Source organism: Prevotella phocaeensis (assembly GCF_900065875.1).
GTDB classification, from domain to species: Bacteria; Bacteroidota; Bacteroidia; order Bacteroidales; family Bacteroidaceae; genus Prevotella; species Prevotella phocaeensis.
The window spans coordinates 120,001-235,343 of the sequence record NZ_LT160625.1; the positions used below are offsets into that span (position 1 = coordinate 120,001).

Below are 115,343 nucleotides of genomic sequence, written 5' to 3' on the forward strand. Positions count from 1 at the left end.
TGCATCTATAGGTGCAGATCCAAATGCTGATGCGGCTGGTATGGGCTGTGCACCTTGGGTACCGACCGATGCCGGATCGACTTGACGTACATCGAATGCGCGGATGCTATTGAACCAGCGGCCGTTATATTCGTGAGCATCGATATCGAAAGAAACCATTACCTCTTGACCTATTTGGATGTTGAAGCGCTGCAATCTCTCTGCGCCGAAGACAGAGAAGACCATTTTATGTGGATAACTTTCATGGGTTTCTATCACAAAATCCTGTGCCTTCCACTCTCCACGCGACGAGACACCGCTTCTTTCCGGTAGTGCAGCAATAACTTTTCCTTGTAAATCCATCGTTTATTCCTATTTTATATTAAGTTTAAGTTTTATTGTCAAATGAATAACATTCGATTGCGAAATTAATAAAATAGTTCTAAAATACGAAACTTTTATCCTTATTTTTTGCTGTGCCCAATGCTTTTTTGTATTTTTGTACCTATTAAAAATCATTGCAACAATAACTAAAAAATAAAATACTAATGAGATTTACATTATCAAGCAGTGCACTTAACAGCCATTTGCAGACACTTGCAAGAGTAATTAACAGCAAGAATTCTTTGCCTATACTTGATTGTTTCCTGTTTGAAGTTGCAGGGGGAAAGCTGAATATTACGGCAAGTGACAGCGAGAATGTGATGAAATCGTCGGTTCAGCTCGATGAAAGCGATGCAGAAGGCAGTTTTGCTATTCCCAATAGAACCATCCTTGATGCAGTGAAGGAATTGCCGGAACAGCCGCTGACATTCGATGTAGACACATCGAACCTTACGATAAAAGTACTTTATCAGAATGGTATGTACAGTTTTACCGCACAGCATGCCGATGAATATCCGCGTACACAACCCATGCCTGACGGTGCAACGGTTGTAACAATCGATTCTGCCGTATTGAACGACAATATATCGCGTTCTTTATTTGCTACGGCACAAGATGAACTTCGGCCGGTTATGAACGGCATTTATTTTGATCTTACGGCCGATAGTCTTGCTATCGTAGCGAGCGACGGTCATAAACTTGTTCGCAATAAAAATTTTACAATCAAGAGCGATACACCGGCCGCGTTTATCCTTCCTAAGAAACCTGCAACGCTTCTTAAGAATATTTTAAGTAAAGACGGCGGCGATGTGGTCATTAAATTCGACGAACGCAATGCTGAAATTCAGTATGCCGGCGGCATTCTCTCGTGCCGACTTATCGAAGGGCGTTATCCTAATTATAATTCTGTAATCCCGCAGAATAATCCCAACTTGCTCACTATAGATCGCAGAACTTTGTTGGGTGCGCTCCGTCGTGTGTTGCCCTTTGCCAGTGAAAGCAGTCAACTTGTTCGGTTCCATCTCGAGGCAGGCAAGTTAGAGCTTACGTCTGAAGATGTTGACTTTGCAACGAGTGCGAAAGAGAACATCACTTGTGATTATACAGGGCAAACAATGAGCATCGGTTTCAAGGGCAGTTCTCTGTCGGAGATATTGACCAATCTCGATAGTGATGAGGTTACCATCCAGCTTGCTGATCCGAGTCGTGCCGGCATTATCGTACCTACAACGCAGCCGGAGAACGAAGATGTATTGATGCTTATCATGCCTATGCTTCTTAACGACTGATGTTAGGGAGCAAACAATAGTACGAAAATGAAATTAAATCTAACAAAGCCCCTGATAGTTTTCGATTTGGAGACTACGGGGCTTGATCTTGTAAACGACCATATCATACAGATTTCCTACATTAAGGTATATCCCGATGGCAAGGAAGAAAGAGAGAATATATTTGTTAATCCCGGTGTTTCGATACCGGAAGAAGTAACTCTATTAACCGGTATCGGTAATGATGATGTAAAGGATGCACCTACCTTCAAGGAAATTGCAAGCTCTTTGTGCGAAAAGTTCAAGGGGTGCGACTTTGCTGGTTATAACTCCAATCATTTCGATATTCCAATGCTTGCAGAAGAATTTCTGCGTGCCGGTATTGATTTCGATTTTGCCCATTGTCGGTTGATCGACGCGCAGACGATTTTCCATAAAATGGAAAAGAGAAATCTTGCTGCAGCTTATAAATTCTATTGTGGCCGAAAGATGGAAGAAGACTTCGAAGCCCATCGTGCCGATCAAGATACCGAGGCTACTTATAAAGTTTTGATGGGAGAATTGGATAAATATAATCCGGAGACTGCAGAGGAGCCCGATAGAGCGCTTGCAAATGATATGGATGTACTTGCCGAATTCTCCAAAAATAACGATAATGTGGATTTCGCAGGAAGGATTGTCTATAAAGATATGATTGATAAAGACGGTAAAGTGCTGACCGATAAAGAGGGAAAGCCACGCAAACAAGAGGTGTTCAATTTTGGCAAATACAAAGGTTGGGTTGTAAGCGAAGTGCTCAAGCGTGATCCGGGCTATTATAGTTGGATGCTTGCATCCGATTTTACCAATAATACCAAGCAAGTGCTTACGCGTATTCGGCTGAGAGAATTCAATAACAGATAATATACGTTCATTTGATAATCGGGTGGTCATTCATGAAGAAGCAGGTTGCTCTTTTACTTGTCTGTATTTTCTTGGGTATGCATAGTTATGCGCAAGAGTTGAATGCTACGGTTAGGATCAATCATAACCAAATTCAAGGTACGGATGCAAGTATTTTTGATAACCTGCAACAGACATTGCAGCAATTTATCAATGAAAGACAGTGGACGCATTTACAATTTCAGAGAAACGAGCGTATAACCTGTAATTTCAATATCACTGTAACCAAATACGATAATTCATCGAATATGTTTACTTGTAGGGCATTAATTCAGGCCAACAGACCGGTTTATAATGCATCTTACAACACTGTGATATACAATAATTCCGATAATGATTTTAATTTTGAATTTGCCCAATTCGACCAGATAAATTTCAATGAAGAAGCTGTGGATAATCAACTTACAGCGTTGATTGCCTATTATGCTTATCTTATTATAGGTATAAACCTCGATACTTTCTCACCTATGGGAGGCGAAGACGTGCTTCAGCGTTGTATGAACCTTACCAATAACGCACAAAACCTGAATTTTACAGGTTGGAAAGCCTTTGAGAATGACCGTAATCGTTTTGCGATTATCAACGATTATCTCGATGCTGCTATGCGTCCGTTTCGCCAATTGCAGTACGATTATTATCGTACTGGCCTCGATGAAATGTCGACCAATGCTGAACGTGGACGAAAGAATATTACGACGGCTATTGAGAATGACCTTAAGAAAAGCCACGAAAACCGCCCGTTAAGTCTGCTTCCGCAGATATGGACCGATTATAAACGCGATGAATTGGCGAATATCTATAAGGGAAAAGGTACGCAGAAAGAGAAAGAAAGTGTTTATGAAATTCTTTTTGGAATTAATGCCAGCCAAAATTCTTCGTGGGATAAGATAAAGCAATAACGAATATGTTGAGACAACTTTATATACGTAATTTTACGCTGATTGATGAGCTTGCCATTTCTTTTAATCCCGGGTTCTCCGTTATTACGGGTGAAACGGGGGCGGGAAAGAGTATCATTCTCGGCGCTATTGGGCTTTTGCTCGGTAATAGAGCTGATATGAAAGCCATTAAAACGGGGAAAGAACGTTGTGTTGTCGAAGCGCATTTTGATGTTAGTCGTTATGGAATGCGGTCACTTTTTGCGGAAAACGATATTGATTATGATGATAATGACTGTATTTTCCGTCGCGAAATCAATGCTAATGGTAAAAGTCGTGCATTCATTAATGATACACCTGTGCCTCTTTCTGTGATGCGGGAAATTGGCGAGATGCTTGTAGATGTGCATTCGCAGCACCAGAATTTGTTACTTAACAAGGAAGATTTCCAGCTCAGTGTGCTCGATATAATCGCCAATGATGATAAACAAAAGAACGATTATACTGAAACGTATAAAGATTATCATCAGGCATGTGAACAGTTAGAAGCGCTTAAAAACAATGTTGAACGAAACCGCCAGAACGAAGATTTCCTTAGGTTTCAATTCAATGAACTAAGTGCTGCTAATCTTATTGACGGGGAACAGGAAGAATTAGAGCAAGATGTTGAAACTTTAAATCATGCCGAAGATATCAAATCGGCTCTATTCGAAGCCGATCATCTCTTTTACTCCGATGACATAGGCATTGTGGATAATTTGAAAAAAGTGTCTTCGAGGCTTCACGACATAGCAAATACTTTTCCGCGTATTGGCGAAATTATCTCGCGTATCGATAGCAGCTACATCGAATTGAAAGATGTTTCGCAGGAGTTGTCTGCCTATATAGAAGATATAGACTTTGATCCTAAGCATCTTGATGAGGTGAATGCGCGGTTGGATTTAATCTATTCGCTCGAAAAGAAATACCATGCAGAGAGTATCGCCGAGTTGCTTGAACAGCAGAAGGAAATAGAGACACAGCTATCGCTGATCGACAATAGCGATGATGAACTGCGTCAAAGCCAGCTACAAGTAGAGAAGTTGCATACTCTTTGTTTAGAAAAAGCACGAATACTTACCGATATGCGAACTTCCTCTGCACATAAGATAGAAAAGGAAATGCTTGCACGATTGGTACCTTTAGGCATTCCCAATGTAAAGTTCGAAGTGCAAATAACCACTAAAGACCTTTCGGTTACGGGAGCTGATAAGGTAGCTTTTATGTTTAGTGCCAATGCTAATAGTCCAATGCACCCCATATCTCAGGTAGCTTCCGGCGGAGAAATTGCCCGCGTTATGCTTTCGCTGAAGGCGATGATAAGCGGTGCCGTAAAACTTCCTACGATCATATTCGACGAAATAGATACCGGTGTAAGCGGGCGTGTTGCCGAGAAAATGGCGCAAATTATGCAAGAGATGGGCAATCACGACCGACAGGTTATCAGCATTACCCATCTGCCTCAGATTGCTGCCCTTGGCACTACGCACTATAAAGTGGCTAAAGAAGATACACCGAACGGTACTGCCAGTCGTATGACCGTGCTCGACCGCCAACAACGTATTACCGAGATTGCTCAAATGCTTAGTGGCAGTAACGTGTCTGTAGCAGCTATAGAAAACGCAAAAACATTATTGAAAATTAAAGATTAAGATGGAACCTGTAAAAATAAACATTTGTAGAATTGTATTGTCAACAGTTGCTTTTTTCTGGTGTATGGAGGCGGGAGCGCAGTCGGCTGCCGTGCAGAAAGCTGCCAAATCTGTGTTTACGCTTACTACATTCAAGAGCGATGGCTCGTTGATAGCTTCGTCGCATGGTGTTTTTGTAGGAAATAATGGCGAAGCAGTAAGCTCATGGACACCGTTTGTCGGTGCAGACAGTGCCGTTGTGATAGATGCCAATGGTCATAAGATGGCTGTTGACGTTATGACAGGAACCAACGAAATTTACGATATCTGCAAATTTCGTGTTAAAGGAAAGACTGTTGCGGCTAAGATGGCTGCTACATCCGCAGCTGTTAATAGTAAAGTGTGGTTGGTTGGTTACTCGTTAAAGAAGCCGGAAATAATACCGATGGACATTCTCAGCGTAGAGAAGTTCATGGATCGTTACAATTATTATATTTTTACGGGAACAGCACCTGAGAATACCGTGGGTTGTCCCTTTGTAAATCAGAACGGCGAAGTGATAGGCATACTTCAGCAATCGGCCACCTCATCGGATATACATGCTACCGACGTGAGATTTGCCGATGACTTTAAGGTACAAAACGGACTCGACGTAAGCAATAAAGTTATCCAACAAACCGGTATCCGACTCGAAATGCCACGTAATGAAGAACAGGCCTTGGTACTGCTTGTCATGTCGAATCAGGGAAATCCCAAGCAATATCGGCAATACGTAGATGATTTCATACATCTGTTTCCTACATCGGTAGACGGGTACAGATCGCTTGCACAAATAGAGGTAACAGAGGGGAAATTACAGGCTGCCAACGATATAATGCAGACAGCTATTGCCAAGGTAACTAAAAAGGATGAAGCTCATTCAGAGTTCGCCAAGATAATTTACCAAGAACAAATATACCGGCGAGACTCTACTTTTACTCTTTGGACTTTAGACAAAGCGCTGGATGAGGCACAAAAGGCATACAGCATAAACCCGCAACCTGTGTATCTTCATCAGCAGGCTCAGATCATCTTTGCAAAGGGGGACTACCGGCAAGCATTAAATATCTTCACAGAACTTACTAAGACTCCGTTGCGCAATTCCGAACTGTATTTCGAGGCTGCCCAGTGCAAAATCCAACTTAAGGCCCCCCATGTAGAGGTGATGGAGCTCTTAGATAGTGCCATAGCTGCATGCCCTAAGCCGCTTACCAATATATCGGCACCCTATTTCTTGGCCCGCGGAGCCGCATACGATGATGCCGGCGAATACCGTAAAGCGCTTGTCGATTACAATCAGTACGACTCGCTTATGTATGGCAGAGCCGACTATACCTTTTATTATGCGCGTTACAAATGCGAACTTAAATTACATCAATATCAGCAAGCGCTTAATGATATTGCCCATGTAGCGTTACTTAACCGGCAGGAACCGACCTACCTTGCCGAGTTATCCTCGCTGCAGTTGCGCGTAAATCGTTATGATGATGCCATCGCAACCGCAGACCTGTGTATACAGTTAGAACCAACTTACACCGATCCATATATTATTAAAGGACTTGCCCTCATGCAAAAAGGGGATAAAGACGAAGGACGAAAGGTTCTCGGTAAGGCTAAAGAACTGGGAGATAGCCGTGCCCAAGGCTATTTGGATAAATACAAATAATCAAATAAAAATTTGGTTGTCACGATAAAAAACTGTATTTTTGCAGCCGAAAAACGGAGGTTCCGTAGCTCAGTTGGATTAGAGCAACTGCCTTCTAAGCAGTAGGTCTTGGGTTCGAACCCCAACGGAATCACCTTTTAAAATATGGTGAGGGCGTGTTAAAGTAGACTTTAAACGCCCCTTTTTGTTATATTACGTTGTAGATAATATAGGAGAGAATATAACCGACGGCAGTTGCAGTTATCACATGCACCATTCCCGGCATCATGAAACTATGGTTAAGCAGATATTTACCGATGACGGTTGTGCCCGAACGGTCGAAGTTTACCGTGGCAATATCCGATGGATAGTTGGGAATGAAGAAATAACCATATACGCTAGGTAGTACGCCAAGCAGAACCCAACCCTCTATTCCTAATTTATAGGCAAGTGGCAGCATGGCGACGACTACGGCACCTTGCGAATTTATCAGCACGCTGACAAGGAAGAATGCAATAGCGATTGTCCATGGATATGCTTCGACTAAATTGCCCAACATCGCCTGCATTTCAGTCATATAGTTAGAGAAATACGTATCTGCAAGCCATGCAATACCGTAGATGGCTACCACTGCAACCATGCCACTTTGCCATACTGCGCCGGCTACGGCTTTCTTCGGAGCCGCTTTGCAGAATATAATCATCAGTGCAGCTGCCGTTATCATCACAATTTGAATAACAAGGTTCATCTTCAAGTGTACGCTCACTTGTTGCGTAACGCCCGGATATACGATACCGGCCTTAGCCAGTTGTTTGGCACTTTCGGTTATTTCGGCACCTAATTTTATACCGGATGCGCCGTCTACAGCTTCGATCTGTGTGTACGAAGGCAACAGATTTTGGAAAATGGCAAACAGCACTATCACGGCTAAAGCGGCAAAGAAGATGTACACGGCATGCTTCGATTCTTTGGAAATCTTTTTATCTAATGTTGTTGCAGTGCTGCCATAGATGTAGGCATACTGTACGGGATCTTTAATTCTCGCTTGGAATTTCGGATCTTTATCAAGGTCTAATCCTCGATGGTACGAGCATGCTGCAGCGGCAACGATGCCGCATACACATGCCGGAATGGTAACCATAAGTACTTGGGGGATCGTTATATCGAAGCCGTTGTCGTTGGATATCGTCACGAAAGCCACCACTGCTGCGGCGATAGGAGAGCAGGTTATGCCGATCTGCGATGCCACACTGGCTATACTGCAAGGCCTTTCAGGCCGAATACCTTTCTTTAACGAGATGTCACAAATAATGGGCATCAAGGTATAGACCACATGTCCGGTTCCGACAAGTACGGTTAGAACGAAAGTAGACAGCGGGGCCAAGAATGTTATTCGTTCGGGGTGTTTTCGCAAGAGCCGTTCGGCCACTTGAATAAGCCAGTCCATTCCGCCCGATGCCTGCATTACTCCTGCACACGTTACAGCCGCAATAATAATGTAAATCACGTCGGTTGGAGGTGTTCCCGGTTTCAGACCGAACCCGAAGACCAGCAATGCAAGACCGATACCGGATATGGCTCCTAAGGCTAAACTGCCGTATCGGGAGCCTACCCATAAGGCCAATAGAACTACAAAGAGTTCTATAATCATAGTAATTGTCATAGATACATGTTGTTAATAGATACTAATATTTTTGTACAAAGGGTTTAAAAACCTTGGAAAAATAGTCATTTTTCTTTTTACTTCCAAATAAAATCGTTCGTTTTTTTATATTTTTCTTCTTATAGTGTTTATGTAGACGTGTAAAATAAGATATGTAATGCCTGTTTTTCCTTGTTCTTCGTTATGGATAAGGGCATAAAAAAGACGGTCTGTTGCTTAAACAAAAGTCATTTTTTAATGCTTTCTTTTACCGCCTGATAAATAAAATGTGCAAATCGATGAGTCAACTTTAGGGTACAGTAATTTTCTTCTATTCTCCTTGTCGCAGATAAATGCTGTTCTTGCATGATACATCTATCGCTGACAGAAGTTCGGACTATGTTCGACAGATAGTACATCTGTTATCGATAGGTGTATTTGTTGGTCGGGGTATTATGTATTATAATTGGCGGAGTGCTGCCAATAGTTCGTTGTTTTCTCCTTTGGTTCCTATCGTTATTCGTAGGCAGTTATTGCAAAGTATAATATGCGTACGGTTCCTTACAATGATGCCTTTTTCTACCAAATGGCCGTAAATAGCCTGTGCATCGGTCATTTTGGCAAGGAAGAAGTTAGCATCGGTGGGGTAAACTTTCTCGCATTGCGGCAACATGGCAAATGCCTGCAGCATACGGGTACGCTCTTGGAGCAGTGTGGTAACCCATTTTTCTACCTCGAAAGTGTCTTTCAAAGCCTCTATAGCGTGCTGTTGGGTAAGGAGATTGATATTATAGGGATACTTTACTTTATTGAACAAATCTATGATCTCGCTACTTGCGAAAGCCATGCCGAGGCGTATTGCCGCGCATCCCCACGCCTTGCTCATCGTGTTCAGAATAATAAGATTAGGATAATTTGCCAGTTCCGAGCGCAGTGGCTGCTGTGATGAAAAGTCGCTGTAGGCCTCGTCGACGATTACGATACCGCTGAACGCTCGAATAGTTTTTATAATCTCGTCTCTGTATATGTTGTTTCCCGTGGGGTTATTAGGACTGCAAAACCATATCAGTTTCGTATTCCGGTCGCAGGCTTTTAGCAGTCTGTCGGCAGTAATCTGGAAATTTTCATCGAGTTCCACCCCTCGATATTCCACGTTATTGATGTCGGCACATACTTTGTACATGCCGTATGTCGGTGCGATAGCTACCGCATTGTCTGTTTGAGGGCGGCAAAACACGCGATAGCATAGGTCTATAGCTTCGTCACTTCCATTGCCTAAGAATATATTATTGGCCGGAATGTGTTTTAATTTCGATAATCTGTCTTTTAAATCGTGTTGTAACGGATCGGGATAACGGTTGAAAGGTTTGTTATAGGGGTTCTCGTTGGCATCGAGAAACACATGTGCCGTACCTCCGTTATATTCGTTGCGTGCACTGCTGTAAGGCGCTAATTTCCAAATGTTCGGTCTTACCAATTCTTGTAAAGGTTTCATACGTTTCCCTCCTCTGCTGTTATTTCTTCAATGAGTTTATTCTTATTCGTATGGCATTTGCGTGAGCTTCCAATTGTTCATTTACTGCCATCAGTTCTACGGCGCGCCCAATAGAGGCGATGCCTTGCTCGTCGAGATGTTGAAAAGTAACTTTCCGATTAAAATTGTCTAAGTTCACACCGCTGTAAGCCAAGGCATATCCGTGGGTTGGAAGTGTGTGGTTGGTGCCGCTGGAGTAATCGCCGGCACTCTCGCATGTATATTTTCCGAGGAATACACTGCCCGCATTGACCACCTTTTCGGCTAATTTCTCGTAATCTTCTGTAGCGATAATCAGGTGTTCCGGTGCATAGAAGTTACTTAAAGCCATGGCCTCGTCTGTGTTGTGTACAAGAATAAACTTCGAGTTTTCCAGTGCTTTCTTTGCTATTTCCTTACGCGGAAGGCGATCCAACTGTGCTATGATTTCCTTCTGTACACTGTCGAGCAGTGCTTCCGATACGCTGATGAAGACTACCTGCGAGTCTGTACCGTGCTCAGCCTGTGAAAGTAAGTCGGCTGCAACGAACTCTACATTGCTTGTATGGTCTGCTATCACGCACACTTCCGATGGTCCGGCGGGCATATCTATGGCAACATCGTGCAGACTAACCTGCTGTTTGGCGGCCATGACATACTGATTACCCGGCCCAAATATCTTGTAAACCTTCGGTATAGTTTCTGTTCCGTAGGCCATGGCCCCTATGGCTTGCACGCCGCCGGCCTTGTATATCTTGCTTACACCTGCAATTCGTGCTGCCAAGAGTATGGCCGGATGCACTTTACCTTCACGGTTATTGGGTGGTGTACATAGCACTATTTCGCTGCAACCGGCTATTTTTGCCGGCACTGCAAGCATCAAAACGGTGGAAAAGAGCGGTGCTGTTCCGCCCGGAATGTATAGGCCTACTTTCTGTATAGGTATGCTCTTTTGCCAACAGGTTACGCCCTTGGCCGTTTTTACCTTTATTCCGTCGAACTTCTGTGCGGCATGGAATTTCGCTATATTGCCGTACGACAGCAACAGAGCTTCTTTTAATTCCTGCGACACCAATGTTTCAACTTCGTCGAGTTCTGCCTGCGTTACGGCAAGAGATGCCAAAGAAACGTGGTCGAACTCTTTTTCGTAGCGTTTTACGGCCTCATCGCCGTTGTTCTTCACATCGTTCAGCACCTCCGCTACCGTGGCATTGAGCCGAGAGACGTCGAGTTGAGGACGCTTGACTATGGTTTCGAAATCTTCTTCCGTAGGATATTTTATGATTTGCATCTTACTTCTACGCCTGTTAAATGAACGGTTTCGTTACAATATCATCTTTTCTATCGGCGTTACAAGTATACCTTGTGCACCGAGTTCTTTTAGTCTTCCGATGATTTCCCAAAAGCGTTTCTGGTCGAGAACGGTATGTATAGAGCACCAATCTTCATCGGCCAAAGGTATAATCGTGGGACTCTTGATGCCCGAGAGCACCTCTGTAATCTCTTTGATTTTTGCTTTCGGGGCATTCATCATTACGTACTTCTTGTCTTGAGCCGAACGCACAGCCTCGAAACGGAACAGCATTTCGTTGAGTATAGCATGCTTCTCTTTATCCATGTGCCGGTTTCCGATGAGCAAAGCCTCGCTCTCTGTCACCGTTTCCACCTCGCGCAAGTTGTTGCTTACAAGGGTAGAACCGCTGCTGACTATATCGAATATGCCGTCTGCAAGGCCTATTCCCGGACTGATTTCCACCGATCCGGTAATTACATGTATATCGGCATTGATACCGTGCTTGTTCATATATCGGCGCAAGATGTTGGGATAAGAGGTTGCAATCTTCTTACCATTGAACCATTGAAGGCCGGTGTAATCGCATTCTTTGGGGATTGCGAGCGATAATCGGCACCGGCTAAAGCCGAGATGCGAGATGACTTGTGCGTCTTCACCGCACTCCGAAAACTCGTTTTCGCCCACTATGCCGACGTCGGCCACGCCGCTTGCCACACTTTGAGGGATGTCGTCGTCGCGCAAGTAGAGCACTTCGAGAGGAAAATTCGATGATTGTATCAGCAACGTGCGCTTGCTTGAACTGATTTTGATGTCTGCTTCAGACAACAAATTCATGGTGTCTTCGAACAGACGACCTTTGGACTGTACGGCTATGCGTAGCATATTAAATCTAATTTATTCTAAAAATACTATGCAAATTTACTGTTTTCTACAGACTTACGCAAGAAATGTAGTACTTTTGTCTGTGTATTCATGCCATATAAATATTTATACATATTATTTGTAGTTGCTCTGCTTTCCGGCTGTTCCGGTAAGAAAAAGAAAGAGATGACACCGTGGGGAACCGTGATAGGCGGCGACTCTGCGGCGACAACCAATACCCGTTTCTCACTCGATGATATTGTGAATAACGGAGAAATGATTATGCTTACCATGACAGGACCGGAAACTTATTACGATTACCGTGGCCATGGAATGGGACTGCAATACCTTTTGTGTGAGAAATTTGCACAGAGTATCGGCGTATCTTTACGCGTAGAGGTGTGCAAGGATACGGCTGAAATGGTAAAGAGGCTCAATAACGGCGATGGCGATATTATTGCCTATCCGTTGCCGAAGACAGTTAAAGGCGTGAAATTCTGCGGGGCCGACAGCGATAACGGTAAGGAACAATGGGCTGTAAAGGGCGATAACGAGGAACTTGCCGACAGGCTTAATGCTTGGTTCAAGCCTGAACTGACGGCACAGGTACGGCGCGAAGAAGCCTTTCTGCTATCGTCCAAGAGCGTTACCCGCCATGTTTATTCGCCTATGCTTAACCGTTCGGGCGGTATTATATCACGTTATGATGCCTTATTTAGGCAGTATGCTCCCGTTGCACGTATCGACTGGCGGCTCATGGCGGCCCAATGTTATCAAGAGTCTACATTTGATCCGCATGCACACTCATGGGCCGGCGCTTGTGGACTTATGCAAATCATGCCGCGAACGGCGGCTCATCTTGGTCTGGCCGTGGCCGATATCTACGATCCCGAGTGCAATATTGCCGCTTCGGCGAAGTATCTGCAGGAGTTAGGGGCACATTTCAGCGATATAGAAAATCCCGTAGAACGGTCTTATTTCGTATTGGCAAGCTACAATGGCGGTTTCTTTCATATTCGTGATGCTATGGCCTTGGCACGAAAATACGGCAAAAGTCCGTACCGATGGAGTGATGTTGCCGAGTACGTACGGAACCTAAGCCGGCCGGAGTTCTATCGTGATCCGGTGGTAAAGTATGGGTATATGCGTGGTAATGAAACCGTGGACTATGTGTCGCGCATACGTGATCGTTATTTACAGTATCGCGGTGTGGCCCGCGGAGGGGGCTCCGATACCTTCGGCGGCGGCACTCCTCAACGTGCAAAGCGTAAGTATCGCTTCCATGTGTAGGCTTTTGCCTGCTCGTTTTCTTTTAATCTTATTCTGTTAAACATATCGTATGGCATCGTTGTTTGCTATGCCTAACACTGTTACATGTACCGTGTGTCGGCGACAGGCGGTACATGTATTTTTTATAAAGTTCTAAGCTGGTTCCGATAGGTGAGGGGACGAGCGCCTTCAGGCTATAAAGAGCCTTTGGTCGAAGGCAATTCATAGTGATAGATGTCGCGGCGTACAGCCATCTTCAGTGCACGTGCCAAGGCTTTGAAGATGCCCTCTATCTTGTGGTGTTCGTTGCTGCCCTCGGCTTTGATGTTGAGGTTCATGCGTGCCGAGTCGCTTAAACTCTTGAAGAAGTGGATAAACATTTCGGTGGGCATATCACCGATTTTCTCTCGATAAAAGGCCGCATTCCACACCAACCAAGGCCGTCCACCGAAGTCAAGTGCCACTTGGCATAGGCAATCATCCATAGGCAAAGCGTATCCGTAGCGCTCTATACCGCGTTTATCGCCCAATGCACGCAAGATACATTCACCAAGTACAAGGGCTGTATCTTCGATGGTGTGGTGCTCGTCTACATGTAAATCGCCCTTAACATGCACGGTCAAGTCTATCAGACCGTGCATGCCTATCTGTTCGAGCATGTGGTCGAAGAAGCCCAAGCCCGTGGATATGTCGCATTTTCCTGTACCGTCGAGGTTGATCTTTACGTAGATATCGGTCTCTTTCGTGGTGCGTTTCAGCTCTGCAATGCGCTCTCCGGCGAAGAGTATTTCGGTTATTCTATCCCAAGTTAGTTCGTTTTGGCCCAGAATGAGTGCTTTGCAACCGAGGTTTTCGGCCAACTGTCGGTCGGTATCGCGGTCTCCGATAACGTAACTTCCTGCCAAATCGTAGTTCGGATTGCCTATGTAATGTGCCAACATGCCCGTTCCGGGCTTACGCATCGGCGAATTATCTTCGGGTAGGTGGCGGTCTATCAGCTGTTCATCGAACGTAATGTCTTCGCCCCGTAGTGTCTGTAAGATGAAATTATGCACCGGCCAGAAGGTTTCTTCGGGGAAAGAAGGCGTGCCCAACCCATCTTGATTGCTCACCATAACGAAGCGGAAGTCGAGATGTTGGCGTATGAAACCGAGGTTCTTGAATACACCTTTCACGAACGTCAGCTTCTCGAACGAGTCTATTTGCTCATCTTTAGGCTCTTCGATCAGTGTGCCATCGCGGTCTATGAACAGTATTTTCTGCATGATTATATTTGTTCTTTCTCTTCTTCTTTTATGCTTTCGGCAAGTACTTTCTGCCTGTTTCGTGCCTTCTCGCGTGCCTCTATGGAGCCATACATGTAGTAAATAACCATGTAGAACCAAATATTGCCGAGTATAGATGCACAGCCTACGATGAATGAAGCAAGATAACTAAGATAAGGGAAATAGTTCGGAAGGCCGGCGGGATCACCTCCTGCTACACCTATAGCCGACTGTATGGCTGGTGAAGCGAGCATAATAAGAGGTGAAGTCACTACGGAAAGAACCACCAGATAGATGAGTTGGGCGAAGAATATCGTTGCGAAAATGAAACCATAATGGCGGTATCCGCACTTCATTATGCCGAAGAAATGCTTACGGATATGTACTTTATCGTCCATCATATACTTCATAACGAAGTAAAAGAGGGGCAGAACAAGAATGACGAATATGATAAAGAATATCAGTATATATATAATCATCTTGTAAAAGATGTAGGCGGGAGGCGTGCCATTCATTGCTACTGTTACGGCAAATACGATAAGGAATACGGTTAGAACAATACCGAGAGCGATACAAAATACGATATATGCAACGAACAGTTTTAGCATCCGGTTAAGGTTCTTGTTAAATCCATACCCGTTGAGCAGATTGAAAATGCGGGCATACAACCATACCATAGGTATCAAAGAGACTAATGACAATAGGGATACTATCGCATTCTGGGGGGTGGAATTTACCCGACTGACGAATATATAGCTTGGTAAATTGCAGAGCATGAGTGTGATCTGACCTGCCCAACAAAGCACATATAGCAACGCAGGAAGCCATGTTTGCTGTATTATTCCCTTGAAGTTGCCGACAAATAGATTAAGGGCAGCTTGGATACATGCAGAGAAGCTGCGGCTTTTATACAATTCCTTTTCCATATTGTTTATATTGTTTTCTAAAGTTTATTTATGGTTTGTCGCCTGCGGAACTCACTGCAAGCGATGGCAGTGGCAATGGCTACGTTCAGACTATCGGCGGTTTTGCGCCCTTGGGGATAGTTTGGAATGAGCAGTCTTCGACTTATTCTGCTTTTAACCGGTGCGGATATGCCGTTTCCTTCATTGCCCATGATGAGGAGTCCGTGGGGTGTGAGCGGCTCGTTGTAGATATCTTTACCATCGAGCAGTGTGCCGTATATGGGATAGTCGGTAGGCAGACTGTCGATAAGCAGGGGTATATCGGTGTACGAAATGCCGATGTGCGCCAAACTGCCCATAGAGGCTTGCACCGTTTTCGGATTGTATATATCGGCAGTATCTATGCTGCAGTAGATATGTTCGATACCGAACCAATCGGCAATGCGTATGATTGTGCCGAGATTTCCCGGGTCCTGTATGCCGTCTAAGGCGAGATAGAGCCGACGGACATCGGGAGCAATGGTCTTATTTTCTGCTTGTCGGAAGACGGCAAGTACTTCTTGCGGATGTTGCAGGAAACTTATTTTCTTCAGTTCTTCATCGGTTACGATGGCTGTTTCGGTAGTCTCAAGACATTGCCAATAGGTATTCTCGGCTTTCCATCGCGCAGTGCAGGCTATAAAAACGGCAGTCTGTGTTTTTAAGAAGTCGCTTACAATCTTGGGACCTTCGGCAACAAATACACCTTCATTGCGGCGGTTCTTCTTTTGTTCCAACGAGCGAATGTACTTTATCTTGGCTTTGCTTATCATTAGTCTTGCAAAGGATAGCGCAAATAAAATATGATTATAGTTGGTTGAGGTTATAGATATTGTGCCTATCCGTTGCAAAGGTACGAAAAAGTTGAGAGTTATAGTCAGGGTATTTATACTTTTTTATGCAAAAAACAGAAACATGTTGTCTAACATAGATTTTTATTTGTCGGTGATATTTAAACTTTATACCTTTGCTACTGTTATCCTGAATACAATCTTTTTACCTTAAAAAGTGAACTAATACTTATTGGAATTGATGCCTGCCTCTGTGAAGAGCCGGGCATTTGTTTTATATATGGCGGTTACGGAATATAGAAGTGTTTCGCTATTTTGTCGGTTCTTCCACTCCTGTTTTTTCAATGTGTTTCTTGTTTCTTTGTTGTTGGGGAGTATTGTCTGTTGCCTGCAGCATACACAAACTATATGCTTATATCTGTTATATACGGCAAACGTCGGTCATAGACCATACATCTATGACCGACGTTCGGTATATGTATTCTGCGCAGAGCTTTTATTTAATGCCCCTGTGATTGAGGGCTGCCGAGTATTTGGCGGCATTCTGCATGTGCTCTTCGTAGGTGCGGGCGAAGTTGTGCGTGCCGCTGAAGTCTTCTTTGGCGCACATATACAAGTTATCGTGGTGCTTCATATTGAGCACTGCATCAATGCCTGCTACCGACGGAATGCGTATCGGGCCGGGCGGTAAGCCCGTATTTTTATACGTGTTATACGGACTTTTAATGGCTAACAGGTTGTTGTAAATGCGGCGCAGACCGAACTTTTTCCATGCAAACTTGATGGTCGGATCGGCTTGCAGAGGCATGCCGTGGGGATATTCGGCATTGCGAAGCATCAGACGGTTGTAATACATGCCCGCTATCATGGGCTTCTCGGCGTTGTTGGCCGTTTCTTCGTCTACGATACTCGCAAGGGTTATTACCTGTATGGGCGATAAACTGAGCTGCTTAGCCTTGGCTCTGCGGTCGGCATTCCAAAAGGATTGGCTTTCTTTCTGCATGCGTTTCAGCAGATTGGTTACGCTGATGTTCCAATAAACGTCGTAAGTATTGGGAATAAACATGCAGGCTATGGTCGATGTGTCGTAGCCGAGGCTATTACAGGTTGTTTGGTTGGTGAGCTGACGCAGTATCTGGGTGCTGTCTGTCATGAGCTTTTTAGACAGTTCTGCAGCCAGTCTGTCGAGTGTACGTACCGAGGGTACGGTTAGTTTTATGGGTTCCTGCTGCCCGTTTTTCAGGTGCCTGAACACCTTGAAAGCCCCTTCGCCGCGCTTAATTGCATAACGTCCTGTGCGTATGTTATCGGCATATTTGCTATGTCGCGTAAGGGTAGAGAAAGCACACAAACCGTGTTTGGTAGCCACAGGTTCGAGTTTGATGTACACGGAGTCTATGGTATCGTCGCTATCCACATAAATGTAAGCCGTTTCTTGCTTGTCAGAAAAAGACGAGAAAAAGTAATAATAAACCACACCTGCTATGATAAACAGGCATACTGCCGCAGATATCAGATACTTCTTTCGTAATGTTGTTTTCATTTCTTTACTTTAAAAACGGTGCAAAGATACGAAAAAGTTGAGAGTAATGGCATAGATAGTACATTTAATTTTGTATTTTTGCGGTATGAAACTGAAGTTCAGCATGCATTATCGCACCGAGTGGGGGCAGTCGTTACACGTGGATATGACCTATATAAGCTCGGATGGCAGGCATACACGCTACAACTTGCCCATGCAGACACAAGACGGAGAGCTGTGGCAGGCAGAAACTGTCGTGATGGAATCGCGGCAACATCCGGTTACAGCGCTTGTCTATGCTTATCAGGTGGAAGACGGAACCGGCAAAGTGCTGCGCCGCGAGTGGAGTATCGTGCCCCGCAAGTATGCTTTCGACAGTACGATAGACTACATGTTTCCCGACTCTTGGCGCGATATTCCAGCGCAAAACCATCTTTATACGGCTGTTTACGCCCGTTCGGTGGGCATGATGTTCAAGACGGAAGTCGATCCGTTGCGCGTACCTCTGTATCGCAGAACCATTCTGTTGCGTGTTTCGGCGCCGCAACTGCAGCGGGGAGAGGTGCTTGCCGTGTGCGGTAATCATCCTGCCATGGGTAGTTGGAGCCCTTCGCGCTATGTCCGAATGATGCCGATCGGCGGGCACGATTGGCTTTTATCGATAAATGCCGACATGATGCGATTGCCTTTAGAATATAAATATGTGGTAGTTGATGAGCAAAGTAATGCCATCAGTCGGTGGGAGAACGGAGAAAATCGTACCACGGGCGATGTGTTCTTGAGCGACGGACAGGTGCTGGTGCTCTACGGAGAGGCACTCCGAGTGGAGGAAAGGGAATGGCGTATTGCCGCTGTTGCCGTTTCTGAACCGACCAAAATACTTGTCGATTGGGTACAACAGGTGGGAATAAAGTTGATAGACATGCAGCCCGTGGCTCGCAGAGGTATGAAGATGAAACCATCTTCGGTGCGTAGATTGCAGCAAATCGGTGCCTATGCCCGTGATAGAGGCGTATCGCTCATGGGACATATCGAGATAGATTTGAGTCGGGAGATGGCTCTAAGTCATATACGTAGCCGCGTTGCTCTGCTCGAGACTTGTTTCGACGTACTTTCTCTGCGCTTTCTTATGCCCGCAGATGCCGCGCTTCATGCCGATTATTGGGCTTATCTCGCTGCTGAAAGGACAGAGCAAATCATCGGCAGCACACGTATGTTTGTGGTAATTGAGGCAGATAATGGCGCCGGAATGCTGAAACCGGCGTTGAAAAGATTGCGGCCGGTGTATGTGGAATTGCAATCTGAACCCGAAAAAACGATATTCGAATTTTCGCATGTGGACGAATATCCGTACCGAAGTGTGGCTGTTGTTGCCGGCGGAACCACTGTTTCGCTTGCACGATGGTGGGAGGAAGATGTCGAGCGTGCACAACGTTACTTCGTTACTATATTGCATCGTAAAGGCAAAGCACCTCGTGCGTTGACGCCGGATATTGCCGAAGACGTGATAGCCCGCCATCTTTTCTGTCCTTCTATGGTGAGTGTGGTATCGATAACCGACCTTGCCGCTATGGACGAGAGCTTGATAAAACGACGGTTGACAGTAAGCGGTTTATCGAAAGCCGATAAACTTAACGATAAATTACAATTAATGATTAAGCGCAGCAGACGCTGAATGTATGGAATATAAAACGTATATTTTTGATCTCGACGGTACTTTACTCGATACTCTTCACGACCTTTGGGTGAGTTGCAACTATGCTTTACGCGAGAATGGCATGCCGGAGAGAACTCTTGATGAGGTAAGAAGATTTGTCGGGAACGGGGTGAAAAAGCTGATGGAACGGGCTATACCGCAGGGATTGGATAATCCTAAGTTCGATGTAACGTATGAAACGTTCCGCAAGTACTATCTGGTGCATAGCTTAGATACTACGAAACCCTATTCCGGAATACCCGAATTGCTGGCCAATTTAAAGAAACATGGCAAACATATTGCCGTGGTAAGCAACAAATTCTATGCTGCTACGCAGGAACTTTGCCGTCATTTCTTCGGCGATTATGTAGAGGTAGCGATAGGAGAACGTGAGAATATCCGTAAGAAACCAGCTCCCGATACCGTCGATGAGGCCATTCGTCAGCTCAAGGTAGACCGTGAAGAGGCGGTATATATAGGTGATAGTGATGTCGATGTGATGACAGCACGTAACAGTAATATGCCTTGTATCAGCGTACTTTGGGGATTTCGCGATCGTGACTTCCTGATGCAACACGAGGCAACCACCTTTGTAGCTGCCCCGAAAGAACTGATGTTGCCCGACGATTAGCCCTTTTGAGGCTAATCCAAATTGCCGTTTTTATAGAATTTCAGCATGTTTATGTTGAGAATTGCAAGGTACTTGCTCTGCAATTCGTTCTGTTTGGCGGTGAGCAATTGGTCTTTACCTTTCATAAGTTCCACGATATTTTTTAATCCGAGGCGGAACTGTTCGTTCAAAAGGTCATAACTGGTTTGCGCGCTTTCCGTGCTTATCCTCGCTGTCCGGAACTGACTCTGGTTGTTGTTGGCCTGTAACCAGTAGTTTTCGATAGTAGAATAAAGGGTAGTTTGCTTGTCTTTCAGGTCAAGGATATATGTCTGTTTCTGTATAATGGCCTTATTGACCGACGTCTTGGTCTGTCTTTGATCGAAAAGCGGTATGCTTACCGTTATTCCTCCCGATATGTCGAAGTTGTTTTTCAACTGTGTACCCCACTTTAAGTCATTCATAGAAGTGGTACTTGTACCGACTCCCGCGCTTAGACCGATGGTGGGCATGCGCAAGGCCTTGGCTATTTTTATGTTAATGTCGCTGCTTTGGATGCCGAGTTGGGCGTTCTGTATCTCCGGACGTAAGGATAGAGCCGCGTCGTACACCATTCCTACCGACGGTATATCCTGCAATGCCATGTCGTCGGTGATACTTTCGTCCATGATAACTTCAAATTCGTCGTCATCAGTTATTTGGAGTAATTGCTTCAACTGGCGCTTGTAATTCTTCAAGTTGCTCTCTGCCTGCACGATGTTGTACTCGTCTTGTGCACGTTGAGCGGTAAGCTGAGCCAAATCGGCCTTGCTCATTTTACCGACATTCAGCATAGATTGCCCGCGTTCTTCGTTCTTCTTACTCGTTTCGAGACTCGCTTTATTCACACCAATGGCCTCGTTCGAATAGAGTATTTGGACATATAGCTGCGCTATTTGTTCTATCAATTGCTTTGAAGCAGTGGCCGAATCCATGGCAGCTTGCTGTTCAGTGAGCTTATTCAGCTTAATCGTGTTGGTATTTCTGCCCCCATTCCATATCGTCCAGTTAGCGTTAATGCCGTAAGAACCGTTGTAATAAACCTTATCAACACTCGACTGTACGTACCCCTGACTACTTATACCGGTCTGAGGCCATGGACGATATGTTGCATTTTGGCTTGTAGAAAAGCTCAAGGAGGGCAATAAAGCGGCCTGACTTTGCCTGATATCTTCTACTGCAGACTGCTTCTGCAGCCTTGTTTTTTGTAACGAAATGTTGTTAGTTAGTGCATAGTCTATGCAATTTTTCAGTGTCCATTGCTTTGCCGAGGCAGGTCTGACGGCGATAAAAAGCGATATGCCGATGATACAAGTCGTCAACGATTTATTCATACCTTATATTATATAGTTACATAATTACGATATTCCGGTGCTTAGAGAGCATGTTATGCCGGACGAACGTTGTTTATTTCTTAGATACGATAAAGGAGTAAAAAGTTTACTTGCACGGGCAAATATTAACAAATGTTTGGAAAATAGCCGCTGTTTGCAGACTTCAAATCTTATCCCAATGCCTGCAAATGGGCGATATACTTGCCTAAAATATCGAATTCCAAATTAACTACGGAGCCTATCTCGATATCATGAAAGTTCGTGTGTTCGTGTGTATAAGGGATAATTGCCACCTTGAAGCTGTTTCGGGTGGGTTCGCATACGGTCAACGATACGCCGTTAACGGTGACAGAGCCCTTATCTACGGTGAAATAACCGCGCTTTGCCGCCTCTTTATCGAACGGATATTCGAACGTGAAGTATGTAGAACCATCGGCATCTTTCATGCCTATGCATGTTGCTGTGCAGTCTACATGCCCTTGGACGATATGACCGTCGAGCCTACCGTTCATAATCATAGAGCGTTCCACGTTCACCCGATCGCCCACTTTTAGCTTTCCGAGATTGGAACGTTCTAGAGTTTCTTGCATTGCCGTTACCGTATAAGTGTCTTTCTCTATAGCAACAACGGTAAGACATACGCCGTTGTGAGCGATACTTTGGTCGATTTTCAGCTCTTCAACGAACGAACATTTCAGACAGAAGTCGATATTACCCTCCACTTTGTCGATGGCAACCACGGTAGCCATTTCTTCTACTATTCCGCTAAACATAATCTTGCTTATTTTTATGTGTGAACTATTTTTGCCATGCCACCTAAAGAGTATGGCAAGATTTTTTACTTAAAAAGGCAGGACATAGTATCCTGCCTTTATAGAATATAAAAAGGGGCTGCCCGACGATGTGATGAAAACTCCTAATCATGTATGATTTGAGAGCCCTCCGCCTTTGTAATCCACCGGCATTTCTGCTTAGTTCCATCGGAATTTATGTGGCCCGCCATTAACAAAGGGAGACATCTCGGTTTTCAGAATTATTTGATGAGTATCCCGATCAAATCGAAACAACCCCCCATACCTTATCCTTTCAGTTGCAAAGTTAGTGCAATATATTCGAATAAGCAAATAAATCGGCCTGCTTTTTACTGTTTTTCTTCCTTACAGAGTTTATCTATTTCGCCGATAAGATGCTGCAACGGAATGTCCGAACGGTCGCTCATCATCTGGATGTCTGCCCTTGCAGCCATGATTTTTCCAAGCGGTGAGTTAAGCATCTTGAATTCCGGAGCGATTTCCGGCAGGCGTTTTTTGAGATTAGGATATTGTCTGAGCAAGTCTTTCAGCCGTGTCTTAGGCGTTATTTCGCTTACTGTTTCGCCGTCGTCTTCGGACTGTTCTTCCGCTGCAGACGGCTCTTCGGGCTGTTCACCGGCCCATGTGAGCAGGGTTTGCGAGCCTTCAAGCGAGCGAATATGAGTGCAGTCCTGCATCATTTCGAGCACTCCGCGAAACTTACCTTGCTTGTCTCTTACGGCTACATATACAATATAGATGAATAAATCGGGCTTATTGATCCAGAATTCGGCACGTTCTTGCTCGCCATTTCGCAGTTTATCGATAACTTCACGTACAACATGCGCACTTTTTCGCGGATGACAGTTCATTACTTCGCGTCCGATAACATTCTTACTGCGCGGGAATATGCGATGATCCGTATCCGAATAGAAGCACACGAGTTCGTTTTCGTCTACGAAAGAAATATCGATGGGCAGGTGTTGATAGATAAGATTAATCTGTTCGAGCGTAAGTTTACCCGTGGTAACATCCAATTTATCGCTGCCGCCCGCACTGTATCCGTACTTTGAAAGCAGGGCTTGAAGATCGGAGGCGAAACCTGCGCCGGTCATAGATGCCGGCTGCGGCTTGGCTGCAGGGGCAGAGTGTTTTACATTGAAGAAAGCGAAACCGATCTCCTGATCGCCATGTTTCATGTCTTCAAACTCCTCCTCGGATATCAAGGCCAGCGAGGTAGGGTAGAGAATGGCCTCCTCTTTCTCCATCAGGTCGCGGGCATAATCGATAAGTGTCTGCTGTTTAGCGATAAAATCTTCCTCTTTGTCTTCGGCAAGCAGGCGTTCTGCCGCCCGTATCTCATCGCGCACGATGTCGTCGAAGTTCCACATTGTGGTGGTAGGACGGGTAAAACCCTTGCGTTCGAGCATAGGATAGAGCTGATTTTGTTTGCGTTTGTAGTGGATGGGGTATCGGTTTATCTTGTCGTAAAGCTCGAGCCATTGGTTTTTGATCATAGGATATTGCACTAAATCTTCCACAGCCAGCAGCAGTTTTCGCATCTCATCATTCTCGCGATAGTAGTGCATGATGGGATGATCTGCGGGCAATTGCGGACGTGAATAGTCCATAATGCCGTCGAGAAGCTGCAATGTTTTACGCATATCTACACGCACACACTCGTCATCATCGGCTTCCATCATGTTCTGTTCTATATAAGCAATATGGTAAGGGCGTATGCTCCCCACTTTTTCAGCAAGCTCTTTTCGGGCTTCTTTGAGCGAAAGTTTGCCGGTTTCGTATTCCTCTTCTATCCGCAGAAGCTGCTCCATCTTGTCGAGTTCTATCTTCGGAAGATAGTTCTTCATTTTATTTTCCATCGTTACGTTGCTTTTATGATTTCGCTGCAAAGGTAGTTTTCTTGTATAAGAATGGCGGTAACAAATGTTACTCCGAGTAGTTAAATTATCAAAAAGGGTTGGTGTGTGGGCGAGAGAGCATGTGAGTAAGAATGCGGTTTGCAACCTATTAATTGCAAATGCATTATAAGAAGATTTCTTGGTGTGCCTGTTTAAAGATTTCAGATACGCTCTCTAACAAGTATAGGTGGCACATCTGTACGGCATAGACAATATGTCTGCAGTCTCTTTTTCTCCCTCCTAAAGAGAAAAATGTATTACGATAGGCGAATTGATAAGCCCGACAATGTTTCCTCTTTGCTATTATAAAAGAAGACTTTACTATCAATCATACTTCTTTCATTCCTCGTCTTTCATCCGAATAACAACCGCATGTTTGCTATTTTTCTTTCTCCTGTCGGTATAATCTATCGAAAGCAACTTTTAATTTCTTGTCGTCTGCAATGACTTCACGCAGCTGCCTTAATTTCTTTTCGTTAGGCGAATTGGGGATCCATAGGCGTATGTAGCCATTAACAGAGTATTTCTCGTTCATGTGTTTGCGGAACCTTTGCCATTGTTCTTCTGCCGTCTTTTCGGGATATTGCTCCAACCCGTATTCGACAGCACGGTGGAACACCTCCTCCAGATCGAGATCTCGGTCGGCTTCAGCTACTATCTTACCGTAGATATTGCGCGGTTGATGACTCGTAGATGCGCGGTGATCTTCCACAGCCTCGCGCATCATTCTGATTTGCTCGGTACTGAACCATCGTTTCAACCGTGCGTCTTGCGCCAGTATCTTGCCGCCCGTAATGTGGTGTATGGCTCGCGGACCGCTCATACCAATATCGTGATAGGCGGCTACGGTGTACGCCATATTGGCGTCGACACCCGTTATACGTGCCAAATCAAGGCTGTTTGCGATTACTCTCATTACGTGTTTAAGGCCGTGGGAAGCCCCGAATTCGGTATATTTCGGCAGTATGTTCTGCTCTATGAATTCCATTAAATCGAGTTTTACTTGAGGAGTAGGCATAAAAAAGAAATTTCTTATTTCTTGCAAATATAATCTTTTCTGTTTATATTTGCAAGAAATAGACTGTACGACCACCGTTTTTTTAAGATATTCTTGCACATTCAGTCGTGCACAGATGACCGTTTCTGCAGGAAGAAAAAGCACATGCGGAGGTAACAGGACGATGCCATGCAATAGCAACTTGACGCATGTCGCAGTGTTAGTGTATGGATTCGGAAGTTTAAGAACAAGAGAATAAAATCATGAAACATAACGTTGTAGAGCGAAATTCGCTGAAGGCATGGGTGCTGGCTGCACGCCCCAAGACGCTTGCAGGTGCGGCCGTACCTTTGATAATCGGCACGGCGCTGGCGCTGAAAGATGCCGACTGGGCCATCAGACCGGTGCCGGCAGTGCTCTGTTTTCTGTTTGCATTCATTATGCAAGTAGATGCAAATTTCATCAACGACTATTTTGATTGTCTTAAAGGTACCGACGACGATACACGTTTGGGCCCCCGAAGGGTGTGCGCACAAGGGTGGATTACGATCGGCAATATGAAACGGGGCATCGCCATTACCACTCTGTTGGCTTGTATCGTAGGGTTTCCGCTTATTTTATATGGCGGATTGGAGATGTTGCTCGTGGGTTTGTTGTGTGTACTTTTCTGCTTTCTTTATACTACATGGTTCAGCTATCTCGGTATGGGTGACGTGCTGGTGGTGATATTTTTCGGTATAGTGCCCGTAACGATTACTTATTACCTCGAAATGCCCGGCATACAGACTGTAATAACGCCAGAGGTAATTGTTGCATCGGTAGCCTGCGGATTGGTTATCGACACACTGTTGTTGGTAAACAACTATCGTGATATCGATACAGACCGCCGTGCCGGTAAGCGTACCATTGTGGTGCGAATGGGCTCAAGCATGGCTCGGATAGCTTATCTCGGTATGGGTTGGCTCGCTGTGTCGATGGGATGTGTGTTTTTGTTCTATGGCGATTGGGAGGCATTCGTACTGCCTATGGGGTATCTGTGGCTGCACACGAATACTTACCGGCACATGGTAAGGATTAATAAAGGTAAGGCTTTGAACCTTATACTCGGCGAAACGGCACGCAATATGTTCATCTACGGTCTGTTGGTGGCTGCGGGTGTATTGCTTTGATGCCATGTTTTTCTAAACCATCGGCTTTTAACTCTTGCTGAAAACGAATGAAACAAGAACTCTTTTCATTCCCTTTATTCTCGCCGAAGCCCTTAAATATTAATTAAAGAAATTCCAACTGACGCCGAAACGGAATATACGTTCGTTGAGCGGATAGTGGGGGACAAGGAAATATTCCTTGTTTCCGCTTCCGGCATTTACATGACTGTACATCACGAAAAAGCGCGTATGTTTGAGATGGAAGTTGGCATATACGTTGACAAGAGGATAATTGCCGACCTTTACACGGCTGTCTCCGCCGCTGGTGTCGGTATTTGTTTGTACGGCATATTGTCCTAACGCCGGACTGTAGTCGGGTGCATAATATTGGGTGAAGTAGCGTGCATCGGCGCCAAAGTCGCACTTCAGCACGTGTGCAATCTTAAAACGCAGATAAAGATTGGTGTAAATGTTGAGGTCGGGCACAGGCAATACGTTCTGATTAGATGATTTCTGATAAGTAATAACATTCTCCCAATTAAGAGGACCGAGTGTGAAATCTTGCGTCAGCTGTGCCGTAAACACCGTGATGGGTTCGCTTGTTTGTGCCACACTCATGGTGTTGTTCAGTCGATTGTAGCTGCTGTTGATGGTGTATCCCTGTTCGAAATATGCGTAATTCTTCAGTTCATCCACAGCTATACGTAGCTTTGTGCGCGTTTTGGTATAGCTAAAAGTGCCTTGAATACGCGAGTGTATGGTCTTATTCAGATCGTCATTATCCCACCAGAAGTGACGTGCATGGTAATGATGGTAGTAAAATGGCGGTGTTGTATTGTGGAAAAAGCCGCTCGCAGCCAACTGCACAGTGTCGCCAAATAGCGGAAAATTGAGATCGATATTACCGTCTATGCGTATATTTCCGGCATCCTTGCCTGTTACTCCGAACTCTCCGATTACGTTATAGTGTAGGGTGTGCCCTTGTGTTTTGCTGAGTTGGCCGCCTACGTATACGGCATGTTCGTTGTAGGTGGCCGTACCGGTATGATCAGGCAGGACGAAGTGGCGCAGCTCATGGCTCGCATAGGCTTTTAATCCGGCCTTTGCCCATTTGTTGAACCCTTCGAGCAACGATATTGCAAAGATATTTTTCAAGCGGAAATGACGTGTTTTATCGAAGATGGAATCGCCGCTGAGCGGTTCATCTACCACGTATGTGTTGGCGTAAAAGTCGGTTGGCGTGACATAGGCCTGATAGATACGGCGGTAATTATCGAGCGACATCGTATGTATGAAACTCGTTACGGGTACATACTCATTTTTTAGCCATGCTGTATCTTTGGCGGCTACTGCAGTTTGAGCGTTCAGACTGTCGGCCTGACTTTTACCGTTGATAGCGATACGTCCTTCCGGTTTCACTGTTACGGCAACTGGTTCGATGCCTGCTATCTTGGCATTATCCGGGCGACCTGATGGGGCTGTCAGTATTTTCTGTTCCTCTTTTTCATCGATTGTACGCCCTTCTTCGCGAGCAGTTTTACGTTTTTCTTCCAACGATTTGCGTGCCTCGTTCTCTTTTTTCGATTCGATGGCGAATTTACGTGCCTCGATTTCTTCCTCTGTCATGGGCACTTTACGGTTAAATCCCAAGCTATAACGGTGGGTAAGGAATATGTGTTGATTGTCGTTACGGTTCCAGTTCCTCGATAATACGGTGGGTATTTCGCTGGTAGCATAATTGTCATCGAAGCTTTCCGGGTGTGTAATATAGTTGTCGTTGGTTATTCCACCGTTCTCGGTAACCTTTTGATGGTTCGTTGAAAGCAGCAGATGAGCCTGATAGCGGTCGCCGATATATGAACCATACATAGTGTAATTGAAGTGTGCGGTACTCTGATTGGAGTAATAGCCGCGCCCGTAAAGATAGTCGAAGTTGAAGCCAACGCCTATTTTCTTGCCTGCATTCACACCGAACTTGGCTGTAAAATGATCTTCGCCATCGGTACGATTACCCGCAGTATTATAAGAAAGGTTGGTGAAAGGCGACAGGGTATTGGTGAAATGAAATTTGTCTACGGGTTTCAGGAAGAAATCGTATGGGGTGGTAAAGATGAATTCTTGCGGTTCCGGACGGTCGGCGTATATGCGGTTGATACGCGGTGCTCCCAAATTACCGGTAGTGTTGAACTCTCCTCGCATGCCTGTTGTGAATATAGAGTTCATATACATGTGGGGAATGGTATCAGGGACTGCCGGTGTAATGTCGCCGAAGTAACGATCGACAGTCCACACTTTAAGTCCCGTAGGAATTTCCTTATCTGTCCCTAAAGAATCAGTATTGTTTAATTTCTTCGAACCTGTAGTAATGTTTCCGTTTACGTCTATCTGGTTGAATTGATCGATTTGCGCAGATACGGAAGTACAGGTAGCGATAAAGAAAAATAGCGTTATCGGAAATCTGTTCATCTAACGAAAAAAACGTAGGCAGCTTTCGACGATCTTGAAGACCATAGCTGCGAGTATTACAATGGTGCCCGATGTATGGTCGGTGGCGAAATAAAGTACTAATCCTATAAGGGCACCGATGATGAATATGATGTTTAATATATTCCGAATGCGGAAAAAGCGATCTTCTTTAAGCTTTTCATCGCGACGGTGATACGGTATGAATTTATCTTCATTCATAGTCTGAAATGGAATGATGGGTGAATAATTCGGAATGCTGGCATGGTATACCGGCATTGTCGGCACTTATTGTAAGGCTCGAACGATATTTTCGAATATCTGATTTTTGCGGTCTATGGTCTTTCTGCGGAATTTGGCAGGGCCGTTGATCAGACCTGTTTGTTTCTTATTGAGTGCGTATTTATCCGTAATATAGTTTTCCGCACTGCTTTTGAGCTCACTCGGACGTCCCCTTTCGTAATCGTATGATATGCGATCGAGGGTAAGTTGAAGATGGTTGTCGGTACAAGTACCGATGATAGTGTAATTAAATAAGGTGCGATCAAGGGCAAGAAACGACTCTGAGAAGGTAAGCCATTCTGTATATTTTGCCACTATAATGCCCTTATCTTGGTTTACGAGCACGATTCGACTGGCTTGCTGTCCGTCTTCTTGCGCCATATTGTTGAGATAGGCGTAAACTATATCATAGATTTGTTGTGCATTTTTGCCCGGTACATCTATGTCGAGAGTGAACACGACTTTACCTTCAGCATTCTGAGGTACGGCACCTGTGAGGTATTTCGGATCGTGCTTCCAGTCCGTTTTGGTAGTCGTAGAATTGTTGGATGTGCGATTTGAAGCTGCCGTACCCTTGTCGGAAGACTGCGGCACAGTCCATCCGGCGTTGCCGTTTGTATTATTTGTCGACGGAGCAGTACTCAACTTTGTTTGCTTCTCGGCCTCTATTTTGTATTTTTCTGCTTCGGCTTTGTAACGTTCAGTTTCTGCCTTTGCTTTCTTTATCTCTTCGTTGATAGCAGCATTTTTAATATCTTCATTTTTTATTTTGGCTTTCTTGGCTGCAAGTTTGGCTTGTTTTTTGGCTTCCTTTACAGCTTGTTTGGCCGCTTCAGCCTCTTTTTTCGCCTTTTCGAGCTGCTCCTGTGGCGTCAATACCGATTGTGCATTACCGAAAAGTGGCATCAATAGCATTGCCGCTAAGATGAGTTTCTTCATATCTTATAGAGTTTTAAACGGTGTTGAGGGCAAAAGTAATAAAAATATGTGGGATAGGTGGGTGATTAAGCAATATTTAACACCGCTCGTTGCTACTTGCTTTCGAGCTGGTCTTGTAGGCGGATAATTTCGTCGCGATATTGTGCTGCTTGGATAAAATCAAGGTCTTTGGCGGCTTGTTTCATTAGTGCAGTGGTATTGGCAATACTCTTTTCGAGTTGTTCGCGTGTCATTCGTTGAATAATCGGATCGGCTGCGAAGGCACCACTATCGGGTTCTAAGTAGGCGTATCTTATAGGAGAACTGGGTTGGATGGTGGCTGTAGCGTTATCATTATTTGTAGGTAACACGCTTTTAATATCTTTCACAATCTGCTGAGGGGTAATATGATGCTCCTCGTTATACTTGAGTTGAAGGGTTCGACGTCGCGTTGTTTCGTCGATAGTACGGCGCATACTTTCGGTTATAGTGTCGGCATACATAATGACTTTGCCGTTTACGTTGCGGGCGGCACGGCCGGCTGTCTGCGTCAGACTGCGGTGACTACGCAGAAAACCCTCCTTATCAGCGTCGAGAATAGCTACGAGCGAGACCTCCGGAAGGTCGAGTCCTTCGCGTAAGAGGTTCACTCCAACAAGTACATTGAAAGCCCCTGCGCGTAGATCATTCATGATCTTTACGCGGTCGAGCGTGGCTATATCGCTGTGAATATAGTTGGCTTTGATGTCGTGATCAAGCAAGAATTCGGTCAGTTCTTCGGCCATACGTTTGGTAAGAGTGGTAACAAGTACACGTTCACTGCGGTTGATACGGGTGAGTATTTCGTTCATAAGGTCATCGATTTGGTTCTCACTCGGTCGTACTTCAATTTCCGGATCGAGCAATCCAGTAGGTCTGATGACCTGTTCCACCACAACTCCCTCGGCTTCATTCAATTCGTAATCGGCAGGAGTGGCCGAAACGTAGATGACCTGATGTATCATTTCGTGGAATTCCTCGAACTTCAATGGGCGATTGTCGAACGCTGCAGGCAAACGAAATCCATATTCTACGAGGTTTTGCTTACGTGCACGGTCGCCTCCGTACATAGCACTGATCTGCGGAACCGATACATGACTCTCATCTATCACCATCAGATAATCTTTGGGAAAGAAATCTAAAAGGCAATAAGGTTTCTGTCCCGGTTCGCGTCCATCGAAGTAACGTGAGTAATTTTCGATACCGCTACAATGGCCAAGTTCCTTAATCATCTCCATATCATATTCCACACGTTCCTTGATGCGCTGAGCTTTAATATTATCTCCGAGTTCGGTGAAGAAGTTTACCTGCTTCACCAAATCGTCTTGTATCATGCGGACAGCTTGTTCAGTTTGTTCTTTCGATGTTACGAAAAGGTTAGCCGGATATATCTGATATTCCCCGAACGATGCCATTCGATGATATGTTTGGCTATCCACTTCCTCGATGTTGTCTATCTCATCATCCCACCATGTCACCCGTAGAATATTGTCACTGTAGGCCATGGCAATATCTACAGTGTCGCCTTTTACGCGGAAGAAGCCGCGTTGAAGGTCTATGTCGTTGCGTACATAGAGTGCATTGACGAGTCTACGCAGGAACTCGTTACGATCTAACACCTGTCCCTTCTTGATGGAGATGACACTATCGGTCATGGCAGCAGGACCACCCATACCGTATATGCACGATACGGAAGATACGACTACCACATCTTTGCGTCCCGAAAGCAGTGCGCTTACGGCCGAGAGACGTAACTTGTCGATGTCGTCGTTGATGGCGAGATCTTTCTCAATATAGGTATCTGTGGTGGGCAGATAGGCTTCCGGTTGGTAATAGTCGTAATAAGAAACGTAATATTCTACGGCATTTTCGGGGAAAAATCCTTTCATCTCTTCGTAGAGTTGTGCCGCGAGAGTTTTGTTATGACTAAGAATAAGCGTGGGTTTATTTACATTGGCAATCACATTGGCCACGGTGAAAGTTTTGCCAGAACCCGTAACTCCGAGCAATACCTGCGCCTTGTCGCCCCGTTCCACGCCTTGGGTAAGTTCCTTGATGGCTTCGGGTTGGTCACCTGTAGGGGCATATTTCGATGTCAGTTTAAAGTCCACAATGAAGAAAATAATGTGATCTAATTGTTATCAACGACAAATCTTAATTCTGCAAAATTACTAAAAAATACGTTTGCAATACGGTAATAAGCGTAATTTTTTGCTAAAAATCCTTTTCAATACTTTGTACATATAGGAAATATATGTACTTTTGCACGTCAAAGTTCCGATTATGAAGAAATCATTTATCGCCTCTATATGTGCAGTGTTTCTGCTGAGCAGTTGTGCTCACGAGTTCAATCAGGTTTACAAGACCAATGATTATGCTTATAAATATGAATATGCCAAGGAGTGTTTTGCCAAAGGCAAGTTCGTGAGGGCAACCACTTTACTTACCGATTTGATTACATTGATGAAGGGTACAGACAACGGCGAAGAGTGTTTGTACATGCTTGCAATGTCGCAATATTGCAGTAAAGACTATGAAGGTGCTGCACAAACCTTTGCCAAATATTACCAGAGTTATCCCAAGGGCAAGTATGCAGAGATGGCAGAATATTATGTTGGGCAAAGTTTATATATGAGCACGCCCGAACCTCGCCTTGATCAATCGCAGACAATCTCGGCTATTGCCGCCTTTCAAGAGTATCTCGACATCTATCCCGATGCCAAGATGAAGCAAATGGCTCAACAGCGTTTATTCGATCTTCAGGATAAATTGGTGAAAAAAGAGCTCTATTCAGCACGATTATATTATGATTTGGGTTCTTATTTCAATAATTGTTCCTATGGCGGAAACAACTATGAGGCCTGCATCATTACAGCGCAGAATGCTCTTAAAGATTATCCCTTTACTAAACTGCGCGAAGACTTTTCGGTGCTGATCATGAAGAGTAAATACGAATTAGCTGCACAGAGTGTGGATGAAAAGAAGCTCGAACGCTATCAAGATGCCGAGGACGAATGCTACGGATTTATCAATGAGTATCCCGATTCTAAGTATAAAGAAACGGCAGAGCGATATATTGCCAAATGCAAAACGGTTACAAAGGATTGACGTTTTGCAATTTTATGGAATTTATAAATTATCATTAATTAAAATATGGATTATAAGAAGTCAAAGGCACCCGTAAACACAGTAACGCGAAACATTATGGATTTGTGCAACGAAACGGGAAATATCTATGAAAGTGTTGCTATTATTTCGAAACGGGCAAATCAGATTTCGGCAGAGATCAAGCAAGATTTGAGCAAGAAACTTGCCGAATTCGCCTCTTACAACGACTCTTTGGAAGAAGTTTTCGAGAACCGTGAGCAAATCGAAATATCGCGCTATTACGAAAAATTGCCGAAACCGACGTTGCTTGCCACACAGGAATTCGTAGATGGAAACGTGTATTGGCGCGATCCTTCCAAGGATAATGAAGGCATGGCATAATGATACAGCGAAAACAAACTTTATTTCTGCTTGTGGCATTTGTCGCAACTTTGGCTTGTCTTTGCTTGCCCATAGGGATGTTCGAGCCTGCAAGCATGGGCGGGAATATTGTGCTCTATAATCTTGGTGTAAGGGATGCAAACGGTATGCTCGGCTTGGGCAATGTACCTCTTTTCATCTTCTTAATGCTCACTTGCATAATAACGTTAGCTGCAATTTTTCTTTACAGCAAGCGTAAACAGCAGGCCAAGCTTTGTTATTGGTGCTGTGTGTTCGATATGGCATGGTATGCTTATCTTGCTTTTTGCGTATTTAATCAATATGCTACACGCGGATCGTTCCGTCCGGCATTGGGTATATGCCTGCCGTTGATAGCACTTATCTTCTGTCTGATGGCACACCGTGGCATTATGGCCGACGAAAGACTGGTGAAAGCTGCCGACAGAATACGATAAAGACAAACATGATATCAGTAACGAAAGATCGCATCACTGTCAGGTGATGCGATCTTTCGTTATGTTATAATATAGAATTTATTAAAGCCCTAATTCCTTTTTGGCCTTATCGGCAATCTCATTACTTTTCTTTTTAGCTTCGTCTATCGCCTTATTTGTTTTGTCTTTAGCAGCATCTACCGTTTCATCGGCTTTCTTTTCTGCCGCATCTTTTGCGTTTTATTTTGCTTTCTTTATCAGATTTTCGGCATCACCTTTCATGGCAGAGGCGGCATCTGTAGCTGTTGTTTCTACATTTGTCGGCAATGTTTTGATATTATTTACCAGTGTGGTGATAGTGCTGTTTCCGTCAGTTACCGAGTTTATCTGGTCGGCATGTTCGTTAAAGAAAGCTTGAACCTTGCTTGCGTATGCTTTGGCGGCCTCTATATTGCCGCTACTAATCAATTTACTGTATTTTTCTATTACAGATTGTACGGTGGCTTGCAGTCCCTTGGTGTCTTTTGCATTAAGTTGAGCCGCCAAAACCGATATGATTGAATCGGTTGCGTTTTGCATGTTCCCATTTGCCATAGCTGTTGTATCTACAACAGATGAGTCTGTGTTGTTGGCATTCGGTGAGGTTTTGCCTCCGCAGCTTGCCAGTGTAAACGCGACAATTGCTGTGCCCATCAAAAATATTTTCTTCATAATCGATAAATGTTTAGTGAATATTCTATTCGGTTTAAGTATAAATATAACGTATTTACCGGCATTGTATTATTTTTGTTTAGATGATTTAACTTTTACGGAAGAGGGTGGAGCAGGGCTGAGCTCTATCCTTTTGGTAGGATATAAGTGTTTCGTTAACGTTAACTTCCTAATCCATTGATTAGTATTATGTTATAAGTGTCTGTCATAGTCGGTATCGGTAATGTTTTCAGATAATATCTCTAAGACATTTAGATACTCTATCTAAATGTCTTAGAAAGTGCATCTATCGGGCTTAGAGATGAAAGCTGGATTGTTAATAGGAGAGCAAAACACATGTAAATATACTTGTTTTCCTCCCTTTGAAAGGAGAGGAAGAAGATGTAATCAAAAAAAGAAGCCTGCAAATAGTATGCAGGCTTCTTTATCATAATAAATATTTATTGTCTGTCTTATGCCTCTTCGGGCAGACTCCAATCTTCTTTCGACTTGCGGATGTAGCTCTGATAACGCAGCTTGGCCATCTCTTCTGCTGCGTTGAACAGTTCGGCTGCTTCATTCGGGTAGGCTTTCTTTACCGAGAGATAGCGTACTTCACCGAGCAAAAAGTCTTGGAATTTACTCCAATCAGGTGCCTTAGAGTCGAGCGAGAACGGATTCTTACCTTCGTCGGCCAGCTGCGGATTGTATCTCCAAAGGTGCCAATAGCCGCTCTCAACAGCACGTGCTTCCTCGGCTTGGCTCTTGCCCATGCCGCCTTTAGCCTTCAGTCCGTGGTTGATACAGGGCGAGTAAGCGATGATTAACGATGGACCTGCGTAAGCTTCAGCTTCGCGAATGGCCTTCAAGGTCTGTGCCTGATCGGCGCCCATAGCTATTTGTGCCACGTACACATAGCCATACGTCGTCGCCATTAGGCCGAGGTCTTTCTTACGGATACGCTTTCCTTGTGCAGCAAACTGCGCAATAGCGCCGAGAGGAGTAGCTTTTGAACTCTGTCCACCGGTGTTGGAATAAACCTCGGTATCAAGAACAAGGATGTTGACGTCTTCGCCTGATGCGATTACATGGTCGAGACCACCGTAACCGATATCGTAAGAAGCGCCGTCACCGCCAATGATCCACTGCGACCGTTTTACCAAATAGTGGTCGAGTGTCTTCAGTTCTGTACAGATGGGGCAACCGTGTTCTGCTCCTGCAGCAATCAGCGGTTTCAGCTTCGCGCTCGATTCTTTCGAGGCGTCTGCATCGTTCTTGGTGTCTATCCATGCCTGTGCGGCCTCTTTGAAGTCGGCGGGAGTATCGTCTTTTGCCATGAGTTCGTTCAGCAAAACGGTGATACGCTCGCGCATCTTCTTGTTTCCAAGCGACATACCCAGACCGAACTCGCAGAAATCTTCGAACAAAGAGTTGTCGAATGCAGGACCTTGTCCGGCCTCGTTCGTGGTGTATGGGGTGGAAGGTATTGATGCGGAATAGATGGAAGAGCAACCTGTAGCGTTGGAAATCATCTCGCGATCGCCATACAGCTGTGAAATCAACTTCACGTAGGGAGTTTCTCCGCAACCGGAACATGCACCGGAGAATTCGAACAGCGGCTGTGCAAACTGTGAGTTCTTTACATTACTTTTAATGTCGACAAGATGTTGTTTGCTCTTTACATTCTTTGAAAGATAATTCCAGTTGCTTATCTGATGCTCGTCGTGTGTAAATGGTACCATTGCAAGAGCTTTGCCGTTCTTGTTGCCCGGGCACACATCAGCACAGTTACCGCAGCCCACACAGTCGAGTACACTTACCTGAATGCGGAAGTGCATGCCTGCCATAGTCTTGGGAACCTTCATCTCTAAGGTCTTGTCTTCGAATGTCTTCACCTCTTCTTCATCAAGCACGAACGGACGAATACATGCGTGAGGACAAACATAGGCGCACTTGTTACACTGGATACAGTTCTCTGCTGTCCATTCCGGATTGAATGCCTCTACGCCACGCTTCTCGTATGCAGCGGTGCCGTTGTGCCAAGTTCCGTCTACTAAGTCGTATTTTACGAAGTCCGAAACCTTCAGTAAATCGCCGACTTGTCCGTTGATCGGGCGTACAATCTCTTTGATGAATGCCGGTACATCGTCGCCTGTACTGTTATCGTCAGGCAGGTTTGCCCATGACGGATCAACGGTCAGCTGCTTGTATTCACCGCCTCTGTCTACGGCAGCATAGTTTTTATCGACAATATCCTGCCCTTTATTTCCGTATGACTTGACGATGAACTTCTTCATCTGCTCTACTGCGAGGTCGACAGGAATTACTTTCGTGATGCGGAAGAATGCGCTCTGAAGAATGGTGTTGGTACGGTTACCAAGCCCAATCTCCTGTGCTATCTTCGTTGCATTGATGTAGTAAACGGTGATATTGTTCTTTGCAAAGTAGCGTTTTATTCTGTTTGGAATAAAATTAACGAGCTCTTCGCCTTCGAAGATGGTATTCAAAAGGAAAGTACCGTTCTTCTGTAAGCCCCGTATAACGTCGTACATGTTCAAATAAGCCTGAACATGACAAGCCACGAAGTTCGGTGTATTTACCTGATATGTAGAATGTATGGGACTATCACCGAAGCGTAAGTGCGAACAAGTGAAGCCTCCAGACTTCTTAGAGTCATAGGAAAAGTAGGCCTGACAGTGCTTGTCGGTGTTGTCTCCGATAATCTTAACCGAGTTTTTATTGGCTCCTACGGTACCATCAGCGCCCAAACCATAGAATTTGGCTTCGAACATACCTTCGCCACCCATAGGGATTTCCTCGACTGCAGGTAGTGAAGTGAACGTTACATCGTCTACGATACCGACTGTAAAGTGGTCTTTCGGCTCTGCAAGTTCGAGGTTATTGAATACGGAGATGATGTGTGCAGGGGTGGTATCCGATGATCCTAAACCATACCGACCGCCAACTATCAAGGGTTGATTTTCTCTGTTGCAGTTATAGAAAGCACTCTTAACATCCAAGTACAAAGGTTCTCCTTCTGCTCCGGGCTCCTTCGTACGGTCGAGAACGGCAATTCTTTTTACCGTGTTCGGTACGGCTGCAAGCAAATGTTTAACGGAGAAAGGACGATAGAGATGGACGGAAATCATGCCGACTTTCTTGCCTTGCTTCATTTGATAGTCTATGGCTTCGCGTGCGGCCTCGGTTGCAGAGCCCATAAGAATAATGATGTTCTCTGCATCTTTGGCACCATAATATGAGAAGAGGTGGTATTCACGGCCGGTAATTGCAGTTATTTTGCCAAGATAATCTTCAACTATCTCGGGTATATTCTCGTAATATTGGTTACAAGCCTCACGGTGAGTGAAGAAAGTTTCGGGGTTTTCCGCCGTTCCGCGCGTTACCGGGCGTTCCGGAGAAAGTGCTCTATCGCGGAAACGTTTGATATCTTCGGGATCTACGAGCTTAGCAATCTCGTCTTGGTCGATAAGTTCGATCTTATGATATTCGTGAGATGTGCGAAATCCGTCGAAGAAATTCACGAAAGGAATGCTCGTCTTAAGCGTTGCGAGATGTGGAACTGCGGTAAGATCCATTACCTCTTGTACCGAACCGGAACAGAACATAGCGAAACCAGTTTGGCGACATGCCATTACATCAGAGTGGTCTCCGAAGATACAGAGCGAATGTGTAGCGATCGTACGAGCCGAAACGTCGAAGACACATGGTAGCATCTCGCCCGCAATCTTGTACATATTGGGGATCATCAGCAGCAAACCTTGCGATGCAGTGAAGGTTGTTGTCAATGCTCCGGCCTGCAAAGAGCCGTGCATGGCACCGGCTGCACCGCCTTCAGATTGCATTTCTTGCACGGTTACAGTCTGTCCGAAAAGGTTCTTGCGCCCCTTGGCAGCCCAAGTATCGACATGTTCTGCCATCGGTGAAGACGGCGTGATAGGGTAGATAGCAGCCACTTCTGAGAACATGTAGCTTACATGAGCGGCAGCTTCGTTACCATCACAAGTGATAAACTTTTTTTCTTTAGCCATTTTGTTGTGAATAAAATATTAATGAATGTTTTTTGTATTAATAGAGGAAACCTAACAGCCACAAGGGCATTCGGTTGTCTTTACCAATCTCGGTATTATAGCGTACGTAGATCATCTCGGGATTGTAGCGCATCTTATGCGGGCTTGCAGCGTCGCAAATGCGGAACTTTAATCTTCCGTCTACTACGTACGATTGTTCTTTGCTCCCTTGGTTTACCGAATGATCTTTCCAAAGTGAATTGACAAAGAAAGTCTCCATCACGTCTTGTTCGTCCACTTTAATGGGATAAATGGCATACATCAGATTTGAATTATGCATCATCACCTTGGAAGGTTTCTTAGGGAAATCGTGCCCGACCGGATAGATCATGTTGATCAGACGGGCGTCCGACAGATATTTGATATAGTTCATAACCGTGGCACGACTTGTCTGTATGTCGTGTGCCAGATGGCTGATATTGGCAGCTTTCGGGCCGTCTACAGCAAGAAGATAAAACAATTTTTTGATCTTGGTGAGGTATTTCAGTTCTATTTGCTTGATGAGCAGGATGTCTACCTCGGTCATCATGTTCATCGTTTTTAGCAGATTTTCAGAGAAATTGCGGTGCTCCAAGAAAAACGGATAGTACCCATGATGCAGGTAATTGTGGAAATGTTCTGTCGGACTTACTCTGGGTAATATCTGTTTTACGATGTTCTCGTGGTTTGTGAGTATCTCTTCGAGGGTATAAGGTTTGAAGTTATTGCCCGTTTGTTGGTTCAAAAATTCGCGGAAAGAGAAGCCTGTAAGATTGTAACTCCTTACGATTCCGTTGAGTTCAGGGTTCTCTTCTTTCAATCGCATCACACTCGAACCGGTGAAAACTATGTTGAGTTCCGGATAAAGATCGTAGCATTTCCGCAACTCGCGACTCCAGTTGGGCTGCTTGAATACTTGGTCTATGAGCAGCACCCTGCCGCCTCTGTCCACAAAATCGCCTGCAAAATCGGCGATACCCCGTCCCTGAAAGTAGAAATTATTCATGTTGATGTAGAGACAGCGACGGTCGTTGACATCGAATTTTTCCTTGGCATATTGCAACAGGAATGTGGTCTTACCCACACCTCTGGTACCTTTGATACCGATCATACGGCCGTTCCAGTCTATCTCATCCATGAGGACGCGACGTACCGGAGCATCGGTGTGCTCGACAAGATACTTGTGTGTGCGAAAGAAAGCCTCCATGTTTGATATCCGTTTGTTTTTGATACTTCAGTTTGAAGAACTGTATTACCTTGCATAATCGTTTTTTTATTTGTTGTGCAGGTACAGTCTACCACTTGCAAAGGTAATGATTATTTCTTAAATTGCAAACTGTAGATAGCAAAATCTCATAATTTATTTAGATATTTTTATACTATTCATAAATGCTATTCCATATTTCTTGTTTCGGTGGATGGAGTTATTTTAGCAGAATATGATATAGATTAAAAAGTTAATCATGTTTTGTACTTTATATGATTTACGCTACCTTTGCATAAATTAAGGTGCACTTGGTAATTTGAAAGTAAACTTTCATAGCGCTTGTTCGCACCTTTTTACCCCTGAATATACGAAAAGAGAGAAAGACTGTGAAGATACATATATTTAATCCGGAGCATGATATAGCATTAGGTATAGGTTCTGATCGTTTTACAGCGCCGCATGCTGCATGCAGGTTGCGCGCCGATCTTGGTTTCCTGCCGGCTCTGTGGGCTGAAGATGGCGATTATGTATTGGTAGATGATGTGGAAACGGCAAAAACATCTTCGAAACATATAGGAAATTTGATGCATCGGGTACATTTTATTACACCTAATCGGCTGGCAACTCTACCGGTTGATGACACCAATACGGCAATATTACCATGGGGATGGGATGCAGCTTTGTGCCGTAGACTTACGGCTTATAATCCCGATTTGGCCCATTTTATGCCCGATGAAGTTGTACTTTCTCGCATCAGAATGCTGAGTAATCGGCGCTTTGCCGCTGAAAATCTGTTGCCGCAATTGCTCAATAACGATGACAGACTGATAGGGCGGAGCCGGTATTTACAGGATGCAGACGAAGCATGGCAGGCTACTCGTGGCGACGAATGCGTACTCAAGGCACCTTGGAGCAGCAGTGGAAGGGGTTTAAGGTATGTGCTTCACGATGAAAAACACCCCGAAGAGAGTTATCGCACACACTTGCAGGGCTGGATAAGAAACGTTATCCGTCATCAAGGAGGTGTTATGTTGGAACCGCTTTATCGCAAGGTGAAAGATTTAGGGGCGGAATTCACAGCCGATGCTGATGGTAAGATACGGTTTGAAGGACTGTCTGTATTCAAGACGGTAAACGGTTCTTATACGGGTAATGTACTTGCCTCGGAGGCCGATAAACGCGAGATGTTCGGCCGATATCTCGATTTGGCGCTCTTAGATCGTACGATCGAATGTATCATGCAAACGCTCACGCCCTGTTTCAAGGGTGTTTATGCAGGACCGTTCGGGGTAGATATGATGATTGTGGCCGACGAGCATAACGGGAGCTTCTTACTTCATCCGTGCGTAGAACTTAATCTCAGGCAGACAATGGGGCATGCAGCTTTAGCTGTTTCGTCGCAAATACATGATTCATATCGTATTATGAGCATTCGTTATAGTGAAAAGTATAGGCTTAGCGTGCGTAAAATAACACGTTTGTAACCTATGATTATGACCAATAGACATCTTGTTTATTGCTCTTACATGATATATTTGTTTGCCTTATCCGGTATATGTAGTGGCCATGTCGAAGGGTATGAAAGCAGAAAACCCATTGCATAAGCTATGTAATATGCTTTGTGCAATGGGTTTTTATATCACTTTTGGTACGTATATGCCTATATTCGCCTTGCCGTATCAACTTTTGATATTCGGCTCTTCAAGCCCGTATCCGCCTTTTTTATCAATGGCTTTCAGATAAAAACCAAGCAATAAAGCGAGCACGCCGAGACTTGCGAATACCACCATCGGGACCGTATAGTTGTATTCCAAAGGGTTGGTGATATTCGGATTTGTAGCTTTAAGCACACTTCCGATGATCATCGGGAAAGCATAGAGGCCGATGTTTTGGATCCAGAATATCAGTGCATAGGCGCTTCCGAGCAGTTTCTGATCGATGAGTTTGGGTACCGAAGGCCATAAAGCGGCGGGAACCAGCGAGAACGAAATGCCCAGAATAACGATGGCGGCAAGCGTGATAACGACCGATTGCGTAGCAGGTACGACGAATGCAAATACCAAATGGCACGCAATCATGAGGATTGCACCGAGGATAAGCATAGAGGCTCCCTTACCTTTACGGTCGAGATAGTTGCCCAAGAGGGGAGTAATGGCTGCTGCACCCAGCGGGAATACGAAAAACACGTAGCCGGCCTGTTTGTCCGTAAAGTCGAGATTGCACTGCAACATATTAATGGCATACTTCTGAAATGGGAAGATTGCCGAGTAATATAGTACGCACAAAAGGGCGACAACCCAAAACATCTTTGATGAAAGTATCTTGCCTATGTCGCTTACCTTGAACGGATCGTCTTTTTCTTCGGTAGCACCTTGAGCGTCGAGTTTCTTGTCCATGAAGCCATAGGCAATAAAACTGATAAGGGCGATACATACCAATAAAAGACCTGCCGCCACCGGACGAGACACACTGACGGGATTGATAGAGGCCAAGAGAGGTGAGCCCACGACAACTACAGCCACGCCAAGACGGGCAATGGCCATCTCTACACCCATGGCAAGTGCAAGCTCATGGCCTGTAAACCACTTTACAATGCCGCGCGAAACGGTAATTCCAGCCATCTCGGTACCGCAACCGAAGACCATGAAACCTATAGCCGCGAGCTTGGCAGAAGCAGGCATACCGTCGTACCATGGTGTAATATTCCACCATACATCGGGCAGATTGAGTATACTGTCCATAAAGATTTTTAAAGAACTTGCCTCGAATGTATCGGTTACGGCAAACCAGTTGAGACCTGCTCCTATAACCATAACGATGCCCGATAGTACGGCTGTGAAGCGTACGCCCATCTTGTCGAGGATGATACCAGCGAAGATGAGGAAGAAAACGAACACATTGAGGAATGGTTCGGAGCCCGCATAATGCCCGTAGGCTACGGGATCCCAGCCGCGTTGTGTTTGCAATAAACCTTGAAGAGGCGACAGAATGTCTACGAAGATGTAGGCAAAAAACATGGCGCCTGCAAGTAATATGAGTGCAGTCCAGCGCATGCTGCGGCTGTCACTCAGCTTTTGTTGAATTTGATCTGACATAGTTATGATGTTTTCTTGATTGCTTTTACTGTTTCAACCAGCGGTCGAGCCAATTGAAAAAGGTGCGTTGCCAAAGGATACCGTTCTGTGGTTTCAGCACCCAATGGTTCTCATCGGGGAAGATGAGCAGCTCTGCAGGAATACCGCGCAGGCGAGCTGCATTAAATGCTCCCATGCCCTGATTGGCATTGATGCGGTAATCTTTCTCGCCATGAATGCAGAGTATCGGCGTATCCCATTTGTCTACAAAGCGATGGGGACTGTTCTTATAGGTTCTTTCGGCGTTGGCTGTCTGGTCTTTGTTCCAGTAAGCATCGTCGTATTCCCAATTGGAGAACCATACTTCCTCTGTATCTGTGTACATTGATTCGAGGTTGAAAGCACCATCGTGAGCGATGAAACACTTGAAACGTTTATCGTGATTTCCGGCAAGATAGTACACACTGAAGCCTCCGAAAGATGCTCCGATGGCGCCGAGCCGGTCTTTATCTACAAACGGAAGGTTGGTTGTAGCGTCGTCGATGGCCGAAAGATAGTCGTACATGCACTGTCCGGTCCAATCCCCCGATATCTCTTCGTTCCATGCAGAGCCGTAACCGGGCAGTCCGCGGCGGTTCGGAGCTATGATGACATAGCCGTGTGCCGCCATAATTTGGAAATTCCAGCGGTAGCTCCAGAACTGACTGACGGGGCTCTGTGGCCCGCCTTCGCAATAAAGTAGGGTAGGATATTTCTTCGAGACATCGAAATGAGGCGGTAAAATGATCCATACTTGCATGTCTTTACCATCGGTTGTCTTCACCCAACGTTCCTGTATCTTGCCCATTTCCAGCTGGTCGAAGATGTTTTTATTCTCATCTGTGATCTGTACAACGACTGCTTTCTTTTCTTTCTTCGACGGTGTAACGACGAAAAGATCATCGGGATGCGACATTGAGTGGCGTGTAGCCAGCAATTTACCGGTATTGCCGAGCATTTGAATAGTACCGTAATCGTTCCATCCTTCGGTCATCTGTTTCACTTCGCCGGCGAGATTGGTCTGATAGATGTTCACTGTAGCGTGCCAACATCCCGTGAAATACAATGTTCGAGAGTCGTTTGCCCATGTATAGACATCCACATTGCTGTCGAATTTCTCGGTTATATATTTCTTGGAAGCATCGGCCAACGAGAATATGCATAAGCGGTTACGGTCGCTTTCATAACCGTCGCGTGCCATACTTTGCCATGCTATGTATTTTCCGTCGGGCGAGAAAGATGGGTTGATGTCGTATCCAACGCTGAAATCTCCATCCTGTCGGTTCACTGCTTGGTCTTTCATAGACTTTGTTGCATCTATATTAGGCTCTTTATAGCCTGCAGGTTTACAGAGATTTCGGGTTTCTTGCGTGTCTATATTATATAGGTAGATGTCGGAGTCGGTAGAAATGGCATATCCCACTCCTTCTTTTTTACGGCATGTGTAGGCTATGTATTTTGAATCGGGACTCCAACAAAGTTGCTCGATACCTCCGAACGGTGCCATCGGACATTCGTACGGTTCGCCGTCGAGGATATCCTTACCGTCGCTGATGCCGTTCTCTGTCACCTCTGCAACGAAAGGATGAGCGATTGTTTCCACGTAATGATCCCAATGGCGGTAGTTCATATCGGTAACAAGTTTGCCGGTTGCCAACGGTAAATCATTGGGATTGGCCTTGATGGTGCCGTGGTAAGGGATGGATTTTATCAGAATTACATGCTTTCCATCGGGCGAAAACTTAAATCCTTCGATATCTGTTTTGCTATCGGTAAGCTGTTTACGACTGCTACCGTCGGCATTCATGCTCCATAACTGCCCGTCGCGCAGGAAAGCGATCTTACTTCCGTTACCGATCCATGTGGCATCTGTCTCGTTCTCAGCCGATGTCGTAAGCTGTTTTTTGTTCTTTCCGTCGGCATCAGACACATAAAGAATTTGGTGCCCTTTGTTCTCTTTTACGCTGTAATAGCCTACTTGATAAACGATTTTCTTACCATCCGGCGAGGCCGAAGCGCCGCTTATTCTTCCCATAGCCCATAAGGCTTCCGGCGTCATGAGGTCGCTCTGCAGCGTAATATTGTTCTTTTGAATGTTCACAGTTGTGCCTTGTCCTTTGGCAAGGCTGCCGCCCATCATGAGGACAGCAGTTGCCATAATAAATGTTCTGTACATATATTATGAGTTAAAATCATTTATGTTTGCGGTTCAACTCTTCGCGTTTACGCTGCATTTCCTGCTGTTGCTGCTGCATAGCTTGCAGACGTGCCGCAAGTCCGCTCATCTTTTGCGGATTGTCTTTATTCTCTTTGTAACGTGCTTCCAGTGTGGCCAGCAGCTTTTCATCGTTGGTCGTCTTGCGCAATGCCCACATGATGGCTGCGCTGAAGAACAGAGATATGAAGTAATAGAAGTTAAGACCGGAGGAATAGTCGTTGAACATGAAGAAGAAGAACACCGGCATCAGATACATCATCCACTGCATCATCTTCATTTGTTCGGCCTGTGTGCCTACCATCTGGTCACGCTGTTGGCGCATCGTCATCCAGCTGTAGAGCAAGTTGGCCACACAGAAAAGGATACAAGTCAGTGATAGATGATCGCCGATAAGCCATATATTGTGGCCCCATTCCCAAATAGGATCATAGGTACTTAGGTCTTTTATCCACAGAAAACTTTGACCTCGCAGCTGTATAGCGTTCGGTACGAAGTTGAACATGGCAATCCAAATCGGCATTTGTATCAGCATCGGCAGGCATCCCGATAGCGGACTCACGCCGTATTTGGCGTATTCGCTCATCATGGCCTGTTGCTTTTGCATCTGATCTTCGGGCTTATTGAATTGCGCTGTGGCCGCATCAAGTTTCGGTTTCAGTACACGCATCTTCGCTGAACTCATATAACTCTTCTTCACCATGGGATATGTAATGAGCTTAAGCAGCAATGTGATCATGATAAGCACGACGCCCATCGGGAATACTTTCGATAGCCAGTCGAAGACATAGATGGTAAACCATCGGTTGATGATGCGGAATAACGGCCACCCGAGGTACACAAGGCGCTGCAACTGCAGGTCTTTACCGAAAGTACTCTCGGTCTCTATGCGCTGAAGAAGGCGGAAGTCGTTCGGTCCGTAGTAGAACTCGAATTCGGAAGGCATCTTGCCCGACGGATCGAAAAATGTCTTCATCTTGGCTTCGTATAGCTTCAGATAACCGCTGCCTTTCTCTTGTGGGATGCTTGTCATCATAGAGTTTGCCGAGAAGTTGTTCTTGGCAATCATCACAGCCGAGAAGAATTGGTTCTTGAAAGCTACCCAATCGATCTTGTCTTCAATCGTTTCGTCGACGTTTTCTTTAGTCTCATTCAGATAATCAGTGCCGCCCTCCACGTTGTGATAGGTCAGTGTAGCGTATCGATTTTCAAAGGTAAATCCCTTTTCTTGCTGCCTGCATTTGTCTTTCCAGTCCACATCCATCGTGTTGGTGTTGGGGGCAAAGAGGCCTGCCATGCCATTAACGCTCATCTTCATGCTTAGCAAATAATCTGTGCCCAAACGGTATGCGAGCGTTATGTTTTTACCATCGCCTGCCTGTGCAGTAAACGTAACAGTGCTATCTGTAACGTCTGACGGCACGAAAAACAAATCTGCCGTAGAAATATTGGTTTCTTTGGCCGTGAGCGTATAGTTCATGTATTGGTCGGCGGTATCGAACAGCGTTACATTTGCATTGCCGTTGCGGTCTTTGAAACCACGGATAACCGCCTTTTCTACGGTGGCTCCTTTCGAATTAAATGTCAGTTCGAGCTTATTATTTTTTAAGATAATCTTTTCAGACTGTCCTTGAAGCACTGCATGAAATAGGGCAGAAGTGTCTTCTAATTCCTTTTCTTTGCTTTCGGCCTGCATCTGCAAGGTCTTTTGTTTCTTCAAAATCTCTGCTTTTTCCTTTTCTGCAGCAGCGACAGAATCTTTTCGTACCGTAGCTGCACGTTCTTCGGCAGAAGGTTGCGACCACCATGTATAACCGAAGAGTACGACAGCTATCAGTACGAAACCGATAATATTATTCTTATCCATGAGTTACTTTCTTATTCTCTATTGCAGTTTTAATAAAATCAACGAACAACGGATGTGGTTTCAGAACTGTGCTCTGATATTCCGGATGGAACTGTGTACCGATATACCATTTAAGACTTGGTATCTCTACAATCTCCACCAAATCGCTTTCGGGGTTCCGTCCAACGCACATCATGCCTTCTTTTTCGAATTCTTTTTGATATGAGTTGTTGAATTCGTAGCGGTGCCGATGGCGCTCTTGTATATGTTCTTGTTTATATATATCGAACACGCGCGAACCTTGTTTCAATACACATTCGTAAGCACCAAGGCGCATCGTGCCGCCCATATTGGTGATATTTTTCTGTTCTTCCATGATATCGATCACGTTGTGCTCGGTCTTTTCGTCCATTTCACGGCTGTTGGCATCAGCATATCCCAATACGTTTCTTGCAAATTCTATTACCATCATTTGCATTCCGAGACATATGCCGAATGTGGGGATGTCGTGCGTACGAGTGTAATGTGCTGCAACAATCTTGCCTTCAATGCCCCTTTGTCCGAAGCCCGGACATATTACAATGCCGTTGAGTCCTGCCAATTGCTCCGCTACATTTTCTTCTGTCAGCTTTTCAGAGTTGATAAAGACGAGTTTGGTCTTGCGGTCGTTATAAGTGCCGGCTTGAGAAAGGCTTTCGCGAATGCTCTTATATGCGTCTTGTAGGTCGTATTTGCCCACGAGACCAATACTAACTTCCTCCGTAGCTTTGTTGCGACGTTCGAGAAATTTACGCCACGGACCTAACGAAGGTTTTTCGCCTATTTCCATTCCCATCTTCTTCAAAATGGCTGTGTCGAGCCCTTGAGCCTGCATACTCACGGGGACTTCGTAGATACTTGGTAAGTCTTCGCTCTGGATTACGCAGTCGAAATCGACGTTACAAAAACCTGCAACCTTTTTTAGAATGGCTTCGTTGAGATGCTTCTCCGTGCGCAAAACGAGTACATCGGGCTGTATTCCGATGCTTTGAAGTTCTTTTACGCTGTGTTGAGTGGGCTTGGTTTTCAGTTCTTGTGCAGCTTTCAAATAAGGTACATAGGTAAGATGCACGCACAAGGCGCTCTTTCCGAGTTCCCATTTCAGCTGTCTGATAGCCTCGAGGAACGGAGTCGACTCGATATCACCTACGGTTCCGCCAATTTCGGTGATAACGAAATCGTAATGATATTTCTTGCCTAACAGTTTTACATTGCGCTTGATTTCGTCGGTGATATGCGGTATAACCTGAATGGTTTTACCCAAATAGTCGCCCCGGCGCTCTTTGTCGATCACCGATTTATATATTCTGCCGGTGGTAAGCGAATTGGCTTTAGTGGTCTGAATACCGGTAAACCGTTCGTAATGCCCCAAATCGAGGTCGGTCTCCATGCCGTCTACCGTAACATAACACTCGCCGTGTTCGTATGGGTTGAGCGTTCCGGGATCGATGTTTATATAAGGATCGAACTTTTGAATGGTGATGTTGTAGCCTCTTGCCTGTAAAAGTTTGCCGATAGAAGAAGAAATTATTCCTTTTCCAAGTGAGGAAACCACGCCTCCGGTGACGAAGATATATTTTGTTTCTGTCACAATTAAAGATGTTTTTTATATATAAATATGATGATACAACGTGCAAAGTTAGTACAAAAAAGCGAACTATACAAACAACTTCTAATTTTTATTATTACCTTTGCACACATAAAAAACGTGAATATGAAACTTAGATATTCAGTATTGATATTATGCCTGTTTGCCGTACTTGTCGGTCGGGCGCAGTATCGGGGTAGGAGTGTCGGTCATCGTAGCGATTCTTTGTCAAGTTTCGTACGTCATTATTTAGACTCGCTTCACTACAGCAAGGCTCGTTTAGATTCGGTTATGCGCGCCGATACGTTGTATAAATCGTTTCAAAACCCCGATGGCAGGTTTGCAAGACTGTTCGTTCCAACCATGTTTTATCATGGCATAATCTCGCGAAAGTTTGCTCTTGATCCTGATAAAAGCAGCAGATCGGATGTCGATTTGCAGGTAGATAATGCGTTATTGTATATTTATTGTCATCGACCAGACCTCGTTTTGGGCTCTCAGAGCATGCTCGATAATATCGGACCTCTATTATCTTCCGATCCTACACCTATCGCCACGCGTCCGAATATAGTAGATAAGGTGGCGCCAAATCCAGATGAACCGGTTGTAGAGCCCATAAACTTGATGGTAAAACGTCCTAACTTCTGGAAATTCAACGGCGATTATTACCTGCAATTCTTACAGAATTATATCTCCGGAAATTGGTACAAAGGGGGCGAAAGCACTTTCTCAATGCTGGGTTCTGTAACGTTGCAGGCCAATTACAATAACAAACAGAAGGTGAAGTGGGAGAATAAATTAGAAATGAAGCTTGGCTTTCAGACGGCAAGAAGCGACTCTTTGCATCCCTTGAAGACTAATAACGACCAGATAAGATACACGGGTAAGCTCGGACTTCAGGCTTCCAAGCACTGGTATTATACCATCCAGTTCATTGCATACACACAGTTTATGCGTGGATATAATAGCAATTCTACAATTGTATTTTCCGATTTTATGTCTCCGTTGAACCTTAATCTGTCTATCGGTATGGACTATAATATGAATTTCTTTAAGAACCGTCTTACCGGAAGCATTCATCTGGCGCCGCTGGCCATTAATTATAAATATGTGAATCGCCCCGATTTGGCTGGACGTTACGGCATAGATGCCGGCCATCGTCATAAAACTGATTATGGTTCAGAGGTGAATATCGACTTTAATTGCAAACTGTCGTCAATGATAAACTGGCGTTCTCGGCTTTATGGATTTACATCTTACAAGCGTTCGGAGATAGAATGGGAGAACACGATAGGCTTTCAATTCAATAAATACATATCGAGTAATCTTTATATTTTTCCACGTTTCGACGATAGCCGTGGCCGAGACGACCATCATGGCTACTGGGAATTTAAGGAATATTTCTCGGTCGGCTTCACTTATTCCATGTAATAGGCTCACTTCTTAAACTCTGCATTTGTTGCAGATATAGAAAGTAAACGGCTTGAGTGCTTTGATTACGTAAAACCCCTGCGGTGCATTCGCTTTTCGAGTGCACCGCAGGGGTAGGTATGGATATGAATTAATGGATTACAGATGTAAACCCTATTACAGACAGACGGTATATTTGTAAGCCTTAGATGGTTATTCTAAGGCCCTTTAATTACATGCCTGTTTGAGCCGGTTGTAAGGAGCCTACACGGAAAGAGTTATAAAATTATGTGCCAACAACATACTTCGTCATCTTTTATTCGTATTTTCGTCTCAATTCGAAGATACGAATAGAGTTGTTGTTCCGCATGCAAATCAGCTTCCCATAGGGCACTTAGAAGATAAAATTATCGCTCTAAGCGCCTCAGTAGAGATGGCAGAAGGGAGACTCCTGCCGTCTATTCGTGCGTTGCTTTCCACCAAGAAGTTTTTTGTACTCCCTTTAAAGCGGTGGTATTTTGTGTAGGATCGGAGATCGTGATACCTGAATAATTCTTCACATTTATATATATAGGCGTGTTGTAAAGGTAGGAATACAGTCGCTCTGTGGTAGCTGTAGCACGGATAGCTTTCGAAAGTACGGTCGTGAATGTACTGTATTGCGCGCTTTTACCGTCGAGACGTTTCACATAGTCGCCCATGTCGTAGAAGATAGTTGAATGAAATCCGTCGAGTACTTGTAGACTGTCGCGCAGCGATTCGTCGAAAGTATTTTTGGCATTTATCTTTTTCATGGCATTGGCAAGCGACTCCATCTGTCGGCAGTCTATAACAGAGAGGGCACCACATGGCACCGTATAGTTCTTATAAAAGTTGTTGAACTGCGATACAGCCGTGGTATAATTGGGCACACCTGCACACAGACTGCTCCACATCGACTTGTATGGCATGCCAATGACTATGACCTCGCTGGTCGAGGCAATAAGGAAATTTGTGGCATTTCGCAATTCGTAGGCCGTTTCTGCATTGGCCATGTAGCAATCATCGAAGAGTATATACTGCATCTTGATACCTGTATCTGCGATACCTTGAGCAAGTGTGCTCACATCTGTGGCATAATTGGCAATATCATCAACGCTCCCGTAGAAGCGAGTTTTCATGTACGATGTCGTTGGCTGGTCGTAAAATTGAAACTTCTTGGCATAGTTAGGATAGTTTTCCCAAATATCTTTCTGCGTCCAACCTGTGCCATGACAGCCTATGATCATGGCATAATTAAGGGCAGGGGCATATTGTGCCGTCTCCGAAACTATCTGTTTGATACCGTCGGCAGTAGTGTAAACGGTGTTGCCCGAATATTCTTTGATGGGTGTATGCGTACATTTCCCGTTGTCGTAGTTTATTTCGTAAAGGTTAGAGCTCGAAGCCGTGTTGCTCAGGAATACCAACACACGGCAGCCGTTGAGCCCTTTGTTGGCGATGATGCCGGCTTCTATACTGTCGAGATTTTGCTGGAAAAAACTGTAAAGACCGTTTGAAGTGGCGGAACCCGACCAAGGCATGTACACAAGGATGGTCTGTTTGGTGTAATTGTCTGCAGAATTATCGTCGCTGTCGCTGCATGATGAAATGCTGAAAACGATGATACATATAGCCCATAGGGCGATTAGCTTTTTCATATTTGATTTGTTTGATGTATAAAAGTTATAAGCCTGTTTTCTAAAAGAGATGGAAACAGGTGCAGAAAATGATGTGTGAAATCTTGCCGTCGGCACTGTGTGGTAATGTAGTGTATCATTGGTGACAGTCGTAATGCGCCTGCATGGGGATTACGGCTGCACCCGATACGGTTGAATGAAATTGCGAATAAGGATGGCAGAATTGCTATTTGTTCTTCAATTCTGCAATAGATACCTTCAGTGCAGCTATCTTTTCTTCGGAGTCGCTCTGCTTCTTACGCTCCAAAGACACTACTGCTTCGGGCGCATGAGCCACGAACTTTTCATTGGAAAGTTTACGTTTAACGCTTTCGAGGAATTTCTCTAAGTGCTCGAGTTGCGCCTGCTGCTTGGCGATTTCCGCCTCTATATCAATCAGATTGCCTACAGGGATGGCAAATTCATCGGTGCCTATCATGAACTGTGCGGCATCGGTAGCCTTTTCGACCACGGTCTCTGTGCTGCTCAGGTTGGCCATCTTGGCAATGATATCGTTATATCTATCGAAGTTGTTTGTACCTATGGCCTGTAGTACAAGGCTGTCTTTCGGCGATATATTCTTCTGATTGCGTACCATACGTACATTGCTAACGATCTGTTTCACGAGCTCTATGTCGGCTGAAAGGCCGTTTTCCGCTTCTGAAGGGGTTGTAATCTCCAATTTCTCACGCATGATAGACTCACCATTTTTGCGGTCATAGGTGTGTTGCCATAATTCCTCAGTGATGAAAGGCATGAAAGGATGGAGCATTTTCAGTAGAATATCGAAAAACAGAAGCGTATTCTCATAGGTTTGTTTGTCGATAGGATCGCCGTAAGCAGGTTTGATCATTTCGAGATACCAACTGGAGAATTCGTCCCAGAACAGGCGGTAAACAACCATCAATGCCTCGCTGATACGGTATTTATCGAACAAATCGTTCAGTTCTTTGTTCGTGATACGCAGTTTGGCTTCGAACCATTGTGTAGCAAGACGGTTGGTGTGAGGCTGTTCTTTATCGGCGATTTGCCAACCTTTTATTAGGCGGAAGGCATTCCAAATCTTGTTGTTGAAGTTACGTCCTTGCTCGCAAAGACTTTCATCGAATAGAATATCGTTGCCTGCAGGGGCCGAAAGCATCATTCCCATACGTACTCCGTCGGCGCCGTATTTATCGATCAGCATGAGCGGATCGGGTGAATTGCCAAGACTTTTCGACATCTTGCGCCCTAATTTGTCGCGAACGATACCGGTAAAGTAAACATGTTTAAACGGCATCTGGCCGCGGTATTCGTATCCGGCCATAATCATACGGGCTACCCAGAAGAAGATTATGTCCGGTCCTGTGACAAGATCAGACGTCGGATAGTAGTAATTTATTTCTTTGTTGTTAGGGTTATTAATGCCATCGAATACGGATATCGGCCATAGCCAGCTTGAAAACCACGTGTCTAAGCAGTCTTCGTCTTGCTCGAGATCGGCCTTTGTCAGCGTTGCATCTCTTTTTTGCGCCTCTACAAGTGCCTTCTCGGCAGTTTCCGCCACCACATATTCGCGCTTACCTGCTATAGTGAAGTAGTATGCAGGGATACGATGTCCCCACCAGAGCTGCCGGCTGATACACCAATCTTTGATGTTTTCAAGCCAATGGCGATAGGTGTTCTTGTATTTGGAGGGATAAAATTTGATGTTATCATCCATAACTGGCTGTAATGCAATGTCTGCAAAATGCTGCATTTTAAGGAACCATTGCGTAGAAAGTTTCGGTTCTATTGGTACATTGGTACGCTCTGAGTAGCCTACTTTATTATTGTAATCCTCTATTTTCTCCATCAAACCGGCATCTTGCAGGTCTTTTGCGATCTGTTTTCGTACATCCATGCGGTCCATACCTACGTATAAGCCGGCTGCTTCGGATAGGGTACCGTTGTCATTGAATATGTCTATCGTTTCCAGACCGTGCTTCAAACCAAGGTTATGGTCGTTGATGTCGTGGGCGGGAGTAACTTTTAAGCAGCCCGTACCGAACTCTATATCCACATAATCATCCTCGATGACGGGTATTTCGCGCCCTACTAGCGGTACAATAACGTGTTTGCCTTTGAGCCATGTGTTCTTCGGATCATCGGGATTGATACACATTGCTGTGTCTCCCATGATGGTTTCGGGGCGAGTGGTGGCCACAATAGCATATTTATTCGGTTCCTCTACGACTTTATAGCGCAAGTAATAAAGTTTAGAGTGCTCGTCTTTATAAACCACCTCTTCATCGGATAACGCCGTTTGGGCCTGCGGATCCCAGTTCACCATGCGTACTCCGCGATAAATAAGTCCTTTGTTGTAAAGGTCTACAAATACCTTGATGACGCTTTCGGAGCGCGTTTCGTCCATAGTGAATGCCGTACGATCCCAATCACAACTGGCTCCCAACTTGCGCAATTGTTGCAGAATGATACCGCCATGTTCATGTGTCCAGTCCCATGCATGTTCCAAAAATTGGTCGCGTGTGATATCTGTTTTTTTTATACCTTGTTCAGCCAATTTGTTTACAACCTTTGCCTCGGTGGCAATAGAAGCGTGGTCAGTGCCGGGAACCCAACAGGCATTCTTGCCTTCCATACGTGCCCGTCGCACGAGAATATCCTGAATGGTATTGTTAAGCATGTGCCCCATGTGCAGCACTCCTGTGACATTGGGAGGCGGTATTACCACAGTATAAGGTTCACGATTATCGGGTTTCGAACTAAAGAGTTTATTGTCGAGCCAGTATTGGTACCATTTCGACTCCACATCTTTCGGATCGTACTTACTTGCTAATTCCATATTTATTCGATATCTTATTATTATTTATTTTCTATAAAAACGTTGCAAAAGTACTAAATTTCCATCTAAATTGATTACTTTTGCGGAATAAATTGTGGTATAATATGCATACGAGAGAGGAAAAGCTACATGCTTTCGCACGTTTGCTTATGGTTCAGGAGCGTTTGCGCAAGGAATGTCCTTGGGATAGCAAGCAAACAAACCAGAGTCTTCGGCCGAATACGATCGAAGAAGTGTACGAATTGTGCGACGCTTTAATAAAAGAAGACCGCATAAATATATGCAAAGAACTCGGAGATGTAATGGAACATGTGCTGTTTTATTCCATTTTAGGCGAGGAAGATGGCGATTTCGATATTGCAGACATATGTAATAAGGAAGCCGACAAGTTGATGTTCCGTCATCCTTTTATCGATTGGACGGGCTGGGAAGGTAATCCTAAGGACGGTAAACATACCGACAACGACGTGAGTAAGCCTGAAACGAGCCAACAGGTAGAAGAAACGTGGGAACAAATCAAGCAACGTGAGAAAGATGGAAATAAGAGTGTGCTTGCCGGTGTGCCCGATGCATTGCCATCGCTGATAAAGTCTTATCGTATTCAAGATAAGGCCCGTAACGTAGGTTTCGACTGGGAAAAGAAAGAAGATGTATGGGATAAGGTGCGTGAAGAGCTTTCCGAACTCGAAGAAGAATTGCGAAAAGAAGATAAAGAGGGCTCTACGCGTGAGTTAGGCGACTTTCTTTTCAGCGTTATCAATGCGGCACGTCTTTATCATCTTAATCCCGATAATGCCTTGGAACTTACAAATCAGAAGTTTATACGTAGGTTCAATTACATAGAGAAACATACTTTAAAAGTCGGAAAAACATTGACCGAAATGACTTTAAGCGAGATGGACGCTCTGTGGAACGAGGCTAAAAAGGAAGAAGATAATATGCATTCATGTTGAATGCACACTTGTTGATAAAAATAAACATTTTGAATTCCAATCAAAAATACGATTAAATGAAACAAATAAGAAAATATCTATTAGGCATAGTTGTATCGGCGATGTTGACAATTTGCTTATTTTCTTGTAATAACAAGAAATCTGCAGGACAGCAACAGCATGATGGTAATGCTGATGCGGAAATGGAAAACGATTCTACGATTTATGGTGTTTGCGGTGAAGACATGGGGATGAGCACGTTCGCATTGATTACCGATCAAGGCGATACGTTAACAATGGTACTCGAAGGTGGTGACAATTCCGAGGTTAAAGGTGGAAAGATGCCCGGCGACAGGCTTGCTGTAATCGCATTAAAGAATACGGATGGTGAAAATATAGTGCGAAATGCCATCAATATAACTACCTTATTGGGCAAATGGATGAGCATAGACAAGAATTTCGAGATACAAGAAGGTGGCGATGTAAAGTCGTTTGTCAAGGCCGAAAGTAACCCTTGGACCGCATGGAAGATACTCAATGGGCACTTGCTTTTGAACCGCGATACCTTTGATATCGATGTTTTAGGAGCCGATTCGTTATGTCTTGAGAATAAAAGCGGCATATTTGCTTACAAAAGACAGAAGTAATCAGCCGGTTTCTTTATCCGGTCGTTCGGCATGGAACCATTCAAAATTCATATTTTAGGGTGCGGCAGCGCGTTGCCAACCTTACGGCATTCGGCGTCGTCTCAGGTTGTTGAGGTGCGTGGAAAGTACTTTATGATTGATTGTGGCGAGGGTACACAGGTACAATTGCGCCGGTCTCGTATCAGTTTCACCAAGATCAATAGCGTGTTCATATCCCATTTGCACGGAGATCATTGTCTCGGTCTCATCGGTATGATATCGACTTTTGGCATGTTGGGGCGCACATCTCCGTTTCATGTTTATGCACCTATCGAGTTCGAATCGTTGTTCTATCGGCAGTTGGAATTGTTTTGTCATGGTTTGGATTTCGATGTAACGTTCCATGGAGTAGATACAACGGAAAACAAAGTGGTTTTCGAAGACCGCAGTCTGACCGTGGAAACAATACCGTTAGATCATCGTATTGCCTGTTGCGGTTATCTTTTCCGCGAAAAGCCTACACGTCGGCATATCTTACGTGATATGATCGATTGTTATGAAATTCCTGTTTCGCAAATCAATAATATAAAGAATGGCGCCGATTGGGTAACACCTAATGGCGATATAGTGCCCAATAGCAGGCTTACGAGCGAGGCCGATCCGCCACGTTCGTATGCTTATTGCAGCGATACCCGATATATTTCCACGCTTCATCGGTTAGTGAAAGGAGTCGACCTGTTATATCATGAGTCGACATACGGCAACGACAGCATTGAGAGAGCCAAACTATACTATCACAGTACGGCTGCTCAAGCCGCTGCAGTTGCCCGTGATGCCGGCGTCGGTAAACTGTTGCTCGGCCATTATAGTGCCCGTTATGAAGACGAAAACGTATTGCTCGATGAAGCTAAAGCCATTTTTCCGCAGAGTTATTTGAGTGAGGAAGGAATGATATTCGACGTTAAATAATGCTAATTATACAATAAGTTTATAATTAATGTCTATTAAATACCGATAATTCTTTTTATCTTTGCCTTGCACAAAATATTTTTTTAAGGCACAAACATGTACGTATATGATTAAAAAGATACTTCCGATATTTTTCGCAGCAACTTTGTTTATAGGAGTTCCAACTACGATGTATGCCAATCAGGCTATTGAAATCATTGAGAATGATTTCGATGAAGTTTCGATATCCGTAAGTGGTTCGGTGCTTCATGTTACCGGTGCGAACGGCCAGAATTTGCAGGTGTATAACGTAGCCGGCGTTTGTGTGATGAATATAAAGGTAGACGGGCAGGACAAACGCTTTGATATGAACCTGCCAAAGGGTTGCTATATCATCAAAATAGGGAGAACTGTAAGAAAAATCTCTATCAGGTAACACTAATCTCTTGAGGTTTTTTAAGTATATTTTGGCCTGCTTTCTTGTGGTGTATATTGTATCGGCATGCCGTAAGAAGGTTACCAATCCGAACCATGATTTGACGATAGAGGCGTTTTCCGAATGGAAAACGGCCGGTTATGCCATAAAGTCGCACCGGATATCCGCATATCTAAGTCGAATAGGCAGTATGGATAAGGACACTACATGGGCAGACTATCGCACACGTGCATACTATCTAAGCAAAGGAAAGTTTTTGTGGATTACCCGCAATGGGGTAGACTGTCGTGCAGACAGCTTGCTTGCGTTTCTCAAAACGGTATCGGAGATGGGCTTTTCGCCTCGTAAGTTTCGGGCGCAGACGATAGAAGATGACTTGACACACCTGCGCGGTTTGAATGTCGACGCGGCGAAGTATGATATCAACAGGTTGCTGGCGCGCCTCGAATATAATCTGACCAAAGCATATTTGCGATACACTGCGGGCCAGCGTTTCGGCTTTATGAACCCGAAACGCATATTCAATCGCCTTGATGTTTATGAGCCCGACAGCTTGCATAAGTCGTTCCGCGGACTTTATGATATACCTATGGAACTTGCAGAAAAGCTGTTTTTCGAAGCTGCATTGCGAAAGATCGGAAACGATAGCGTGGCTCAATTTCTTCATGAGGTACAGCCACAAAATCCACTTTATGTTTCTTTGTTGAACAGGCTGAAGCAATGTAGTACGCAGACCGAGCGCATAAAAATGCTTTGTAATATGGAACGCTGCCGTTGGAGGCTTTATGATTATCCGTGGAGGCATCGTAAGTATGTGCTTGTCAATATCCCTTCCTTTCATTTGCGGGCCGTAGACCAAGACAGTGTATTAGAAATGAAGATAGGATGTGGCTCTTTAGAAACCAAAACTCCGCTGCTTACGAGCCGTATCATGCGCATGGATTTAAATCCCCAATGGGTTATACCGCGCAGTATCGTTAGGAAAAGCATCGCTAATCATGCGGGCGACAGTGCCTATTTCGCTTCTCATCGCTATTATGTACGTGAGCGTAAAACGATAAAGCGTATTCCTGTCAGCCTTGTTTCGCGGAGTATGCTCAACAGTTCCGACTATTTTGTGATACAAGAGGGTGGAGAAGGCAATGCTTTAGGGCGCATTATTTTCCGTTTCAACAATAACTTTTCGGTGTTCCTTCATTATACTTCCGCTCCCGGAGTGTTCGAACAGAGCAGTCGCGACGTATCTCATGGTTGTGTACGTGTAGAGAAACCTTTAGATCTTGCGGTATTTCTTTTGAAGAATAAAGATGAGAAAATTATCGAAAAGATAAGATATTCCATGACTGTAGACCTCGGTAATCAGCGCGATAAGGGGCAAAGAGGTGTGGAATTTCGACCGCCTGTGGATAAAAGAAAGCTGATCGGTTCGCTGAAAGTGGAACCGGAAGTGCCGTTGTTTATAACTTATTATACTCTTTATCCCGATCGGTACGGACAGTTGGAGGAGTTCCCAGACGTGTATGGTTATGACCGTGTGATATATAATTATTTGGGGAATTACACGAAATGACATACGATGAGAGGCGAATATTAAAGGAATTGACCGATCCGAAGACACAGCGAACGGCGTTTTCTGTTTTGGTCAGCCGGTACAGCGAACCGCTGTATTGGAAAATACGCCGTATCGTATTGGAGCATGAAGATACGAACGATATTCTTCAAAATACTTTCATCAAGGCGTGGAATAATATTGAAGACTTTCAAAACAGGTCGAAAATCTCTACTTGGCTTTATCGGATCGCCATTAATGAGGCACTTGATTTCCTGCGAAAGCAAAAGAGTACGTCTCTTGTCAGTGCCGATGAGGATGGTTCCGTGGCTAACAGACTGATGGCCGACGAGTATTTCGATGGCGACGAAACGCAGGCACAGTTGCAACAGGCCATTGCCCTATTACCCGAAGTGCAGCGCACTGTGTTCAATCTACGCTATTTCGACGAAATGAAATATTCGGAAATGAGCGAACTCCTCAATACGAGCGAAGGTGCTCTGAAGGCCAGCTATCACCTTGCGGTGAAGAAAATAACCGAATATTTTAGGCATAATGATTAAACTTTCTGCAGGTTCTAACGTCAAAACAATGTAAGGAGAAAAGAACAATGGATAAGGAAGAAAGATTTCTGAAAGAGCATTTGGGAGCGGAACAACCGTTCCGTGTGCCCGATGGATATTTCGACAACCTGCCCGATCGTATAATGGAAAGGCTGCCGGAACGCCGTGCTCGTATAGTCGCCATGCACCGGAAGTTGCGTTATCGCTATGGGATAGTCGGCATGGCAGCGGCAAGTGTGTGTGCTGTTGTGTTCGGATTGAACTTGTTTTTGTCCAAACACGATGCACAGTCGCACCGTCTTGTCGGTACGCAGGAGGAATATGCTTCATCAAATTCATACAATATCATCGATCAGACAGCCGACTATTCGATGCTTGATAATGAAGATATCTATGCTTACGTTTCGAATTATTAAACATAAAAACTCAAAATTAAATTGAAAAAGATACTCGTTATATTCATAGCAATGGCTCTCTTGCATGTTTCGGAAGCCGACGCACAGGGGCCAAGACCATTTGATCCCGCTAAATTCCAAGCCGATTTAGAGCAATTCATTACTATGGAAGCAGCGCTGACTCCGCAAGAAGCTGCCGATTTTTTCCCTTTGTATCGCGAGATGAGGAAGAAACAAATGGTGTTCTTCGATGATGACAGGCGTTTTAAACATGTAGATCTGACCGACGACAAGGCGTGTGAGTCGGTCATACGCCGGCATGATAGCAATGATATCAAGATGAAAGAGATACAGCAAGAATACCATAATAAATTCCTGCGCATACTGCCTGCCGGCAAAGTTTTCCGTATCATTCGGGCTGAGGATAGGTTTCATCGGCAGATGTTCAAACGTGTGATCGGTCATCGTAAATAAACCTGTCGCAAACAGATGCAGCGTTATTTCGTCTATTTTGCCTATGATGGCACTGCTTACCATGGCTGGCAAGTGCAACCCAACGGCAATTCCGTGCAGGCAGAGTTGCAGAATGCTCTTTCTGTTTTGTTGAGGCAACCTGTAGAGGTGGTGGGGGCAGGCAGGACAGATGCCGGAGTTCACGCCCGTATGATGGCAGCGCATTTCGATTTCGATACACCTATCGATGAGGTGCAGCTTGCCTATAAGCTCAACAGGCTTTTGCCCAAGGATATTTCGGTGGATAGGGTGGTGGCGGTAGACAGTAGTATGCACGCCCGTTTCAGTGCCGTTAGCCGTACCTATCATTATTATGTACACTGCCGTAAGAACCCGTTTAAGTGTGCTTATTCCTATGAATTGCATTATCAACTCGACTTCCGTGCAATGAACGAGGCAGCCCAACATCTGTTGCAGGTAGAAGATTTCGGCGCTTTCTGCAAGTCGCATAACGATTCCAAGACCACTCTATGCCGTGTAACTCGGGCTCTGTGGGTGCAAGACGATGCAGACAGCTGGCATTTTGTTATCACTGCGAACCGTTTTCTGCGCAATATGGTGCGTGCAGTTGTGGGAACTTTGATAGATGTCGGCAGGCATCGTATCAGTAAGGAAGAGTTTATAAAGATAGTAGAGCGCCGCAACCGCACCGGTGCAGGCGAGAGTATGCCCGCACATGCGTTGTTTTTAGAAGATATAAAATATTGATATTATGATGTGGCTTGCACTGGCTTTCCTTTCTGCAATGCTCTTGGGTTTCTACGATGCATTCAAGAAAGATGCCCTGACGGGTAATGCCGTCATCCCTGTATTGTTTCTCAACACACTTTTCTGCTCTCTTATATTCCTCCCGTTCATTGTGTTTTCGTCTGCTACACATGTGCTCGACCAATCCATTTTCCATGTTGTGTCGGGGGGATGGGAGCAGCATAAATATATTATACTGAAGAGTTGTATCGTGTTGTCGTCGTGGACGTTCGGCTATTTTGCCATGAAACATCTGCCTTTAACCATCGTCGGGCCCATTAATGCCACACGTCCGGTGATGGTGCTTGTGGGGGCTATGATTGTTTATGGCGAGCATCTCAACCTTTATCAGTGGATTGGAGTGCTGTTAGCTGTTGCTTCTTTCTTTCTTCTAAGTCGAAGCGGTAAGAAAGAAGGTATCGATTTCAAGCACGACAAGTGGATTTATTTCCTTGTACTTGCCGCGTTGCTCGGCGCTGTGAGCGGGCTTTACGACAAATACCTCATGGCGCCGATCGAGGAAGGCGGTATAGGTATGGATCGTATGTTGGTGCAGAGCTGGTTCAATATCTACCAATGCGGCATGATGTTTGTAGTTCTGTTACTGCTATGGGTGCCGTATCGCAATACTTCAACGCCGTTCCGATGGTCGTGGAGCATTGTCTTTATCAGCATCTTTCTATGTATTGCCGATTTTGTTTACTTCTATTCCCTCAGTCTTCCGGGGGCTATGATATCCATAGTTTCCATGATTCGTCGCGGTAGTGTTATCGTCAGTTTCCTTTTCGGTGCCGCCGTGTTCCACGAAAAGAACCTCAAAGGCAAAGCTATCGACCTGCTCTTGGTGCTTTTGGGCATGCTTTTCCTTTATTTCGGTTCGAAATAAAAGTGACTTATTTATTTTGCATTTCGGCAATATTGTCGTAAATTTGCAACGAAATCGTTATACATTATTTATGGCAGGTAATATTTTTAAAGGACTGGGAGTAGCCCTTATCACACCGTTTACACAGGAAAGAGAAGTCGATTATGCAGCACTTAAACGTCTTATAGAATACCAAATCGACAACGGAGCCGACTTTCTGTGTATACTTGCCACTACGGGCGAGACGCCTTGTTTGACCTTTGATGAGAAAAACAGAATAACGGAACTCGTCAAACAGACGGTAAACGGCAGAATACCTATCCTTAAATATTGCGGCGGAAACAACACTGTAGCAGTCGTAGACGAAATACGAAACTCCGATTGGAGCGGTATCGACGGCATGTTAAGCATATGTCCGTATTATAACAAGCCCTCTCAAGAAGGGCTTTATCAGCATTTCAAAACCATTTCCGAGGCATCTCCGTTACCGGTTGTGCTTTACAATGTGCCCGGTAGAACGGGGGTAAACCTGAAAGCGGATACCACTGTACGCTTGGCAAACGACTGTTCTAACATCGTTGGAATAAAGGAAGCCAGCGGTAGTTTGGAGCAAATGGACGAGATAATCAAGAATAAACCGGCGCAATTCGATGTGATTAGCGGCGATGATGCGCTCGCTTTCTCCATGATAGCCAGCGGTGCAGCAGGCGTAATATCGGTGATCGGCAACGCTCTTCCTAAGGAATTCTCGCGCATGATACGCCTTGAATTTAAGGGAGAATACGGGCCTGCCCGCAAAATACACCACATGTTTACCGAACTCTACAGTCTTCTGTTTGTAGAAGGTAACCCTGCCGGCGTAAAAGCATTGCTCAATGATATGGGGTATATCGAAAATGTGTTGCGCCTGCCACTTGTGCCTACCACCATCAAAACCAAGCAGAAGATGGCAGAGGTACTTAAGGAAATCAGAATTTAAATAAGATATATTATTAAAAAAGATGTGCTCTGCAGCACATCTTTTTTTGTTTTGTCATATTTAGAAATACTTTCTGTGGCACATATATGTACCGCCTGTGCACGGTACATATACTGCCTATAGCCGATAGACATGCCCGCTGTTCGGCATACATGCGCGGAGATTATTCCGTTATCGTTATTTCTCCGGCTATCGACCGGTTCATCATTTGGCGGATGATGGTGCTGTCGTCGTAGATAGCTTGCAGATACATCAGTTTCGTAACGGCAGCCTCTACCGTGCTGTCGTAACCTGTAACCACGCCAATTTGCTTCAGTTGATAGCCTGTGTCGTATCTTTCCATCTCCACACTGCCCGATATACACTGGCTGATATTAACAATCGTAACGCCTCTGGCAGCCGCCTTTTCCAGCAAATGCATAATCCAAGGCGTCTTGGGAGCGTTACCGCTGCCATACGTTCGCATCACAATGCTGCGCAATTCGGGAGCATCGAGCACATGATGCACTATGTTTTCTTCAATTCCGGGGAACAAAGAAAAGACCACGACATTAGAATTCATGGCCGTATGTGTTACCATTGACTTCGAAAAGTCGGGCTGCAAAATGTGATGTTCGTGGAACACAAAATTCACGCCCGCGTCGCACAGATGCGGATAATTGAACGACTCGAAGGCCGAAAAGCCATCGGCGTTCTTTTTGGTACTGCGGTTTCCGCGCAGCAGAACGCCACTGAAGTAGATACATACCTCGGGAACCATTGCCGTACCGTCGGCTTTTGCGTGCGATGCAAGTTCTATACTCGTGAGCAAGTTCTCCTTTCCATCGGTACGCAATAGCCCTATAGGCAGCTGACTTCCCGTAAGTATCACCGGTTTAGTGAGGTTCTCGAGCATAAAGGAGAGGGCAGAAGCCGTGTAAGCCATCGTGTCCGTGCCGTGCAGAATAACGAAACCGTCGTAACGGTCGTAACGTTCACTGATGATAGTCACGAGCTGTGCCCACATTGCAGGGCTCATGTCGCTCGAGTCGATGGCCGGATTGAACTGATAGATATCTATGTCGGTCTCCAAATAAGAGAACTCCGGCAGCTTTTTAACCAAGTGATTAAAGTCCAAGGGCTCCAGTGCGTTGGTATCGGGATTAAGCCCCATGCCGATCGTACCGCCGGTGTAGATGAGCAATACTTTGTTTGTGCGCTGTACCATAATATCGATTTGTTTTTTCAGATTGTTTGTCTATGGGTTAAAAGCACCACGTTTTCCACATGCGGAGTATGCGGAAACATGTCCACGGGCTGCACGATATCTACCTTATATTGTATGTCTAAGGCCGCTAAATCGCGAGCTTGTGTCGCTGGATTGCAACTTACGTAAACTATCCGCTGCGGATTGGCCCGCAAGATGGTTTGTATAACATCGGTATGCATGCCTGCTCGTGGCGGATCAGTGATGATCACGTCGGGTTGTCCGTGTTCTCTGATAAAATCGTCCGTAAGGATATCTTTCATGTCTCCTGCAAAGAAAAGGGTGTTTTCTATGCGGTTAACGGCCGAATTTACCTTGGCATCTTCTATCGCTTCGGGCACATATTCTATGCCGATCACCTTTTTGGCTCGGGCGGCCACGAAGTTTGCGATGGTTCCCGTGCCGGTATAAAGGTCGTAGACAAGCTCTTTACCCGTGAGAGAAGCCAATTCGCGGGCTACACTGTACAAGTGGAATGCCTGTTCGGTGTTGGTTTGGTAGAAGCTCTTGGGCCCTACTTTGAACCTAAGTCCCTCCATTTCCTCGAATATATGGTCGTTGCCTTTGAACACTTCTACAGGAAGATCGCCGAAAGTATCGTTGCCTTTATGGTTGTCTACATACAACAACGACGTGATTTGCGGGAACCTGTCGGCGATATGTTGCAGCAGTGTCTCTGCTTTTTGGCGATCTTCCGGTGTTTCAAGTTTGAACTGTAGCAGGAGCATCCATTCTCCGGTGTTCGAGTTGCGTATCATCATGTCGCGCAGCAGGCCGGTCTGTTGGCGGATGTCGAAGAATGAAAGGCCGTTGGCAAGGGCGTAATCGCGGATTTCATTGCGTATCTTATTATGCAAGTTGTCCATCAGATGGCATTTCTCGATGGGGTATATCTTGTCGAAAGCACCTGTAATATGGAAGCCAACGGCATTCATATCGGTAAATTCTGTACCCGATGCCACCTCTTTTTTGGTAAGCCAACGTTTGTTGGAGAAGCCAAATTCCAGCTTATTTCTATATTCTGAGGTTTTTACAGAGCCGAGTATCGGGCGCAGTTCGGGCAGTTCAACCTTTCCGATGCGCGATAGTTGATCGAAAACCTGCTGCTGTTTCGCCTTTAGTTGCTCCTCGTAGGGCAGGTTCTGCCACTTGCAACCGCCGCAAATGCCGAAGTGTTCGCACATCGGCTTCTGTCGCTTGTTGCTATATTCGATAAATCTGATGACCTCGGCCTCGCAGTAATGGTGTTTTTTCTTGCGCACCTGCAGGTCCACAATGTCGCCCGGAACGGTGAAAGGCACGAAGACAACCATGTCTTCAACCCGTGCCAACGACTTTCCTTCGGCGGCAATGTCTGTTATAGTTACGTTTTCAAGTATCGGTAATGCTTTCCTTTTTCTCGACATATCGTTCGCTTTTGCACCGCAAAGTTAGCGTAAAAGGTGCAATACACAAAATAAATGACTTGCTTTTTAATTAGTAACGGTCAGTATGTAACGGGGGAATGGCAGTCGTATTTGCAGGAAGAGTGGAGGACGGACGAAGCATGTGTTTATCACAGATACCCCTTTGCCGTAAATAGATATACCATCTAAGCTCCTCAGAATGCCTATTTAAGCGCCTTAGATATATGGTCTAAGCGGAGTTGTTTTTATTTTGTTTCAATGAACATGGAAAATGTAGTGTTGCGATATTGGTGGATGGCTTCGGTTACATTTTATGCGAGACCTATTCGGCCGAGTAATCTTCCACCGTTTTACGATACATGGAATAAAGACGTGTGCGCGAAATGTAACCGATAATTCGTTGGTTTACATCTACTACCGGCAAGAAATTGGTGTTCTTGGTGTCGAACTTACGCATCACTTCCTCCATCGGATCGTTAATTCCGAGCGTTGCTTGCACCGGTGTCATTATCTGTTTAACCGTAAATCGGTTATATAATTCGGTGCGAAACATTATCTGTCGTATCTTTGTAATGTCTATCTCACCGAGCAAGGTGCCCCCGCTATCTACAACAGGCAGGAAACTGCTGTGGCTTCTGCTGATAACATTCACGAGTTTGCCCAGCGGAAGATCGGGGCTGACAGGTATGAAGTCTTTATCTACAACGCTCTTTAAACTCATCAAGGTGAGTACGGAACGGTCGGTATGATGCGTTATGAGCTTGCCTTCACGTGCCAGACGCATGGCGTAGATGCTGTGGGGTTCGAAGATACTGATAGTAAGAACGGATACTATACTTACAATTATGAGCGGCATAAAGAGGGAGTAACCGCCGGTAATTTCGGCTATAAGGAAGATACCCGTAAGGGGTGCGTGCATCACACCTGCCATCACGCCCGCCATACCTAATAGAGTAAAGTTCTTTTCCGGGATATATACGCCCACTTGATTGATATTCCAAAGGCGCGCAAACAGGAACCCACCGAAGCCACCGATAAACAATGACGGTGCGAAAGTACCGCCGCATCCGCCTCCGCCGTTGGTGGCAGAAGTAGCAAACACTTTGGTAAAGAGAACCAAGGCTATGTAGAGTACGAGTAATTTGCCGTGGCCGTAGAAGAGAGAGTTGTTGAGCAGCGTGTTCCAATCGGCTTCGGTCTGGCCTTGCAACAGTATGTTGATGGAGTTATAGCCTTCGCCATAGAGCGACGGAAAGAGGAAAATGAGTGAACTCAATATAATTCCGCCCAGCATAAGTTTGGTGTATTGGTACTGTTTCAGTTGGGCGAAAACGTTCTCACAGGCCGTCATCATGCGGATAAAATACAGACTTATGAGTCCGCAGAACAGCCCCAACAAGATGCTGGGGGGTATTCTTTGGATGCTCCATGCACTGTCTAATTGAAAATCGAACATGGCATTGCCGCCCATGAATATGTAACTGAAGCAGGTGGCCGTGACGCTTGCCGTGAGAATAGGCATCAGCGATGCCATGGAGAGGTCTACCATAAGCACTTCGAGCGTAAATACAAGGCCTGCTATCGGTGCCTTGAAGATGCCTGCGATGGCTGCCGAAGCTCCGCAACCCACAAGGAGCATCAGCGTTTTGTTGTCCATTTTGAACAGTTGGCCGAGGTTGCTGCCGATGGCGCTTCCCGTCAATACGATGGGTGCTTCGGCCCCTACGGAGCCTCCGAAGCCTATGGTAATGGCCGAGGCCAGTACGGACGACCAGCAATTGTGTCCTTTCAGATGCGATTGTTTGGTAGATATAGCGTAGAGAACCCGCGTGATACCGTGCGATATATTGTCTTTTACGACGTATTTAACGAACAAAGACGTGAGATAGATACCCACTACAGGAAGCACAAGGTATAGCCAGTTATACGATGTATAGCTGAAACCGGCCGTGAGCAGATATTGTATTTCAGAGATAATCCAATGGAGTGTATAGGCCGCAACGGATGCCAAAAGGCCGATGAAGAACGAAAGAATGAGCGTCATCTGCCTGCGTGTCAGATGTGCATTGCTCCATCGAACGGCCCTTTCTATAAAGGTAATCTTCCTATTGTGTACGGCTTCCATCGGTAAGTTTATTTTCTGATGATGCTGACTTCTCCGTTTTTATTCAGTTTAATGATACTGCTTGGGGTATGGGGCTTATGTTCTTGGCGACGAGACCAGCATACGTAGTCCACTGCATCGAGCAATTCTTGACTGATATCGCGGTAGTTAGAAGCAGCAGGCTGACCGCTTATGTTGGCACTTGTGCTGACCAATGGCTTTTGAAAGCGGTAGCAAAGTTCGCGAGAGAATGGTTCTTTCGTAATTCGCATAGCTATACTGCCGTCTTCGGCAATAAGATTAGATGCCAAATTCACAGCATCATCGAGGATTACAGTGGTGGGCTTGGTGGCCAATTCCATAATATCCCAAGCAACATTCGGCACGTTTCTTACATATCTTTGCATGCGCACGTCGGAGTCTACGAGGCATATCAGTGCCTTAGAGTCGTCTCGTTGTTTGATTCGATATACTTTTGCCACGGCTTCGGCATTGGTAGCATCGCACCCGATGCCCCATACCGTGTCTGTCGGGTATAGGATAACGCCTCCCTTTTTCATTACTTCGACGGCGTTTTTAATATCTTCTGCTTGTGTCATAACGGTTGTCTTTATTTGTTTAACGGCGCAAAATTAATAATAAAATCGATAAAACGTAAGTGTGGGGCAATAAATATTGTACCCGAACAAATACTTATTTGGCAGTATAGTTTTCTATATCGTGCATGCCGTTTAGGAAGTCTTTTGCCGTCATTCGCTTCTTGCCGGCGGGTTGAATTTCCGTTATTTCGAGCCAATTGTCGGCGGTTGCCACGTACAGATGCGCCTTGTCGACTTGCAAAATGCCCGCTTCGGCAGTACAAGGAAGGTCGGTTTTAACCGTTCGGTATATCTTCAAACCGATGCTCTTGCCGTTGACATCGTTGACAAGTGTAGTCCATGCTGCCGGTACAGGGCTAAGTCCGCGCACGAAATCATAGATATTCTTGGCACGTTGATGCCAGTCGATCTCGCAAGTTTCCTTGAATATTTTAGGTGCAAGTTTCAAATTACCTCCCATATCGGGCTGTGGAATGGAGGGAACATTGCCGTCTGTGGCAATTACCCGGTCTACTGTTTCTATGCACAACTCGCTGCCGAGCCGCATAAGCCCGTCGTACACGTATGCTGCATCGGCATCATCGGGTATGGGGAACTCCTTTTTCTGGATGATACGCCCTGTGTCTATGTCGCGATCAAGGAAGAAAGTGGTTACGCCGGTGAGCGTTTCACCATTGATGACAGCCCAGTTGATGGGTGCTGCTCCACGGTATTGCGGCAACAAGGCCGCGTGGACGTTGAACGTACCGAAGCGAGGCATTGCCCATACCACTTCCGGCAACATACGGAAGGCTACTACTATTTGCAGGTCGGCATGGTAAGATTGCAGTTCTTCAACAAAGCCCTGATCTTTCATCTTTACCGGTTGAAGCACGGGGATGCCATGTTCTGTGGCAAACTCTTTCACTGCCGATGGGTGCAAGGTGTCGTGATGTCTGCCCACAGGTTTATCGGGTTGCGTCACCACAGCCACCACATTGTATCCGTTTTCTATAAGTTTTTTCAGAGAACCTACCGCAAATTCGGGTGTTCCCATAAATATAATACGTAAATCTTTCTTATCCATTCAGCATACAAAGATACAGCATGTAAACTGAAAAGCCAAAAAATATGTTACTTTTCATTCCCGATATATCCACGATAGCAGACTATTTATCCACGGTATAGATATTCTGAACCACCGATATTTGGTTACCGGTTTGCCACCGAAACTCAAAATAAAGTCTCTATGTGGGTTTTTTATCAAAGGTAGACCTGCGTCTAAGAAAGACATGTGGGCATAATTGTTGTCGTAAGCATACTTTATCGCGTGCCAGATGGTTAGGGTATTGGGGTGCAAGAACATGTATCTTTTACGCTTGGAAGCGTGATACCACAGAAACATATTGCCATTGTAATGCACACAGATACACCCTCCAATGACCTTATTCCTATAAAGTGTTACGAATATATGGCCATTCTGTCCGCATCCTATGGCCCGTATCTGACTTTCAGGTGGTACGAATCGTCTGATTTTCAGGCGGTAGAAGCTGTGGAGTATAGTATAGAATTGATGAATTTCTGCCTCGTTTTTTGCTTCTCGAGTTACTATTCCGAGATTGTAGGAATGGCGGATACGTTTTAGAAGTTTATTACTTAGCCTATTTTCGGGTGGCATGCTGTGCAACGAGTTATGTATTTCTTGCCAGCTGATAGGGAAGTATCCGTTCTCTCTGAAATGCCTGTAGCCGAACATTTTGGTGCTGATATTGCTGAATTCTGCATAAAGACACAGCCGTCTTTTGAACTTTCGAGTGGTTTCGCGCAGCATTAAACCGAACACTTCTTCCTTGTTAATGCCGTTTTGATATGCCCCTTCGCCGAATATATGCCCATGTGTATAGAGATAGGGGGGCAGTAAAGAGCCTCTCCTCCTTATGATTGCGAGCATGTGGGCTACGATGTTGCCGTGATGGTCGGTAGCAATGGCCATATAAGGGGTATGCCCCGGTGTGTCTGCAATAATCTTGAAAAGCTCCGGACTATGGAAAAAATTGCCGTCGTTCATAACGGGCAATTCCTTTTGTTTAGAGATAATCCTAACTTTTATCTCTTTCATGTCGCAAAAATAATAAATGTTTTGTAAAAATGCAATATTCGGTAATCCTATTTGATGATTAATGGTTATCTTTGTCAGACATACGTGTATGAAATATAAAACGAACAGATAACAGCGATGGATTTTAATAATTTGGTACGAATGCGACGTAGTTGTCGCCATTTTACTGCAGAAGAAATAAAGCCGGAAGACCTTCAGACGGTTCTCCGTGCGGCATTGATGTCGCCTACTTCTAAGGGGCAACAGGCATGGCGCTTTATTGTAGTGGACGATAAGGGCCTTATAGAGAAGATAGCCGATGCGAAAGATAGGGGTGCACAGTTCATGAAAGAGGCTCTGCTTGCCATTGTAGTTCTTGGAGATGTCCAAATGAACGACTGTTGGATAGAGGATGGTGCCATTGCAGCTATATCCATGCAGTATCAGGCTGCCGATTTAGGACTGGGTTCCTGTTGGGTTCAGATGCGTGGCCGCGGGTTGAGTGATGGGCATGCTGCCGATGAAGTGCTGCACGGGATACTCGATATTCCCGAAAATCTGCAGGTGCTGTGTGTTATTGCCATAGGTTATCCGGCAGAAAAGTCTAAGCCTAAGGCCGAAGAACGGCTTAAATGGGAGAATATTTCTATAAAATAAGCCGATTTGTACAACGTTTTTTAAAATCTTAGATAATTAATATTCTATGATCGATTACGACTTAAAAAAGGTGCGTGCTGTTATTTTCGATGTGGATGGTGTGCTGTCTGCCGAAACTATTCCCATGTCGCAAGACGGCGAACCATTGCGTACAGTGAACATCAAAGATGGTTATGCCATACAATTAGCACAGAAATCGGGGCTTCGTATTGTAATCCTAACGGGTGGAAACACCGATGCCATAAGGACTCGTTATGAACGTTTGGGCGTGGAAGACATATACATGGGCTGCGCCGTAAAGATAGAGAAATACGAGCAGGTGAAGAGTGTATACGGATTTTCTGATGATGAAATCGTCTATATGGGTGATGATATTCCCGATTACGAGGTAATGAAACGGTGCGGATGTGCATGTTGTCCGGCCGATGCCGCTACCGATATAAAGGAAATCAGCCGGTATGTAAGTTCCGTAAAGGGCGGTTACGGTTGTGGTAGGGATATCATTGAACAGATTTTGAGAGCGCAGGGAAAGTGGCTTTCCGATGCGAAAGCTTTCGGTTGGTAAAGGTTTTGATTAAGTGAGATGTAATGGAAATGAAGTATAAAATCATATTGGCATCCAATTCTCCCCGACGTAGAGAGTTGTTGGCCGGTTTGGATATTCCGTTTACAGTGAGAGTTGTCGAGGGTATAGCAGAGAGTTATCCATTGAATTTACCTATACCGGAGATCCCGTTATATATTGCCAAGGAGAAAGCTGCGGCCTATGAGATTGCTGATGATGAACTCGTAATTACCGCAGATACGGTGGTAGTATTCGATAAGAAAGAGGTATTGGGTAAACCCAAGGACGAAGAAGACGCTCGACGGATGCTTGGTTTGCTAAGTGGCAATACGCATCAGGTGATTACGGGAGTATGTCTTACCACGACAGAGAGGCAAAGCGCCTTTGTCGTTGAGACGGATGTTACGTTCAAAGTGCTTGGTAAAGAAGAGATAGATTATTACATTGGCCGTTATAAACCTTTCGATAAGGCGGGCGCTTACGGCATTCAAGAGTGGATAGGTTACGTTGGCGTAACATCTTTGCACGGCAGCTATTTCAATGTGATGGGCCTGCCGGTGCAACGAATTTATGAAGAATTGAAGAGAATGCGATAGTTTTTATTACCGTATATTCGGTTTGAAGGAATAGTGATATTTTGTTATGTTCGTCTTTTTACGACAAAATATCCGAGTCGGTGTGATATCCCTTTTCGATTAAGTGTACGCAATGTGTACATTCCGTTAGCAATACGGCTTACGTCTATTGAATTTCCGTGATGCCTGAATGTGGCAACTACAGTTCCTGTGAGCGTTTCTATCGTAAAGTATTGTGCATCTCCTTGAAGCATGATTTGAGGGATTTGTAGGCAATAACCGTTACATGTAAGTAGGGTGGCATGTGCTTTTGTGACCGTTGTACCTGTTTGTGTGCCGTATTGTGCGGCCTCGCTTTCGTTTCCATATCTATCCATTGCCGTTACTGCATAATAAAAGTCCTTTGTATTTACCAACCTGATGTATGGCCTTTGTACGCGCTGTGCTATCAGATTACGGGCATCGTTAATGTCTACAGGGTAGGTTCGACTTGCGTAAACATTATATAATAAATAAGGTGAATGGCCCGTATTGATAGCACCAGACCAATGGAGTGTGGAAGTTGTTTGGTTAAGATATATCTTTGTAGGTGCCATTGGAGGCACAGAATGTTCCCATGTCATGGCCGGCACGAGAGCCGGATATTTGTCGAATTGTTCTGATGCAAAGGTATATATTCCTTTGGTGTTGTCTGTAAAGAAGCGCCCTCTGAAGTAGGCATGTCCCAAACCATATTGTCGTAATACGTGCATTTCTTGTACGATGGTGTCTATTTTCCAATTCTTTTCTGTTGCGGCCATGAAGTATATCCCCAGCCCGGGTGCTACGATTTTGCCGTGTCTTTGTTCCGCCCAATCTATAGCGAACGGGAAAAAATGGTCTCCTTTAAAGTACATCATAGGGAAAAGTTCATCCATAAGTCCATCGTGCAACCATCCTTGTGCGTCTTGACAAACTCTCGTATAGGCATTCCATCCATAACTCCAATACCTACTTAAGTCATCGTGTTTACCAATGGGAGAGCAACTCATCTTTACCCAAGGTTTTTCAGCTTTTACTTGATCATGTATTTCTCGTACTATATTTGTTATATATTCTCTGCCTTTGCTGCGCGAAACTTTGATATCCCATGTCTCAGGATAGCGTATGTAGTCGAGGTGGATGCCGTCGATATCGTAGTTATTGGTTATTTCTTTGCAGATATTAGCTAAGTATTGGGCCGTTTGAGGGTTCTCCGGATTCATGAAACCGTCTTCTCCTATGCGCCTGATGAGCGAGGGATAACGCGAACGTAGCCTTCTGCATCCCAGCGCATTCCATTTGCCTACCGGTATTGTAACTATCCACGCGTGGAGTTCCATACCCCGTTTATGAGTTTCATCAATGGCAAATTGCAGAGCATCATAGTTGGGAGATTTACCAGAGATGCCCGAAAGACATCCGTCCCATGGTTCGTATTGAGAGGGATAGATTACTGTGCCACGGATGCGAGTCTGTAGTAATATGGTGTTGATACCAGCACGCTGATACAAGTCTAATAACTTTTTGAGATCGTCTTGTTGCTTTCGAATGGAAGAAACAGACTGCGCATAACCGTGAGGCCAGTCAAGTCCACCGATAGTTGTAAGCCACACTGCCCTTACTTCCCTTTTAGGATATATGTATCCGTAGTTCTGTGCATCGGTCTGAAGGAATGTAAATATTAATAGTATAATGACGAATAATCGTTTCATAAAAGTCGATTTTGTCGCAAAGGTACTTATATTTTTCTCGTTTCTCAAATTAATTATGTATTTTTGCAGAGGTATTTAAACAATCATATAATGATATCATTCATAATATCCTTATTGGCTTTAATTATAGGTTATCTGATCTATGGTCGCTTTGTGGAGCGTGTGTTTGGCCCCGATAACCGCCCGACTCCATCTGTATCGATGGCTGATGGCGTAGATTATATTACATTGCCGAACTGGAAGGTGTTCATGATTCAATTCTTGAATATTGCGGGTACCGGTCCAATATTTGGAGCTATTATGGGTGCATGGTACGGTCCGGCTTCTTATCTGTGGATTGTATTTGGCTGCATCTTTGCAGGTGCCGTGCATGATTACTTCGGTGGAATGCTTAGTGTGCGGCATGGAGGTGCCAATCTTCCCGAGTTGGTGGGAACATATCTTGGGGGGCGTGCGAGGAAAGTGATGCTTGTATTCTCGGTAATTCTTTTGATGATGGTCGGTGTTGTCTTTGTTTATAGTCCGGCTCTTATACTCAAAGACTACGTAGGTTCTACTTTTATTTGGGTTATAGCTATTTTTGCTTATTATGTATTGGCCACAATGTTGCCTATAGATAAGATTATAGGGAAGTTTTATCCTATATTTGCTTTCGCTTTATTGTTCATGGCAGTGGCATTGATGGTCGTGTTATTTGTCAAAATGCCTGCTATTCCGGAGATTTGGAGTAAGTTGGATGCTGCTAATTTGAACCATCCACAGTCGATATTAGGTACAGAGCCTTTCTTTGAGAAGAACTCCCTTTTCCCATGTCTGTTTATCACAATTGCCTGTGGAGCTATCAGTGGCTTTCATGGAACACAGAGTCCGTTGATGGCTCGATGCCTTGGAAGCGAGAAAATGGGGCGTCCTATCTTCTACGGTTCGATGATTACTGAGGGCATAGTAGCATTGATTTGGGCTACAGTATCCTCTTATTTCTTTTATTATGGAGGATGGAGAGAAGTAGTAGATGCAAATGTTGTCGATCAATTTATGGCACAAGTCGGCTCAGATAATGGTAAATCATTAATACAATTCTTTTCGGCTCCTAATGTTGTAGAGAATGTATGTAGCGGGTGGCTGGGTATTTTTGGCGGCATACTTGCTGTGTTCGGTGTTGTTGCAGCTCCTATTACGAGTGGCGATACGGCCTTTCGTAGTGCTCGTTTGATTATAGCAGAGGCATTACATCTTGAACAAAAGAGTGTTATAAAGCGTTTCTACATTGCATTGCCTATGTTTTTGGCAGCGATAGCGCTGTTGTTTTGGCAGATGGAAAATCCGGATGGTTTCAATATAATATGGCAATGGTTCGGATGGTCTAACCAAACGCTTGCCGTATTTACATTGTGGACGGTAACCGTATATCTTGCCATTCGAAAGAAGGCATTTGTTATTTCGCTGATTCCGGCATTGTTTATGACAGCCGTATGTTCTACCTATATCTTCATCAGCAATCAGGCATTGGCACTTAACCATACATTGGCTTATATTCTGGGTATGGGATGTATGGGTATGGCAGCCCTATGGTTCTTTATTTGGTATTACAAACAAACTAAAAAATAATTTTATGAAAAGAAAAATTGCTTTTATTCTATTTTCTTTGTTGGTAACGTTTACTGCCAGTGCGCAGTTCGAACAAGACAAGGTATATGTTGGTGGATCACTTACAGGCCTAAATCTTAGTTACAATGGCTTGAGTAATTTCAATGTCGGTTTGCAGGCTCAAGCCGGATACATGGTTGATGATGACCTGCTGGTTCTCGCTCAGGCATCGATACAGCATAATGGTACCGAGGGTGTACCGGATAATATCTCTGTTGGAGTAGGCGGTCGATATTACATTGAACAGAATGGTATTTATTTAGGAGTGAACTGCAAATTGCTTCATGCCAACCATAATTACAATGATATCATGCCTGGTGTGGAAATCGGTTATGCTTTCTTCATCAGTCGTACGGTAACGATAGAGCCGGCAATTTATTATGACCAGTCATTTAAGAAGCATAGCGACTATTCTACCTTCGGTCTGAAAGTCGGCATAGGTATATATCTATAATGGATCAGCAATATCCATCGGCATTGCTTGAAAAAGCGGTTAACGAATTTTCCAAGTTACCCGGTATCGGACGTAAGACAGCCTTGCGACTCGTACTTCATTTGTTGAGGCGAAGTAATGAGGATGTGGAAACATTTTCTACAGCCATTACAACAATGAAGCAGCATATCAAATACTGTAACGTATGTCATAATATCAGTGATACAGATGTATGTTCTATTTGTTCCGACTCTCATCGCGATGCTTCTACAATCTGTGTGGTAGAAAACATACAGGATGTAATGGCTGTTGAAAATACGCAACAGTTCAGGGGATTGTACCATGTTCTTGGCGGTATAATTTCGCCAATGGATGGCATCGGCCCTAACGACTTGGAAATAGATTCGCTCGTAGAAAGGGTGATGCAAGGAGGAATAGACGAGATTATTCTTGCGTTGAGTTCGACGATGGAGGGCGATACGACCAATTTTTATATATCACGTAAACTTCAATCTTTTCCTGTTAAATTAAGCGTCATTGCACGAGGAATATCGGTAGGAGATGAATTGGAATATACTGATGAAGTAACCTTGGGGCGTTCGATTCTTAATCGAACGCCATTCAATAAATAGTATTCAGTTATGCGAAGAGTCCGTAATATACTGTCAATAGAGTTTTATCTGTCTATCTTCGTTTCTTTGATGATCGTTATTTTATTCGAGAACGACATTTTGCTTTCCGGAGAATGGGCAGCAGACAAACCGTGTGAATTTACTGTATTGTCTGTCATGGAGCTGCTAACAATCATCACTATTCCGTTATCTTTACGATTATTCAAATTCAAACGGGTAAACCGTGATCTTACCACGAGTGATAATCGTGAGATACAATTGACAAAATGGGGGTTGATACGACTGAGCATGCTTTGTTTTCCCATGCTTGTCAACACTCTATTTTATTATCTTTTTATGAATGTAGCATTCGGCTATATGGGTATCATCTTGTTTTTATGTCTTTTCTTTATAGTTCCTACGACGGATCGTTGCATAGAGGAAACTACGTTGAAAGAAGAATAAAAGAAGCCGAACAGTAATTAAATAAAATACGAGTTAAAGGTTTGAAACTCTCCGTTATCATAGTCAGCTATAATGTAAGGTGTTACCTGTCGCAATGTCTTGTTTCTCTGCAGCGAGCACTCGAGGGTGTCGAGGCCGAAGTTTATGTGGTAGACAACCATTCGCATGACGATACAGTAAGCTATATTAAGGAGAATTTTCCATACGTAAAGCTCGTTGCGAGCAATCATAATTATGGTTTTGCGCGTGCTAACAATATTGCTATCCGACAAAGTGAGGGCGAGTATGTGCTGTTGATCAACCCAGATACGTTTGTAGGAGAAGATGTTGTTAGAGAGAGTGTGGCCTTTATGGATACTCATCCGAACGCCGGAGGAGTGGGAGTGAGGATGCTAAAGGCCGACGGCAGTAATGCCTTGGAATCGCGTCGAGGATTGCCGACGCCGTTGACAGCTTTTTATAAAATGTGCGGCCTTTGTGCCAAATATCCGCGAAGCAGGCGTTTTGGTCGTTATTACATGGGGTATCTCGCATGGAACCGGCCCGAACGTATCGAGATTATCAGCGGTGCTTATTGCATGCTGCGCCGTAGTGTACTCGATAAAATAGGCTTGCTCGACGAAGACTTCTTCATGTATGGAGAAGACATCGACCTGTCTTACCGCATTATCAAGGCCGGATATGAGAATTGGTATTTGCCTTTATGTATTCTGCATTACAAAGGAGAGAGCACAGAGAGGTCATCTTTCCGTTATGTACATGTGTTTTATGAGGCGATGCTTATCTTTTTCAGAAAACACTACAGCCATACTACCATGCTGATAAATCTTCCGATTAAGGCTGCCATTTTCTTTAAGGCTTCGTTTGCACTGGGTAGAATGCTAACGGAGAGGGTGGAGAAGAATCTTGGTTTTTTCAGAATGCGCCGTTATAAGCAGCCGTTATATGTGTTTGTGGGTAATGCCGATGTACTTGCAGCATGCAGAAGGCTTTCCAAGGAACGCGGGCTTTATGCCGTATTTTTTGAAGGTAACGAACAAACATTGCCCGAAGGGCATCTCTCTTTAGATATTCCTGAGGTGGAAAAGACTTATATCGTTTACGATATCGATGCCTATAGTTTCCAAAAGATATTGAGCAATTTTGCCTTAAATCCTCGATCTGGTGTGATTATCGGCACTTACGATCGTCGTTCGGGCATTGCTATAACACCGGAAGACATAATTTCATGATACCATCCAATCAAAAAGCATCGCAGGTAATTTTGAGAGCTATCGAGCCTGAAGACCTCGATACGCTGTACATGATAGAGAATAACATAGAGTTATGGAATGTGGGAACAACCAATGTGCCTTACTCACGTTACATGCTCCACGACTATATTGCTAACGCAGCCGGCGATATTTATACCGACAAACAGGTAAGGTTCATGATTGAAAACAGCCAAAAAGAAACGGTAGGCATAGTAGATATCGTGGATTTCAATCCGCGTCATCAGCGTGCAGAGATTGGCATCGTCATTCAAAACCGTTATCGGGGATTGGGGTATGCCAAGCATGCATTGGTCAAGATTGTCGATTATGCCTTGAAAGTATTGCATCTGCACCAGTTGTATGCTGTTGTGGAAATGGAGAATACCGACTCTGTCAATCTTTTTTCCCAGCTCGGCTTCGAGCAGAACACAATGCTGAAAGACTGGCTTTACGATGGTCACGAGTATCATGATGCCATTGTAATGCAGTTGTTTTTGTAAGAGTTCCATCTCTTATTAATAGAATTTGTATTATTTAATGAGGGTATTGAAGAAAAGTGCCAATTTCGTTTTATTGATATTTTTGGGGTAGATGGCATTTTCGATATTATAATCTTTTCTTTCTTTATAGAGGTATTACCAGTAAAAAGGCATAATCACGATTGGGTTGAACGGATGTATTATGGAATACAATGGTGTATAAGGAGATTACATAATGTTTATGATATTTTTCTCATTTCAGGATTATAGTAAAGGAATATATTTCGAATGTATAATATAGATTTATGAAGAATTATTTGTATTGAGATTTAATAATTTATTTAAAAGTCATGCATGTAATATTGCTTTTCCATGTTCGTTTTCGGTTGCCGATACTTCTATCGAGAATATAGGTGCCGTCTGATACTGATAAGTGGGCTGTTTATCTGTGGTAGACACTTGGCCTATGCATGGAAATAGAAAGAAATGTGGGGAGTAGGTCTTTGCGTATGAGGTGATAATTGTACAAAGACGATTTTATTTTTTCAGCTTCTTGATGCGACGTTTGGCTTCGGGAATGTCAGAACATAGCTCCAATGCCTTTTCATAATTACGTAGAGCGGCGGCTTGCATGCCCTCTTTTTCGCATTCGCGTCCCATCATTACATATTCTACAGCTAATTTTTTCAGCAGATTATCGCGGCCGTTACGTTCTTTTTTCAGCCGTTCTATCTCTTGCCGTTGTCTATTTATAATGTTCAGTTTACGGCGGATCAGGCGTTTGGCAGAAGGCTTTTCTATATCGTAACGACTGTGTATGGCCAAGAAAAAGTTATCGAGAGCCTGCTGCATGTCGCCTTTGTCGAATGCGGCAGCGGCATCGTGGTACTCTTTATCGGCTTTACTCTGTTGCAAGGCGGTTTGTATTAACCGGTTATCATTATAATGATGAGCAAATTTAATAACCTCCGGCCGGACAAAAACCTCGTCTTTACGTATGGCTTCGTGCAGACTTATGCCCTCGAGGCTTGTACAACGGCTGAGCGCCACGTATGCTTGTCCGCCGGCAAACACGCCACCCGTGAAATCTATTCTCACTTGGTTAAAGGTGAGTCCCTGACTTTTATGCACGGTGATGGCCCATGCCAAGCGTACCGGAAATTGGCAATAAGTGCCGATTTCCTGCTCTTCGATCTTCTGCTCTTTCTCGTTATACGTGTATTTAATGTTGCTCCATATCTCACGTTCTACATCGTAATCTTCGCCATTCTCGGTGCGTACGTAAATAATTCCGTCTTCTTCGTCGCCGAATCCGATAACGGTACCGAGGGTACCATTTACCCATCGCTTGTTTTTATCGTTGCGGATAAAAAGGATTTGGGCGCCTGTTTTCAGTTCAAGTTCTATGGGTGTGGGCAGACTGTTGTCGGGGAATTCACCTTCGATGCTTCCTCTAAACACGGTAGAGGTGCCGGGCAGTTGTGCCAAATGTTGTTCGTTAATGTAGTCTACTGTGTCTCTTCGGGTTGAAAGAGTAATAGCCAACTTCGAATTTGCTGTGTCGAGTGGGGCTCCCACGCGCCGGTTTAGCAATTCGAGATCGGCATTTACTACCTTAGAAGTACGTATGTGATCGAGTATTCCGATAAATTCGGGATCGCTCTGGCGGTAAACTGTTTTCAGTTCAATAGACACCAGTTGCATTTCTCTGAATACATGTGCATCGAAAAAGAATATGGATGGATAAAACGGAGTGAGCAATTGTCGTTCGTCTTCGCGCAGAACAGGTTCGAGTTGATATATGTCTCCTACGACTAAGAGCTGCTTTCCACCGAACGGTTCGCGCATATTACGGCAGTAAACACGCAGCACTTTGTCTATAAAGTCGATGATGTCGGCCCGTACCATCGATATTTCATCGATGATGATAAGTTCGATTTCTCTCAGCAGCTTGCGCTTTTCGCCGTTATATTTCAATGTGTTCCGCAGGTTGCGTATGCTGTAACGGGTGTCATTCGGTAGTAATGGATGGAACGGAAGTTTAAAGAAGCTGTGTAAAGTGGAGCCCCCGGCGTTGATGGCAGCAATGCCTGTGGGGGCAAGAATAATGTGCTTTTTCTTAGTAGTTGCGGCAATATGGCGCAAAAATGTAGATTTACCCGTGCCAGCTTTACCGGTAAGGAAAAGCGAGCGACGGGTATATTGGATAATCTGAAGTGCGTTTTGCAGCTCCGGATTATCCATATCGAACGATTGACTGTCGGTTTGTTTCACAAGTTTTGCACTGTAGCGGTGGAAAGAACTTAGATATTGTCTAAGTTGATTTCTTCTTCAGTAGGCTTACGGCGCTGCTTTTGATCTGTCGGTTTGGTCTTATCGGAACCCTTTGTCTCGTCTTCTTCGTCGATCTTTTTAATAATTGGGTTGCCATTTTCATCGAGTATCACTTCTTCGGCTTCCGATCTAAGGCTATCGGTAGCAGTCGTATCGCGCCGCGAGTGCTGATAATAACTCTGACAGGTATACATATCGCTTGTAACGGCACCGTCTTTAGGCTTGCCGAATTTGGCATGATATTGCTTGAAAGCAGGATCTTTGAGTACGGCATCAAGGAAATAACCGCAGATAGGCAGTGCGGTTCGGCTGCCTTGTCCTAATGCGCCGGTACGGAAGTGTATGCTTCTATATTCGCCTCCAACCCATGCTCCTACCACTAATTTTGGGCTTACAGCCATGAACCATGCATCGGAGTGGTTGTTACTTGTGCCGGTTTTGCCTCCCCATTCGGTATCGCGATAGTTACCCACATAGCCCCAAAGGCTCATAGAGGTAGCCCCCGGTTCGCGTAGTCCGCCAAGCAACAGCTGCTGCACGAGGTATGCACTTTTGTAAGGTATTACCTGTTCGGTATCTGTGGGACCTACATAAACCTCTTTCCCATCTTTATCAACGATTTTTGTAACAAGCACCGGTTCGTGGTGTTTGCCGTCATCAGCAATCGTACAGTAAGCATTTGCCAGCTCAAGAAGGTTCACATCGCTTGAACCTAAAGCCAAAGAAGGCGTTTCGTCGAGTGGACTATGAATACCCATCTTATGGGCTGTCTCGGCAATTCGTTTGATCCCCATTTCTTGACCGAGCCTTACAGCGATAGAGTTGATGCTTCTTGCAAAGGCACTTTTCAGTGGTATAGAGTCGCCGGTGAAGTATCCGTTGGCATTCGAGGGCGTCCACGTTACCTCTTTGTTCTGCTTCTTGTCGAATACCTGCATGGAAATATATTCGTCGCGACGCTTGTCACATGGTGTCAACCCTTGATTCATGGCTTCTGTATATACAAACAACTTGAATGTGGAGCCCGGTTGACGCATGGCGGTTACCTTATCATATTTCCAAGAATTGAAGTTTATGTCGCCTACCCATGCCTTTACAGCACCGCTTTGCGGCTCCATAGCTACGAAAGCACAATGCATAAAATGAACCATGTAGCGTATAGAGTCCATGGTGGACATCTCTTTTTCTATCGTACCTTTCTCATAATCGAACAGTTTAACGGTATGGGGCTTATTCAAATAGTAGGTGATAGAATCGGGATTATTGGGAAATTTTGCCAATAGGTTCTTGTATACCGGTTGCTTGCGAGCTATTCCTTCGATGAAATTGGGAATGACTTTGCCGTTTTCATCTATCCATGGATCGTTGTGTCCCCAATGATTATTAAAATTACGCTGAACCTGCTTCATTTGTTTGATGGCAGCTTCCTCTGCATACTTTTGCATGCGAGTATCTATGGTTGTATATATTTTCAAACCACTATTATAGAGGTCGTACCCGTTGTCTCTACACCAATCTTTCAGATAATCTGCAACTGCTTCTCTGAAATATAGGGCCTGCCCGTCGTAATTGGTCTCCACACTGTAGCTTAGTTTAATGGGAATAGTGCTGATACTGTCGCACTGTTTTTTCGACAGATCGCCTCTATGCACCATATTATTGAGCACAATGTTGCGTCGTTTAAGACTATTTTCTGGATTAGTAAACGGATTATAGAATGTAGTTGCTTTCAGCATACCCACCAATACAGCACTCTGTTCCACGGTTAGATTAGCCGGAGTTGTATTAAAATAAGTTTTGCTTGCTGTTTTGATGCCGAAAGAATTGGAACCGAAGTCCACTGTGTTGGCATACATGGTCAGAATATCTTTTTTATCGTATACCATTTCGAGTTTCAGAGCGATTATCCACTCCTTACTTTTCATAATAAGCATTCTGATACCCGGCAGTTTTCCGAGCAATCCGGTAGAATATTGCGTGCGTACACGGAACATATTCTTGGCAAGTTGTTGCGTTATAGTGGAAGCACCTCGTGCATCATTTCTTGTAATAGCGTCCTTTACAGCTGCGAAAAGGCCTTGGAAATCGATACCGAAGTGATGATAGAAGCGTTCGTCTTCGGTATCTATCAGTGTTTTCCAGAACATCGGGTTAACTTCTCCGTACTTTACGGGTGTTCTGTTTTCATTGAAGTATTTGCCGATAAGTTTGCCGTCGGCACTGTATATCTCAGATGCTTCGGAAGTATTGGGATGCATAATTTGCGAAAAGCCCGGCGATTTACCGAAGAGCCATAGGAAATTAATGTCTACAGCACCAAGGTATAAGAATAATACAATAATAAACGAAACGAATCCGATTAATCCTTTGGTATACCATGCATGCTCTTTGTAGAGTTTTTTATACCATGGGAAGAAAGCACGTAATTTATGCCAGTACCACGTGGCAAGTTTTTTTAATTTATCAAACATAATAGATTATGTGTATATTACATTACAAAAATACGAAATAAGTGTATATCTATATCGTATTATCAATATAATTTATGATTTCTTCAATATTGTCGGGATGAAACCATTTGATCTTTTCGTCTTTTTTGAACCATGTAAGTTGTTTTCTCATGTACCGCCTTGTGTCGGATTGTATTTTCATAACAGCTTCTTCAAACGTTATGTTTTTCTCAAAAAACTCGAATAGTTCTTTGTAACCAACGGTATTTAAAGCGTTTATACCTTTTAGAGGATAAACGTTTAGAGCTTCTTCTACAAGACCATGTTCCACCATATCGAGAACACGATAGTTAATACGTTGGTACATTTCTTCACGAGGTCTATTCAATCCGATCTTAATGATATTGAACGGACGTTTCTTGATTGTGGCAGTACGAAATGAGGTATATGTCCTGCCAGTCATATGGCATATTTCGAGTGCATGGACTACACGTCGAGGATTGCTCTTATCTACGATATTATAGTGTATGGGATCTAATTTGTGCAGTTCTTCTACCAGTGCGGGGAGCCCCTCGGTGGCAAGTCTGTATTTCATACGCTCTCTTGTATCTTCATCAACGGTTGGTATATCGTCAATGCCATTACATACGGCATCAATATACATCATACTTCCGCCACTCATAAGAGCAGTATCCTGTTTCAAGAATAAGTTTGAAAGTACTTCCAATACATCGCATTCGAATATGGAAGCGCTGTAGTAGTCTTTTATTTTATGGTTTCCTACAAAATAATGATATATCCGTTGCTGTTGTTCTTTCGTGGGAGCAGCTGTCCCAATAGGCAATTCTTTGAATATTTGTCTGGAATCAGCATTGATAATGGGCGTATGGAGATGCTCTGCAATACGCAAACACGTCTCTGTTTTCCCAACTCCTGTAGGACCGATAATAACAACGAGAGATTTCATGATAGATAAAGAACATAGAATTAGGAATATAGCAAAGGTTTTACATCCCTAACCTTGTAATTATTCTATTTGATGATACCGCGTTCTGAAGACTCTACGAAATCAATAATATATTGTATTTCGGGGGTGATCTGAAGGTTTTTACGAATTTCTTGTATACCTTCTTCTTTAATTCCTTTTGAGTAGAGTAGGCGATAAGCACTGTGTATAAGGTCGATAAGTTCATTGCTGAAACCGTGGCGACGCAATCCCACGACGTTGATACCTGCATAGCGTATCGGCTCTTTTCCAGCTATGATATAAGGCGGGATGTCCTGTGAAAAACGACTACCTCCTTGAATCATGGCGTATCCTCCGATCCTGCAGAACTGATGGCATAATACTTCGGCACTAATGATTGCATTATCATCAACGGTTACTTCTCCGGCAAATTTGGTAGAATTCCCTATGATAAGGTTGTTACCAAAGAAACAATCGTGTGCTATATGCATATTTTCCATCAAGAGATTATTATTACCTACTTTGGTTATTCCTTTAGAAAATGTGCCACGTGAGATTGTTACGTTTTCACGAATACTATTGTTATTTCCAACTTCACACAATGTCTCTTCACCTTTAAATTTCAGGTCTTGAGGCTTTGTGGATATGCTGGCGCCCGGGAATATTTCGTTATTGTCGCCGATGCGTGCGCCGAAATTGACCGTTACACTATTTTGCATCACGTTACTGTTTCCAATAACAGTATTTTTATCAATGTAACAGAACGGACCTATTATGTTGTTATCTCCAAGTTTGGCTTCCGGATGAACGAAAGCTAACGGACTGATTTGATTCATAACGATTACTTATTCTTGACGATCTGTGCTGTGAATGTTGCTTCCGAAACTACAGTGTCGCCTACGAACATATAGCCTTTCATGGAACTGATGCCATGACGTACGGGATGTAGCAACTCTACACGGAAAAGTAATGTGTCGCCGGGAACTATCTTCTGGCGGAATTTTACGTCATCTATACGAAGGAAATATGTAGACCAACGTTCTGGTTCTTCGACTTGATTCAGTACCAATAATCCGCCGCATTGTGCCATTGCTTCTACCTGCAACACACCCGGCATAACGGGTTCTTGCGGAAAGTGTCCGGGAAAAAAAGGTTCATTAGCCGTGACATTCTTAACACCAACAATGCTATTTGGGCCCATCGCAATAATTTTGTCTACAAGTTGCATGGGATAACGATGGGGAAGAAGTTCGCGTATGCGGTTGTTATCCATGATCGGCTCTTCATTGGGATCGTATATAGGCGCTTGTACTTCGTGCTTTCGGATTTCTTTCCGCATAAGACGGGCAAACTTATTGTTAACCGTATGCCCCGGGCGTGTTGCTACAATTCTACCTTTTATGGGCTTTCCTATCAATGCCATATCGCCGATAATATCAAGTAATTTATGGCGTGTACATTCGTTTTCCCACATTAAAGGTTTATGCTGTATGTACCCGATCTTGGTTGCATCCATATGAGGAACTTTCAATACGTCGGCCAGTTGATCTAATTTTTCTTGACTTACTTCACGTTCATAGATGACAATGGCATTATCGAGGTCACCTCCTTTTATAAGGTTAGCCTCGAGAAGGGGAACAATGTCGCGCACAAAAACAAAGGTACGAGCTGGTGCAATCTCTTCAGAAAAGTTATTTATGTTATCTAAAGTAGCAAATTGGCTATTGATAAATTTAGATTGGAATGAGCACATTGCCGTAATAGAGAACTGTTCATCGGGCAAGATCGTTATGCACGAACCGGTTGTATCGTCTTTTACTTCGATCTTTTTACGAATAATATAGAAGTCTTTGGGGGCGTTTTGATCTTCAATACCAATCTCTTCGATTTTATTAACATACATTGCAGCAGAACCATCCAGTATTGGGAATTCCGGTCCATTGACTTGAATAAGACAATTATCTATTCCCAAAGCGTAAAGGGCAGCAAGACCGTGTTCCACAGTTGAAACGCGAACTTCTCCTTTTGCTAAGACAGTACCGCGTTCTGTGTTCACAACGTTTTCGGCAATTGCTTCTATTATAGGCTGTTCTTCGAGATCTATTCGCTGAATAGCATATCCCGTATTCTCCGGTGCAGGATTAAATGTTACCGTAAGACTTAGTCCTGTGTGCAATCCTTTACCATAGAGCGAAAAACTACCTTTTAGTGTTCTTTGTTTAGACGTTTCCATTTATTATGTAACCTATTTTCTTATTAAGCTATATTTTACATTTGTTTTATATTCAAGTTCTTGAATTATTGTTCTTAAGTTCTTCCACTTCTTTTTGCAGAGCATTCAACTGTTTGTAAATCTCAGGTAATCTTTTATAGATAGCATGCGATTTAAAGAATGCCGTTTTCCCCATCGGTGGCGTTCCAATGAGCGATTGGTCGTCTTTTAAACTACTCGGAACTCCGGATTGGGCTCCTAAAAAGACTTTATTACCTATTTGTATATGTCCGGCAATGCCTACCTGTCCGCCGAACATGCACCATTCTCCAACCTTGGTAGAGCCGGCAACTCCCACTTGTGCACTCATCACCGTGTTGCTTCCAATCTCCGTGTTATGGGCGATTTGCACTAAGTTATCAAGTTTTACACCTTTGTGTATGTTGGTACTTCCCATTGTAGAACGATCGATACAAGTATTTGCTCCGATTTCTACATCGTCTTCAATGGTGACTATTCCTATCTGGGGAATTTTGTCATATCCATTTGCCGACGGTGCAAAACCGAAACCATCGGCGCCGATTACCGAACCTGCATGAAGAATAACCCTATTGCCTAATTTGCATCCGTGGTAGATGGTAACATTGGGATAGATAATGCTGTGTTCGCCAATGGTAACATCTTCGCCGATCACTGCATGCGGATGCACTTGTGTGCCATCTCCGATAACGGTATTGTCACCTATATATGCAAAAGCTCCGATATATACATCTTTACCTATTTTTGCTGTCGGAGAGATGAAAGCCAATGAGTCTATCCCCGTTTTCTTTGTTTTGGAAGCCTCGTAGAGTTGCAGTAATTTGGCTATACATTCATAGGCATTCTGCACACGAATGAGTGTTGTAGCTACGGGTTTCTCTAAAACTACATTTTCATCTATTAGAATAATCGATGATTTGGTATTATAAATATAGTGTGTGTATTTGGGGTTTGAAAGAAATGATAGCGAACCTTCCGTGCCTTCTTCAATCTTGGCAAATGTACTGACGGAAGCATTCTCATCTCCTTCAATGCGCCCTTGTACGAATTGGGCAATTTGTCTTGCGGTAAATTCCATTTTTATCAAATAGATTGATTTAATTCTGCAAATATAGCAAAATTAATTCAGAATCGTTGATAACATAGGTAATATTTGACGATTTTTTTAGATAAAAGCGAAACATTCAGAATTTCAGAAGCCTCGGCAATATCCTTTATCGTGCCATCTTTGTACAAGATCGATATGTGGTCGTCGTTCACATCGTACATATCTTTTCGTATCGTGTCTGCACTTAATAAGTACTGTGTATCGTTGTAGGATATGCCGAATTGAGTAGAAAGTTTTTCTCTCAATGCTTCCAATTGCTCCTGTTGTATCGATTCCTCATGAATTTCCACTTTAAAGAGCCGTCGGTTGATGATATCTGCCGATAATACAGACAGAATTTTATCATCGGATGTCGCCCAAACCTTTAGTGCACTCCATATATCGTTATCGTCGAGTTGCACATAATAGGCCAATGCTCGGTCGTCTTCTTCAAATATTCTGGCATCGACTTCGTTCTCCAGAAAATACAGAAGGGCAGGAGAGGCGAACAAAGTGTGCCCTTCGCGTACCAATTGCTTTGCTCTTTTCAGCGTATTAATTAAAACCTTCTCGCAGGCGACAGCTGTTTTATGCAAGTAAACTTGCCAATACATGAGTCTTCGCGAGGTAAGGTAATTCTCGATGGAGTAAATTCCTTTTGCTTCGACCACCAACTGATCGTTTATTACATTCAGCATTTTGATGATACGTGCAGAACCGATGTTTCCTTCATTCACACCGGTGAAGAAGCTGTCGCGCCGCAGATAGTCAAGACGGTCCATATCTAATTGACTGCTAATCAGCTGGTGTAAAAAGCGTTTGGGGTATTTGTCTTTAAAGATATTGATGGCCAAATTCAGACTTCCGTTCATGTCACGGTTAATTTGTTCCATCATCATTAATGAGATTTCTTCATGCGATATGCCATGAATTAATGTATTCTCAAGCACATGCGAGAACGGTCCGTGCCCGATATCATGCATCAGTATCGCCGCTTCTACGGCTTCTGCTTCGCTGTCAAAGATGAATATTCCTTTCTGTCCAAGCGATGTTATGGCTTCGCTCATCAGATGAAAAGCCCCGAGGGAGTGCTGAAAGCGGGTGTGTTGAGCCCCCGGATAAACGACAGAAGCTAATCCCAGTTGCTTAATTCTCGTAAGGCGTTGTATCAATGGATGCCTTACGATATCGAGAAGCAGGCCATGTGGAATTTTTATGAAGCCGAAAACCGGATCGCTTATGATTTTGCTATCGTTCATATACCGTTGTTCTAATTCAAATAGATATGCCCTCTTTAAAGTTTATCCAGTAGGTCTGACATCTGCAGATGTAATGCCTGTGCCTTCTCTTTTGCAGCTTGTGCAAAGTCGCGGCCATTGCTTGCGTATATAATACCGCGCGAACTGTTGATCAACAAGCCGCATTCTTTCGTCATACCATATTTACATACCTCTTGCAGACTGCCGCCCTGTGCGCCCACGCCGGGCACAAGAAGAAAGTGATTGGGGGCATATTTGCGCACTGTTTCGAACATGGAACCTTGGGTGGCACCCACAACGTACATCATATTCTGTTCGTTTCCCCACTGTTGTGATATGCGGATTATCTTTTCAAAGAGCTTTTCACCGTCGGTCGATGTCGTAAGTTGGAAATCTTGACTTCCCTTATTGCTTGTCAACGCAAGGAGGATAACCCACTTATCTTTGTATTCCAAGAAAGGTGTTACGCTGTCTTCGCCCATATATGGGGCTACTGTCAGGGCATCGAGCTGGTATTCTTCGAAAAACGTACGGGCATACATTGCCGATGTGTTGCCTATATCACCGCGCTTGGCGTCGGCAATTATAAAGTGTTGGGGGTAGTTCTCTTTCAGATAGGCTATGGTTTTTTCGAATGCAACGATTCCTTTCACGCCCATACTTTCGTAGAAAGCGAGGTTGGGTTTATAGGAAACGCAGTGAGGAGCCGTAGCATCTATAATTGCTTTATTGAAAGAAAATATCGGGTGTTCTTCATTCTTCAGATGCTCCGGTATTTTCTTTATGTCGGTATCGAGGCCTACGCAAAGGAAACTTCTCTTGCTGAAAATCTGCTCGACCAGTTGTTTTCTGTTCATTACTCTTCGTTATAATTCGGTTTCTGTTAACTTTTCAGCGTTCTCGGCCACGGTGAGCGCATCGATCATTTCTTGTATATTGCCTCCTAAGAAGCTTTGTAGATCGTGTGTGGTAAAGCCTATCCTGTGGTCTGTAACACGCCCCTGCGGAAAGTTGTAAGTGCGTATTTTGGCACTTCTGTCGCCTGTCGATACCAACGACTTGCGTCTGTTTGCGATGTCATCTACATATTTTTGATGCTCGCGGTCATATATAAACGTACGAAGACGCGACAATGCGCGCTCCTTGTTCTTGGGTTGATCACGTGTCTCCGTACACTCTATGAGTATTTCCTCGATCTCTCCAGTGTTCGGATTCCTCCATGGATAACGCAAACGCACACCGGATTCCACCTTATTTACATTCTGTCCACCGGCGCCGGAACTTCTGAATGTGTCCCATTTTATATCACCCTCGTTGATGTTCACCTCGAATTTGTCTGCTTCAGGCAGAACGGCAACAGTAGCTGCAGAGGTATGCATGCGGCCTTGTGTTTCTGTTGCGGGCACACGTTGCACGCGGTGTACGCCGCTTTCATACTTCAATGTTCCGTACACGTTGGCACCGCTAACGGCGAAATCTATCTCCTTGAAACCACCTACAGCACCTTCCGATTCGCTCGTAACGGAAAGAGTCCATCCCTTGGAGTCGCAATATTTCTTATACATATTGAAGAGGTCGCCGGCGAATAGCGCTGCTTCGTCGCCACCCGTTCCCGCTCTAATCTCCATTTGCACGTTCTTTTCGTCTTCCGGATCCTTAGGAACGAGAGCCAATTTTATCTCTTCTTCCAGCTTAGGTTGTAGAGCTTCGTTCGTTGCCAGTTCTTCGCGTGCCATTTCTTTCATATCGGCATCGCTTTCGTTGGCAAGCAATTCTTTGGCTTCTTGGATTGCATTCAGGCAGGCAATGTAGCGCCTGCGGGCTTCCATTATATCTCCTAAATCCTTGTATTCTTTGGTCAGCTTCACGTAGCGTTGCTGGTCGCTGATCACATCCGGATCGGTTATCAGCGTTGAAACCTCCTCGTAGCGGCTTTCAAGGCCGTCTAATTTCTCTAATATACTGTTGTTTTCTGCCATTTTCTTTAATTAATAATTGTAGGTACCATACTCCGATTGGATGGTAAGCGAACGTTGTCCTTCTTCTATATGACCGATAATTCGGGCGTCGACATTGAATGATTTGCTGATAGTGATTACTTTTTCTGCAATTTCCGGACGTACATAAATCTCCATGCGGTGCCCCATATTGAACACCTGATACATTTCTTTCCAGTCTGTTCCGCTTTCATCGTGGATCAGTTTGAATAGGGGAGGAACGGGAAACATGTTATCTTTTATCACTTTACAATTCTCGTTCACGAAATGCAGAACCTTAGTTTGGGCACCGCCCGTACAATGTACCATTCCATGAATATCCCGTCGCAGTTCGTCGAGCATGCGTTTAACGACCGGAGCATAGGTACGTGTGGGCGACAGAACTAATTGTCCCGCATTTATTTTTACGCCTTTTATGCGGTCGGTCAGCTTTTTAGTACCGCTATATATCAGTTTTTCTGGCACTGCATGGTCGTAACTCTCGGGAAAGAGATTGGCAAGATATTTTGAAAACACATCGTGTCGGGCGCTTGTAAGTCCGTTACTTCCCATTCCACCGTTGTATTGTTTCTCGTAGGTTGCCTGTCCGGTAGAGCTCAATCCCACGATAACGTCGCCGGGACGTATGTTGGAGTTATCGATAACATCGCAACGTTTCATTCGACACGTTACGGTTGAGTCAACTATAATGGTGCGTACAAGGTCTCCCACATCGGCAGTTTCGCCGCCGGTTGGGTAAATTCCCACTCCCATCTTGCGCATGTCGGCGAGCAGGCTGTCGGTTCCGTTGATGATGGCCGATACTACTTCGCCCGGAATAAGCAATTTGTTTCTTCCGATAGTGCTCGAAACAAGAATGTTGTCTGTGGCCCCTACGCATAACAGGTCATCGGTATTCATCACTATGGCGTCCTGTGCGATGCCTTTCCAAACGCTTATATCGCCTGTTTCTTTCCAATATATGTACGCTAAAGATGACTTTGTGCCGGCTCCGTCAGCATGCATAATGTTGCAATATTCCGGATCTCCGCCGAGAATGTCGGGGATAATCTTGCAGAAAGCCTGCGGAAAAATTCCCTTATCTATATTTTTTATGGCGTTATGTACGTCCTCTTTGGCGGCACTCACGCCACGCATCATGTATCTGTTGTCCACTCGTATGCAATTTAAAAGTTAGGAAAATTCAACATGTCATATCTTGATTATTCAGTTCCGTGCCAGAACTCCCAGCTTGCAAAGGCCTGTAAAAGCAACATCTCCAAGCCGTTCTTGACCGTTGCACCATGCTCTAAGCCTTTTTTCATGAATAGGGTTTCGTCGGGATTATAGATAAGATCGTAGAGCAAGGTGTGGTTATCCATTGCCTCATATGGTAGTTGCGGACACGAATCGGCATGCGGATACATGCCCAAAGGGGTGCAGTTTACGATGACGTTGTATTCTTTTACCGTATCGGCAGTGATATCCTTGTACCGAATGGCATTGGGCTTATTGCTTCTGCTTGCAAATAATGTCTCTAATCCGAGCGATTTCAAACCGTAGTCTATGGCTTTCGAAGCGCCTCCGGTTCCGAGTATAAGTGCCTTCTTATGGTAACTTTCGAGAATTGGTTCTATGCTTTTTGTGAAACCGATCACATCGCTGTTGAACCCTTTTAGCACTATTTTCCCACCTTTATGGGTAACACGGATTACATTAACGGCCCCGATAGCTTTAGCCTCTGGACTGAGCGAGTCCAAATAATCTATAACCTTTTCTTTGTAGGGAATGGTTACGTTCAACCCTTTCAGGTCTGTATTGGATGCAAGGATTTCGGGGAAATCTTTTATGTCGGGTATTTCAAAGTTGATATACTTGGCATCGATACCTTCATTCTCGAACTTTTCGTTAAAATAACCTATCGAGAAAGAGTGTCCCAGCGGATAACCTATCAGTCCGTACTTGTCCATATAGTCGTTATTTATTATTTAACCAGCAATTGTTTGGGAGCAATTTGTTACCAGACAGTAAATATCTTATATCACTTTTCGGCAAAATACATCGTACATATACCGTAAGTGAGCCTCTTGAAAGAAGCTTTTGCAAATCCTACATTCCTAAGAACTTCAACGATCGTTTCTCCCTGCGGAAAGGCTTCTATTGTTGCTGTAAGATAGTTATATGCACTCCTGTCTTTAGAAATCAGTCGCCCGTAAGCAGGTAAAAAGGTATGTGAATATATTTTGAACAGTTGCTTCATCGGGAACGAAACCGGAGTTGTCAGCTCCACGATACTAAGATGACCGCCCGTTTTCAATACTCTGTGCATCTCTTTCAGTCCTTTGTTAAGGTCTTGGAAGTTTCTTATACCGAAAGCAACCGTTATTGCTTCGAAAGTATTATCGGGAAAACTCATGTGAAGACAATCTTCTTTTTGGAAGTTAATGATATGGTCGAGGCCGGCTCTTTTTACCTTCTCTTTTCCTATTTCCATCATACCTTCGGAAATGTCTACACCTGTAAGACCTGCCGGATGCAGCATTTGGGCAGCCAAGATGGCAAAATCGCCAGTTCCGGTCGCTATGTCAAGAATCGATGCGGGACGGTGTGGTATCAACTGCTTGATAGCCTTTTTGCGCCAACCTCTGTCGATGTCCCACGACAAACGATGGTTCAGTTTGTCATAGGTAGGTGCTATATTGTCGAACATACGTTCGACGAGCTCCTCTTTTTCGCCATTCTCCTCGTATGGTTTTATCTTTTCTTGTTCAAACATCCGTATTCTTTTAAAAATAGGAAGAAAGCGTCAATTTTCTTAAAACATGCAATCGAGCCAGAGTTTTCGGGCTTTTATACAGACTTGTCAACCGATTTGTCGCTTATCTCGATGCCAAATAAGCGGCTACGTTCCTCTCTATTCTTGCTGCAATATTGCCTTCTTCGGCCGCTTTATCGAACTTTTCTCCGGTTATGTGTTCGTATAGTTCGATGTATCTTTCGCTTACACTTTCGGCATACTCGTCTGTTATTTCCGGCATTTGCTGCCCGGGTTCGTTCATGAAATTATGTTCGATGAGCCATTGGCGTACGAACTCTTTAGACAGTTGCCGCTGCGGTTCACCTTTTTCGAACTTTTCTTCGTAGCCGTCTGCATAAAAATAGCGGCTTGAGTCCGGCGTGTGTATCTCGTCTATCAGGTAGATTTTTCCGTTTCGCTTGCCGAATTCATATTTTGTATCTACGAGTATCAGTCCTTGTTTGGCGGCAATTTCCTGACCACGCTTAAAGAGTTTACGGGTATAGTCTTCGATAATGGCATAGTCTTCTGCGCTTACGATACCTTGCGAGATAATTTCTTCGCGCGATATATTCATGTCGTGTCCCTCGTCGGCCTTAGTGGTAGGGGTGACAATCGGCTCTTTGAAGTGTTCATTTTCCCTCATTCCATCGGGTAATTTTACACCGCAAAGGTCTCTGCACCCATCTTTATATGCGCGCCAAGCCGAACCTGTGAGAATTGATCGGATAATCATTTCTACACGAAACCCCTCGCATTTAAGACCGACTGTTACCATCGGATCGGGTGTTGCCAGTTTCCAATTCGGACAGATGTCTTTTGTAGCATCGAGAAACTTGGCTGCAATCTGGTTCAGCACCTGTCCTTTGAAAGGAATGCCCTTAGGCAGAACAACATCAAATGCCGAAATACGGTCGGTGGCTACCATTACCATCAGATCGTCGTTGATGTTATACACATCGCGTACCTTACCATGATAAACGCTCTTTTGTCCTTCAAAATGGAAATCAGTCTTTGTTAATGCCTTCATTCTTGTATATTGTTAGATGTTGTTTCTTGCAGCTTCGGTTTGTGTTCATTGCTGTTTTTCTTATCATAAGCATCGTATGCATTTACAATACGGGTAACAAGTTTATGGCGTACTATATCTTTTTGTCCTAATGTTACTACGCCTATGCCTTCTATATTGCCGAGTATGCGCAATGCCTCGCGCAGTCCGCTCTTTTGTTCGCGGGGCAGATCCACCTGAGTCATATCGCCTGTGATAATCATTTTGGTATTCCATCCCATTCGGGTGAGGAACATACGTATTTGAGCGGGCGTTGTATTCTGTGCTTCATCAAGGATTACCACCGCATCACTTAGTGTTCGTCCGCGCATGAAAGCCAACGGAGCGATCTGTATGATGTGCTTTTCCATCATATCTTGTAGTTTTACGGCCGGTATCATGTCTTCGAGAGCATCGTAGAGTGGCTGCAAATAAGGATCGATTTTATCTTTCATGTCACCCGGAAGGAAACCTAATTTCTCTCCGGCCTCCACCGCGGGGCGCGACAGGATAATCTTTTTAGCGATCTTTTCCTTAAGTGCTTTCACTGCAAGGGCAATACTCAGGTAGGTTTTGCCCGTTCCGGCAGGACCAACAGCAAAGACCATGTCGTTTTTCTCATAGGCCTCGACCAGTTTCTGCTGGTTTTCAGAACGACTTTTTATCGGTCTTCCGGATATACTGTAAACGAGTACTCCTTTAATAGCATCGGCTTTGGTTTGCTTGCCTTTAATGATATCAAGAATATCTTCCTCGTTAAGAGTGTTATATTTTAGCACATGCTTGCGTATGGTCTCTATGTTGTCTTCGATCTTTACCATCTCTTCCTCATCGCCAAGTACTCTTATCACGTTGTCGCGTGCCACGATACGCATCTTAGGAAAGAGCGATTTGATCATTTGAAGATGGCTGTTGTTGACGCCGTAGAACACTACGGGATCGATATCTTCAAGAATTATATGCTTCTCTATCAATGTTTTTAGACTGAATTTGCTATTATTATTTTAGGTGCAAATTTACAAAAAAACCTCAAATCCGCAAAGAAATCGTAATTATCATTTATCCGTTTATGAATTATTTTAGTAACTTTGCACAGCTATAGCAATCAACGGGGCAATGATAATTTCTAAAAAAAGATATCTGCAGGGTTTTTGTATCGTCGTTATTTTGTTGGGCATGGTGAGGTGTATATTTCCTAAAGTGGCGCAGGGCAGGGAAGATACGGCTTTTGCAAGCGATACAACAGTCCGAAATTCGAACAGTTCGGCGGCGGCTGAAGCTGCGGTTGTGGCGAACAACAGGGCCGATGGTGCCCGCATTTTTGTAGGTACTTCTGCGACATCTAAGTTTTTTAAGGCCGATGGAAGCCTTATAAAAAACCGAATTTATAGTGTTCCGAACTTTGGAAATGCTTTTCCCGATCAAAATGATGTGCAGCTGTTGGCGGCTAATAAATATGGTGTAAAACCGGTAATGGATAGGGAAGAGGCCGAAAATCGTAAGGCGGAACTTGTGTATGTGGGCAGTAATCCTTACTTTTATGTAGATCGTTTGCGCAGCAGCATACCGTATTTGGTACCTCGTGCCGTAGTCTTACTTCAAGATATAGGGCGTAATTTTTTTGATAGTCTGCAAGTTAAGGGCATTCCTTTGCATAAGATTATCGTAACAAGTGTAATGCGTAGCAAGGTCGATGTGGACAAGTTACGCGGACATAACGGCAATGCAACGCAGAATAGTTGCCATCTTTACGGAACTACTTTCGATATTTGTTATAACCGTTATAAAACTGTAGAAGAGCCGGATGGCCCCTCTCGCCGACAAGTTCGTAATGACACGTTGAAATGGGTACTAAGCGAAGTACTGAACGACATGCGAAACAACAAACGTTGCTTAGTCAAGTACGAAGTGCATCAGGGGTGTTTTCATATCACAGTAAATTGACATAACGGCGCTTCTCCGATTTTTCGACAATAAGGCAGATTTATTTTATGACAGATATTTCTATAGAATATTTCTATCAGACGTATGGTTTGTGATCAGTAGACATATTATCTATCCGGCTTAAATAATCTCTCTAATCGATATAGGAATATAATATTTGTAATCAGTAAGTTATGATGGGTTGTCTAATGAGTACGTTCTTTATTCATTAGAGAGTATTGAGAAAACTCTTATCGCGTTTAAGGACGATATAAATATTCTTCTTTTACGAACATCGGTTTGCCGTCCAAATAGAAATAGTGGTCTTTAATCATCCATTTGCGACGGTGTTGCGGGGCTTGCGGATTGAGACATCTCGCCCCTTTTTTTATAAGAAAATGGTCTTTGTGCTTAGATATATCGTAGCCTTCGCCTATTTTGAACGATTGTTTGTTGAAGGTGTTTATGCCCCACAATACCTGTCCGTCGGTAATATATGAGTTTGTAAGCCCTTTACGTTCCACGGCTATGAACAGTAAATTGCCGTCTGCCACAGAAAAAGCCCTCAAGATGGAGGAATAATTGTTCGTTTCAAAGTTAATATCTTGCGTTTTATTGCTTTTTACATCGAAACAATAGAGCCTGTTTTGGTATATGTAATACAGACAGTGCCGCCTATTATCGGTGTATTTCGCTACAAGTGTGGCCGATAAGGGTAAGTGCTTAGCTGCCGTATTTACTCTGTTAGCTATTGGAGACGATGCTTTCGGTATCTTTGCAGAAGCTGATAATACCGAAAATGCGAATGATAAATAGAATATAAATTTCATTGTTGTGCAAAGTTACAATAAAATATAATTTCTACAAAACAGACTTATATGTTATTAAGAAAATTAAAGGAGGTTTGCAAAACTATATATTGCAAACCTCCGGTTCTTGTTTTTATCGGTTAATGGCGGGTATTCTTCGAGCAGTATCAAGCATAGCTGTGCATGCCGCCAAGGAAATAGTTTACGCCGAAATAGGTCATCAGTATTGCGAGGAAGGCTATTGTAGTATAGATATGGTATGCCATCGGCCGTTGTAAACGTGGGAGGGATTGTGTGTGCACCGGTACGGCATATATCATGAATGTGATGAGCGCCCATACTTCTTTCGCGTCCCAACTCCAGTACCGGCCCCAACTGATATTCGCCCAAATGGCACCTATGAATATTCCCAAGCCCAGTGTGACGAGGGCGGGGTATAGGAAAATGCGCGAAAGAACGGCAAGTGCCTCTAACATTTTTCGGTTCTTTTTATCGAACATGGCAATGCTAATGGCAGTGAAGCCACAAACGAACGTCAATGCCAAGAGAGCATAGCTCATCATGATTACACTCACATGTATGCTCAAGAGCGGACTGTTGAGTACAGGCATGAGGTGTGTAATCGTCGGATCCATCTGTCCGATGTGACAGACAAGCATGAAAAAGCCCGAAAGTAGGGAACCGAACACGAGTAGGAGGCGCATTTGACGGCGTAAAAGCAGCACCGACAGTTGTACGAACCATGCTATCATAAGCATCGTTTCGTACCCGTTAGACATGGGAATGTTGTCTGTAATAATCCATCGCAAGGCGAGTAATAGGCTTAATACGCCGAACAAGAGCACGAACGTTGCGGTAAAAAGAACGTCGATAATACGGTTCGTGCGTCGTGAAAGTCGGCTTTTCCCCGTAATACCGTATATCAGCCAAAGGATGGCAAGCACTCCAAGACAGAGATTTGCCATAAAGAGGAACGACACGAAGGGGAAAGAATTGTACAATCGTTCGGCTTTGGTCTGTGTAATCGTGGGCAGGCTTTTCTTTCCATTTATTACTTGGAACTTGCGGAGCCCCCATATAAGGCTGTTTGCGTGCTCGTAGTTTCCCGTAAGGGCATCCGAATAAAGAATGTTGAATAACTCTTTGATGTATTTCCTGTGTATCGAATCGATACTTACCGGCAGTACTTCGGTGGGTGCATACCACCGTATAGTATGCTTATTTCTGCTGTTTGTATAGGGAAAAACCTTGAGTAATGTGCCTTTGCGCACGTTCAATACCAGCTGAATGCGATCGTCTAAATCGCCTGCCTGCTTGTGGAATGCATCTTGATTGCCGGCATAAAGCTCTTCGATATATGGTGCTAAGCGGTATCCTTGCGCCCCCATGTTAAAGAAGGCATTGATGGAACTATAATCAGGCAGTTGCAGTGTTTCTTTGAAAACGCCATTCTTTATCTTAATAATGGGCTCATTGCTCCATTCGTTTCCCCAAAAGATGAAACCCAGAAGTACTTGCTCTGCACTATACTCCTTATAGATTGGTTTACCGTACAGTTTTTTCGTAAAATCAATGGCGAATGTCTGTAGCGGACAGATACGGTTGTTGTAATCGATGTAGAGTTTGCCGAACTCGTGTGCAGTTTCTTTTGGAAAAGTTGTAACGGCAAATGTAGGGGTGCCGATGCCCCATGTGAGCAGTATAAGCAATATCCCTTTTTTCAGTAACGGACTTTTCAATAAGGTTCGAAAGGTACCTTTAGGATCGATCAGAAGATAGAGTAGAGAGAAAAACAAGAGCGAATAGCCTACATAGGTTATCGGAATGCCGTAAGGATCGCTATTGATCGAGAGAACGGTTCCTTTCTTGTCATCGTCGTAAGAGCTTTGATAAAGGCGTATGCCAGCAAAACGCATGATGTTATTCATGGACACCTTGCCGCTTCTGATTGTGTTTCCGCGGGTGATAACGATATCTGAAGCATAGTCGGAAATGGCCTCCGTCCCCTCATGATAGTAGATGTGAAAGCGACGAAGCTCGATTTTGAACGGCAGTTCGTACTGTTTCATGCCTTTATTCGTATCTCTCTTGAAATATTTATCGGTAGTCTCGCCTTCTCGGAGATGGATGGTACCAGTATAAGATGTGAGGTGAGTGAGCAGTGCACCAATGAGAATAATGAGGAAAGAGAGGTGGAGCAACAGCAGATCCCACCGTCTCATTTTACTTTTCAGTATATATGTAATGCCTACAGCAGTAAGTATGGCCCATAAAAGAATAAACCACCATGCCCCATAGATGTATGATGCCGTGTAAGTAGTGTCGGTATATTTCTCTACAAAAGTGGCAGTAGCCATTACGATGATAATACATATATAAAGAAATATGAGTGCTTTTTTGATCATTTTTGTATATAAAAATATAGGGATGGGTATATACCTCATCCCTATGATTGATATGCATAAAGGGTTAGATCGATCTGAGGAATTTTACTACAGCGTTTCTATCTGACTTCGATAAGTAATAGAATTTCTCGGCAGACCTATAGGCATCGCTGTTTTTACTGTATGCATGCCACATGATAGCCTCTATTTCGTTGCGGGCGCGACAGTCGTGTAACCGATCTTCATGCCCTGTATTTACAAGAGATAAGCCCCTTCCCCATAAAGGAGTTGTACGACACCATGACCCGTGAATGCCATTCTTCATGTAGAGTCTGTGCTGTACTAAGTCGGTATATGGATAAATCGTTTGTTTCGGATAAATGGGCAAGTTCAAACGATTAGCAATGATAGGAGCCGGAGCCCAGTAATCATCCGCACCTGTTTGCCACTTCGGGCGATGACAATTGGCACACCCGATTTCCATAAATACTTTCTTACCCCTTTGTACGGTAGCATCGTTCAAGTCACGTGCACGGGCTACAGCAAGACCACGGTGCCAAACCATGTACTGCCAGAAGTTAAGGTCGCTCATCTCGGGGGCAAAGTTATGCCATTTATTATTAAACTGATTGGTTTTCGGATCAAGTAAGTTTCTTACCATTTCGCGGATGCTATCCGGCGTACCGTCGCCGTAATAAGGGGATGAGGGATCTGCCTGAATTTTGGCAATCACACTGCTATTCTCGGACATTGCCTTGGCCCATGCCGAAGTTGTATAAAGGTATGGACGGTCGCTGCGGCTTACGTTTGTAATATTCCACATTGCATTAGCACCTGCCCCATCTTGGAGAGAGGCACGCGTCATAGCGTAAGTGAATTTCTTTACCTTCATCGTGCCGTCTGCCAACTTATACCAAGCACCGTTTGCTTTACCAAGTTTAGGATCGCCTGCCCAGTCATTCTTGGTTTTATCCCACATATTCGGGTTTAATTCTACAAATTTAGCTTCCTTGGTATACTGGGCTTTCATAGAATCTTGCGGTATGGCATCTAAAAGACCGGTACCGTATAATCCGATTGTGGACTCCAAACGTACGGCATAGTTGGTAGGTATGGGACTTGTATTGAATGCTGTAGGCATAATCGTAACCTCGGGATAGATAAGGTTATATTTCTCTCCATCGGGGAAAGTCATCGGCAATCCGCTTTCCATTGCTGTAATGTTTTCCCATTTGATACTGATGCCGTTTTCGTCGACAGGAGGAAGGAATGGAGATACGGCACGTGTTTGTGGCATGCCGGTTACTTCACTTATGTATGGTCCGTCGTCACTATTGGCACCATCGGAAGGGTGGTATATTACGAGTAGATATCCGTTACCTCTTTCGTCGGCATTGTATTTAGATACGCGCCATCCGTGCCCATAAGCGGGATGACAATCTATGCATGCTGCACGAACGTATGCCGGACCTAATCCGGTAAAGTCTTTTGTCGTACTTGATTCGCGAAAATAATGTTCGAATAATATCTCGCCACGTTTGAAAGGTTGCAGAAAATCTCCGTTTGTTATAGATGGAGTTTCGTCTTCATAACAACTGCTGGTCGTGTTTTCCGTAGTTCCTAACTTTCCTCCCGGATACCATTCGGATTTGTCAAATCCCTCTACTGCCTGCCCTATGTACTTATAGTCGTCTTCGCCATTTGTACTGATCAGTCTTTCATCTTCGTCTGAACACGATATTAATGTGCCCGCTATGAGACAGCAAAGCAATAGGAGTTTATAGCTCTTAAATGGTTTCATAATGTTGTAATTGATTGTATTGTTTCTTCTTAACCTATAATAGTCGTACCTGTATCATTTGGTATGATGCAGGTACAATTACTATTTATCGTTGGTAGAAATTCTGTTAGTTTGCCAAAACCCACTTAGATGTTTCCGTAAGTGCATCGTCAAGAGCGCTGACAGCATCCATTGCGGTCTTAACATACGGTGCTCCCGGATTTTGAACAAATGCTTTATTACTGTTCTGGCATGCCTTTAAAGCGAGCAATGCTGCCGTGAGTTTGTTTTGTAGGTTTGTTGCCATTGTTGCATTGTGGGCTGTCAGATATGCCATGATCGAATTATCACTGTAGGCTGATTTATTGTAATTTCCATAAAGACTATTCTGAATACTTTGAATATTATCATAGAAGTCTGTAAAAGAATTGTAGCTGTACGGGGACTCAATATAGTTAGGATCATCTTTCTCTTTATTGCCATCCTCTCCTTCATGGTATGTCGGAGAAGAACTGGTGTGGGTTCGATAGGCCTGTCCCATTTTCTGATCTGCCACTTCAGCACAGATATTCGAACATCCGGAGATAAATATAGTTTCGAGAACTTTCTTCCATGATGCGGACGCTAATGAGCTCTTTGGCGTGTTTGCAGCAAGTAAGTCTTCACCATAGCTTAAACCTGTTTTGGTAAGGGTTCCGAAATCATCGAAGTTCTTTGCGCATTCTGCCACACGTGCTATGTGGTCTGCAGGAGCTTTATTGCCCTCCCAAGCCACTTCGAGTTGGTAACATTTGTCACGCAAGTCGCCGGCTACTGCCGATGCAAAGATCACCTCTTCTTTTCCGGTAACAGTTACATTTTTAAAATATGCATTGCCATTCGGATCAACATAATTCTCTTTTTCGTTGTTATTGAAGAAAGTAGCAGGGCGATTTTTACCATCGCGGAAGAATATGAATTCTATTCCGTGGAATCCGAGATTATCAGGAATTAAATTCTTTCGTGCGAAATCGACACCTGTATTGGCATTTAGGCCTGTAATCTTGTCTTTGTTAGACAGGTCTTTAGCCAAAGTTTCAACTGCGAGAGGCCATGTGTCGATGTGTGGATCGATGTTGAAGTCTGTTGCAGCGCCGTAAAGAAAGGCTTCAGACTCTTCCCAATAGTTACGAGCAGCCTTATACGACGAGCATATAGCGTCTATCTCGCTTTGATTGACGTTCGTTCCGGCGTTGAGTTTAACCTTTAATGCTGCGATTTTATTGTATAGTCCTTCGCTTTCTATTGCCAAATTGCTGTAAGTGGGATACACTACATCGTTCAAATAGCGTTGTGTGATACTCTGTATTTCTGCATTCTGTGTAGCTAAGTCGGTACCACCGTTTCCGTTGTTGTCACTGCTACAGGCAACTGTACTTAATGTAAGTGTGCCCGACATTGCAAAGAAAAGTGCATTTTTGAATAACTTTTTCATTTGTTTTTCTATTATATTAATTATAATTGAATATATTGTATTTGCTTTATTTACATGAAGAAACCTTCATAGGCTATACCGATATTGATGCTGGGTTCATTGTTATAGTTAGCCTTTAAATAACGTTTGGAGTAATCAGCTTTTAAGACTATCTGCGGTATGGGATAGTAATTTACTCCAAAAGTCATACATTTTCTTGATGTATATTCGTACTTGCTCTGTGTTTTTTCGGGAATGTACGAGTTGTAATAGTCGAAACGGCCGAATACATACAGCTTCTGTTTATCAGCCCGAAGTTTCGCTATTTGGGAGAAGATGTCGTATCCTGCTTCTATACCTATGGCGACTGCATTCTTTCCCACTTTGGTAACGTCGTACGGAGAGCTCTTTTGAGAATTGGCTTTTGCACTGTTTAACATCGGTGTATCAGATATGTATCCGTAATCTGCCTGCCCTCTAACGATCCAATTAAACCGATTAAGCGTAAAATCAAATGAGCTTATAAATGTATTGGCTTGGGTTTTATCGTAGGTTTTTCCTGCTCCTTGCATCTCATTCGGGTAGGTGTTGTGCATGGATTGACCGTAATATCCGCTCAATCCTAAACGTAGACCTTTAATAGAATAATTGTCTGTGCGGAACGCAAAGCCGTATTTGTTCGCTGGCTTGAACTCATAAGCCGATCCGGCACCTTTGTGAATCCATCCATCACGGCTAAACATCATGGCGTCAAGTCCGGCTACCATCATTATTTCGTAGTGGAATTTGCCATAATTGCCCCAAAAACTAACACCAGTATCGTGCCATGTAGAGGGAAGGATGGTGTTTTCTCCCTCCGGACGATATATCGTGAAGAAGTTTAAAGGCTCATGATGTGCATTATTCAGACCAACCGGCACAATAATATGGCCGAGTTTAATGTTTGCCCATTGGGCAAAGCGCTTGTTGAGCCAAAATTGTTCCAACTCAACTTCGCCGCCTTTTTCTACTTCAACTTCATATTCTCCGCCTTCATCGGCCTCTATTTCTGTAGCAGAACCCGTTCCGGTGTGCTCAAACTCGATTTCTGTGCCCAATGTCCAGCCCTTTCCGAAGTCGTAACCCAAATAAATAACGGCGTGAGGAATGTCAAAACGCCCGTTGCTTGGATCATCTTTATACTTGCTTTGATTGCGATAACGGTATTGGTTATCGCTATAAAAGTTACGAGAATAAGCCACTTCTCCATATCCCCCTATACTTAGCCGATTGCCTTTGGCATGTTGCATAACACTGTCGGAAGCATTTACTTGTGCTTTTACACGCTGAGACGCAAAACTCCCTATTGTCATACCTGCGACAAAAGCCACTGTAAATTTGTTCATTTGAATAAATTGTGTTGTTTAAAAAAACATTTTGATCATATTACAGTTGCAAAAGTAAGTCGTTTAAAACAATCGCACAATACCTAAAATAATGTATTTTTAATAAACTTTTAATAAAAAGTACCTATTTGTGGCGATAGAAATAAGATAAAAAGATAAGTGCAGTTTTTCAGTTGCGTTTCCGTCTTCAATTGTCTTGTTATTAACATAATAATAATTGAATTGGATTGTGACCATTGTCGATCGAAAGTGGTAACCGTCACTGCACTTATTCTTAATGCAAAGATACGTTATTTATAGTATCGTTGCAATACTTAAAAGTGATGAAAAACATATTCCTTACTTTTAGGTATAGAAGGCTTGTTATGAGGTTTTTATAGAGGTTTTTTATTATATGGCTATTATATTATTAGGTATTGGATGGCTTTTGTACCCCGTTAGGATGATATAATAATTTAAGGAATAGCAAGAACAGTTGAAGAAATCCGACGAGAGTATTATATACAGTAAGGTGGTGCGATTGATATAGGGAATATGTGTATATTGCTTAAGTCTGCCATATGTGCTACATATATCCAGCTTTTAGCGATATTGAGAGGTATGTCTGTAAAATATAGGCGTATCTGTTTATAAAACAGAAAGATACGCCTATAATATTTATTGCAATTTACTTGCTACGAAAGTTGCAAGTTCTTCGCCGCGCAATCCGGCTGTAAGGATGGCTCCTTTGCTGTTTACAACAATGGTGAAAGGTATAGAGGTTACCCCTAACATCTGTGCTGCGGCATTATTCCACCCCTGAAGATCGGAAATATGAGTCCAATTCATGTGCATACGTTTTATGGCATTTTTCCATGATTGTTCATCTTTATCGAGTGAAATACCGATGATACCTAAGCCTTTATCGCTGTATTTGTTGTATAAATCGACCATATAAGGAGCTTCTTGCATACACGGGCCGCACCAACTTGCCCAGAAATCGATGATCGTAATCTTATGTTTACTTATCTCGTCTCTTACAGATATGCTTCCTCCGCCGATATGATTCATTTTGAAATCTGGCAAAATATTTTCGGTATTTGGGGATTGTGGCTCCTGCTTCGGGGAAGTTTTGGACTGACAGCCGAGAAATATAAATCCGGCGAAAGCCAGTATGAAGATTTTCAGATTTAGTTTCATATCGTTCGGATTATACGAGGTATTGCGAGGATATACTCTGGTTATTTACTACGCGGCGTATGGTCTCGGCAAACATGTCGGCAACTGATAGCTGCTTCACCTTTGAACAACGGTTAGTATAAGGAATTGAATCGGAGAAAACAATCTCTTCTATCGAGGATGCTTGTACGCGTTCCGATGCCGGACCGCTCATGACACAGTGGGAAGCACATGCGCGTACACTCAATGCACCGGCCTTTTTCATGATATCGGCAGCCTTAGTGATGGTACCGGCTGTATCGACCATATCATCTACAATCACCACATTTTTGCCTTTTACATCACCGATGATTTGCATGCTGTCCACAACATTGGCACGAGCACGTGTCTTATTGCAAAGAACTAATGGGCATCCTAAATATTTGGCATAGGTGTTAGCGCGCTTAGAACCACCAACATCCGGACTTGCAATAACGAGTTCCTTTAGTTTGAGGCTCTGTAGATACGGCAAAATGACACCGGAAGCGTAGAGATGGTCTACTGGTACATCGAAGAACCCCTGAATTTGATCGGCATGCAAATCCATTGTAATTAAACGATCTATACCTGCTACGCTCAACAAATCGGCAACCAGCTTAGCTCCAATGCTCACTCTCGGCTTGTCTTTGCGGTCTTGACGAGCCCAACCAAAGTAAGGTATCACAGCTATGACGTTACGCGCCGATGCACGTTTGGCTGCATCAATCATTAATAATAGTTCCATAAGATTATCAGAGTTAGGGAACGTGCTCTGAACGAGGAATACATCACGGCCGCGGATTGACTCTTCGTAAGATACGGCAAACTCTCCATCGGAAAATCTTGTAACAACCAAGTTTCCCAGTGGGCAATCTAAACTTGCGCAGATCTTCTCTGCAAGGTATCTCGTGTTAGTACCTGAGAATACCAAAAAAGAGCTATTTTCACTCATTTCTTTTAGCGTTTATGAAATTATAAAGTGTATTTCCTTTAACTAATTGTTTTATATAATTTTTCAAAATGAGTCAGAATTGTTTTAAAATCAGTCTGTCTGTGTATATCGAAATACTGCCATAGGTCGCCACATATGACTATTCCGCCGAAGCCGAGTTGCTTGGCAATCTTAGCATGCTCGATATTCATACCTCCAAAAGCAAATACATGCTTGTCTATAAGGCCTTGATAAGAGGCTTCTTCCAACTGTTTTATATTGAAATTCGACTTCTTTTCTTTGAATTCTATGCTATCGAAGATGTTTCCGAGGAAAACATAATCGGATTTCTTTTTTAGTTCTTTCAATGTTGTCAAGTCTGTACATGATCTGCCGATGCTACCTTTATAACCAGAAGGATACGTTGCTTTATCATTGTCTATATGTATGCCTGCCAAATGAAATTCGTTTTTTAGATGATAATGGTTATGAATGGTGATTTTACTGTGATGCTCTTCGGGTAATAAAGACAATAATCGCTCTAAATATAAAGAAGATGCACACGGCTTGTATACATGAAGATTTTCCATACCTTCATTGAAGAGGGCGGCAAGTATATTGTCTTCTTCTACGAAAAATGTAGATTTAGTAAGTATTACAAGCTTCATCGTCATTACTTTTCGGTTTGCAAATGTATGAAAAAACTTGCAATCTTGCAATTATATCCGATAATAAAAAGCTATCTTTGCATGATAAAAACGATTTTTAATATAGGGATGAAAGTGGACTTGAAAACTTTTGATGGCTTAGACAAGCCGGCATATGTGGTGGAAGAGCGTAGGCTTCGGCATAACTTGTCTATAATAAATAAGGTGGCGAAACGGGCTGATGTGGAGATTATTTTAGCTTTCAAGGCCTTTGCTTTATGGAAATGTTTCCCGATATTCAGAGAATATATTCGGGCTACTACTGCGAGTTCTTTATATGAAGTACGTCTCGGATTTGAAGAGTTTGGAGCGAAAACACATACTTTTTCGCCTGCATATACTGATTATGAAATTAATGATATTGCGTCTTATTCAAGTCATCTTACCTTTAATTCGCTGTCTCAATATGAACGATTTCATAAACGTGTGTGCAAAGAGAATCCAGATATTAGCATTGGGTTACGTGTAAATCCAGAATATTCTGAAGTTAGTACCGATTTATATAATCCATGTTCGCCCGGTACACGCTTCGGGATAACGGCAGATAAATTACCCGCCGTGCTACCCAAAGACGTGGATGGTTTTCATTGTCATTGCCATTGTGAGAGTGGAGCCGATGTATTTGAGCGTACATTGACTCATATTGAGGGAAAGTTCTCGAGATGGTTTCCACAACTAAAGTGGATCAATTTCGGAGGTGGACACCTTATGACACGGAAAGATTATGATATAGAACGGCTTGTATATATTCTTCAAAGATTTCATGCACGATACCCTAATTTGAAAATAATCCTCGAACCGGGGAGCGCTTTTGCATGGCAAATTGGCCCACTTGTATCACAAGTTGTCGATATAGTAGAAGATCAATATATACGCACGGCTGTGTTGAATGTTAGTTTTACTTGTCATATGCCCGATTGTCTTGAAATGCCGTATATGCCTAATGTGCGTGGAGCAGAAATAATTGAGGAATCTAATGTAAATGACAAGGCGAAGAAGTATCTCTATCGTTTGGGTGGAAATAGCTGTTTGGCTGGTGATTTTATGGGCATGTGGCAATTCGATCATGAGTTGAAAGTGGGGGAAAATGTGATTTTTGAAGACATGATACATTATACAACTGTAAAGACGTGTATGTTTAATGGGATAAGTCATCCGTCAATAGTTATAGCTCATGAAGATGGGAGACTTGAGATTTTGCGACAGTTTGGTTATGAAGATTATAAAAGTAGAATGGACTAACAACCCAAATTTACTTTTTAGAAAAAAAATACAGTAAAAGTTTGGAAAGTCGGAAAAAAACATTACCTTTGCAACCGCATTTAGAGAAGTGCTCCTTAATAAGGGATAATGCGGCAATAGCTCAGTTGGTAGAGCGCGACCTTGCCAAGGTCGAGGTCGCGGGTTCGAGCCCCGTTTGCCGCTCATTTCTTGAATAAATGATGGAATGAAGTCGGGAACTTCAAGTTGCCCAGGTGGCGGAATTGGTAGACGCGCACGTTTCAGGTGCGTGTGTTTTACGACGTGCAGGTTCGAGTCCTGTTCTGGGCACAATTTATTCAGGGAGAAAGATTTGTTGGAGAGGTGGCGGAATTGGTAGACGCGCTACTTTGAGGGGGTAGTGAAAATTGTTTCGTGGGAGTTCGAGTCTCCTCCTCTTCACCATTATTTATTACGCTTTTTTACGCTCTGCGGCAATAGCTCAGTTGGTAGAGCGCGACCTTGCCAAGGTCGAGGTCGCGGGTTCGAGCCCCGTTTGCCGCTCATTGTATTTTTAAGAGAAACATACACATCAATGAATTTATATTTAAGATACTTTGATAGAGAAGCTTTAGTATACACTGTTGAAGAGGCTTTGGATTTTCTTCATTCTATTCCCGAGATAGAGATGACACCGGATATTGAAGCAGATATAAGAGATTACGTCTCAAGTAATGTTTTCTATCCGAAGCGTTATAAAGTAAGGCCGAGAGTATACTTTATTATTATAAAGACTACAGCCGAAACAATGATGGATTTTAAACAAAAGAAAGCTTTGCATCCGATGATACCTACAAACGGTTTAGCCAATGATAAGCATGAATTGATGAATAATGTTACTACACGATTAACGGAAAACCACCCCGGTTGGTATGAGGGAGCATTAGATTTTAAACGTGTTGTTATGGTTCCGGCAACGGGTAAGCACGAATATCGGGATACTCATTTTGTAGTCCAATGTAAGGCAGATTCCGGTTTAGATTGTTATAATAGAATTGTTGAATATTTACGTTCTCGTGTTGATGGACGTTCACAATTCCCTTCTGCCAAAGGCAAGAATTTTCATTTTAAATATCTTGGTATGTGGAAGTAATTTTACGTGGAGCGTACATAAATAAACTTAATGACTTACAAATATGAATAAGGTAATGCTGATAGGTAATGTGGGTAAAGAGCCTGATGTGAGATATTTTGAGGTTGATCAGGCAGTTGCGCAGTTAAATCTTGCCACAACCGAGCGAGGCTATACACTTCAGAACGGGACTAAAGTACCCGATCATACAGATTGGCATACTGTTGTATTTTATCGAGGATTAGCAAAAATTGTCGAAAAATATGTACATAAAGGCGATAAGTTATATGTAGAAGGGCGCATACGCTACCGTACTTATGATGATCAGCGAGGAATGAGGCGATACGTGACAGAAATTCTTGCCGAAAATATGGAACTTTTATCACCCAAACCTCTAATGCAAGGAGAAGGTAATCAGACACAGGAATCGTCAGATAAACCAATTTCTACTGATACACAGGGGCCGTTGCCTTTTTAAAGATTTACAATTTATTGTTAATAGATAGAAATTGAACTTTTCTAATATAAACGATTCTTTAACCGACGTCTATCTGCAATATCCTACGATTGGTGTCATCATAGCAGCGTTATTAGCTGTTATCTTACTATTAGTATCAGGTTTTGCAAGTGGTTCGGAAATAGCATTTTTCAGTCTTTCTCCGGTAGATATTGCCGAACTTGACGGCGAAAAAAGAGAGAAAGATAAATACATAGAAGAACTTCGTAACGATAGTGAACGAACTTTAGCTACTATATTGATTGCCAATAACTTCGTTAACGTCACGATTATCATGTTGTGTAATTATGTTTTTGGCTCAATTGTTCATTTTGGACCGAAGGCCTATTGGCTTCAGTTTGTCTGTATAACAGTTATACTTACTTTTCTTTTATTATTATTTGGCGAGATTATGCCAAAAGTTTACAGTCGACAAAATCCTCTACAATTTTGCAGAAGAGCCGTAAAGGGTGTATTGTTTATGCGTAAACTGTTTTGGCCAATAGAGAATTTGCTATTGGGAAGTGGCGTGTTAGCAGAAAAGGTGGTGCAAAAGGAAAGCCATGTGCTAAGTATGGATGATCTGGAACAGGCGTTAGAACTTACTGATAAAGAGGATATTAAGGACGAGCAAAGCATATTGCAGGGTATTATACGTTTCGGAGATGAGACAGCTAAAGAGGTTATGACCAGTCGCCAAGATATTGTGGATATCGATATACACAGTCCGTTCGATGAAGTATTAAAGTGTATTATCAAAAATAATTACAGCAGAATACCTGTTTATCAAGATAATGATGATAATATTCGAGGAATACTTTATATAAAGGATTTGCTTCCGCATTTGAACAAACCGACCGGTTTTAGGTGGCAAAGTTTGATACGTCCTCCGTATTTCGTACCTGAAACGAAAAAAATCGATGATCTGCTGCGTGAGTTTCAAGAAAATAAAGTTCATATAGCAATTGTGGTCGATGAGTTTGGCGGAACCAGTGGTATTGTAACCTTGGAAGATATTTTGGAAGAAATTGTAGGGGAGATCAATGATGAATACGATGAAGAAGAAAAGGTTTACTCCAAACTCAATTATAATACTTATATCTTTGAAGGGAAAACGCTACTTAGCGACTTTTGTCGTATATTGAATATTGCAGACGATGAATTCGAAGATGTCGAAGGCGATGCTGATTCGCTTGCCGGATTACTACTTGAGATAAAGGGTGATTTCCTTAGTATGCGTGAAAAGATTGATTATAAAAATTATACTTTCGAGATTTTGGGTATAGAAGAAAGACGTATCAGCAAGATAAAAGTGGTCGTGCATGAGATAAAACACGATGCATCTCCCGAAGAATAATAGGTTGTATGGCACTCGTTTCAATTGAAGACATAGCCCCCAATATAAGATTAGGGATATGGCGTATCGAAGAAACCGTAGATGAATTACTTGCCTGTGATGCACGTTTATCGAAAGTCATGCCATATCTTACTGCTTACCATCATCGGGAACGTCTGCGTGAAAAACTTGCCGTATACGAACTTGTTTTTATATTAACCGGTGGCACAGTTATGGAAATCAAGCACCGGCAGAATGGAAAACCTTATCTTGAGGGATGGAACATAAGTATTAGTGATACTAAAGGTTATGCTGCGGTTGTTGTTTCAAAAGAAAAGAAAGTGGCAGTTGATATTGAATATTTTAGCGATCGAGTATCTCGTATTGTTCAAAAATTCATTCGTTCTGATGAATATGCTGCGACGATAGAGGCGCAATTAATCAATTGGAGTGCCAAAGAAACAACTTATAAGTATTTCTCGGAGCAAAATCTACAGTATTTTGAGATGCGCTTACAAGTTTTTCAAGAAAACTGTTTGGGTTCTGTAGTTGTAGAAAATCTGAAGATGAAAGGTAAAACACTATGTGTCCACTACAGAATCAATGATGTTTTTGTTCTCACTTATGCTTATGACGAAAGCACGCATCACCTATCTATAGAATAAAAAAACAATTATTTTTCTCATTTTAAGATTTATAAGTCCTTTTACGATATACTTTGTTTGTAAAAACTTTATGATAGATTTATCGTTTTCGAATTTATTTTGTAATTTTGTGCTCGCATTTGGAAAAGATAGCTTTTAGGGCTATATATTATGCTATATTTTTAAAATTGTTACGAGTTTATAAATTTAATAAGTTAATGAAAAAAGCATTCTTAGTGATTTGTATGTTCATTGCGACAACGACATGGGCTACAGGTCTTGCAAAGATAGGTGAAGCAGAGTTTGGAAAGAGCTATCAAGAGATAGTACCATTGTTAGAAAACGAGTTCGGTATTCCGATTTCTGTTACATCCGAGCAGGTGGTGTATGAACATAAAAATTATCAAGGAGTTAATTTTGATAGAATAGTTTTCAATTTTAGAAACTCTAAATTTGCAGAAGCACGCTTTTACATAAAAACATCATCCAAGGCAACGGCCAATAATACTGTAAAAGAATTGGCAAAGAAGTTTACCAATGCAGAAACAGTTTCTTGTGATTTTGATGACGGTTCTTATTTCTATAAAGACGGTCGAGCACCTGTTGGTAGTGGACGTCTGTTTACCATTTCGTCGTTGCGTTTGCAAGGAGAGTGGAATGCAGAAGTAAGGTATGGCCCTTTTAAATATTAAACAAACTGTAATTAAAATAGGTTTGTATGTTATAGACAGAAAGCTCCCCTCCGAAATAATTATTTCGGAGGGGAGCTTTCTGTCTTTTGTATGATAAATTAGTTCTATTTGTTTAATTGTCCTTACAAATCTATAAGATATGGTCTATTTTATAATATATTTATTGTTTATATCAGAAAAAAACGTTAATATTGCATCTCGTAAACGCGAATGAACGATAATCTGATTGTATTGGAATGAATATTGAATACTGGCAAGAGGAGTTGGAAACTATGCCGAGAGATCGACTTAGTGAACTTCAAGTACATAAGCTAAGACAGACAATAGAGGTATGTCTCCGTTCGCCATTCTATAAAAAGCGACTTTCCGCGATGGGTATCACTCCCGAAAGTATTCAAACTGTAGATGATATCCGTAAATTGCCGCTGACAACTAAGCAGGATCTAAGAGATAATTATCCTTTCGGTTTGGTTGGAGGCGACATGAAAGACGCTATTCGTATTCATTCTTCGAGCGGAACAACAGGTCACCCTACGGTCGTAGTTTACAGCCGACACGATATAGATTCTTGGGCCAACATGATAGCCCGCAGCATGTATATGGTGGGATGCCGCAATACGGATGTGTTTCAGAATTCTTCCGGTTATGGTATGTTTACCGGAGGGCTCGGCTTTCAATATGGTGCGGAGAAGCTGGGGGTAGTAACTGTGCCTGCTGCAGCGGGAAACTCGAAACGCCAGATAATGTTTATCAAAGATTTCGGTACCACCTGTCTGCATGCTATTCCCAGCTATGTCGTCAGATTGGCCGAAGTGTTTAAGGAAGAAGGCATCGATCCTGCTGATACTAAACTGCATACCCTTTTTATTGGGGCAGAGCCCCACACAGAAGAACAACGCCGAAGAATAGAGCATCTGCTCGGGGTAAAAGCATATAATTCGTACGGCATGACGGAGATGAACGGTCCGGGCGTAGCCTTCGAATGTAAAGAACAGAACGGTATGCATCTGTGGGAAGATAATTACATGGTAGAGATACTTGATCCAGAGACGCTTGAGCCGGTGCCCGACGGACAGTACGGAGAGATGATATTGACCACGCTCGACCGCACGATGATGCCAATATTGCGCTATCGCACACGTGATCTCACGCGTATCATACAGGGAGAATGCCTCTGCGGACGTACTCATCGACGCATAGACCGCATTGTCGGTCGAACCGATGATATGTTTATTATTAAAGGAGTGAATGTGTTCCCGATGCAGGTAGAGAAAATATTGGTAAAATACCCGGGCCTTGGCAGCAATTATCTGATAACTCTCGATTCGGAGAACGATAATGACACCATGACCGTAGAGGTTGAACTCGACGAAATCAACACCGATGTGTATCCAGAATTGCAGAATATGAGGCGCGATATACAGCGCGCTCTTAAAGACGAAATATTGCTTACGCCGCGGGTAAATCTTGTAAAGAAGGGGAGTCTTCCTGTTTACGAAGGCAAGGCCGTGCGCGTGAGAGATCTGCGAAAGGGCAGGGGAGTAACGAAAATATGAACTTTTAAAATATAAACAAATTGTTGAAAAGAATACTGATCATTCTGTTTGCATTCGCTTCGTTGACTGTTTCGGCGAAGTCTATGCGTGAAATTTGGCTGTCGATGCCCGATTCTATGGTACGCTATTTGAACAAAAGCAAGCGTATAGAGTTCTTGGATTATGTGGATATGAAGGTAAAGACCGATGTTAAGAACCTGCTTCAAGGAAGTAGTGTTATGGATACGATTACATCGAATTACCTCTCTGCGAAGCTGAACGAGGCTTCTGCCATACAGATGAAGTTGCTCCCCGTGCATGGGAGCGATAGCCTGTTGTGTGTAGTTCGCACATATTCCGCACCTGCAGCCGAGAGTACGGTGAACTTCTTCTCGCAAGACTGGCAACCGGTAGGCGACATGTCGTT

General features: G+C 43.8%; 98 protein-coding genes and 5 tRNA genes (2 of these 103 only partly in view). 48 read left to right on the plus strand and 55 right to left on the minus strand.

Features of this window, described 5'->3' with window-relative positions:
- A protein-coding gene (locus BN3912_RS07140; RefSeq protein ID WP_023982907.1) for a DUF3127 domain-containing protein crosses the window boundary here: on the minus strand, nucleotides 1-342 show its 5' portion. 93 nt of this gene lie to the left of the window's left edge; the window shows 342 of its 435 coding nt (coding positions 1-342); its start codon is at nucleotides 340-342; its stop codon lies off the left edge, out of view.
- Nucleotides 343-527: 185 nt separating this feature from the next.
- Between BN3912_RS07140 and dnaN the strand changes: the two genes are divergently transcribed.
- The 6 genes from dnaN to BN3912_RS07170 all read left to right on the plus strand — a co-directional run bounded on the left by dnaN (nucleotide 528) and on the right by BN3912_RS07170 (nucleotide 6,959).
- Complete coding sequence (gene dnaN / locus BN3912_RS07145; RefSeq protein WP_023982908.1) at nucleotides 528-1,652, plus strand: DNA polymerase III subunit beta; 1,125 nt, start codon at nucleotides 528-530, stop codon at nucleotides 1,650-1,652.
- A 27-nt stretch (nucleotides 1,653-1,679) separates the two neighbouring features.
- Nucleotides 1,680-2,534 carry a 3'-5' exonuclease gene (locus tag BN3912_RS07150; RefSeq protein WP_023982909.1) on the plus strand — a complete coding sequence of 285 codons (855 nt, stop codon included), beginning with the start codon at nucleotides 1,680-1,682 and terminating at the stop codon, nucleotides 2,532-2,534.
- 32 nt (nucleotides 2,535-2,566) lie between these two features.
- A complete protein-coding gene (gene porD / locus BN3912_RS07155) occupies nucleotides 2,567-3,472 on the plus strand; it encodes a type IX secretion system protein PorD (protein WP_023982910.1) in 906 nt (301 codons plus the stop codon).
- A 5-nt stretch (nucleotides 3,473-3,477) separates the two neighbouring features.
- Nucleotides 3,478-5,142, plus strand: a complete 1,665-nt coding sequence (gene recN, locus BN3912_RS07160; protein ID WP_023982911.1) for a DNA repair protein RecN — start codon at nucleotides 3,478-3,480, stop codon at nucleotides 5,140-5,142.
- 1 nt (nucleotide 5,143) lies between these two features.
- A complete protein-coding gene (locus BN3912_RS07165) occupies nucleotides 5,144-6,826 on the plus strand; it encodes a tetratricopeptide repeat protein (RefSeq protein ID WP_023982912.1) in 1,683 nt (560 codons plus the stop codon).
- Nucleotides 6,827-6,884: 58 nt separating this feature from the next.
- Nucleotides 6,885-6,959, plus strand: a tRNA-Arg gene (locus tag BN3912_RS07170).
- Between the two features lie 54 nt (nucleotides 6,960-7,013).
- Here BN3912_RS07170 and BN3912_RS07175 read toward each other — a convergent pair.
- From BN3912_RS07175 to hisG, 4 genes are all read right to left on the minus strand, one after another.
- Nucleotides 7,014-8,468 carry an anaerobic C4-dicarboxylate transporter gene (locus tag BN3912_RS07175; protein ID WP_023982913.1) on the minus strand — a complete coding sequence of 485 codons (1,455 nt, stop codon included), beginning with the start codon at nucleotides 8,466-8,468 and terminating at the stop codon, nucleotides 7,014-7,016.
- 439 nt (nucleotides 8,469-8,907) lie between these two features.
- Nucleotides 8,908-9,942, minus strand: coding sequence for a histidinol-phosphate transaminase (gene hisC, locus BN3912_RS07180; protein ID WP_023982914.1), 1,035 nt, complete (start codon nucleotides 9,940-9,942; stop codon nucleotides 8,908-8,910).
- Between the two features lie 19 nt (nucleotides 9,943-9,961).
- Nucleotides 9,962-11,251: a histidinol dehydrogenase gene (hisD, locus tag BN3912_RS07185; protein ID WP_023982915.1), complete on the minus strand. Its 1,290-nt coding sequence runs from the start codon at nucleotides 11,249-11,251 to the stop codon at nucleotides 9,962-9,964.
- A 33-nt stretch (nucleotides 11,252-11,284) separates the two neighbouring features.
- Complete coding sequence (gene hisG, locus BN3912_RS07190) at nucleotides 11,285-12,136, minus strand: ATP phosphoribosyltransferase (protein WP_023982916.1); 852 nt, start codon at nucleotides 12,134-12,136, stop codon at nucleotides 11,285-11,287.
- A 90-nt stretch (nucleotides 12,137-12,226) separates the two neighbouring features.
- On the opposite strand from hisG, the gene BN3912_RS07195 reads away from it, so the two are divergent.
- Nucleotides 12,227-13,405 carry an MltF family protein gene (locus tag BN3912_RS07195; protein ID WP_004370723.1) on the plus strand — a complete coding sequence of 393 codons (1,179 nt, stop codon included), beginning with the start codon at nucleotides 12,227-12,229 and terminating at the stop codon, nucleotides 13,403-13,405.
- A 173-nt stretch (nucleotides 13,406-13,578) separates the two neighbouring features.
- Here the strand turns inward: BN3912_RS07195 and hisB are convergent, their stop codons facing one another.
- From hisB to mltG, 4 genes are all read right to left on the minus strand, one after another.
- The gene (hisB, locus tag BN3912_RS07200) at nucleotides 13,579-14,649 is read right to left on the minus strand and encodes a bifunctional histidinol-phosphatase/imidazoleglycerol-phosphate dehydratase HisB (RefSeq protein WP_004370722.1); all 1,071 of its coding nucleotides are present in this window, start codon (nucleotides 14,647-14,649) and stop codon (nucleotides 13,579-13,581) included.
- Nucleotides 14,650-14,651: 2 nt separating this feature from the next.
- Nucleotides 14,652-15,575, minus strand: a complete 924-nt coding sequence (locus BN3912_RS07205; RefSeq protein ID WP_023982917.1) for a hypothetical protein — start codon at nucleotides 15,573-15,575, stop codon at nucleotides 14,652-14,654.
- 17 nt (nucleotides 15,576-15,592) lie between these two features.
- Nucleotides 15,593-16,366, minus strand: coding sequence for an RNA methyltransferase (locus BN3912_RS07210; protein ID WP_004370720.1), 774 nt, complete (start codon nucleotides 16,364-16,366; stop codon nucleotides 15,593-15,595).
- Between the two features lie 514 nt (nucleotides 16,367-16,880).
- Nucleotides 16,881-17,927, minus strand: a complete 1,047-nt coding sequence (gene mltG / locus BN3912_RS07215) for an endolytic transglycosylase MltG (RefSeq protein ID WP_004370717.1) — start codon at nucleotides 17,925-17,927, stop codon at nucleotides 16,881-16,883.
- Between the two features lie 85 nt (nucleotides 17,928-18,012).
- Here mltG and BN3912_RS07220 point away from each other — a divergent pair, with 85 nt between their 5' ends.
- Nucleotides 18,013-19,581, plus strand: coding sequence for a 4-alpha-glucanotransferase (locus BN3912_RS07220; protein ID WP_023982918.1), 1,569 nt, complete (start codon nucleotides 18,013-18,015; stop codon nucleotides 19,579-19,581).
- Nucleotides 19,582-19,585: 4 nt separating this feature from the next.
- Nucleotides 19,586-20,233, plus strand: a complete 648-nt coding sequence (locus tag BN3912_RS07225; protein WP_023982919.1) for an HAD family hydrolase — start codon at nucleotides 19,586-19,588, stop codon at nucleotides 20,231-20,233.
- Between the two features lie 11 nt (nucleotides 20,234-20,244).
- Here BN3912_RS07225 and BN3912_RS07230 read toward each other — a convergent pair whose 3' ends face one another.
- From BN3912_RS07230 to BN3912_RS07245, 4 genes are all read right to left on the minus strand, one after another.
- Nucleotides 20,245-21,585, minus strand: coding sequence for a TolC family protein (locus BN3912_RS07230; protein WP_023982920.1), 1,341 nt, complete (start codon nucleotides 21,583-21,585; stop codon nucleotides 20,245-20,247).
- Between the two features lie 170 nt (nucleotides 21,586-21,755).
- Nucleotides 21,756-22,358, minus strand: coding sequence for a riboflavin synthase (locus BN3912_RS07235; protein WP_023982921.1), 603 nt, complete (start codon nucleotides 22,356-22,358; stop codon nucleotides 21,756-21,758).
- 368 nt (nucleotides 22,359-22,726) lie between these two features.
- Complete coding sequence (locus BN3912_RS07240) at nucleotides 22,727-24,256, minus strand: DUF438 domain-containing protein (RefSeq protein ID WP_023982922.1); 1,530 nt, start codon at nucleotides 24,254-24,256, stop codon at nucleotides 22,727-22,729.
- A gap of 418 nt (nucleotides 24,257-24,674) precedes the next feature.
- Entirely contained in the window at nucleotides 24,675-25,313 is a 639-nt protein-coding gene (locus BN3912_RS07245) for an HD domain-containing protein (RefSeq protein ID WP_023982923.1), read from the minus strand.
- Nucleotides 25,314-25,555: 242 nt separating this feature from the next.
- On the opposite strand from BN3912_RS07245, the gene menA reads away from it, so the two are divergent.
- Nucleotides 25,556-26,461, plus strand: a complete 906-nt coding sequence (gene menA, locus BN3912_RS07250; protein ID WP_023982924.1) for a 1,4-dihydroxy-2-naphthoate octaprenyltransferase — start codon at nucleotides 25,556-25,558, stop codon at nucleotides 26,459-26,461.
- 99 nt (nucleotides 26,462-26,560) lie between these two features.
- On the opposite strand, the gene BN3912_RS07255 is transcribed toward menA, so the two are convergent.
- The 4 genes from BN3912_RS07255 to uvrB all read right to left on the minus strand — a co-directional run bounded on the left by BN3912_RS07255 (nucleotide 26,561) and on the right by uvrB (nucleotide 32,253).
- Nucleotides 26,561-28,906: a putative porin gene (locus BN3912_RS07255; RefSeq protein WP_023982925.1), complete on the minus strand. Its 2,346-nt coding sequence runs from the start codon at nucleotides 28,904-28,906 to the stop codon at nucleotides 26,561-26,563.
- Nucleotides 28,907-29,125 carry a hypothetical protein gene (locus BN3912_RS07260; RefSeq protein WP_036858843.1) on the minus strand — a complete coding sequence of 73 codons (219 nt, stop codon included), beginning with the start codon at nucleotides 29,123-29,125 and terminating at the stop codon, nucleotides 28,907-28,909. It lies immediately after the preceding gene.
- A gap of 66 nt (nucleotides 29,126-29,191) precedes the next feature.
- Nucleotides 29,192-30,124, minus strand: coding sequence for a DUF4468 domain-containing protein (locus tag BN3912_RS07265; protein WP_023982927.1), 933 nt, complete (start codon nucleotides 30,122-30,124; stop codon nucleotides 29,192-29,194).
- Between the two features lie 92 nt (nucleotides 30,125-30,216).
- Nucleotides 30,217-32,253, minus strand: coding sequence for an excinuclease ABC subunit UvrB (gene uvrB, locus BN3912_RS07270; RefSeq protein WP_023982928.1), 2,037 nt, complete (start codon nucleotides 32,251-32,253; stop codon nucleotides 30,217-30,219).
- A gap of 172 nt (nucleotides 32,254-32,425) precedes the next feature.
- On the opposite strand from uvrB, the gene BN3912_RS07275 reads away from it, so the two are divergent.
- Genes BN3912_RS07275 through BN3912_RS07285 form a run of 3 tightly spaced genes read left to right on the plus strand, consistent with a single transcriptional unit; the run spans nucleotide 32,426 to nucleotide 34,086 of the window.
- Entirely contained in the window at nucleotides 32,426-33,250 is an 825-nt protein-coding gene (locus tag BN3912_RS07275; RefSeq protein ID WP_023982929.1) for an outer membrane protein assembly factor BamD, read from the plus strand.
- A 45-nt stretch (nucleotides 33,251-33,295) separates the two neighbouring features.
- Complete coding sequence (locus tag BN3912_RS07280) at nucleotides 33,296-33,631, plus strand: DNA-directed RNA polymerase subunit omega (protein ID WP_004370704.1); 336 nt, start codon at nucleotides 33,296-33,298, stop codon at nucleotides 33,629-33,631.
- The gene (locus BN3912_RS07285; protein ID WP_023982930.1) at nucleotides 33,631-34,086 is read left to right on the plus strand and encodes a DUF4293 domain-containing protein; all 456 of its coding nucleotides are present in this window, start codon (nucleotides 33,631-33,633) and stop codon (nucleotides 34,084-34,086) included. The genes BN3912_RS07280 and BN3912_RS07285 overlap by 1 nt, the downstream gene beginning before the upstream one ends.
- Nucleotides 34,087-34,305: 219 nt before the next feature.
- Here the strand turns inward: BN3912_RS07285 and BN3912_RS07290 are convergent, their stop codons facing one another.
- From BN3912_RS07290 to BN3912_RS07300, 3 genes are all read right to left on the minus strand, one after another.
- On the minus strand, nucleotides 34,306-34,776 hold the full coding sequence (locus BN3912_RS07290; RefSeq protein WP_023982931.1) for a hypothetical protein: 471 nt from the start codon (nucleotides 34,774-34,776) through the stop codon (nucleotides 34,306-34,308).
- 452 nt (nucleotides 34,777-35,228) lie between these two features.
- A complete protein-coding gene (gene nifJ / locus BN3912_RS07295; protein ID WP_023982932.1) occupies nucleotides 35,229-38,804 on the minus strand; it encodes a pyruvate:ferredoxin (flavodoxin) oxidoreductase in 3,576 nt (1,191 codons plus the stop codon).
- A gap of 37 nt (nucleotides 38,805-38,841) precedes the next feature.
- Nucleotides 38,842-40,029: an ATP-binding protein gene (locus BN3912_RS07300; protein WP_064972292.1), complete on the minus strand. Its 1,188-nt coding sequence runs from the start codon at nucleotides 40,027-40,029 to the stop codon at nucleotides 38,842-38,844.
- Nucleotides 40,030-40,415: 386 nt separating this feature from the next.
- Between BN3912_RS07300 and BN3912_RS07305 the strand changes: the two genes are divergently transcribed.
- Nucleotides 40,416-41,513: a hypothetical protein gene (locus tag BN3912_RS07305; protein WP_023982934.1), complete on the plus strand. Its 1,098-nt coding sequence runs from the start codon at nucleotides 40,416-40,418 to the stop codon at nucleotides 41,511-41,513.
- A gap of 195 nt (nucleotides 41,514-41,708) precedes the next feature.
- On the opposite strand, the gene BN3912_RS07310 is transcribed toward BN3912_RS07305, so the two are convergent.
- From BN3912_RS07310 to BN3912_RS07325, 4 genes are read right to left on the minus strand one after another with little or no spacing between them, the layout of a single operon-like run.
- On the minus strand, nucleotides 41,709-43,124 hold the full coding sequence (locus BN3912_RS07310) for an MFS transporter (RefSeq protein ID WP_023982935.1): 1,416 nt from the start codon (nucleotides 43,122-43,124) through the stop codon (nucleotides 41,709-41,711).
- A gap of 25 nt (nucleotides 43,125-43,149) precedes the next feature.
- Entirely contained in the window at nucleotides 43,150-45,318 is a 2,169-nt protein-coding gene (locus BN3912_RS07315) for a dipeptidyl-peptidase Dpp5 (protein ID WP_023982936.1), read from the minus strand.
- 16 nt (nucleotides 45,319-45,334) lie between these two features.
- Complete coding sequence (yidC, locus tag BN3912_RS07320) at nucleotides 45,335-47,224, minus strand: membrane protein insertase YidC (RefSeq protein ID WP_023982937.1); 1,890 nt, start codon at nucleotides 47,222-47,224, stop codon at nucleotides 45,335-45,337.
- Complete coding sequence (locus BN3912_RS07325; RefSeq protein WP_023982938.1) at nucleotides 47,217-48,833, minus strand: CTP synthase; 1,617 nt, start codon at nucleotides 48,831-48,833, stop codon at nucleotides 47,217-47,219. The genes yidC and BN3912_RS07325 overlap by 8 nt, the downstream gene beginning before the upstream one ends.
- Nucleotides 48,834-48,956: 123 nt before the next feature.
- On the opposite strand from BN3912_RS07325, the gene BN3912_RS07330 reads away from it, so the two are divergent.
- Complete coding sequence (locus BN3912_RS07330) at nucleotides 48,957-50,261, plus strand: DUF3078 domain-containing protein (protein ID WP_036859084.1); 1,305 nt, start codon at nucleotides 48,957-48,959, stop codon at nucleotides 50,259-50,261.
- Nucleotides 50,262-50,698: 437 nt separating this feature from the next.
- Here the strand turns inward: BN3912_RS07330 and BN3912_RS07335 are convergent, their stop codons facing one another.
- Both BN3912_RS07335 and BN3912_RS07340 read right to left on the minus strand, forming a co-directional pair.
- The gene (locus BN3912_RS07335; protein ID WP_023982940.1) at nucleotides 50,699-51,919 is read right to left on the minus strand and encodes a clostripain-related cysteine peptidase; all 1,221 of its coding nucleotides are present in this window, start codon (nucleotides 51,917-51,919) and stop codon (nucleotides 50,699-50,701) included.
- Between the two features lie 205 nt (nucleotides 51,920-52,124).
- Nucleotides 52,125-54,761, minus strand: coding sequence for a valine--tRNA ligase (locus BN3912_RS07340; RefSeq protein WP_023982941.1), 2,637 nt, complete (start codon nucleotides 54,759-54,761; stop codon nucleotides 52,125-52,127).
- A gap of 104 nt (nucleotides 54,762-54,865) precedes the next feature.
- Between BN3912_RS07340 and mazG the strand changes: the two genes are divergently transcribed.
- From mazG to dapA, 11 genes are all read left to right on the plus strand, one after another.
- Nucleotides 54,866-55,714 carry a nucleoside triphosphate pyrophosphohydrolase gene (mazG, locus tag BN3912_RS07345; RefSeq protein ID WP_023982942.1) on the plus strand — a complete coding sequence of 283 codons (849 nt, stop codon included), beginning with the start codon at nucleotides 54,866-54,868 and terminating at the stop codon, nucleotides 55,712-55,714.
- Between the two features lie 56 nt (nucleotides 55,715-55,770).
- Nucleotides 55,771-56,340 (plus strand): lipocalin-like domain-containing protein, encoded by a 570-nt coding sequence (locus BN3912_RS07350; RefSeq protein WP_023982943.1) that lies wholly within the window; start codon nucleotides 55,771-55,773, stop codon nucleotides 56,338-56,340.
- 30 nt (nucleotides 56,341-56,370) lie between these two features.
- Nucleotides 56,371-57,288, plus strand: a complete 918-nt coding sequence (locus BN3912_RS07355; RefSeq protein WP_023982944.1) for a ribonuclease Z — start codon at nucleotides 56,371-56,373, stop codon at nucleotides 57,286-57,288.
- A gap of 106 nt (nucleotides 57,289-57,394) precedes the next feature.
- The gene (locus tag BN3912_RS07360; protein WP_023982945.1) at nucleotides 57,395-57,703 is read left to right on the plus strand and encodes a T9SS type A sorting domain-containing protein; all 309 of its coding nucleotides are present in this window, start codon (nucleotides 57,395-57,397) and stop codon (nucleotides 57,701-57,703) included.
- A gap of 190 nt (nucleotides 57,704-57,893) precedes the next feature.
- A complete protein-coding gene (locus BN3912_RS07365; RefSeq protein WP_023982946.1) occupies nucleotides 57,894-59,273 on the plus strand; it encodes a L,D-transpeptidase family protein in 1,380 nt (459 codons plus the stop codon).
- On the plus strand, nucleotides 59,270-59,815 hold the full coding sequence (locus BN3912_RS07370; protein ID WP_023982947.1) for an RNA polymerase sigma factor: 546 nt from the start codon (nucleotides 59,270-59,272) through the stop codon (nucleotides 59,813-59,815). The genes BN3912_RS07365 and BN3912_RS07370 overlap by 4 nt, the downstream gene beginning before the upstream one ends.
- A gap of 47 nt (nucleotides 59,816-59,862) precedes the next feature.
- Nucleotides 59,863-60,231 (plus strand): hypothetical protein, encoded by a 369-nt coding sequence (locus BN3912_RS07375; RefSeq protein WP_004370684.1) that lies wholly within the window; start codon nucleotides 59,863-59,865, stop codon nucleotides 60,229-60,231.
- A 21-nt stretch (nucleotides 60,232-60,252) separates the two neighbouring features.
- Nucleotides 60,253-60,684, plus strand: coding sequence for a hypothetical protein (locus BN3912_RS07380; RefSeq protein ID WP_064972294.1), 432 nt, complete (start codon nucleotides 60,253-60,255; stop codon nucleotides 60,682-60,684).
- Between the two features lie 15 nt (nucleotides 60,685-60,699).
- Complete coding sequence (truA, locus tag BN3912_RS07385; RefSeq protein WP_023982948.1) at nucleotides 60,700-61,431, plus strand: tRNA pseudouridine(38-40) synthase TruA; 732 nt, start codon at nucleotides 60,700-60,702, stop codon at nucleotides 61,429-61,431.
- Between the two features lie 7 nt (nucleotides 61,432-61,438).
- Nucleotides 61,439-62,356, plus strand: a complete 918-nt coding sequence (locus BN3912_RS07390; protein ID WP_036859089.1) for an EamA family transporter — start codon at nucleotides 61,439-61,441, stop codon at nucleotides 62,354-62,356.
- Between the two features lie 70 nt (nucleotides 62,357-62,426).
- Entirely contained in the window at nucleotides 62,427-63,314 is an 888-nt protein-coding gene (gene dapA, locus BN3912_RS07395; protein ID WP_036858848.1) for a 4-hydroxy-tetrahydrodipicolinate synthase, read from the plus strand.
- A gap of 163 nt (nucleotides 63,315-63,477) precedes the next feature.
- Here the strand turns inward: dapA and BN3912_RS07400 are convergent, their stop codons facing one another.
- From BN3912_RS07400 to BN3912_RS07425, 6 genes are all read right to left on the minus strand, one after another.
- Nucleotides 63,478-64,521: a type I asparaginase gene (locus tag BN3912_RS07400; protein WP_023982951.1), complete on the minus strand. Its 1,044-nt coding sequence runs from the start codon at nucleotides 64,519-64,521 to the stop codon at nucleotides 63,478-63,480.
- A 17-nt stretch (nucleotides 64,522-64,538) separates the two neighbouring features.
- Nucleotides 64,539-65,966 (minus strand): 23S rRNA (uracil(1939)-C(5))-methyltransferase RlmD, encoded by a 1,428-nt coding sequence (gene rlmD, locus BN3912_RS07405; RefSeq protein WP_023982952.1) that lies wholly within the window; start codon nucleotides 65,964-65,966, stop codon nucleotides 64,539-64,541.
- A 322-nt stretch (nucleotides 65,967-66,288) separates the two neighbouring features.
- Nucleotides 66,289-68,091, minus strand: a complete 1,803-nt coding sequence (locus BN3912_RS07410) for a chloride channel protein (RefSeq protein ID WP_023982953.1) — start codon at nucleotides 68,089-68,091, stop codon at nucleotides 66,289-66,291.
- A gap of 8 nt (nucleotides 68,092-68,099) precedes the next feature.
- Nucleotides 68,100-68,669 (minus strand): L-threonylcarbamoyladenylate synthase, encoded by a 570-nt coding sequence (locus BN3912_RS07415; RefSeq protein WP_023982954.1) that lies wholly within the window; start codon nucleotides 68,667-68,669, stop codon nucleotides 68,100-68,102.
- A 94-nt stretch (nucleotides 68,670-68,763) separates the two neighbouring features.
- Nucleotides 68,764-69,735: a methionyl-tRNA formyltransferase gene (gene fmt, locus BN3912_RS07420; RefSeq protein ID WP_023982955.1), complete on the minus strand. Its 972-nt coding sequence runs from the start codon at nucleotides 69,733-69,735 to the stop codon at nucleotides 68,764-68,766.
- Nucleotides 69,736-69,789: 54 nt separating this feature from the next.
- Complete coding sequence (locus BN3912_RS07425; protein ID WP_036858851.1) at nucleotides 69,790-70,767, minus strand: GNAT family N-acetyltransferase; 978 nt, start codon at nucleotides 70,765-70,767, stop codon at nucleotides 69,790-69,792.
- A gap of 117 nt (nucleotides 70,768-70,884) precedes the next feature.
- On the opposite strand from BN3912_RS07425, the gene BN3912_RS07430 reads away from it, so the two are divergent.
- From BN3912_RS07430 to BN3912_RS07440, 3 genes are read left to right on the plus strand one after another with little or no spacing between them, the layout of a single operon-like run.
- Complete coding sequence (locus tag BN3912_RS07430; RefSeq protein WP_023982957.1) at nucleotides 70,885-71,403, plus strand: nitroreductase family protein; 519 nt, start codon at nucleotides 70,885-70,887, stop codon at nucleotides 71,401-71,403.
- A 46-nt stretch (nucleotides 71,404-71,449) separates the two neighbouring features.
- The gene (locus BN3912_RS07435; protein ID WP_023982958.1) at nucleotides 71,450-71,968 is read left to right on the plus strand and encodes a KdsC family phosphatase; all 519 of its coding nucleotides are present in this window, start codon (nucleotides 71,450-71,452) and stop codon (nucleotides 71,966-71,968) included.
- 23 nt (nucleotides 71,969-71,991) lie between these two features.
- A complete protein-coding gene (locus BN3912_RS07440; protein ID WP_023982959.1) occupies nucleotides 71,992-72,564 on the plus strand; it encodes a Maf-like protein in 573 nt (190 codons plus the stop codon).
- Between the two features lie 44 nt (nucleotides 72,565-72,608).
- Here BN3912_RS07440 and BN3912_RS07445 read toward each other — a convergent pair whose 3' ends face one another.
- Nucleotides 72,609-74,276 (minus strand): glycoside hydrolase family 10-like protein, encoded by a 1,668-nt coding sequence (locus BN3912_RS07445; protein ID WP_036858855.1) that lies wholly within the window; start codon nucleotides 74,274-74,276, stop codon nucleotides 72,609-72,611.
- A 90-nt stretch (nucleotides 74,277-74,366) separates the two neighbouring features.
- Here BN3912_RS07445 and BN3912_RS07450 point away from each other — a divergent pair, with 90 nt between their 5' ends.
- The 6 genes from BN3912_RS07450 to BN3912_RS07475 are packed head-to-tail and all read left to right on the plus strand — an operon-like array spanning nucleotide 74,367 to nucleotide 79,185.
- Entirely contained in the window at nucleotides 74,367-75,884 is a 1,518-nt protein-coding gene (locus BN3912_RS07450; protein ID WP_023982961.1) for a carbon starvation CstA family protein, read from the plus strand.
- 4 nt (nucleotides 75,885-75,888) lie between these two features.
- The gene (locus tag BN3912_RS07455) at nucleotides 75,889-76,377 is read left to right on the plus strand and encodes a porin family protein (protein WP_023982962.1); all 489 of its coding nucleotides are present in this window, start codon (nucleotides 75,889-75,891) and stop codon (nucleotides 76,375-76,377) included.
- Nucleotides 76,377-76,988 (plus strand): recombination mediator RecR, encoded by a 612-nt coding sequence (gene recR / locus BN3912_RS07460; protein WP_023982963.1) that lies wholly within the window; start codon nucleotides 76,377-76,379, stop codon nucleotides 76,986-76,988. The genes BN3912_RS07455 and recR overlap by 1 nt, the downstream gene beginning before the upstream one ends.
- A 9-nt stretch (nucleotides 76,989-76,997) precedes the next feature.
- Nucleotides 76,998-77,432 (plus strand): hypothetical protein, encoded by a 435-nt coding sequence (locus BN3912_RS07465; RefSeq protein ID WP_016665083.1) that lies wholly within the window; start codon nucleotides 76,998-77,000, stop codon nucleotides 77,430-77,432.
- A gap of 41 nt (nucleotides 77,433-77,473) precedes the next feature.
- Nucleotides 77,474-78,664, plus strand: a complete 1,191-nt coding sequence (locus BN3912_RS07470; RefSeq protein WP_023982964.1) for a glycosyltransferase family 2 protein — start codon at nucleotides 77,474-77,476, stop codon at nucleotides 78,662-78,664.
- Complete coding sequence (locus BN3912_RS07475) at nucleotides 78,661-79,185, plus strand: GNAT family N-acetyltransferase (protein ID WP_023982965.1); 525 nt, start codon at nucleotides 78,661-78,663, stop codon at nucleotides 79,183-79,185. The genes BN3912_RS07470 and BN3912_RS07475 overlap by 4 nt, the downstream gene beginning before the upstream one ends.
- A 516-nt stretch (nucleotides 79,186-79,701) precedes the next feature.
- Here BN3912_RS07475 and BN3912_RS07480 read toward each other — a convergent pair.
- The 14 genes from BN3912_RS07480 to BN3912_RS07545 form a co-directional block, all read right to left on the minus strand.
- Nucleotides 79,702-81,408: an AAA family ATPase gene (locus BN3912_RS07480; RefSeq protein ID WP_051403424.1), complete on the minus strand. Its 1,707-nt coding sequence runs from the start codon at nucleotides 81,406-81,408 to the stop codon at nucleotides 79,702-79,704.
- A gap of 59 nt (nucleotides 81,409-81,467) precedes the next feature.
- Entirely contained in the window at nucleotides 81,468-83,969 is a 2,502-nt protein-coding gene (locus BN3912_RS07485; protein WP_023982967.1) for a transglycosylase domain-containing protein, read from the minus strand.
- Between the two features lie 49 nt (nucleotides 83,970-84,018).
- Nucleotides 84,019-84,915, minus strand: coding sequence for a tRNA (adenosine(37)-N6)-dimethylallyltransferase MiaA (gene miaA, locus BN3912_RS07490; protein WP_023982968.1), 897 nt, complete (start codon nucleotides 84,913-84,915; stop codon nucleotides 84,019-84,021).
- 65 nt (nucleotides 84,916-84,980) lie between these two features.
- Complete coding sequence (lpxA, locus tag BN3912_RS07495; protein WP_023982969.1) at nucleotides 84,981-85,751, minus strand: acyl-ACP--UDP-N-acetylglucosamine O-acyltransferase; 771 nt, start codon at nucleotides 85,749-85,751, stop codon at nucleotides 84,981-84,983.
- 5 nt (nucleotides 85,752-85,756) lie between these two features.
- Complete coding sequence (locus tag BN3912_RS07500; RefSeq protein WP_023982970.1) at nucleotides 85,757-87,148, minus strand: bifunctional UDP-3-O-[3-hydroxymyristoyl] N-acetylglucosamine deacetylase/3-hydroxyacyl-ACP dehydratase; 1,392 nt, start codon at nucleotides 87,146-87,148, stop codon at nucleotides 85,757-85,759.
- 52 nt (nucleotides 87,149-87,200) lie between these two features.
- A complete protein-coding gene (gene lpxD, locus BN3912_RS07505; RefSeq protein ID WP_023982971.1) occupies nucleotides 87,201-88,244 on the minus strand; it encodes a UDP-3-O-(3-hydroxymyristoyl)glucosamine N-acyltransferase in 1,044 nt (347 codons plus the stop codon).
- Between the two features lie 47 nt (nucleotides 88,245-88,291).
- Complete coding sequence (locus BN3912_RS07510; protein ID WP_023982972.1) at nucleotides 88,292-89,512, minus strand: HD domain-containing protein; 1,221 nt, start codon at nucleotides 89,510-89,512, stop codon at nucleotides 88,292-88,294.
- A gap of 35 nt (nucleotides 89,513-89,547) precedes the next feature.
- A complete protein-coding gene (pyrF, locus tag BN3912_RS07515; RefSeq protein WP_023982973.1) occupies nucleotides 89,548-90,369 on the minus strand; it encodes an orotidine-5'-phosphate decarboxylase in 822 nt (273 codons plus the stop codon).
- 9 nt (nucleotides 90,370-90,378) lie between these two features.
- Nucleotides 90,379-91,491 carry a peptide chain release factor 1 gene (gene prfA / locus BN3912_RS07520; protein ID WP_023982974.1) on the minus strand — a complete coding sequence of 371 codons (1,113 nt, stop codon included), beginning with the start codon at nucleotides 91,489-91,491 and terminating at the stop codon, nucleotides 90,379-90,381.
- A 9-nt stretch (nucleotides 91,492-91,500) separates the two neighbouring features.
- Nucleotides 91,501-92,664, minus strand: coding sequence for an AIR synthase-related protein (locus BN3912_RS07525; protein ID WP_195906774.1), 1,164 nt, complete (start codon nucleotides 92,662-92,664; stop codon nucleotides 91,501-91,503).
- Between the two features lie 47 nt (nucleotides 92,665-92,711).
- A complete protein-coding gene (locus BN3912_RS07530) occupies nucleotides 92,712-93,458 on the minus strand; it encodes a shikimate dehydrogenase family protein (RefSeq protein ID WP_023982976.1) in 747 nt (248 codons plus the stop codon).
- Nucleotides 93,459-93,529: 71 nt separating this feature from the next.
- Nucleotides 93,530-94,264, minus strand: a complete 735-nt coding sequence (gene ubiE, locus BN3912_RS07535; RefSeq protein ID WP_023982977.1) for a bifunctional demethylmenaquinone methyltransferase/2-methoxy-6-polyprenyl-1,4-benzoquinol methylase UbiE — start codon at nucleotides 94,262-94,264, stop codon at nucleotides 93,530-93,532.
- A gap of 103 nt (nucleotides 94,265-94,367) precedes the next feature.
- The gene (locus BN3912_RS07540) at nucleotides 94,368-95,315 is read right to left on the minus strand and encodes a phosphoribosylaminoimidazolesuccinocarboxamide synthase (protein WP_023982978.1); all 948 of its coding nucleotides are present in this window, start codon (nucleotides 95,313-95,315) and stop codon (nucleotides 94,368-94,370) included.
- Nucleotides 95,312-96,307, minus strand: a complete 996-nt coding sequence (locus BN3912_RS07545; protein ID WP_023982979.1) for a PhoH family protein — start codon at nucleotides 96,305-96,307, stop codon at nucleotides 95,312-95,314. Before BN3912_RS07545 ends, BN3912_RS07540 begins: the two co-directional genes overlap by 4 nt.
- A gap of 142 nt (nucleotides 96,308-96,449) precedes the next feature.
- Here BN3912_RS07545 and BN3912_RS07550 point away from each other — a divergent pair, with 142 nt between their 5' ends.
- Complete coding sequence (locus BN3912_RS07550) at nucleotides 96,450-97,277, plus strand: DUF5715 family protein (protein ID WP_023982980.1); 828 nt, start codon at nucleotides 96,450-96,452, stop codon at nucleotides 97,275-97,277.
- Nucleotides 97,278-97,516: 239 nt separating this feature from the next.
- On the opposite strand, the gene BN3912_RS07555 is transcribed toward BN3912_RS07550, so the two are convergent.
- The 8 genes from BN3912_RS07555 to BN3912_RS07590 form a co-directional block, all read right to left on the minus strand.
- On the minus strand, nucleotides 97,517-98,086 hold the full coding sequence (locus BN3912_RS07555) for a hypothetical protein (protein WP_023982981.1): 570 nt from the start codon (nucleotides 98,084-98,086) through the stop codon (nucleotides 97,517-97,519).
- A 146-nt stretch (nucleotides 98,087-98,232) separates the two neighbouring features.
- On the minus strand, nucleotides 98,233-100,470 hold the full coding sequence (gene ccsA / locus BN3912_RS07560) for a cytochrome c biogenesis protein CcsA (RefSeq protein ID WP_023982982.1): 2,238 nt from the start codon (nucleotides 100,468-100,470) through the stop codon (nucleotides 98,233-98,235).
- Between the two features lie 64 nt (nucleotides 100,471-100,534).
- Nucleotides 100,535-102,250: a di-heme oxidoredictase family protein gene (locus tag BN3912_RS07565; RefSeq protein WP_023982983.1), complete on the minus strand. Its 1,716-nt coding sequence runs from the start codon at nucleotides 102,248-102,250 to the stop codon at nucleotides 100,535-100,537.
- Between the two features lie 106 nt (nucleotides 102,251-102,356).
- Nucleotides 102,357-103,703: an imelysin family protein gene (locus BN3912_RS07570; protein WP_023982984.1), complete on the minus strand. Its 1,347-nt coding sequence runs from the start codon at nucleotides 103,701-103,703 to the stop codon at nucleotides 102,357-102,359.
- 50 nt (nucleotides 103,704-103,753) lie between these two features.
- On the minus strand, nucleotides 103,754-105,067 hold the full coding sequence (locus BN3912_RS07575) for a hypothetical protein (protein ID WP_023982985.1): 1,314 nt from the start codon (nucleotides 105,065-105,067) through the stop codon (nucleotides 103,754-103,756).
- 657 nt (nucleotides 105,068-105,724) lie between these two features.
- Entirely contained in the window at nucleotides 105,725-106,132 is a 408-nt protein-coding gene (locus BN3912_RS07580; protein ID WP_230204677.1) for a TlpA family protein disulfide reductase, read from the minus strand.
- A gap of 124 nt (nucleotides 106,133-106,256) precedes the next feature.
- Nucleotides 106,257-107,195: a ribose-phosphate pyrophosphokinase gene (locus BN3912_RS07585; RefSeq protein WP_023982987.1), complete on the minus strand. Its 939-nt coding sequence runs from the start codon at nucleotides 107,193-107,195 to the stop codon at nucleotides 106,257-106,259.
- A 38-nt stretch (nucleotides 107,196-107,233) separates the two neighbouring features.
- On the minus strand, nucleotides 107,234-107,848 hold the full coding sequence (locus tag BN3912_RS07590) for a thiamine phosphate synthase (RefSeq protein WP_023982988.1): 615 nt from the start codon (nucleotides 107,846-107,848) through the stop codon (nucleotides 107,234-107,236).
- A 102-nt stretch (nucleotides 107,849-107,950) separates the two neighbouring features.
- On the opposite strand from BN3912_RS07590, the gene nspC reads away from it, so the two are divergent.
- The 12 genes from nspC to BN3912_RS07650 all read left to right on the plus strand — a co-directional run.
- Nucleotides 107,951-109,123 carry a carboxynorspermidine decarboxylase gene (gene nspC / locus BN3912_RS07595; RefSeq protein WP_036859091.1) on the plus strand — a complete coding sequence of 391 codons (1,173 nt, stop codon included), beginning with the start codon at nucleotides 107,951-107,953 and terminating at the stop codon, nucleotides 109,121-109,123.
- Between the two features lie 110 nt (nucleotides 109,124-109,233).
- A tRNA-Gly gene (locus BN3912_RS07600) sits at nucleotides 109,234-109,306 on the plus strand.
- Nucleotides 109,307-109,350: 44 nt separating this feature from the next.
- Nucleotides 109,351-109,432 (plus strand) — tRNA-Leu (locus BN3912_RS07605).
- A 27-nt stretch (nucleotides 109,433-109,459) separates the two neighbouring features.
- Nucleotides 109,460-109,546, plus strand: a tRNA-Leu gene (locus BN3912_RS07610).
- Between the two features lie 26 nt (nucleotides 109,547-109,572).
- Nucleotides 109,573-109,645 (plus strand) — tRNA-Gly (locus tag BN3912_RS07615).
- A 31-nt stretch (nucleotides 109,646-109,676) separates the two neighbouring features.
- A complete protein-coding gene (locus BN3912_RS07620) occupies nucleotides 109,677-110,234 on the plus strand; it encodes a hypothetical protein (RefSeq protein WP_023982990.1) in 558 nt (185 codons plus the stop codon).
- Between the two features lie 43 nt (nucleotides 110,235-110,277).
- The gene (locus tag BN3912_RS07625) at nucleotides 110,278-110,691 is read left to right on the plus strand and encodes a single-stranded DNA-binding protein (protein WP_036858867.1); all 414 of its coding nucleotides are present in this window, start codon (nucleotides 110,278-110,280) and stop codon (nucleotides 110,689-110,691) included.
- Nucleotides 110,692-110,722: 31 nt separating this feature from the next.
- The gene (gldE, locus tag BN3912_RS07630) at nucleotides 110,723-112,066 is read left to right on the plus strand and encodes a gliding motility-associated protein GldE (protein WP_023982992.1); all 1,344 of its coding nucleotides are present in this window, start codon (nucleotides 110,723-110,725) and stop codon (nucleotides 112,064-112,066) included.
- Nucleotides 112,067-112,074: 8 nt separating this feature from the next.
- Entirely contained in the window at nucleotides 112,075-112,710 is a 636-nt protein-coding gene (locus BN3912_RS07635; RefSeq protein WP_023982993.1) for a 4'-phosphopantetheinyl transferase family protein, read from the plus strand.
- Nucleotides 112,711-112,907: 197 nt separating this feature from the next.
- Nucleotides 112,908-113,381, plus strand: a complete 474-nt coding sequence (locus tag BN3912_RS07640; protein ID WP_023982994.1) for a hypothetical protein — start codon at nucleotides 112,908-112,910, stop codon at nucleotides 113,379-113,381.
- A gap of 236 nt (nucleotides 113,382-113,617) precedes the next feature.
- Nucleotides 113,618-114,937 (plus strand): phenylacetate--CoA ligase family protein, encoded by a 1,320-nt coding sequence (locus tag BN3912_RS07645; RefSeq protein WP_036858869.1) that lies wholly within the window; start codon nucleotides 113,618-113,620, stop codon nucleotides 114,935-114,937.
- 23 nt (nucleotides 114,938-114,960) lie between these two features.
- On the plus strand, nucleotides 114,961-115,343 hold the 5' portion of the coding sequence (locus BN3912_RS07650; RefSeq protein WP_036859093.1) for a DUF3256 family protein. The gene runs 226 nt beyond the window's last position; the window shows 383 of its 609 coding nt (coding positions 1-383); the start codon lies at nucleotides 114,961-114,963; the stop codon falls past the right edge of the window.

Bases quoted from the DNA above. Each gene is read 5' to 3' on its own strand.
- BN3912_RS07290 (WP_023982931.1), bottom strand. From the start codon at position 34,776: ATGAAGAAAATATTTTTGATGGGCACAGCAATTGTCGCGTTTACACTG.
- BN3912_RS07645 (WP_036858869.1), top strand. From the start codon at position 113,618: ATGAATATTGAATACTGGCAAGAGGAGTTGGAAACTATGCCGAGAGAT.
- pyrF (WP_023982973.1), bottom strand. From the start codon at position 90,369: ATGAACAGAAAACAACTGGTCGAGCAGATTTTCAGCAAGAGAAGTTTC.
- BN3912_RS07225 (WP_023982919.1), top strand. From the start codon at position 19,586: ATGGAATATAAAACGTATATTTTTGATCTCGACGGTACTTTACTCGAT.
- BN3912_RS07510 (WP_023982972.1), bottom strand. From the start codon at position 89,512: ATGAACGATAGCAAAATCATAAGCGATCCGGTTTTCGGCTTCATAAAA.
- porD (WP_023982910.1), top strand. From the start codon at position 2,567: ATGAAGAAGCAGGTTGCTCTTTTACTTGTCTGTATTTTCTTGGGTATG.
- BN3912_RS07445 (WP_036858855.1), bottom strand. From the start codon at position 74,276: ATGAAACGATTATTCGTCATTATACTATTAATATTTACATTCCTTCAG.
- BN3912_RS07425 (WP_036858851.1), bottom strand. From the start codon at position 70,767: ATGAAAGAGATAAAAGTTAGGATTATCTCTAAACAAAAGGAATTGCCC.
- mazG (WP_023982942.1), top strand. From the start codon at position 54,866: ATGCATACGAGAGAGGAAAAGCTACATGCTTTCGCACGTTTGCTTATG.
- BN3912_RS07365 (WP_023982946.1), top strand. From the start codon at position 57,894: ATGGATAAGGACACTACATGGGCAGACTATCGCACACGTGCATACTAT.
- BN3912_RS07285 (WP_023982930.1), top strand. From the start codon at position 33,631: ATGATACAGCGAAAACAAACTTTATTTCTGCTTGTGGCATTTGTCGCA.
- BN3912_RS07150 (WP_023982909.1), top strand. From the start codon at position 1,680: ATGAAATTAAATCTAACAAAGCCCCTGATAGTTTTCGATTTGGAGACT.
- BN3912_RS07255 (WP_023982925.1), bottom strand. From the start codon at position 28,906: ATGAACAGATTTCCGATAACGCTATTTTTCTTTATCGCTACCTGTACT.
- BN3912_RS07575 (WP_023982985.1), bottom strand. From the start codon at position 105,067: ATGAACAAATTTACAGTGGCTTTTGTCGCAGGTATGACAATAGGGAGT.
- BN3912_RS07450 (WP_023982961.1), top strand. From the start codon at position 74,367: ATGATATCATTCATAATATCCTTATTGGCTTTAATTATAGGTTATCTG.
- BN3912_RS07260 (WP_036858843.1), bottom strand. From the start codon at position 29,125: ATGAATGAAGATAAATTCATACCGTATCACCGTCGCGATGAAAAGCTT.
- lpxD (WP_023982971.1), bottom strand. From the start codon at position 88,244: ATGGAATTTACCGCAAGACAAATTGCCCAATTCGTACAAGGGCGCATT.
- BN3912_RS07475 (WP_023982965.1), top strand. From the start codon at position 78,661: ATGATACCATCCAATCAAAAAGCATCGCAGGTAATTTTGAGAGCTATC.
- BN3912_RS07390 (WP_036859089.1), top strand. From the start codon at position 61,439: ATGTGGCTTGCACTGGCTTTCCTTTCTGCAATGCTCTTGGGTTTCTAC.
- BN3912_RS07465 (WP_016665083.1), top strand. From the start codon at position 76,998: ATGCGAAGAGTCCGTAATATACTGTCAATAGAGTTTTATCTGTCTATC.
- lpxA (WP_023982969.1), bottom strand. From the start codon at position 85,751: ATGAATCAAATCAGTCCGTTAGCTTTCGTTCATCCGGAAGCCAAACTT.
- BN3912_RS07400 (WP_023982951.1), bottom strand. From the start codon at position 64,521: ATGGTACAGCGCACAAACAAAGTATTGCTCATCTACACCGGCGGTACG.
- miaA (WP_023982968.1), bottom strand. From the start codon at position 84,915: ATGAAATCTCTCGTTGTTATTATCGGTCCTACAGGAGTTGGGAAAACA.
- hisC (WP_023982914.1), bottom strand. From the start codon at position 9,942: ATGAAACCTTTACAAGAATTGGTAAGACCGAACATTTGGAAATTAGCG.
- BN3912_RS07340 (WP_023982941.1), bottom strand. From the start codon at position 54,761: ATGGAATTAGCAAGTAAGTACGATCCGAAAGATGTGGAGTCGAAATGG.
- BN3912_RS07570 (WP_023982984.1), bottom strand. From the start codon at position 103,703: ATGAAAAAGTTATTCAAAAATGCACTTTTCTTTGCAATGTCGGGCACA.
- BN3912_RS07555 (WP_023982981.1), bottom strand. From the start codon at position 98,086: ATGAAATTTATATTCTATTTATCATTCGCATTTTCGGTATTATCAGCT.
- hisD (WP_023982915.1), bottom strand. From the start codon at position 11,251: ATGCAAATCATAAAATATCCTACGGAAGAAGATTTCGAAACCATAGTC.
- dnaN (WP_023982908.1), top strand. From the start codon at position 528: ATGAGATTTACATTATCAAGCAGTGCACTTAACAGCCATTTGCAGACA.
- BN3912_RS07635 (WP_023982993.1), top strand. From the start codon at position 112,075: ATGGCACTCGTTTCAATTGAAGACATAGCCCCCAATATAAGATTAGGG.
- truA (WP_023982948.1), top strand. From the start codon at position 60,700: ATGCAGCGTTATTTCGTCTATTTTGCCTATGATGGCACTGCTTACCAT.
- BN3912_RS07455 (WP_023982962.1), top strand. From the start codon at position 75,889: ATGAAAAGAAAAATTGCTTTTATTCTATTTTCTTTGTTGGTAACGTTT.
- BN3912_RS07265 (WP_023982927.1), bottom strand. From the start codon at position 30,124: ATGAAGAAACTCATCTTAGCGGCAATGCTATTGATGCCACTTTTCGGT.
- BN3912_RS07360 (WP_023982945.1), top strand. From the start codon at position 57,395: ATGATTAAAAAGATACTTCCGATATTTTTCGCAGCAACTTTGTTTATA.
- BN3912_RS07300 (WP_064972292.1), bottom strand. From the start codon at position 40,029: ATGGAGGCTTTCTTTCGCACACACAAGTATCTTGTCGAGCACACCGAT.
- BN3912_RS07485 (WP_023982967.1), bottom strand. From the start codon at position 83,969: ATGTTTGATAAATTAAAAAAACTTGCCACGTGGTACTGGCATAAATTA.
- BN3912_RS07335 (WP_023982940.1), bottom strand. From the start codon at position 51,919: ATGAAAAAGCTAATCGCCCTATGGGCTATATGTATCATCGTTTTCAGC.
- nifJ (WP_023982932.1), bottom strand. From the start codon at position 38,804: ATGGCTAAAGAAAAAAAGTTTATCACTTGTGATGGTAACGAAGCTGCC.
- BN3912_RS07315 (WP_023982936.1), bottom strand. From the start codon at position 45,318: ATGTACAGAACATTTATTATGGCAACTGCTGTCCTCATGATGGGCGGC.
- BN3912_RS07230 (WP_023982920.1), bottom strand. From the start codon at position 21,585: ATGAATAAATCGTTGACGACTTGTATCATCGGCATATCGCTTTTTATC.
- BN3912_RS07620 (WP_023982990.1), top strand. From the start codon at position 109,677: ATGAATTTATATTTAAGATACTTTGATAGAGAAGCTTTAGTATACACT.
- recN (WP_023982911.1), top strand. From the start codon at position 3,478: ATGTTGAGACAACTTTATATACGTAATTTTACGCTGATTGATGAGCTT.
- BN3912_RS07195 (WP_004370723.1), top strand. From the start codon at position 12,227: ATGCCATATAAATATTTATACATATTATTTGTAGTTGCTCTGCTTTCC.
- yidC (WP_023982937.1), bottom strand. From the start codon at position 47,224: ATGGATAAGAATAATATTATCGGTTTCGTACTGATAGCTGTCGTACTC.
- BN3912_RS07415 (WP_023982954.1), bottom strand. From the start codon at position 68,669: ATGACACAAGCAGAAGATATTAAAAACGCCGTCGAAGTAATGAAAAAG.
- BN3912_RS07500 (WP_023982970.1), bottom strand. From the start codon at position 87,148: ATGGAAACGTCTAAACAAAGAACACTAAAAGGTAGTTTTTCGCTCTAT.
- ubiE (WP_023982977.1), bottom strand. From the start codon at position 94,264: ATGTTTGAACAAGAAAAGATAAAACCATACGAGGAGAATGGCGAAAAA.
- BN3912_RS07275 (WP_023982929.1), top strand. From the start codon at position 32,426: ATGAAGAAATCATTTATCGCCTCTATATGTGCAGTGTTTCTGCTGAGC.
- BN3912_RS07210 (WP_004370720.1), bottom strand. From the start codon at position 16,366: ATGATAAGCAAAGCCAAGATAAAGTACATTCGCTCGTTGGAACAAAAG.
- BN3912_RS07310 (WP_023982935.1), bottom strand. From the start codon at position 43,124: ATGTCAGATCAAATTCAACAAAAGCTGAGTGACAGCCGCAGCATGCGC.
- BN3912_RS07625 (WP_036858867.1), top strand. From the start codon at position 110,278: ATGAATAAGGTAATGCTGATAGGTAATGTGGGTAAAGAGCCTGATGTG.
- BN3912_RS07280 (WP_004370704.1), top strand. From the start codon at position 33,296: ATGGATTATAAGAAGTCAAAGGCACCCGTAAACACAGTAACGCGAAAC.
- BN3912_RS07175 (WP_023982913.1), bottom strand. From the start codon at position 8,468: ATGACAATTACTATGATTATAGAACTCTTTGTAGTTCTATTGGCCTTA.
- BN3912_RS07435 (WP_023982958.1), top strand. From the start codon at position 71,450: ATGATCGATTACGACTTAAAAAAGGTGCGTGCTGTTATTTTCGATGTG.
- BN3912_RS07540 (WP_023982978.1), bottom strand. From the start codon at position 95,315: ATGAAGGCATTAACAAAGACTGATTTCCATTTTGAAGGACAAAAGAGC.
- BN3912_RS07355 (WP_023982944.1), top strand. From the start codon at position 56,371: ATGGAACCATTCAAAATTCATATTTTAGGGTGCGGCAGCGCGTTGCCA.
- BN3912_RS07165 (WP_023982912.1), top strand. From the start codon at position 5,144: ATGGAACCTGTAAAAATAAACATTTGTAGAATTGTATTGTCAACAGTT.
- BN3912_RS07370 (WP_023982947.1), top strand. From the start codon at position 59,270: ATGACATACGATGAGAGGCGAATATTAAAGGAATTGACCGATCCGAAG.
- recR (WP_023982963.1), top strand. From the start codon at position 76,377: ATGGATCAGCAATATCCATCGGCATTGCTTGAAAAAGCGGTTAACGAA.
- BN3912_RS07440 (WP_023982959.1), top strand. From the start codon at position 71,992: ATGGAAATGAAGTATAAAATCATATTGGCATCCAATTCTCCCCGACGT.
- nspC (WP_036859091.1), top strand. From the start codon at position 107,951: ATGAAAGTGGACTTGAAAACTTTTGATGGCTTAGACAAGCCGGCATAT.
- BN3912_RS07205 (WP_023982917.1), bottom strand. From the start codon at position 15,575: ATGGAAAAGGAATTGTATAAAAGCCGCAGCTTCTCTGCATGTATCCAA.
- BN3912_RS07590 (WP_023982988.1), bottom strand. From the start codon at position 107,848: ATGACGATGAAGCTTGTAATACTTACTAAATCTACATTTTTCGTAGAA.
- BN3912_RS07220 (WP_023982918.1), top strand. From the start codon at position 18,013: ATGAAACTGAAGTTCAGCATGCATTATCGCACCGAGTGGGGGCAGTCG.
- BN3912_RS07430 (WP_023982957.1), top strand. From the start codon at position 70,885: ATGGATTTTAATAATTTGGTACGAATGCGACGTAGTTGTCGCCATTTT.
- mltG (WP_004370717.1), bottom strand. From the start codon at position 17,927: ATGAAAACAACATTACGAAAGAAGTATCTGATATCTGCGGCAGTATGC.
- BN3912_RS07585 (WP_023982987.1), bottom strand. From the start codon at position 107,195: ATGAGTGAAAATAGCTCTTTTTTGGTATTCTCAGGTACTAACACGAGA.
- BN3912_RS07410 (WP_023982953.1), bottom strand. From the start codon at position 68,091: ATGGAAGCCGTACACAATAGGAAGATTACCTTTATAGAAAGGGCCGTT.
- ccsA (WP_023982982.1), bottom strand. From the start codon at position 100,470: ATGATCAAAAAAGCACTCATATTTCTTTATATATGTATTATCATCGTA.
- BN3912_RS07480 (WP_051403424.1), bottom strand. From the start codon at position 81,408: ATGGATAATCCGGAGCTGCAAAACGCACTTCAGATTATCCAATATACC.
- BN3912_RS07640 (WP_023982994.1), top strand. From the start codon at position 112,908: ATGAAAAAAGCATTCTTAGTGATTTGTATGTTCATTGCGACAACGACA.
- dapA (WP_036858848.1), top strand. From the start codon at position 62,427: ATGGCAGGTAATATTTTTAAAGGACTGGGAGTAGCCCTTATCACACCG.
- menA (WP_023982924.1), top strand. From the start codon at position 25,556: ATGAAACATAACGTTGTAGAGCGAAATTCGCTGAAGGCATGGGTGCTG.
- hisG (WP_023982916.1), bottom strand. From the start codon at position 12,136: ATGCTACGCATAGCCGTACAGTCCAAAGGTCGTCTGTTCGAAGACACC.
- BN3912_RS07330 (WP_036859084.1), top strand. From the start codon at position 48,957: ATGAAACTTAGATATTCAGTATTGATATTATGCCTGTTTGCCGTACTT.
- BN3912_RS07565 (WP_023982983.1), bottom strand. From the start codon at position 102,250: ATGAAACCATTTAAGAGCTATAAACTCCTATTGCTTTGCTGTCTCATA.
- BN3912_RS07240 (WP_023982922.1), bottom strand. From the start codon at position 24,256: ATGGAAAATAAAATGAAGAACTATCTTCCGAAGATAGAACTCGACAAG.
- rlmD (WP_023982952.1), bottom strand. From the start codon at position 65,966: ATGTCGAGAAAAAGGAAAGCATTACCGATACTTGAAAACGTAACTATA.
- BN3912_RS07350 (WP_023982943.1), top strand. From the start codon at position 55,771: ATGAAACAAATAAGAAAATATCTATTAGGCATAGTTGTATCGGCGATG.
- hisB (WP_004370722.1), bottom strand. From the start codon at position 14,649: ATGCAGAAAATACTGTTCATAGACCGCGATGGCACACTGATCGAAGAG.
- fmt (WP_023982955.1), bottom strand. From the start codon at position 69,735: ATGGATAAGAAAGATTTACGTATTATATTTATGGGAACACCCGAATTT.
- BN3912_RS07375 (WP_004370684.1), top strand. From the start codon at position 59,863: ATGGATAAGGAAGAAAGATTTCTGAAAGAGCATTTGGGAGCGGAACAA.
- BN3912_RS07245 (WP_023982923.1), bottom strand. From the start codon at position 25,313: ATGCCTACTCCTCAAGTAAAACTCGATTTAATGGAATTCATAGAGCAG.
- BN3912_RS07235 (WP_023982921.1), bottom strand. From the start codon at position 22,358: ATGTTTAGCGGAATAGTAGAAGAAATGGCTACCGTGGTTGCCATCGAC.
- BN3912_RS07530 (WP_023982976.1), bottom strand. From the start codon at position 93,458: ATGGACAAGTACGGACTGATAGGTTATCCGCTGGGACACTCTTTCTCG.
- prfA (WP_023982974.1), bottom strand. From the start codon at position 91,491: ATGGCAGAAAACAACAGTATATTAGAGAAATTAGACGGCCTTGAAAGC.
- BN3912_RS07550 (WP_023982980.1), top strand. From the start codon at position 96,450: ATGATAATTTCTAAAAAAAGATATCTGCAGGGTTTTTGTATCGTCGTT.